Raw genomic sequence first — 109,755 nt, 5'->3', positions numbered from 1 at the left:
GCAAGGATGATTTCCTGGTGCACCTGTGCGTCTCCGATACCGAACACCTGCGCAATTTCGTCTTCGATCACTTTACCTCCCGGGAAGAGGTGGTGCACCTCGAGACCTCCCTGGTGTTCGAGCACAGGTTCAGCCGCTCGCTTCCCTGCTTCCCCCACCCCTGACGGGGCGAGCCGCAAGAAAAAACCGCCCGAGGGCGGTTTTTTTGTGGGCGGTCCCTCAGTTGAGAGCCAGCCGGCTGTCCTGCGCCGTCCGGTAGAGCCCCTGCTGATAGGCCAGGCTGCCCCACAGGACCAGCCCCAGGGCGGCATCCTTCATGGTGTCCGGCTGCTGCGCCGGGGTGAGCGTTTCGGTCGCATCCTCGTAGATGAAGCCTTCCGGCGCCCGCTCGGGCTGCAGGATCACCACGTCCTTGCCGCGCATCAGGGCGAAGTTCTTGTCGTACTGCATAATGGCGCGTCCCGGCCAGTCGGCGGGCATGCGGGTGAGATCCTTGCCCAGCATGGGGTAGTCGGCACTGATGCCCATGAGGGAGAGCAGGGTCGGGGCCATGTCGATCTGGCTGACGATGCGGGGGTCCTTTCTCGGTGCTATGCCGTCCCCCAGGATGACCCCCGGGATGTGGAAGCGGGGGATGGGCACCAGGCTGGCTCCCCCGACCCGGCTGTCGTGATCGGCGATGACCAGGAACAGGGTGTCCTGCCAGTAGTCCGATGCCCTGGCCTTCTTGAAGAACTCGCCGACGGCGTAGTCCGCGTACTTGGCGGCGTTGTTGCGGGTCTGCTTGGGCTGCTCGTACAGGGCGATGCGGTTGTCGGGGAATTCGAAGGGATCGTGGTTGCTGGAGCTGAACACCAGGCTGAAGAAGGGTTTGCCCTCCTTGTGCAGCGCCGCGAAGGTCTCGTTGGCCTTGGCCATCAAATCTTCATCCGAGGCGCCCCAGGATCCCTCGAACACCGGGTTCTTGAAGTCCTTCTGCTCGACGATGGTGGTGAAGCCATTGCCTAGGAAGAAGCTGCGCATGTTGTCGAAGTGGCTCTCGCCACCATAGATGAAGCTGGTGTCATAGCCTCGCTGCTTGAGCAGGTCGGCGATGGTGAAGAAGTTGGTCTGGCTCTTGCCGAGCTTGACCACGGCCTGGGCCGGGGTCGGCGTGAAGCCGGTGAGCACCGCCTCGATGCCGCGTACCGAACGGGTACCGGTGGCGTAGAGCTGCTCGAACGCCCAACCCTCTTTCGACAAGGCATCGATGTTCGGGGTGAGCGGCAGGCCGCCGAGGGAGCCGACGAACTGGGCCCCCAGGCTCTCTTGCAGCAGGATCACCAGGTTTTTGGGCTTGCCCTGGTAGCTGGCCGTGTTGAAGGTCTGGCTCGGCAGATCGGCAGAGGTGAAATCGCCGAGAGGGCGACCGCTCTCCTCACGGACTATGTCGAGTACCTGATGGTCAGCCATCTTGCCGTAAAACTGGCTGGCGTCCTCCTCGGCCCCCATCTGCTTGATGGCAAAGAAGAGGGAGTAGGCGGAGTTGACGGTGAGGGCGTTGACCAGGGGATCGTCGGCAAAGGCCACCATGGCCGGATTCAGGGCGCGATGGCCGAGACTGGAGCGGGCGCCGAGGAAGCCGACGGCGAGGATCAGCAGGGCGAAGGCGGGGCGCCAGTACCAGCGGGGGAAGCTTAGGTCACGCACCAGGCGGCCGCTCAGCCACCAGCCACCGCCCAGCACGGCGCCGCTGAAGATCACGGCCAGCAGCAGCTCGCCCTTGCGGCCAGCCCACAGCATGGAGAGCACCTCCTTCGGATAGATGAGGTACTCCACATAGAGACGGTTGGGGCGCACCCCGTATTCGGTGACGAAGGCGGGAGTGGAGATCTCGAGAAAGAGCATCAGCCAGAGCCCCAGGGTGAGCCAGATCCGGATAAGCTGCATCCAGAGCCGCCCCGACGCGTGGGGTCCGGCCAGCAACTGGGTCAAGACGGCGGGTACGCCCCAGACCCAGCAGAGGGTGGCAACGTCGACGCGAATGCCTTGCAGCAGCATCTCCTGCCAGCCAGAGACGGCATCCACCCGTTCCAGTTGCCAGAGCCCCAGGCCAAGGCGGCTGACGGTCAGGGAGATGAGCGCGATCAATGAAAAGACGGCGATGGGCCAAACCGGTCCCAGCCATTGTCTGATGGTGGTCATATTGTTCCTGCAAACCTGTTTGCGCCCAGTCCCCGGGCGCATTGTTGTTATGGTGCAGGAGTATGACAGTGGCACCTGGCAAAGGTTGCATGGGCATGGGGTATAAATGGAGAGGTTGGCACGTTTTATGATTTTTTGTGACGGGATGCAGGGTTCGAAGAGAGCATAAAACGCTGGGGAAACTGTGATCCTGCTGGCACATCGAGACAAGGGTCGTGCCTATAATGGCGCCGGATTTCTCAATCGGAGCCGAAGGGATGCCGGTCTTCATCGATGTGGAATATGTGCAGGGCTGGTCTCTGTTCGTGGTGCTCTCCGACGGCACCACAGGCGTGCTGGATCTTACCCCCTGGCGCGGCCAGCCGCTGTTTGTGGCCATGGAGACCGAGCGTCGCTTCGCCCGTGTCTTCATCGATGATCGCCATCAACTGGCGTGGCCCTCGGGCTTCACCCTGGCGGCCCACGAGGTCTACCACCTGATCCTGCCCATCGACGAGCGCGCCGCCTTCCCCGATCGCAACATGCATCGCTTCTGACATGCTAACTCGTTGAGTCAGGTAACGTTTTCAGTCACAGACCCGCGTCGGTCAGGTCGTTATCATGACCCCAGTGCGGCGCTTTGGGCGCCCATCCACCACAGCGGGAACATAACAATGAAACAAGGAACGTTGCGTCGTGGCGGCCTCATCGGGGCCGCCCTGTTACTGACGGCTTGCGGCAGCGGGGGAGGCGGTGGCAGCAGTGACCCCCAGCCCCCGGTGGTCAATCCGCCCCCCGCGTCGGCCAGCCGCGCCTGCTACGGCAATGATCAGCCAGCCTGCAACCTGCGCACCTACCAGGTGATGGTGGAGTCCTTCGTCGACGGCGACGGCAGCGCCAACTACAGCGTCGGTTACGGCCCCTCCCGGCACAACGGCGATCTGCAGGGGATCATCGACAGCCTCGACCACATCAAGAGCCTCAACGTCAACGCCATCTGGCTCACGCCGGTGTTTGACTCCTGCGCCGGCCAGGCCGGGGACGACCGGCTGGATGCCACCGGCTACTTCGCCTGCGACTTCTTCAACGTGGATCCCAACTTCGGCAGCAACGCCCAGCTTAAAAAACTGGTGGACGGGGCGCACCAGCGCGGGCTCTATGTCTTCCTCGACGGGGTGTTCGGCCACGTCAACAAGGTGGGGGTGAGCAAGCCTTCACCAGAGGGGCGGCTGCCTGCCCTCAAGAGCGGCGGCGCAGGCTACCCGGGTCAGCTGGTGGATTACGGCCAGCCCGAGAGTCTGGCCTACTTCAAGGAGGTGGCCCGTTACTGGGTCGAGCAGTACGGCATCGACGGCTGGCGCCTCGATCAGGCTTATCAGTTGGGGCTGGATGACTGGCGCGCCATTCGCAGCGAGGTGGCCCAGGCCAGCGCGGCGCGCAAGGCCGCCGGCCAGCAGTGGGGCACCCTCGGCTACATGGTGGGGGAAGTGTGGAAGGGCGCTGACGAAATCCGCGCCCAGGCCTATGGCCCGAGCGACAACCCGGCGCTCTCTTCGGCGTTCGACTTCCCCCTGCGCTACGGCCTGGTACAGGCGCTGGCGGTGGAAGAGTCCGGCAAGGGCGGGCAGGGGGCCAGCGTGCTCGACGCCAGCTGGAACAAGGTGGAGAACTACCCGGACCATGCCATGCCCAACCTGATGCTGGGCAACCACGACCTAGTGCGCTTCGGCGATCTGCTGGAGCGGGGCAACTTCAATGGGGCGGACTACTGGCAGCGCCACAAGGCGGCCTTCAGCTTCATGGCCGCCCGCTCCGGTCCCATTACCTTCTACTATGGTGAGGAGTTTGGCGACGAGGTGCCTGGCTTTGCCAGTCAGGTGGGGGGCGACTGTGCGGCCCAGGGGCTCTGCGATGATCACGTGGCCCGCAGCGATGGCAAGGTCCCCGGTGTCACCGGTTTCGTGCCGAGCAGCGAGCAGGCCGAGCTCAAGCAGTGGCTGAGCGACCTGCTGGCCCTGCGCGCCGCCCACCCCGCCCTCTATCAGGGGGAGCGGGTCAAGCTGGTGGCCGAGGGGAGCGTCTATGGCGACATCAAGCAGACGGCGGGCGAGCAAGTAGTCTACCTGCTCAACGTCTCCACCACGCCCCAGAGCTACGCCGTGCCGGTCGGCAAGCTGCGCAGCGGCAGCGCCCTGGTGGATCTGCAGAGCGGCGAGAACCTGGCCATCGGTGGCAACAGCGTGACGGTGGACTTGCCGCCCCTCACCGGCCGCTTCCTGCTGGTGCGCTGAGGGAGGCAGACAACAGAAAGGGCTCCATGATGGAGCCCTTTTTCATGGTGGCGGCTTACTTCTCGATGCCGCTGCCCAGATCGTCCCGGCGGGAAGAGACCGAGGGCTCGGCCCCGTGGCGCCAGTGTTCCAGCCGGTTGTGCACCCCGCGGCGCAGGCTCTTGAAGCTGGCTTCCAGATAGTCCACCCCCACCAGGATGGAGAGGGTGACGACGGTGAGCAGCAGCGCCTGATGCAGCATGTCCATGCCGATGAGGGCGCCGAGGGCGGCCAGCATCCAGATGGCGGCGGCGGAGGTCACCCCCAGCACCTGACCATCCCGGGTCATCATGACCCCGGCCCCGAGAAAGCCGACCCCGGTGATGAGCTGACCCAGCACCCGCGCCTGATCGGCGCCCTGAGGACTGACGGCGGCGCCGATGGCGAGAAAACAGTAGGTGCCGAGCACGATGAGGGAAGAGGTGCGGATCCCCACCGGCTTGCCGCGAAGCTGCCGCTCCAGCCCCACCAGGGTGCCACACACCAGACAGACCAGGATGTTCTCCCAGCCAAGGGGCGCTATGTCCCACCACTGCATTGTCATCATATCCACCTCTGCTCGCGATGCTTGTTATCCTGTCGCGCTCTGCCCCCGGTTCTCCAGCCGCTGGCGGAAGGCCCGGGCGAGGCGCTCGTAGAGGTCCTTTGCCTCCCTGTCTTCAATATCGCCACGTATCCAGGGGTTGTCGATGATTTCCAGCAACACGCAGCCCTGGCCCTGCTGGCGCAGATCCACCCCGAACAGGCCGTTGCCGAGCTGGTGCACGGCGCGGCGGGCGGTTTGCAGCACCCGCTCCGGCACGTCGCTGAGGGGCAGCGCCTCGATGCGGCTCATGTCGAGGGGGTGTTTGCGGCGACGGATGCGGTTGCCGGGTTCGGGTCGGTAGCGGCGGCAGGCGAACAGCGGCGAGCCGTCGAGAAAGCCGATGCGCCAGTCGAACTCGGCAGGGATCCGGCTCTGGACCAGCAGCAGGGCGGAGCGGGCCAGCCCCTCGTCCAGCAGGCGGGCGAGCTGGATGTCATCGCTGGCCATGGCGAGGTCGCGCCCCTGGGCGCCGTCGGGGATCTTCACCATCAGCGGCAGACCGAGGCGCTGCACCAGTTCGTCCACATGCTGGCGGCCGCGGCGGGTCACGACGGTGGTGGGGGGCATGGGCACGCCGCTGCGCACCATCAGCTCGTAGAGATAGAGCTTGTTGCTGCAGGCGAGGATGGCACGGGAGCTGTCGATGACCGGCATCTTGAGCTGCTCGGCACGGCGGGCAAACTCGAAGGTGTAGTGGCCGACCGCGGTCTCGGCGCGCAGCCAGAGGGTGTCGAACTCCGGCAACCGCTCGATGGCCGAGGGAGGCAGGATCTCGGCCTGGATCCCCTGGGCAGCGGCCGCCTTGATGAAACGCTCCAGCGCCAGGGCATCGCTGCTGGCGCGGCCGTCGTTGGGGTCGACCAGGATGGCGAGCTGGTAGCGTGGCGCCGTCTGCTCCTCGTCCCCCGTGCCCACCAGCGCCTGGGCGTGCTGCACCATCAGCGCCTTCTCGCTCGGGCTCAGCGCCAGCGGTGACAGGCTCTCCTGCTGGCGCACCGACCAGCCGTGGCGACCGCGCTTGAGGGTCAGCTCCTGCAGCGGCAACTGGCTCAGGCCGTAGTAATAGCGGGCGAGCCCCGCCAGCTCGCTCTGTTCGCACTGGCCGAAGATGGCGCGCACCCGGATCCTGTCTTCGCTCTGCTGGGCCAGCCAGCCCTGCAATTTGCGCCACAGCTTGGCGGGAGGCTGCTGGGGTTGCAGCCGGTTGATGGCCTGCAATCCCGGCAGGCAGTGGTGGCCGCGGGCCTGGGCCAGCAGGGAGCAGTAATAACCGGCCCCCAGGTGTTCCAGGCTGCGGCAGAGGTTGATGATGCGCGGACGCCCCCCTGTGGTGGGCAGACCGTGTTGCAGGTAGGTGCGGGCGGTCAGCAGATAGTCGGCATGGCAGGGCCAGTCGCCCGGCTCCTCGACGATGACATAGGTACTCATATTTTCAGGCTCCACAGAAAGGACTGCCAGAAACGGCAGGATCCCCAGTGGGCTTCGATGCACCGACAAGCACGACAATGGCGCGAGGGGAAACAAGAGGTTACAGTGCCTAATATTCTGCCTTGGTAACTTGTGATACAAGTCGCATTTCTGGTGCTGAGGATAAATAACCGAACAAGGACTCCCCGTGTTGACCGTGCGCGCCGCCCGAGCCGATGATTTGGGCGCCATCGTGAAGCTGGAACGCTACTGTTTTCCCCCCGAGGTCGCCTTCGGCCGCAGCCGCTGGCACTATCTGCTCAATCAGGCCAAGGGGCGCACCCTGCTGCTGCAAGACGAGAAGGCGCAGGTGATGGGCTATTTGAGCGTGCTGGAGCACAAAGGCTGGGATCGTCTCATCATCCAGACCCTCGCCATCCGCTGGACCGTCCGCCGTCAGGGGTGGGCACGCCGCCTGCTGGAGCAGGTGATCCGTGAAGGGCGCGAGGCCGGCTGGGGGGCGATTCGCCTCGAGGTCGCCGACGCCAACCCAGAAGCCAGGACCCTCTATCAGGGGCTGGGGTTTCGCCCCGGGGTACGGCTGCCCGATTATTACGGGCCCGGCCAGCATGCCCACCGCCTGGTGCTGGCGCTGGGGGATGAGCGGCAGGAGCCATCATGAGTTGCGAGGATTGCCTGGCCACCGCCATCAGGGCCAAGCTCGGGCGCTGCCCGGTCTGCGCCGCCCAGACCTTTCTCATCGGGGTCGTCGGCTGGCTGGTCTGGTGGTGGTGCGGCGCGGATACCTCGGTCAACGCCCTGACCGGCCTGCTGTTTGCGCTGGGGGGCTCGGGTCTCTTCCTGCTGCATCTGGCGGTGTTCGCATGGCGAAAGCTGGGCAAGCGCGACATATAACGTGCTGATTTTTCAAGAAGACAAATAACAATGGAGGTTCACATGATTGCAATGGTAACGGGCGCCTCGTCCGGCTTTGGTGAGGCCATCAGCCGCCTGCTGGTGAGCGCAGGCCACCGGGTGATCGGCACTGGGCGTCGCGCCGAACGGCTGGCCGCCCTGTCCGAGGAGCTGGGCGAGCAGTTCCTGCCCCTGGTGTTCGACGTCCAGGACAAGGCTGCCACCCGCGCCGCCATCGAGGGGCTGCCGACCGAATGGCAACAGGTGGACCTGTTGGTCAACAACGCTGGCCTGGCACTGGGGCTGGAGCCTGCCCACAAGGCAGACCTTGAGGACTGGGAGCAGATGATCGCCACCAACATCAGCGGCCTGGCTCTGATCACCCGGTTGCTGTTGCCGGGCATGGTGGCGCGCAACCGCGGCCACGTCATCAACATCGGCTCCATCGCAGGGACCTACCCCTATCCGGGCGGCAACGTCTACGGCGCGACCAAGGCGTTCGTGAAGCAGTTCAGCCTCAACCTGCGTGCGGATCTGGCGGGCACGGCGGTGCGTGTCACCAACGTGGAGCCCGGCCTGTGTGGCGGCACCGAGTTCTCCAACGTGCGCTTCCACGGCGACGACGCCAAGGCGGCCACCGTCTATCAGGGGGTGCAGGCCATCCTGCCGGAAGACATCGCCAATACCGTACTCTGGATCAGCGAGCAGCCTGCCCACGTCAACATCAACAGCATCGAGATCATGCCGGTGGCCCAGACCTTCGGTCCGCTCCACATCAGCCGTCGCTGATGTCATGACGAGCCGACTTCTGTCCACAAGAGGCGCCTTCGGGCGCCTTTTTTGATGGATCTGGTCGCACTCGTCATGGAGTGCAGAAGGAGGCGTGCTGTGACCCCGTGCTGAACCATCGGAAGAGGGGGGTACTCAAGTTGGCCTGCAATTTGCTGTCTCCGGCCCATGGCGGGGAACCCATCCCCGGAGCCGGCGAGGCCGGCAGTGAGCGTGGAGCCTTCATGGATATCAAACCCTATGGTCATCAACTCGCCCAGAGCGCGTCCCAGAACCGTGCCCTGGCGACCCTCAGCGACAGCGACGACAAGCAGAGCGGCTGGTCTCAGCAGGTCAGCCTCTCCAGTCAGGTGCTGACCGGCAAGGCGCAGCAGGCGCTGACCTACGAGCATCTGGCCAGGAACGGCAAGAACACAGTCCTGACCGGTGGCGTCAAGGATGCGCGGGTGCAGCAGATGGTGGACAAGGCCCTGGGCTTTGATCGCAAAAAATTTGACGATCTCGAGCGTCAGCTCAAGGGGATAGCGGATGACAAGACGCTCTCTGCCGAGGAGCGCGAAACGCAGAGCAAGGACCTGGCCGCGCAGCGCGATGCCATGCTCAAGGAGGCCATGGATCGCCTCACCGGCAAATCCGCCTCCCAGGCATGATGTGATTCAAACGGCAATCCTTGGGCGTTAAAGGCAAGGGGTTGACCCCTTGCCACGGGGCTGGCAGGCCGTGGTCAGGGTTCAGGGACTCTGGGGGGCGATGCCGATGGCGATGGCGGTGGTCTGCACGGCCTTGATCTGGTCCCCCTTGGCGATGAGGGCGAACTGGGCCGGATCCTGCACCTTGAGGGTCAGGGTATGGTCAACCCCCTTGACCCGGATGGTCTGGTGCGCCTTGTCCACGTCGATGACATCGGCATAGATGGTTACCTGCATGCCGGCGCCGGCTGCGGGTTTCTCCCCGGCGGCCGCCTTGCCCCCTTCTACTTCCACCACCCGTTTTCTCACCCCGGCGGTGCCCTTGAGCAGGGTCAGGTCCAGCAGTTGCAGATATCTCAAGGCCACGACATCTCCCACCTTGAGCTGGGGAAGGTTGGTCACCTCCTCCCCGGCGATCAGATCCAGGGTCTGCCCTTCGGCATTTTTCAGGCTGACCTTGCGGGTGGTCAGGTCGATGGCGGTGACGGTTGCCCTGGCCGTCAGTTCTTCGGCCAGACTGGCTTGTCCGGGGGCCACGGCCACATGGGTGGTGACCTCGGCGGCATAGAGCAGGGGAGGGGCACAGAGGGTGAGGGCACCCGCAATCCAGGCGTGCTTCAGTTTCATGATAGAGACCCTGTGAGTGGGAAAGGGACCCCGGGAGGGGTTTGAGGGGGCGACGAACTCGTCTGCCCGCTATCACCATAGCAAAGCCGGGCAGGAGCGCCCGGCATCGGCAGGCTGGCATCGTATTTTTGACGACAGGCTCCCGTTTTTGACCTGATGGCACGGCAGGCGCACAATTCCCCGGCATGCAATCAACCGAGGGCTCTGCCGTGTACAACTTCCAATATGCCAATCCCACCCGCATCTGTTTTGGTGAAGGCCAGATCGCCAGGCTGCCCGAGCTGATCCCGGCCGGCAGCCGTCTGCTGGTGCTCTACGGGGGGGGCAGCATCAAGCAGAACGGGGTCTATGAGCAGTTGACCCAGGCGCTGGCGGGCCGGGAGTGGCTGGAGTTTCCCGGCATCGGCGCCAACCCCCAGTACGATCAGCTGATGGAGGCGGTGGCTCTGGTCAAGCGCGAGCGCATCGACTTCCTGCTGGCGGTGGGTGGTGGTTCCGTGGTGGATGGCACCAAGTTCGTGGCGGCGGCGGCCTGCTTCGAGGGGGATGACCCCTGGGAGATCCTGCGGGACAAGGCCTCCATCAAGGGGGCGCTGCCGCTCGGCTGTGTGCTGACCCTGCCGGCCACCGGTTCGGAGAGCAACCCCGCCGCCGTGGTGAGCCGGGGGGAGGCCAAGCTCTCCTTCTACAATCCGCTGGTGCAACCGGTGTTTGCGGTGCTGGATCCCGCCACCACCTACAGCCTTCCGCCGCGCCAGGTGGGCAATGGCGTGGTGGATGCCTTTGTCCACATCCTCGAGCAGTACCTCACCTTCCCGGTGGGGGGCGAGGTGCAGGACCGGCTGGCGGAAGGGCTGTTGCAGGTGCTGGTGGACAACGGTCCGCGGGCGCTGGCGGAGCCCACCAACTACCAGGTACGTGCCAACCTGATGTGGGCGGCGAGCCTGGCGCTCAACGGCCTCATCGGTCGCGGCGTACCCCAGGACTGGTCCACCCACGCCATCGGTCACCAGCTCACCGCCCTGCACGGGCTGGATCATGCCCAGAGCCTGGCTGTGGTGTTGCCCTCCCTGCTGCGGGAGCAATCGGCCCAGAAGCAGGAGAAGCTGGCCCAGTTTGCCGAGCGGGTGTGGCACTCCAGCCGCGAGGACAAGGCGCTGCGTATCGAGGAGGCGATCATCCGCACCGAGCAGTTCTTCCAGCAGATGGGGGTGGGTACCCGCCTCGCCGACTATGGCCTGGATGCGCGCTGCATCCCGGGGATCTGTTCCAACCTCAAGCTGTTCGGCCTGACCGCCCTCGGGGAGCAGCAGGACATCGACCCCGACAAGGTAGCGCGGATCCTCTCTCACGCCCTCTAGGCCTGAGGCCCTTGGCCAAGGGGCGATCTGGACAATAAGTGCGGCCAGGATCCTCTCTCACGCGCTTTGATCATCTGGCTGACGGCCGGAAAAGAGAACGCCCCGATCATCGGGGCGTTTTGCTGGGTGTCACCGGGGCACCGCCGTTTATTCGGCGCTGCGGTCCAGCTCGCGCTCCAGCGCTGTCGCCTTCTGGCGGGCCGGGTGAGTGTTGAGTCGCTGCCAGTAAGCCTGCAGGTGCGGGAACTGGGCCAGCTGGCCGCTCTGGGCCAGGAGATCCACCAGGAAGGAGTTCAGGATGTCGGCGCCGGTGAGGCGATCGGCCACCAGGTAACGGCGGTTTGCCAGCACCTCATCGAGATAACCCAGCACCTTGGCGCACTCGGCTTTGGCGTAGTCCGGCAGGAAGCGCATCGGGCTGCCATCCTTGCGCACGAACATGTCGAGCAGCAGCGGCAGAATGCCCGAGCTCTCGGCGAAGTGGAGCCACTGCAGGTATTCGGGATACTCCGGGCTGTCGGCGGCCGGTGCCAGCCGGTCCGGGGCGTGGCGGGCGATCAGGTACTCTGTGATGGCACCGGATTCCGCCAGCACCCGGCCGTCAAACTCGATGACCGGCGACTTGCCGAGGGGGTGGACGGCCTTGAGCTCGGGCGGCGCCAGAAAGGTGGCGGCATCGCGCTGGTAGGCCTTGATCTGGTAGGGCAGGCCCAGCTCTTCAAGCAGCCAGATGATGCGCTGGGAGCGGGATTTGTTCAGGTGGTGCAGGACTATCATGGAAACCTCGACGCAGTGACGGAAGGCGGTGATACGCAGCGCCCCGGCAGCAGGTTCACTGATGGATGAAAAAGAGCGGGCGTGGTGCCCGCTCCTTCGTCGATTGGCTCAGGCCTCCAGCGCCTGATCCAGATCCGCCAGTATGTCCTCGATGGCTTCGATCCCCACCGACAGCCGGATCATCTCAGGTTTCACTCCAGCCTTGGCCTGCTCCTCTTCGCTCAACTGGCGATGGGTGGTAGAGGCGGGGTGGCAGGCCAGGGACTTGGCGTCGCCGATGTTGACCAGCCGCTTGAAGATCTTGAGGGCATCGTAGAAGCGCACACCCGCCTCGTAGCCGTCCTTCAGGCCGAAGGAGAGGATGGCCGAGGGGCGACCGGCCATGTACTTCTCCGCCAGCGGGTAGTGGGGGTGACCCGGCAGACCGGCGTAGCTGACCCAGGCCACCCTGGGGTGGTGCTTGAGGTGGTGGGCCACCCGCAGAGCGTTGTCCACGTGGCGCTCCATACGCAGGCTCAGGGTTTCCAGCCCTTGCAGCAGCAGGAAGGCGTTCATCGGCGCCAGCGCCGCCCCGGTATTGCGCAGCGGCACGGTGCGCACCCGGCCGATGAAGGCCGCCGGGCCGAAGGCCTCGGTGTAGACCACCCCGTGATAAGAAGGCTCGGGTTGGGTCAGCTGGGGGAAGCGCGCGGCATGATCCGCCCAGGGGAACTTGCCCGAGTCGACGATGACGCCCCCCAGGGAGTTGCCGTGGCCGCCGACATATTTGGTCAGGCTGTGCACCACGATGTCGGCGCCGTGCTCGATGGGTTTGCACAAGACCGGGGTGGCGACCGTGTTGTCGACGATGAGCGGCACGCCGCGGGCGTGGGCCACCTTGGCGAAGGCCGCCAGATCGACGATGTTGCCGGCCGGGTTGCCGATGCTCTCGCAGTAGACCGCCTTGGTTTTGTCGTCGATGAGGGAGGCGATGGCCTCGGCGCTGTCATCCTTGGCGAAGCGTACCTCGACCCCGAAGCTCGGCAGCATGTGGGCGAACAGGGTGTAGGTGCCGCCATAGAGCTGGGGGGTGGAGACGATGTTGTCACCGGCGGCGGTCAGCGCCTGGATGGCGTAGGTGATGGCGGCGGAACCCGCCGAGACCACCAGGCCGGCGATGCCCCCTTCCAGCGCGGCCATCCGTTGCTCCAGCACATCGTTGGTGGGGTTCATGATGCGGGTGTAGATGTTGCCCGGCACCGCCAGATTGAACAAGTCCGCCCCGTGCTGGGCGCTCTCGAACTCGTAGGCCACCGTCTGGTAGATGGGCACGGCAACGGCCTTGGTGGTGGGGTCGTTGGCAAAGCCGTGGTGCAGGGCCAGGGTCGCATCTTTCATCACACACTCCTTGTTGGATGTCACCATTATGGATGGATAGACGTCCAATCTAGCAGTCCTGGCGCCGATGTAAACCACCCATTCCGGCAAAGCAATGCCGGGGGATGGGGGTGACCGGATGGCGTCGGTGACGGCGACCTCAGAGACGGCGGCGATACTCCCTGTCGTCTATCTGGTGCATGTCCCACTGCATCAGGCGGTTGAGCTGCACCATGGGATCTTCGACCAGCGTCAGAGGGCGGGGCAGGATCCTCAGGAAGTAGCGACGAAGGGTTTGCTGGATCCGGTTCGGTTTGAGGGGGGTGGCATGGCTCATGATGGTGCTCCTGTGCTGTGGTTCTCACGTTCGCCAGCAGTATTGAGCTAAAATGCGGAAGTAAAAACTGATGACTTTCAGAGACAGGATTTCCTCTTTTATGCCTACCACCCGCCTTTATCAGCAATTTCAACGGCTCGCCCAGCAGCTTGGCTGCGACGAGCGGGAGATCAGCCTCGCCGAGGTGGCGGATCTGCTCTGCTGCACCACGCGCAATGCCCGCCTGCTGCTGCGCCGCATGGAAGGGCAGGGCTGGCTGTGCTGGACGGCAGAAGCAGGGCGGGGGCGGCGATCCCGCCTCACCCTGCTCGACAACCAGGAGAGCCTGACCCGGCGCCGATTGCGGGTTCTGCTGAGTCAGGGCCAGCTGGCGCAGGCGGTGAGGCTGGCCGAAGATCGCCTGGATCTGCTCACTCCGCTGCTTATCGAGCAGCTCGGCCAGGCCACCCGGGAGGGGCGCCAGATCCTGCGGGTGCCCTACTACCGGCCCCTGCCCGGTCTGTTGCCCACCGCGCCCTTGCGCCGCTCCGAAATTCACCTGAGCCGCCAAATCTTCAACGGTCTGACCCGGCGAAACGAGGAAAATGGGGAAATCGAGGGGGATCTCGCCCATCACTGGGAGTGTCTGGCCCCCTGTCACTGGCGCTTCTATCTGCGCCCCGTGGTGCGCTTTCACCATGGCCGCGAACTGGTGGTGGAGGATGTGATGGAGAGCCTGCAGGCCTTGCGGGATCGCCCGTTGTTCGCCCATCTAGCACGGCTGGAGAGCCGCTGGCCGCGCACACTGGACATCCATCTCGACAGCCCGGATCCTCTGCTGCCGCACCTGCTGGCCGAGCCGGTGGCCGCCATTCTGCCGCGGGAGCTCAAGGGGGAGGCGAATTTCGCCCTGCAGCCGGTGGGCACCGGCCCCTATCGGGTGAGCGCCAATGATCCCCTGCACCTGTGCCTCGAAGCATTCGACGACTACTTCGGGCTGCGGGCCCTGCTCGACGAGATCGACATCTGGATGCTGCCGGAGCTGGCGGAACGACTGGAGAGCCACGTCAGGCTGGGCAGCGACACCCCGGAGCTTGGCTCCATGCGCGGGGAGTCCGAACTGGAATCCGGTTGCTACTTCCTGCTGCAGGACGACAGATCGGTCCCCCTGCAGGACCCGGCCCTGCGCCAGTGGCTGACCCGGCTGCTCAACCCCATCGCCCTGATGGCCCGGGTGGCACCCGAGCTGCAGCGGGGCTGGACCAGCGCGCTGGGCCTCCTGCCCCACTGGCGCGAGAGCCTGCCTCTTCCCGAGCCCGGCCCGGTCAACCTGCCAGCTCGGCTGGTACTGGCCTGCTTCAACCAGCATCTGGAGTTCAACGAGTGCGCCAGCGCCATGAGCTGCCTGCTGGCAGAGCAGGGGATCCAGCTCGAGGTGCGTACCCTGGACTACGGGCGCTGGGTGAGCGGGGAGGATGAAGATGTGGATCTCTGGTTCGGCACCCTCAACCTGGAGCATGAGCACGCCTTCGCCCCTTACGCCTGGCTTCAGGGCACCCCCTTGCTGCGCCGGGTGTGGGGCGGCCAGCAGGCCCTGTGGCAGGGATTGACGCAGTGGCGCGCTCATGGTGAAGAGCCCGGCCCCCGCGCCCTGCTGGCCGAGGTGCAGCGCCAGAGCTGGTTTGTGCCGCTGTTTCACCACTGGCTGGAGCTGGAGAGCCGGGTCGGCGTGCACGGCGTGCGCATGACGGCCCTTGGCTGGTTCGATTTTCGCAGCGCCTGGTTAAAGCCCGAGCAGGTGACGCAGGAGCCGGAAACCGGCGGTGGCTCTCACCCCCAGGCAGGGACGCTTGAGTCGGACGGGTTGGCGCGCTAGCCTGTGCGCGGTCCTACGACAAGGAGTCGACATCCATGCTGGAAATGCAGATCCAACCCCGTTTTCAAGAGACGGACGCCCTCGGCCACATCAACAATACGGTGCCGGCGGTCTGGTTTGAATCGGCCCGTGATCCCCTGTTTCGCCTCTTCTCGCCCGAGCTGGATGTGCATGACTGGCATCTGATCATCGCGGGCTACACGGTGCAATTCAAACGGGAGCTGTTCTATGGCCAGATGGTGTCGATCAAGACCGGCGTGCGGCGTATCGGTACCAGCTCCTTCACGCTCTGGCAGGAAGCCTGGCAGGGCGGCGAGCTGGCGGTGACCGCCGAGACGACCCTGATCCATTTTGACTACCGGACCCGGCAGTCCATCCCTTTGAGCGAGGCTCACCGGGAGGGACTGAGGGTCTGGCTGGTAGAGAGTTAATCCGGCCTTCGGGCCCACCACAGGACACTTATGCGCACAACCGCGATCGCCCTGAGCCTCGGCTTGGGACTGGGACTCTGCTCCCTGCCTTCATTTGCCGCCTCCCTGGCCGAGCAGTTCACCCTGATGGAGAAGGGGGCCGACAGCGCCCTCGATACCCGCTTGTTCAGCCACGATGGCGTTGACATCAAGGCCTGGGTCGACGGCACGCCCGTCATCATCGCCGTGCCCATCCTGAACGAGCAGGGCAAACAGGAAGGGGAGAGCCGTTACTACTTCAAGGGCGGCAAGCTGTTCGGGGTGAAGGAGCCCGCCGCCCAGTTCGCCTTCGATGACAGTGGCAAGCTGACCCAATGGCTGGACGACAAAGGGCAGCCTGCGGAGTTTGTCAGCAAGATGAGCATGCAGCAGCGGGAAGCCTGGCTGACCAGACGGGCGGCCGAGCTGGGCGGGTTGTTTGCACCGAGCACCGCCGAGGAGAAGGCTGACAAGGGGGGCGTCAAGCTCAAGGGGGCCGAGCTCGCCCAGTGGCTCTGCAATGGCAAGCTGATGGCGCTCGCCGGAGGTGACAAGGTGACCTTCGAGCCGGCCAAACTCAAGAGGAGTGCAGAGGGCATCAAGGGAGAGGTTTCCCTGCGCCAGGAGAAGGGGTGGCAGGATCTCTGCCTCACCTGCGAGGTGCAGGGCAACCGGGTGACTCGCCTCACCTGGCAGCCGCTGCCGGGTGCCAACAAGCCGCAGTAAGGGCGGCAGCGTCACAGAATGGGGGCCCACTTGCGGGCCCCTTTTTCATGCCGGTTACTGCTCGTCCAGGGTGAGCCGGGTGAGGGCCTCCACCCGTCGCCACTGACCGGGCTCGAACCAGCGTGCCAGGATCTCCGGCTGCTGGCTGGCACGGGCCTCGGCAGGCAGGGGTCTGATCTCGGCCAGATAGCCGGCCAGCTGCTGCTCGAACCCCTGCTGGCTCTCTGCCAGCTGGTGCAACCGGTCTGCCGCCTCCGGTCCCAACTGTTCGCGCAGTGCGGCGTCACGCCCGGCTGCGGGGAGTTGCTCCAGAGCCTGCAGATCGCCGAGCAGGCGGCTGTTGGCCTCCGCCTCCCGAAACCACTGGGGCTGCTCCGCCAGCCAGAGCTCCAGCTCGCTCGCCAGCAGCGGCTTGTCGGCATCGCTGGCCTCCGCCAGCGCCTTGCGGCGCAGGGTCCACTGCTCCATCAGCCTGTCCTCGGCAAACAGCTGCTCCTGCTCGGCCGGGGTGAAGCGCTGCCTGCGCAACTGCTCGCGCTCGTCGAACAGCTTCTGCAAGCTGGCGAGGCCAGGATCCGTCGGCACCGTCAGGCTGCCCTCAGCCGCGAGAAAGGCTTCATGGCGGGCCTGCAGCGAGGACTTATCCGACGGCGGTGCGGCCTGCCTGACCAGAGGGGAAGCGGGCCCGGCATGTTGCGGCGAAGGGGCGGTTGCGTCAGCGGAGGGCCAATACTGCCAGCCCCCCAGCAGCAGGGCTGCCCCCAGCGGAGCAGCCATCAGCCATGCCCTGTTCATAGTCCCAGCCTCTGCAGGCGGTTGGCGTGCTGGCGATAGAGGTTGACCGGGTCGGTCTCGAACAGGTGGCGAATGCCGAACGACTGGTTCACCTCGTCCAGATGGTTCATGCGGTAGTGGGTGCCGATCACCTTGCCGAGGTGGCTGCTGCACACCCCGACCAGGCCGTCACTGGGCTCCTTGAAGAAGCTGCCGGTCAGCGCCAGCGCCGGATCCACCGGATCCAGGATGTTGGTCATGGTGCCGCGTCCGCTCCAGGAAAAGTAGTAGACCCCGTTGGCGGCCTGCATGGGCCCTTCGCCGCAATGTTGGCTCGGCAGCCCTTCCGGATAGCGCTGGTTGAAGCGTTGGGCGCCGGTGCTGGTGAGGGCGTCGAGGGCGGCGAGGGGATCCTGCGGCAGCTGGCTGCCCCCGGAGAGCAGCGAGATGACCCCGGACAGGGCCGAGGCGGCGGCCACCGCCAGACCTTCGGCCGCCGAGCCCGGCGTCACCTTGGCCCGCACCAGGTCGGCGATCTCAGAGCCATGGTTGACCCCGCCCACGCTGGTGGCGGAAGCGACCAGCTCGGGGGAGACCGAAGCGACGTAGCGAATGGTGGGGCCACCGTGAGAGTGGCCGATGAGGTTCACCTTCTCCGCCCCCGTGATGGCGAGCACCTGCTGCACCTGCTTGAGCAGCTGTTCACCGCGCAGCTCCGAGCTCTGGGTGGCGGAGACCTGGGCCACGTAAACCTTGGCGCCATCCCGGGTCAGGGCCTGGGGGATGCCGTAGAAGTAATCGACCCCGAGCAGCTTGTCGAAACCGAACAGACCGTGCACCAGCACTATGGGGTAGCGGGTCTGGGTATAACCGGCCCCCTGACCCAGCATGGGCAGGGCGCACAACAGCATCAATAGCCATCTTTTCATCTTCACCGTCCTTGTGAAAAAACCGGCTGCATTCTGGTCGTCACCGGGGCAGCCACCGGCCTCATGCCAGTACCGGCAGCATGGTGGCTGAACTCAGATGTATCTGTGGATGGGATCACTAAACCGGGGATTGCAGAAAAACCCTACCCATATGGGCAAAAAAGGCGGCACCAACTATTCCTTGTGTCTGCCCATCAAATAAGTTAAATAATAATTATTATCATTTTAGTGGTCGAGTCATGACGGGAACCTGGGTGAAGGGGTGGGTCGGTACCACCGGAGTGGACAGCAGCATGGCGCACTGGAAGGCGCAGACCCTGAGTGGCAACCGCCATTTCGATGCGGGGGAGTACGCCAGGGCGCTCGACTGCTATCAGCAGGCGCTGTGGCTTGCCCGCCAGCAGTTTGCCGACTGGCACGATGCCGACGAAGCGGTGGCGGCCCTGGTGGTGGCCCATCACAACCTGGCGGATCTGCTGGTGGCCATGACCCTGCCGGATCGGGCCGCCGACCTGCTGTGTCACATCCATGATTGCCTGCTGGCCACCAGCCAGTCCCCCACCAGTTCTGCTGCCCTGCGGGAGGCGGCTGTTCGCCATGCCCGCAGCACCCGTACCGAGCTGCTCGCCTTTCTGGGCAAACACGGTCATCACGACGGCATCCAGCACAGCCTGGGTCAATGTCTGTGTCAGACCGGCTCTGCCCATCAACTGCATTGAGCCCAACAGGAGAGACAATGAACATGAGCCATACCCTGCCAGCCCTTCCTTACGCCTATGACGCGCTGGAACCCCATATCGATGCAAAGACCATGGAGATCCATCACAGCCGTCACCATCAGACCTATGTCACCAACCTCAATGCCGCCCTGGCCGATCTGCCGGAGCTGGCTGCTCTGCCGCTGGAGGCATTGCTTGCCCGTATCGACAGCCTGCCGGCCCAGGTTCAGGGGGCGGTGCGCAATCACGGCGGCGGCCACGCCAACCACAGCCTGTTCTGGCAGGTGATGAGTCCGCAGGGCGGCGGCGAGCCAGCCGGTGAATTGGCTGCGGCGATCCTGCGGGATCTGGGCGGACTGGAGGCCTTCAAGCAGGCCTTTACTCAGGCGGCGCTGAGCCGTTTTGGCAGCGGCTGGGCCTGGCTGGTGGTCGATGGGCGCGGCAAGTTGCAGGTGGTGAGCAGCGCGAACCAGGACAGCCCCCTGATGGAGGGGCTCACCCCCATACTCGGGCTGGATGTGTGGGAGCATGCCTACTACCTCAAGTACCAGAACAAGCGTCCCGACTACATAGCCGCGTTTTACAACGTGATCGACTGGGATGAGGTGGCACGGCGTTATGTGGCAGCGCTGGCCTGATCGCCGGAAATACCGAGCCCAATAAAAGAGACCCGCCTGTTGGCGGGTCTCTGCTATTGAGGAGTCAGTGTGCTGCCAGTGGCCGGCGCCGCGCTGGCGGCAGCCGGATTATCCACGGGCGTAGCTTCGCTCGGCACGGCTGCACTGGTGGCCAAGGCACTGCTGGTTGCCGCCGCTGCACTGGTGGCGGTTGCCGCGCTCACGGCCGCTGCCTGCTTGGCTTTCGGCTGATGAGGGGGCGGTGCAATGGGCAGGCAGGGCTGGCTTGCCCCTATGGTGCTCAACGCCTGGCAGGGGACCGGGCCGCCGATGACGATGGGCTCGCCGAGGAACTTGGGACCCTTGTCCAGCACGTAGAGGTCCAGCAGCCCCATCAGGCGGGCGAACACCTCGCGCACCCGGGTCTTGATGCCCTGATAGGCGCTGGGATCCACGGCGTTGAAGCCGACCGCCTCGATGCCGAAATGGCGGGCGATGAAGATGGCACGCTCGTTGTGAAAGGCCTGGGAGACCACGGTGAAGTGGGCCTGACCAAATACCTCCTTGGCCCGCACGATGGAGTCCAGGGTCCGAAACCCTGCGTAGTCGCTGTAGATGGCGTTGGCCGGAATGCCGGCCTGGATCAGGGCCCGCCGCATCTGGCGCGGTTCGTTGTACTGCACGGTGGCGTTGTCGCCGGAGACCAGGATGTAGTCCACCTTGCCGTTGTTGTAGAGCTCGGCGGCGGCCTTGATCCTGTATTTGAAGTAGTGGTTCGGGCTGCCGCCAATCAGGTATTTGGAGGTGCCGAGCACCAGGGCGACCCGGTTGTAGGGCACCGCGTTGACGTCGTCGTAGGTGTAGTGACGGGCGTCCGAGACGGTCCACTCGCTGTAGCCAAGCAGGGCGGCGATGGAGGCCAGCAACAGGCAGAGGCAGGCGAGCAGGATCTTGGCAAACTTCTTCATGCGCGGTGCGGTTCGGGTCTGAAGTAAGAGAAGACAGGGGGCCATTCTATTACAAGTTGTTGTGGCGCGTCAGGTTTGATGGCGGCGCAGGGTCTCACTCGGGCAGAGGTTGTCGCAGCGTGCGCTAGGATCCCGGGCTTATCAAACGGCGCCATAAACAAGGGGCGACCATGGCCGCCCCTTGTCATCATCGTCTCGTCCTCAGTGGGAGGAGTCGTTGGCCTTGCACTCGTCAGAGTCCTTGTTGGCTTCCCACCAGGGCAGCAGCTCGCGGCCGAGCCACTGCTGGTAGGCCTCGCTGTCATTGGCAATCAGCTGGTCCAGCTCTGCTTCGAAGGCGCTCATGGCCTGCTGCTGATCCGGGTTGCGCAGGGCCTGGGCCATGGCCAGCCAGCTGGCGCCGCGACCGGTCTCGTTCAGGAAGCGGTGCACCGTGTAGGACCAGGAGTAGACCATCTCGCCGCCCTTGTCGTAATCCAGATGCAGGATGTCGGCCAGGGTCGGACGATCGCTGGCCGGGCGGCCGGCGACGTTGTCCAGACCGCGGGCGAAGCACTGGCCGTGGGCGACGAACTCCGCCAGCCCTTCCGACCACCAGGTGGTGCGGTTGAGCGGGTAGTGGCCGAAGCTGCCGTACTGATTGAAGCGGCCGTCCAGGTAGTGCACGTACTCGTGGCGCAGGTTCCACACCTGGAATGCAGGGCGCTTCCACTCCGCCTCATAGGCGAAGAAGCGGGCCTGGTTGCCGGGGCGAGCCGGATCCCCTTCGAGGTAGATGCCGCCGTTGTCGGTGGAGACGCCGCCAAACAGGGCACTGCCGTAGCGTTTCCAGTCGGCAGAGGAGTTGAAGACCACCAGTTCCAGCGCCTCGTTGTGATCATCCGCCACCGGCTGCCAGCCGGTCTCCATCTGCTGGTGGAACTGCTGCTCTTCGGCACCCAGCTCACGACAGATGCCCTCGGCCTGGCTCATGGTCAGGTCCTGGGCCCGCAGGCGCAGGGTCGGTGAGCAGGTGTGCTCGAACGGCAGCACGTCCTCCACCCGGACAGGGGTGCAGAGCCCGGCGAAGTCACCGCTGATGCAGGCTTCGCTGGTGCGGTCCGTGTAGGTCAGGTAGTAGGTGGAGAGGGTCAGTGACATGTCTTCCAGCAGATCCTGGCTCTGCTGACCACCGGGGATCAGGTCGTGGTGGCGAATCAGTGCGATGACGGAGTCATCCAGCAGCTTGCGGTAGCCATCGAGCTCGTCCGGGCGGGTATAGCGGGCGACCCGGTAGAGGCGGGTGTAGGCATCCAGCACGTTGTTGAGCAGGAATAGATCGGCGCCATCCCTTCCTTGCCACAACGCGAGTTCGCTCATGCCGAGGGCGTGCAGCTGCTTGCGCAGCTCGCCATCCTGCTGGCGGAAGTCGTTGGCGAAGGGGTCGCTGTAGTCGCTGGCGAAGTCGAGGAAGTTGAGCAGATCGAACAGGCCGGTTGCCCAGGCGTGCTGACCGTTGATCTCGCTGGCATGGCGGGTGCTGTAGGCCAGCATCTGGTTGAACTCGCCGAGCAGGGTGCCAAAGCGGCTCTGCACTGCCGGGCTCTTGAACTGACCGTGCAGGGCGATGCTCCAGGCACCCATGACGGCGCCTACTTCGTCGCTGGCCTGCTCCGGGAAGAGCAGCGGATGGGCGCCGAGCGCGGTCAATGCCTCGGCCAGCGCCTCAGCAGCAGCCGGGCCGTCTTCCTTGTGCTTGCCGTAGTTGTGGTAGTTGTGGGCACGCACGTATTCCAGCAGCAGCTTCATGGCCGGATGGGCCGGCTGATTGGCCGCCAGCAGGCTCTGGATGCCGCGCGACACGGCCAGCAGCTTGGTGTCATCGTGACCATAGTTCTCCTGCCAGACCGGGGCGGGCTGGCCACTGGCATCCTGCACTATCTTGGCAGCTTCGGCGTCCAGCAGCTCGGTGCCCGGCAGATCCGGCTCGGAGCAGGCGCGGCCGTCGGTACGGCGACAGTCGAGCTGCTCTTCCTTGCTGGCCAGCACGATAGGGCGGTTAAGCACCCGGCTCTCCTGCCACTCGGTTGTCTCCGGCAGGGTCTGCCATTCGCTGCCCCCCACCGGGTATTGATAGCCGGTGTCCTTCAAGACCACCTGCACTTCGCTGCCAGCGGGCAGGGTTTGACGGCACACCCGGTAGCTGATGGTCTTGTCCCCTTCCTGACGGGTCTGGGGTTCATCGCACTCCTGTTGGGCCTTGATCTCGTCCAGCAACCAGGTGTACTGGCGCCAGACGTGCAGCTCGCTCACCTGCTTGGCGGCCTGGCTGCCCGCGATGGGCTGCAGGCGGAAGAAGATCTGCTCGAGGCGACCATCCCGTTCATTGGGGGTCTCTTCCAGCACCTTCAATTGCTGCCAGTTTTGCGGCTGGTACTGCCATGCCTGCTCGGCGCAGCGACCTTCGGCGTTGAGCTCGCAGCGATCCAGCTCCTGCTCGCTGTGACCCAGGATGACCCGCTCAGCCAACGGCAGACGATCCTGACGCGGCGCGGTCGGGGTGCCCGCCAGCGGCCCCCAGCGGCCCTGCTTCATGCCGTAGCCATAGTCATAGCTGCTGGCCGGGACGGCCTTGCCGGCCGGTACCACCTCTTCACAGCTGAGGTAGCGGATCTGCCAGCCCTGCTCGATCTTGAGTTGCGGCTCGCCGCACTGCTGCTCTGCCAGCGCAGCCAGGTTGGCATCGCGCCAGTCGAAGCGGCGATACACCCTCAACTGCTGATAAGGGGCGTCGCCGCTGCGGGCGCTCAGTTCAAAGGTCACTTCGGTGAGACGATCCCCCAGCTGACGGCTGGATTCGCCTTTGAGTTGATACTGTTGCCAGTCGGAGGGGGAGTAGTTGGCCAGCGCCGAAGTGGCGAGCAGGCCTGGGGCTGCCAGGAGCAGCAGCCGGGGAGAGAGGTGCTTCATCATGATCCCTTTGGTGGATGGAGAGGCGTGGGGACCAGAGAGGTTATTGGGCTCCAAAGGAATATCAATTGGCCAGATGGCGCAGCGAAATGATGCATTCGGGAGCAAACAACATAAAAACAGCCCCAAAGGGAGCTGTGTTGATAGCAAGGACTCCGCCCCATATGGGGGAGGTGTCACTCCTCTTGTCGCAAGCTGCGGGCGAGCAGGGTGCGGGAGGGTTTCAGATTGCCGCCGAGATCCGGCCAGGGATGCCACTGGTCCGGCACCATGAAGCCGGGTAACGACAGCCTGATCCAGGCGGCCAGCTCGGCAGATGGTGCCGGTTCGCCGTGCCAGTCGATGAAGGCGGCGGGCCTATGCCCCCACTCGTCGCTCGGCACCGGCACCACCAGGGCCTGGGCCACGGCGGGGTGATCCACCAGCCGCTGCTCTATGGTCTCGGGCTGGATGTTCTCCCCTCCCGAGATGAAGAGGTTGTCGAGCCGCCCCTCCACCACCAGATCGCCCCCCGGAGTGAGGCGGCCCTTGTCCCGGGTGTGGAACCAGCCCTCTTCATCGAGGGGGCGCACCAGCTCGCCCTCCCTGAAATAGCCGGCAAACAGGGTCTCACCGCGCACGCAGATCTCCCCCTGGCGGATGCAGACCTCCCGCCCCGGCAGCGGGCGACCCACCACGCCGGCGGCGCAGGGTTGCCCGGTGCAGACCTGGCTGCCCATCTCGGAGAGGCCATAGCTCACCTTGGGCTCCAGCCCCAGAGCGGTCAGCCGGTTGACCAGGGGCGCCGGGATGGCGGCGCCCCCTAGCAGCAGCTCTCGCACCCGGGTGCGGGATGGGTCGAACCCCTGTGCCAGCAGGCGCCAGAGCTGGGTCGGCACCAGCGAGAGGTGGGTGATGGGCTGATCCTCGAGCCGCGCCTTGAGGGGCCGGGTGCGATCGTCCAGCACCAGGGCGGCTCCCGCCAGGAAGACCCGGAACAGGATGGCGTAACCGCCGACGTGAAACAGTGGCAGGGAGAGCAGCCAGCCGCAGGCTTCGTCCAGGGGGATCAGGGTGGCGGAACCCCGGGCCGAGGCGAGGTGGTTGGCGAGGCGGTGTACCACCGCCTTGGGGGTACCGCTGGATCCCGAGGTGAGGATCATGTTGTTCGGCTGGTCGGGTACCAGCGGGGACTCCCCATCTGCGGCCAGCTCGCCCGTGAAGTCGAGGCTGAGGGCTTGCCAGTCGCCCGCCGGGATCTCGCCTGCGGACCAGAATGCCCGGGCCTCGAGCTGGCTCGCCAGTTCGCTGTGTCTGGTTGCCGGAAAGGCGGGATTGAGGGGGCAGAAGACGATGCCGCTGCGCACGCAGGCCCAGGCCAGCAACACATCCTCCAGGGCGCCGCGCATCACGGCGGCGAGATGATCTCCCCGCTCCAGCCCGGCCCGGGCGAGCTGATTGCACAGGCTGTTGAGGCGCAGGTCGAGGCGCTGGTAGCTAAGAGGCTCCCCGCTGTGGATGGCAATGCGATGAGGGGACAGTGTCGCCCAGCGTCGTACCGGGCAGGTTTCCTGCCGTGGGATCTGACGGGTCACCATGGGTCAGTCACGGTGAAACAGGGGTTCCATCCTGCCCGGATCGGGTTGCCCCTGCTTGTCCAGCAGATCCCTGGCCAGCCAGCGGCGGGTATCGAGGCCAGGGGCCTGATCCGGCGCCCACTCCCCCGCGAGGCGGGCGAGCTGAGCGAGGCCGAGACCGGACTCGAAACAGGAGGAGACGATCACCTTGAGCTTCAGTTCGCGAGCGCGAGTCACCAGGGCCTCGCTGTTGGCGAGGGCGCCGAGCAGGGTCGGCTTGAGCACCAGGGCGCGCAGTTGCGGGATGGGCTCCCAGGGCTTGCCCTGGGCCAGCAGTTCGTCCAGCGCCACCGGCATGCCGGTGCGGCTGGCGACGAAGGCGATGTCCTCGAAGTCGGCGCACAGATCTTCGAGGTATTCGATGCGATTCGGATCCAGGTGGCCGCAGAAGGCCCAGGCCTCCTCGCGGGTCCAGCCCTGGTTGGCGTCCAGGACCAGTTTGAGATTGGGGCGCCGATCGAGCAGCAGCCGGATCAGCGCCAGCTCGTCGCGCATGGGGTAGCGGGCTACCTTCAGCTTGGCCTTGAGGGGGGTCTCGTGCAGCCACTGCTTCCAGTTCTTGAGCAGCTCCTGGGGGGAGCCCTGGATCAGCGGATAGGGCTCGGGCAGGGGGGCACCCTGCTCGGGCCAGCTACGACGGGCGCAGTCGAGCCCGAACTGCACCGAGGGCAGCTGTGGCGTCGGGGTCTGTCCCCGCGCCAGCTGCGCCAGACAGTCGAGGGCCTCGGCCTGGGCGTCGGCAAGGGTCTCTTTGGAAAATCCTGGCAGGGGGGCTATTTCCCCCCAGCCATCGTCGATGCGTACCAGCAGGCCCTCGCGCGCTACCTGCAACTGACCATGAAAGGCCAGGGGCTGGGTAAAGGGCAGTTGGTAGCGGTAGAGGGCGAGTGTCATCAGGGATTCCGCTTGTATTTGGAGAAGTCGGGACGGCGTTTCTCGTTGAATGCGTTGCGCCCTTCCTGACCCTCTTCGGTCATGTAGAACAGCATGGTGGCATTGCCTGCCAGCTCCTGCAAACCGGCCTGGCCGTCGCAGTCGGCGTTGAGGGCCGCCTTCAGGCAGCGCAGGGCCATGGGGCTGTGTTGCAGCATCTCGCGGCACCAGCGCACGGTTTCACGCTCCAGCTCGGCCAGGGGCACGACGGTGTTGACCAGCCCCATGTCGAGGGCCTGTTTGGCGTCGTAGAGGCGGCAGAGGAACCAGATCTCCCGAGCCTTCTTCTGGCCGACGATGCGGGCCATGTAGGAGGCGCCCCAGCCGCCGTCGAAGGAGCCCACCTTGGGGCCGGTCTGGCCGAACTGGGCGTTGTCGGCGGCGATGGTCAGGTCGCACATCATGTGCAGCACGTGGCCGCCACCGACGGCGTAGCCAGCCACCATGGCCACCACGGGTTTGGGGCAGGTACGGATGTCACGCTGGAAGTCGAGCACGTTGAGGTGATGGGTGCCTTCATCGTCCTTGTAGCCACCGTAGTCGCCGCGGATCTTCTGGTCGCCGCCGGCGCAGAAGGCCTTCTCGCCGAAGCCGGTGAGGATGATGGAGCCGACCTTGTCGTCGTAGCGGGCATCGGCCAGGGCTTGCAGCATCTCTTTCACGGTGCGGGGGCGGAAGGCGTTGCGCACCTGGGGACGGTTGATGGTGATCTTGGCAATGCCCTCTGGGGACTTGTGATAGAGGATGTCCTCGTAACCGGCGGAGCAGTCGTGCCACTCGACAGGGGCATAGAGCTCGGCTTCCGTCATTGCTTCAATCATGGATCTTCTCTTCTGGTTGGTGAGCCCACTCCCGCAGGAGCCGGGCAAAGGTATCGGGCTGGCTTGTGTGCAGATTGTGTCCGCCATCCAGAGCCAAGTGTTTGATATTGCAGCCTTGCTTTACCAACTGGCAAGCGAGGGCATGGAATTTGTGATCCCGGTTGCCGGAGATCCACTGCACCGGCAGCCGGGTATCCCGAAGCCAGGGGGCGAGATCCGGCTGTCGCCCCAGGGACGTGGCCCTCAGCATGGCGGCCACGGCCTTGCCGTCGTTGCCAAGGCGGCGTGCGGCCTGGCGGGTGCGGGCATCGTCGTCCAGGTCGGCGAAGACGCCCTGGCGGTACCAGTCGGCAAGCACCCGGATCAGGGGCTCGCACTCGAAACGCCGGGCCCAGGCTTCATCGTGAGCGATGCGGGCCGGACGTTCACCGGCAGGCAGCCCGGGGTGGCAGTTCTCCAGCAGCAGGGCCTGCAACCCCGCCGGGGAGTGGCTGGCGTGATGAAGCGCGAGCCGCCCCCCCAGCGAATACCCCACCAGCCGGTAGTGGGCGATATCCCGTGCGGCCAGCTCGTCGCAGAGCCAGCGATGGGCCTCGTCAAAGCCGTTCACCCGCAGTGCCCGGTTGCGGCCGTGGCCCGGCAGATCCAGGGCATGGCACGGGACGCCGGGCAGGGCCTGGATGACAGGTCGCCAGTCGTCGGCGTCCCCCAGCAGGCCGTGCAGCAGCACCAGCGGCGCGGCGGGATCAGAGACCACGGATAGCGGCTCCCAGTGCCTTGAGATCCTCGGCGACTTCACTGCTCGGTACCTTGATTTCAATCAGGGTTACCCCGTTTTTCAGGGCTGCGGCATAGTCCTGCTCAAATGCGTCGAGGGTGGTGGGGGCCCGGTAGTGCAGGCCGAACATGGCGGCGGCGTGCTCGAAGTGCAGGCCGTGGGGCAGGCAGTAGTAGGTCTCCAGCAGGGCGTCCTGGGTGGGCACAGGCAGCATGCGGAAGATGCTGCCGCCGTCGTTGTTGAGCAGGATCACCACCAGGGGGCGGCTCCCCTTGCCGAGCAGCGCCAGGCTGTTGAGATCGTGCAGGGCGCTGAGATCCCCGAGCAGCAGGGTGGTGGGCTCGCGACTGTCAGGCGGGACCGACTGTGCGAAGCCGTATGCGGTGGCGATAAGGCCATCGATACCGGAGGCGCCGCGGTTGGTCATCACCCGGCTGGGGCCCTTGCCCACCTCGCCCAGCATGTCCATCAGCCGGGCCGGCATGCTGTTGCCGACGAACAACTGACCCTGGATGAGCTGATTCAGGCGGTGGCACACCCCTAGCTCCGAGAAGCGATCACAGGCGGTGCGGATCTGCTGGCTGATGGCCTGCTGGCGCGCGGCCAACTGGTGCCAGGGCTGCTGCGAATGGGGGATTGGATGGGCGGCCGCAAAGGCGGCGGGATCGCACACCAGGCGACGGCGCAGCCGGTAGTCGGGGTCGAGGCGTGCCGGCTGCGGGTCCACCAGCCAGTAATCCTGCCAGGGGTGTTGTTTGATGAACTGGCCGAGGCGCTTGGAGATGAGGCGGGCGCCGAATTGCAGCAGTACCTCGGCGCGGGCCAGCTCGGCCACGAAGTCGCTGTGTTGCAGGGCGAGATCTGTGTGGACGAGGTTGCGATCATCGAAGCGGATCTGGCTTTGCAGATCCGCCAGCAGGGGCCAGCCGAGGCGGTCTGCCAGCTCGGCCACCGCCTTGCCTTGCCCCGGATCCTGGATGCGTCCGGCGACGATGACACCGCGCTTGCCCTTCAGCTCCTCCCAGTCCGGCTGGGCGGGGCAGCCTGGCTCGCCAGCCAGCCAGGGGCTCCAGGGCTTGGCCGAGTGCAGCCAGTCGCCGAGAGGCGCCAGGTAGTCGGCAAAGTCCAGGTAGGTATCGCCGGGATAGAGGGGCTCGGGGTACATGCAGTTGAAGTGCACCGGCCCCGGGGTGTGCGCCTGTCGGGCCAGGGCCTGATCCACCGAGCTCAGCACGAAGGCCGCCGGAATGGCGGGAGTGGGGCTCGGCAGATTTTGCTGATAGACGGGGTAGCGACCGAAGATCCCCGGCTGATCAATGGCCTGGTTGGCCCCGTTGTCGATGAGCTCGGGTGGCCTGTCGGCAGAGAGAATGATGAGCGGTACCCCGGTGAGCTGGGCTTCCGCCACCGCGGGCCAGAGGTTGGCCACCGCAGTGCCCGAGGTCATGATGACCGCCACCGGGCGGCCGCTCCCCTTGGCCAGCCCCAGCGCCATGAAGCCCAGACCCCGCTCGTCGAAGTGCAGGTGGCGGCGAAAGCCCGGGTGGGCTGCGGCGGCCATGGTGAGCGGCGCCGAGCGGGAGCCGGAGGCCAGAGCGATGTCGCGCACGCCGAGGCGAAAGAGCTCTTCCAGCAATAGGGAGGACCAGACATGGTTGAAGGTGGCGTGATGGCTGGCAAAGGCGTGATGCGCGGACACGTGGCTGGCGGACATGAAGCTCTCGCAGTGAGGAGTCGGTGAGAAACGCTATCCCAGCAGGGAGAGCACGTTGGCGATCTTGTTGTCGAGTTCGGCCCACTCGGCGGCGGGCTCCGATCCCGCCACTATGCCGGCACCGGCGAACAGGCTGATACGCGGGCCCCTGAGCCGGGCGCTGCGAATGGCGACGGAGAACTCCGAGGTCTCCCGGCTCAGCATGCCACAGGCACCGGCATACCAGCCGCGATCATGGGGCTCGCATTCACGGATGAAGGCGAGCGCCGCCTCGCGGGGGGCGCCCCCCACGGCGGGGGTGGGGTGCAGGGCAGCCAGCAGTTGCCAGTCGCAGACGCCGGGTTTGAGCTCGGCCTCGATGTCGCACTTGAGGTGTTGCAGCAGCCGCAATTTCAGAATGCGCGGCTCGGTCAGGGTGGCATCGGTCGTGAGGGGGGCCAGGCGGCTGAGAATGTCGGCGTGAACCAGCCGGTTCTCCAGCCGGTTCTTGCTGTCGGCCAGCAGCTCGGCGGCCAGGGCCGCGTCGGTCGCCTCATCCCCGGAACGGCGAATGGTGCCTGCCAGCGCCTCGGTAAAGAGGTGGCCCTTCTCCCGGCGGTAGAGGCGCTCGGGGGAGCAGGAGATGAAGCTCTGCTCGGGGGAGAACTGGAAGCCGAAGTGGAAGCACTCCTGGGCGTGGCGAGCCCACTGTGTCAGCAGGGACCAGGGGCAGAGTGGCGCATCGTGCGCCTCGCTCTGGAGCAGGCTCTCCCGCGACAGCACCACCTTGGGGGTGCGGGCCTGGAAGTGGGGGGCCGTGACCTGCTCCACCAGGGTCTGCCACTGGGCAGGGCCCGGCAGGTCCTGGCGCTGCCATGGCCGCTTTTGCAGGGCGGGCAGAGGGGCCTCGGGTTGCAGGGCATCGAGCGCCGCCTCGGCGGCGCAGAGTTCGGCTTCGAATGCGTGACCCTCTTCCCGGGCAGGCAGCCAGAGATTGAGGCAGAGGCTGGTGCACTCCCCCCGGCGTACCAGTTCGATGCGGGGCAGCACGAAGCGGCAGGGGCCAAAACCCTGCCAGCCGGGCAGATCCGGGTCGAACGCCAGACCGCCGTAGTAGCGAGGGCTGTCTTCACTGGCCGTGCCGGCAAGGTCGCAGACCCGCTGGATATCCTCCGGCCGGGTCAGCTCGTGAATGGCGCCAAGCGCCACGTACTCGGGGCTCTGTTGCCCTCTGGCGTGCCAATAGATGCGGGGGTAGAGCGTCTGGGCCGCCAACCAGCCGGGAAAGACGTCGACGTGAGCGGCCACGCGCAGTCGCACGAAACCGCTGACAGTGCTGTGACGCAGGGCGTCCAGTTGTTGCTTGAGGTGGGTCTGAGCCAACATGGATGTCTAGTCTGAGCCGGATAATCGCGATCGCTCCGGGGGAGGATGGCGCAGGTTGATGCCAAAGGGCGACGATTTCCTATATATTATCTGCCCATTCGTCCATGTAAATTGCCCGGGGGAGCCGACGCCCCCGCGCAGCCAAGTATACCTAAATCCGGTTCGATAACCCTTAACACGATCAATATCTGATTGTTTGGCCATCACAATATGACAAATACCTTCTCTGTTTGGTTGCTGGCGGCGCGTTTGCGAACACTGCCCCTGGCGTGCTCCTCCATCTTGCTGGGCTCGGGGCTGGCAGCCAGCCGGGGAGCGTTCGACGGCACCATCATGGGGCTCTCCCTGCTGACCGCCATCCTGCTGCAAATTCTCTCCAATCTGGCCAACGACTATGGCGATGCGGTCTCCGGTGCCGACAACGGGGAGCGGATCGGTCCCCAGCGCGCCGTGGTTTCCGGCCTCATCACCCGGCACCAGATGTGTGTGGCCATGGGGCTGACCGCCCTGGCGGCCGTGGTGAGCGGCCTCTCCCTGCTGGTCTGCGCCTTCGGGGAGGCGTGGCAGCAGATCCTGACGTTCATCCTGCTGGGGGGAGCGGCCATCGTCGCGGCCATCACCTACACGGTGGGCAAGAGCCCCTACGGCTATCGCGGCTTCGGGGACATCTCGGTATTCCTGTTCTTCGGCCTGCTGGGGGTGCTCGGTTCCTACTACCTCTTCACCCATAGCCTGGAGTGGGACCTGTTGCTGCCTGCCACCGCCTGCGGCCTGCTGGCGACTGCCGTGCTCAACATCAACAACGTGCGGGACATCGAGACCGATGCCGCCAGCGGCAAGATCACCCTGGCGGTGCGCCTTGGCCGCAACCGGGCCATCGCCTATCACTGGGTCTTGCTGGGGGCTGCGCTGCTGGCGACCATCGCCTTCCTGCTGACCCAGCCTGCGAGCCTCTGGCCCTGGATCTTCCTGCCCGCCATGAAGCCCCTCACCGATGCCGCCCGTACCCTGCGAGAGAGTTTCGATGGCGAGGTGCTGACCGGCGCCCTCAAGAAGACCGCCATCAGCGCATTTCTGTTCAGCCTGCTGCTCTCCGCCGGGCTGGCGCTCACCTGAGGCCGACGCGTTTGGCAATGAAAAGGGCTCCCGAACGGGAGCCCTTTTTGTTGATGTGTCGACGCGTTGTTGTTTCATCAGACCGATGTGATGAGCGCCAGGGGAGGAGCCTGCCGCCAGGCGAAGGATGATGCCAGGTGATGCAGACGACGAGGGCCCCCGACAGGGAGCCCTCGTGTGCATGAGGCGGGCTTGCCCCTGACGGGTCAGCTTGCCTGGGCCACGGCCGGGCGGCGAGAGAAGAAGAGACTGTCCAGCAGCCAGATGGCAACCATGGAGGCCCCCACCAGCGGGAAGCAGATCCCGAGCACGACCAGCACCGCGATGGCACCGCCCATGGGAGGCAGCTTGGCGGGCAGGGGCGGGGCGGCGAGGCGACCACTGGGACGGCGGCTCCACCAGATCCAGAGCCCGCTCACCGAGCTTGCCAGAATCATCAGGCAGATGAGCAGCATGACGAGCTGGTGCGGCCAGCCGTAGAGCTTGCCCATGTGCAGCATGACGCCGGTTTCCACCGTCTTGGCGACCGGGCCGTAATCCTGCCAGCGCACGTCGACCAGCACCTTGCCGCTGTATTGGTCGATGTGCAGGGTGGCGTCGTTGCGGGGATCATCGGCAAAGATGGCGATGGTATAGACGCCGGTTTCACCGACCGGGGGGGTGATGCTGTAACCCGGGCTGACCCCCCGCTCGCTGGCGATGTCGACCACCTGTTGCAGCGGAATGCGATGGCTGGCCATGACCATGCCCTCGTGTCCGCCGCCATGGGTCATGGCGCTGTGATCATGGCTCTCTGCCGTGGGTTGGGAGCTCGGCATGGGCAGGGTCTCGGCCCCCCAGGAGACGGTCTGTTCGTGAGCCTGGTTGAGGCTGCGGGTGAGGGGGGCCGACTTGGGCACCTCGTTCCACATGGCCGCAGGGAAGCGGTTCCAGACATCGGCGAACTGGCCGCCCCAGAAACCGGTCCAGGTCATGCCCGTCAGCAGCAGCAGCAGCAGGAAACCTGCGCCCCAGAAGCCGACCACGGCGTGCAGATCACGCCACCAGAGACGGCCGCGCTGGTGCATTCTCGGCCAGAGGATGCCCCCCACACCCGGTCCCTTGCGGGGCCACCAGAGATAGAGTCCGCTGACGAGAAGCACGATTCCCCAGCCTGCGGCCAGCTCGATCAGGCGATCTCCCGTGGTGCCAAGCATCAGCTCCGCATGGAGAGCGCGCGCTACCGCCTGCAGGTTCCACTTGTTGTCCATGGTGCCGAGCAGGGCGCCGTTCGCGGGGTCCATGAAGAGGGTCAGCTCCTGCCCTTCACGCATCACGACTATCTGGGCGCTCGCGTCCGCTGCCACCGGGGGCAGGTATTTGCGCAGGCTGGCGTCCGGCATGGCGATGGTTGCCTTGGCCAGCAGCTGGTCGGCACTCAGGGTCTGGGTGGCGGGTGTCACCTTCATCAGCTGGGGGTAGAGCAGGTTGTCCAGCTGCGGCTTGAACAGATAGACGATGCCGGTGAGGGAGAGCAGGATCAGGAAGGGGGCGACGAAGAGACCGGCATAGAAATGCCAGCGCCAGATCCGTTGGTAATAACTTGCGTCTTGTTGCTTCATCGTTGATCCCTGGGTGAACGCCAAAAGGTTTCAGTAGGTGGAATGTTTTGAGTGGCGCGGATAATAGCAGCAACGTTTTGTTAACTGCAACAGAACATGTCGAAGAAATGTACATTCCGCCATCGGGGTAAAAACGGGGGGTGAATGGCGCTTTCCGTTCACAATGGGGGGAGCTTCATGGACTTTTCGGGGATAAATTCTTACTTTGTGGCAACACAGGGCATATCAGCCGCAGCGAAGGACTCAAGGCAGGAGGTGAACGTGCAAGCACACGGCCATTTTGAGATGCAGCGACAAGGGCAATTGCTGATCTGTCGGCCGAGCGGCCCTTTCAACCTGGCAGGCGCCATGGCCTATGAGGGCAAGTTCAGCCAGCAGATAAGCCGTTTGCAGGGAGCCCCCTGGGGCATCGTCGAGGTCGCGACCGAGTTCGAGGCCGCCGGCCCCGAGGTGCTGGCCCGTTTTCGTCGCCAGTTCAACTGGTGCGCCACCCATGGCTGCGCCTTTCTGGCGGTGGTCATGATCGGGGATTTCAAACGTTATCTGGCGGATCACGTCTTCAGCGAGCTTCCCTTTCAGGAGGTGCGCTATTTCGAGGAGGAAGCGCAGGCCATCCACTGGCTGACACAGCGCCTCGAGGGGCTGCAAGGCACGGAGATCCACGTCAGCACGGGTTGAACATCCCGGTTACTCCAGCCTGATGAACCACTTGTCCCGCTCGTCGAGGCAGTCGGGCTCCCCCATCTCGAATTCACGGCAGATCAGCGGCCGCACCTCGTAGATGCGACACATCATGGTGTTGCGGTCGAGGGCGGCGCACCAGCCATCTTCCAGTCTGTGCATCACGGGCACTTCTCCTTCCCGTTCCTCGATATAGCGGTCCGGCACGCCGGTGTCGGTGAAGAGCATCACCTCGAGGCGGCAGCAGCAGGCTTCGCAGTTCTGGCAGCTCACATCGCTCTGGATTGCTTGGGTCATGTCACCTGTCTTGCCGCATGGCGGCGAATGATATGAAACAGGCGCCTGTCAGGCGCCTGTGGTCTGGCCGGGCGTGTGAAATACCTTAGCCCAGTTTGCGGGCACGGTAGCTGCGCCCCTTGATCTTGCCTTCCTGCAACCGCTTGAGGGCGGCGCTCGCCACCTGGCGCTTCACCGCCACGTAGGAGTACTGCTCGGAAATCTGGATCTTGCCCACATCGGCCCCGGCAATGCCGCCTTCGCCGGTCAGGGCGCCGAGGATGTCACCGGCACGCACCTTGCTCTTGCGGCCCGCATCGATGGAGAGGGTCACCATCTGCGGCGCGATCGGCTTGATGTCGCGGCCGATCCCGGCCAGGTCGCCCTGGGGAATGGGGGCCTGCTGGTACTCCTCAATGAAGTTGACGCGCTGGGCCTCGTTCGGCTGGTAGAGGCTCAGGGCCAGGCCCTGCTGGCCGGCGCGGCCGGTACGGCCGATGCGGTGCACGTGCACCTCGGGGTCGTAGGTGAGCTCGTAGTTGATGACGGCCCCCAGCTCCTTGATGTCGAGGCCGCGGGCCGCCACGTCGGTGGCGACCAGTATGGTGGCGCTGCCGTTGGCGAAGCGCACCAGCACCTGATCCCGCTCACGCTGTTCCAGGTCACCGTTCAGCGCCAGCGCCGAAAAGCCCTTGGCGGCCAGGTGATCGGCCACGTCGTTGCAGGCGCGCTTGGTGTTGCAGAACACCACGCAGGAGCCCGGTTGGTAGTGGCTGAGCAGCCAGGTGAGGGCATCGAGGCGCTGGCCGGCCGGCACTTCATACAGCTTCTGTTCGATGGCGCTCTCTTCATGCAGGGACTCCACGCTCACCTCCACCGGATTGCGCTGCACGCCGCGGCTCATCTGGGCGATCCCTTCCGGATAGGTGGCGGAGAAGAGCAGGGTTTGCCGGTCCCGCGGGGCGTGGCTGATGACCCGGTTGATGTCTTCGCCAAAGCCCATGTCCAGCATGCGATCCGCTTCGTCCAGCACCAGCGTCTTGAGGTCGTCGAGCGCAAGGGTGCCCTGCTCCAGGTGCTTGAGGATCCGGCCCGGGGTGCCGACGGCGATGTGGGCGCCAAAGCCCAGGGTGGCGGATTGCGGTGCGGTCGGGGTGCCGCCGCACAGGGTCACCAGCTTGACGTTGGGCAGGGTACGGGCAAGACGGCGGATCTCGGTGGCCACCTGATCCGCCAGCTCGCGGGTCGGACAGAGCACCAGCGCCTGCACGGCCAGCCGGTTGACGTCCAGCTTGGCCAGCAGACCCAGGCCGAAGGCCGCGGTCTTGCCGCTGCCGGTTTTCGCCTTGGCGATCAAATCTTTGCCGTCGAGCACCAGGGGCAGGCTCTGGGCCTGGATCGGGGTCATCTGCAGATAGCCCAGGCTGGCGAGGTTGTCCTGCAGGGCGGAGGAGAGGTTCAGGCTGCTAAATTCGCTGTTGTTCACAAAAGGGCTCTATGTCGGAAAACCAGAAATGGGGGTGCGCGGTGCGCAAGGGGGCGCATCATACCAGAATGTGCCGCCGGATGCGGTGAATATTTGAACGGTTGGCGTCATGGGTTGCCGATGGAGGCTTCTGTCTGCGTTGGCGGGCTTGCGGTATGTAAAAAGAGCACAATGGAACAGGGTGGTCATGGCCAGATCATGATGAATGACGAGAAAACGTTTTTAATTAAACGTGTCGTGGTGATGATGAGTCATCGGAGGATGCCATATGGGATATGGCAGTTATGAAATATATATACGAATGAGGAATAAAATTAACAAAAGAGCATAACTTATTGTTTTTGATTTATTTTTAACCTCAGCCAATAACGATTAATAATCGTGTGTCATGGCAATTAATTTAAAAACGTTTGTATTATTTCGCATGCATATTTTTACCGCGGATTGTGATGATTCTCTGATTTTTAAATATGCAGTTCTTTATGATGGCGCCGGTCAAAAATAACAATTCAATGGGTGCTACTGGTATGGAATACGTTCATTTCGTGCTCGGACTCGTGATGGTCCTGGCATTGGCGTTGCTGGCAAACCGCCGCAACTGGAAACAGATCAAGCTGCGTTACATCGGCCAGCTGCTGGTGGTCGAGCTGGCGCTCGCCTGGTTCATGCTCAACTCCGAAGTGGGTCTGGCGGTGGTGGGTGGCTTTGCAGCCGGCTTCACCAAGCTGATGGAGTTTGCCAAGCAGGGGACCGACTTCGTGTTCGGCGGTCTGGTCAACGAAGGGGCCTTCTCCTTCTTCCTGATGGTGCTGATGCCCATCGTCTTCATCTCCGTGTTGATCGGCATTTTGCAGTACATCCGTCTGCTGCCCATCGTCATTCGTGGCATCGGCACCGTGCTGGCCAAGATCAACGGCATGGGCAAGCTGGAGTCCTTCAACGCCATCAGCTCCATGATCGTCGGTCAGTCCGAGAACTTCATCGCCCTCAAGAACATACTGCCGCACCTGAACGAGAAGCAGATGTACACCCTGGCGGCGACGGCCATGTCCACCGTCTCCATGTCCATCGTCGGTGCCTACATGCAGCTGATCGAGCCGCGCTACGTGGTGGCCGCGCTGGTGCTCAACATGTTCAGCACCTTCGTGGTGCTCTCCCTCATCAACCCCTACGAGCCCGACAACACCGTGACCGATGCCAAGGCGCTGGCCGAGGGTGACGAGCACCACACGCCGAAGAAGGAGAACTTCTTCGAGATGCTGGGGGAATACATCATGGCCGGTTTCACCGTGGCGGTGATCGTCGGTGCCATGCTGGTGGGCTTCATCGCCCTGATCGCCCTCATCAACTACCTGTTCGAGGCGGCGTTCGGCGTCAACTTCCAGCACGTCATGGGCTACATCTTCTATCCCGTTGCCTGGATCCTGGGCATCCCGGGCAGTGAAGCGCTGCAGGCCGGCTCCATCATGGCGACCAAGCTGGTGACCAACGAGTTCGTGGCCATGATGGATCTGGGCAAGATTGCCGCCGAGCTCTCCCCGCGCACCGTCGGCATCCTCTCCATCTTCATGGTGTCGTTCGCCAACTTCAGCTCCATCGGCATCATCGCCGGTGCGGTGAAGGCGCTGAACGAAGAGAAGGGCAACATGGTCTCCCGCTTCGGTCTGAAGCTGGTCTATGGTTCCACCCTGGTGAGCCTGCTTTCCGCCGTTATCGCCGGTGTGATGATCTAGGTCCTCCCCCCGCGCTGCTCATGACGACCCCCTGCCTTGGCAGGGGGTCGTTTTTTTGGGCAGATGAGCGGGTGAACTGAGGAGGGGACTGGTCGGCAGCCCGGCCATCAAGCGCGGGGGTCTTCCACCTTGATGTTGGCGGGGACCCGCTTTTTGCCCAGCACCATGGCGCGGACCAAATCGCTGCGGGTGAGGCGATCGGTCAGGAGTACCACGGCCGCATGGACGCCAACGGCGGCCATCAGGGTGTTGGCAATGATGCCGTGCAGCTCCTCCAGCCACTCCTCGCCCCAGAAGGCATCCCAGGTGGTGAGCCAGCCGGTGACGACGGTCCCGACCAGGGACAGCAGCAGCAACCAGATCATCAGGGAACCGACCGGATTGTGGCCGAGGTAGTAGGGGTGGCGCCCCTGGGCGAGCTGACGCAGGTAGTAGCGGACCCGGGCAGGGGTTGGCCACCACTGGCCGAAGCGGGCGTAATAGGGGCCGACCAGTCCCCACAGCAGGCGGATGATGAGCAGGATGCCCACCGCGTAGCCAGCATATCTGTGGGGGTTGCTACCCTCTTCCAGCACGAAGAAGTTGAGCAGGCAGAGAGTGACGGTCGCCCAGTGAAACACCCGGATGAGGGGATCCCAGACTTTCACTTCAGAGGCAGGTGTCATGGCAAGGCTCCATGGTGGGGGCCGGGGGAAGACCGGCCCAGGGCGGCGTTACTCGTCGATCTCTTCTTTCACCTTTTTCAGGTCGGTCGGGTCGAAGTAGATCTCGACCTTGCGCTTCTCCTTGTCCCAGCCGTAGATCTCGTAGCAGCCGGTCTTGGTGGCCTTGAACTTCTTGATGTCGTATCCCATCGCCTTGATCTGCTGCTGGGCGTCGGCTTCGCTCATCCACTTGCTCTTGTCGGCCTGGGTGCATTGGGGGTCGGCCAGGGCTGCGCCGCTCAACAGGGGGATCAGTAACAACAGGGGGGTCAGTTTCATTGCTTGCTCCTTGCGGGTGGTTGGGTCAACAGTCGCAAGGCTAATCAAGGAGCATTAAGGAAGAATTAAGGGAAAAGGGAACTGAATGGCTCTCCCCGGCGGTGGACCGGGGAGAGGGTGATCAGCTCAGCTTGCCCCTGACCAGCCACTTGTCCAGCGCATTGGCGAAGCGCTGCTTGTCGGCGGCGTTGAAGGGCGCAGGGCCACCGGTCTGGACGCCGGCAGAGCGCAGCTCCTCCATGAAGTTGCGCATCCCGAGCCGTGCCTGGATGGTCTCCCGGGTGTAGATCTCGCCCCGGGGATTGAGCGCCTCGCCCCCGGCGTCGATTACCCAGGAGGCGAGGGGAATGTCGCCGGTGATCACCAGGTCGCCGGGCTTGACCTGCTGGGCGATGACATGATCTGCCACATCGAAGCCCTTCTCCACCTGCTGGGTCTTGATGAAGGGGGAGGGGGGGACTCTGAGCCCCTGGTTGGCCACTAGCGTGGTCACCACCTGGGCGCGGTGGGCGGCGCGGTAGAGGATCTCCTTGACCGGGATGGGGCAGGCATCGGCATCAACCCAGATGGGCATGGCATGGCTTCCTGTGTCTGGAACGGGTGGCGCATCTTAGCATGGCTGGTGCGGGGCGGCTGCCCCGGGGCTGAGTCGTCCCCGCCTTTGGTGTAAGCTGGGGCCTGCACATGAAACGAGAAGGAGACGAGATGGATCGGGTGCCCGGTGACGTGATTTATGGCCTGACCCTGGACGGCAAGGGGGGCATGACCCCGCTGGCCGAAGGTAGCGAGATCCCCTGTACCCAGCCCGGCTGGCTGCATCTGGACTACGGCAACCCGGAGTCGGCGCGCTGGCTGCTGCAGACGCCGCTGCTGGGGGAGGCGGCCCGGGAGGCCCTGCTCGGCCAGAGCAATCGTCCCAAGCTGGTGCGGATGGGGGAGACGGTGCTGCTGATCCTGCGCGGCATCAACCACAACAAGGATCACAGGCCTGAAGAGATGGTGGCCCTGCGGATCTTCATCACGCCGGATCTCATCATCAGCAGCCGACGTCGTCCGCTGCTCTCCGAGAAAGATGTGTTCGAGCAGCTGTCGCTGGGGGGCGGTGCCGACACACCCGCCGACTGGCTGGTGGAGATATGCGACGCCCTGACCGACCGGGCCGGGGAGTTCGTCGAGGAGCTGCACGACCAGATCCTGGATCTGGAGGAGATGGTGCTGATGCGCGACCTGCCCGCCAACGGTCGGCTTGCGCGCATCCGCAAGCAGCTCATCATGATCCGTCGCTACCTCTCCCCCCAGCGGGATCTGGTGGCGCGCCTGGCCAACGAGAAGATCAGCTGGCTGGACGAAGATGACAGGCGACGCCTGCTCGACATCGCCGACCGCTTGCGGCGCTGGCTCGACGATCTGGATGCCGGGGTGGCGCGCACCGCCGTGCTGGCGGACGAGATCAACAACCTGATGGCGGAGGCGACCAACCGCCGTGCCTACCAGATGTCGGTGATGGCGCTGCTGTTCCTGCCCGCCAGCTTCCTGACCGGCCTGTTCGGCATCAACCTGGGGGGGATCCCCGGGGCCGAGAGTCCGACCGCCTTCTGGGTGTTCTGTGGCTTCCTGCTGGTGCTGGCGACCGGACTGGCGGTCTGGCTCAAGCACAGGCGCTGGTGGTAAGGAGTGAACATGACGACATGGGAATCTTTTGGCGTGACCCTGCTGCTGTTGCTGGGGCACACCCTGGTGCGCGGCCTCATTCACAAGAGCCTGATGGCCCTTGGCCAGAGCCGGCAGGTGAGCGAGAACCGGGTACTCTACGTGGAGCACGTATTCCACTTCCTGCTGGGCTGCGCCACCCTGCTGATCCTGGCCGGGGTCTGGGGGCTCGACTTCTCCCGGCTGGTGGTGCTCGCCTCCTCCTTCTTCGCAGTGCTGGGGGTCGCCATGGTGGCCCAGTGGTCGATCCTCTCCAACATCACCGCCAGCATCACCATCTTCTTCGCCTTCCCCTACAAGATTGGCGATCGCATCCGCATCCTCGACAAGGATGACTCTGTCACCGGCATCATCACCGAGATCGGCCTCTTCTACGTGCGGGTGCGGGATGACAGCGGCGATCTGGTCACCTATCCGGCGAACCTTATTCTGCAAAAGCCGGTGAGGAGGCTGGAGGGAAAGGAGGCTGAGTCCACGCAGCCGGAATGAGAAAAGGCTCCCTCGGGAGCCTTTTTCGATGGGTGTTCAGCGTTCGAAGAAGCGGTAGAGGTGCTCGACCTGGACGGGGCAGTCGGCCACCAGGTGGATGTGGTCCCGTGCCTCCTCGGTGGACGAGAAGCTCATGGGGCACCCCAGGGTGTCCGTCATCACGTAGAGGTGGCCGTCCTGCCCCCTGAACTCCACGATCCAGCCGGGGGAGACGATGTCGTGCATGATCTCCGCCTCCTTGAACCTGTGCTGCTGGTGAAGCGCGCGCAATTCACTGACTGTCATGACATCCTCCTATGACTCATGGCGCCACCCTCAAGTCTAGTTCTCCTTCCCGGTGGCGCCGTCATCGGATCAGGGCGCCGTCGCCCCCTCCCGGGGTGGTTGCAGGGCGATCAGCAGCTCCCCGGGCAGCGGCGTGACAGGGCCGGTGACCACCCTGGGTCTGGCCTTGGCATCCAGCACGAACAGAGGAATGGCGCCGGGATTGGCTTCCTGATACTGGTCCCAGTCGAAGGTGTCGCTCAGGCGGGTCGCCTTGATCTGTCCGCCCCGGCTCAGCAGGCCGCTCAGCCTGGCGAAGTTGATGTCGGCGCCGAACAGGTTCTGGCGGGCACGGAAGGTGGCGCTCTCCCGGTTGGCCTTGCCGTGCTGTTCGCTGGAACGCAGGGAGTGGACCTTCTCCTCCCCGTAGAGGTGGGCGAAGTGCAGCACCCCGAGGGCGTTGTTGTGGCGGCTGGGAGAAAGCGCCAGCACGGTGCTGATGCTGGTGAGGGGCAGGTGCCGCTCGGCGTGCTCCGACTGGGGGCTGCCGAAGTAGCAGGGCAGGCCGCTCATGCGGGCCAGCTTGCAGTGCTCCCAGGCAGGATCGGAGAGTTGCACCGGGATCCCCTGATCCGCCAGCGCCTTGCCGATGGCCCGGGCCACCGAGTTGGCGCCGATGAGCAGCCAGACATTGGGGGCGCTCTGGCGCATGTCGAGCAATCTGGCCAATGGCGTGGCCGTCAGGCTCTGCAGCACCACGGTGAAGATGATGACCGCAAACACCAGGGGCACCAGCTTGTCGGCATCCTCGATGCCGGCCTCGTGCATGCTGATGGCGAAGGAGGCGCTGACCGCCGCCGCCACTATGCCCCGGGGGGCTATCCAGGCGAGCAGGGCGCGGGCGCGCCAGGGCAGGTCCGACCCCCGGGTCGAGACCAGGATGCAGAGCGGGCGGGCCACGAACTGCACCACGCACAGCAGGGCCAGCACCATGGGGCCGAGCTGCCAGAGCTGGGCCAGATCGAGGCGGGCCGCCAGCAGGATGAAGAGGGAGGAGATGAGAATGACGGCGAGATCCTCCTTGAAGGCCAGCACCTCCTCCAGATCCAGCCCCTCCTGGTTGGCGAGCCAGATGCCGAACACGGTCACCGCCAGCAGGCCGGATTCGTGACTGAGCCAGTCAGACAGGGTGAAGGTCACCAGCACCAGCGCCAGTACCCCGAACTTGTGCAGGCTGACCGGCAGCCAGTCCTTGCGGATGAGCAGGGTGGTGAGCCAGCCGGCACCGACCCCGATGAGCGACCCCACTCCCACCGTCTTGGCCAGGGCCAGCAGGGTATGACCGACCAGGTCTCCCTGGCTGCCGAGGCGCACCGCCTCGAACACCAGTACCGCGAACAGGGCGCCGATGGGGTCGATGACGATCCCCTCCCAGCGCAGGATCTTGTCCACCTCCCGGACCGGGCGGATCACGTTGAGCATGGGGGCGATCACCGTGGGGCCGGTTACCACCAGCACGGCGCCGAGCACCATGGCGACCCGCCAGTCCAGCCCAAGCAGGAAGTAGCTGGCGGCGCCGATGACGGCAAAGCTGGTCACCATGCCGGTGGAGCAGAGGTTGCGTACCACCTTGCCGATCCCCTTGAGTTCGGTCAGGTGCAGGGTCAGCGCTCCTTCAAACAGGATGATGGCGACCGAGAGGGAAACCAGGGGAAACAGCAGATCCCCCAGCAACTGATCGGGATCGAGCAGACCGGTCACCGGGCCGAGCAAGAGGCCGCTCAGCAGCAGGAACAAAATGGCGGGAACGCGCACGGACCAGGCAAGCCATTGGGCGAGCAGGGAGATGAGGGCTATTCCGGCGAGGGAGAGAGCAATCATGCCAACCTCGTACAGGTGATGGGGTTGGACCTAGTGTAGCGGGGAAGGGGGGCAAGATGACACCCGCCAGGCGTGCAGGGGAGAGCCGCTCAGATCAGATGGGGCTCTCTTTGTGGAGTTCGGTGACGCAATCGGTCACCGCCAGCACCAGGGCGGAGCGCACCATCTGATCGAGCCGGTTGAGCTGCATCTGGTAGAGGGGCCAGTCCTCCTCGTTGGCCGGGGGATCCTGCGGCATCATGCTGCCCTGCTGGATGGCATTCAGGCGCTCGAGCAGATCGCGGACCGGCTTGTCGCTGAAGCGGTAATCCTTGGGGTCGCGTACCAGAAAGTCGCGGATCTTCAGGTACGCCTCGAGATCCTGATAGCGCTCGAGGGAGATGAGGCCGAGGGCGAAGATGAGCTTGAGGCGCACCTCCAGCTGGCCGAGGGGTCCGCTCTGGTTGAGCAGGGGTTCGATGGCGTATTTGACGGCATACTCCTCCTGACGAAAGGCTCGCCGCATCAGGGAGTCGACCGCCTCTTCCAGGATGGTCACGACCTCGAGAAAGAAGCCGCGGGGGCCATCCTGCTCGTTCAGTCGCTCCAGTACTTCATCTTCCTGGTGTGTGGTCATAAGTGCTTCGGGTCCGGCTGACAGGGGGAGAGCAGGCCCTCCCCCGGTTTGTATCGTATGGGGTCCGTCACGGGCGGTGTGACGCCACCCCATCAGGTCACTTCAAGTTGTTGTAACGGGCGACGATGGTGCGTACCACATCGCTGTGCTCATCCAGGCCGGTGACGCGGGCCAGTGTCCGTGCCGGACCTAGTTCCGCCAGCATGGCCTGCAGCTCCACCGCCTGGGGATCGTCCTCATTGCGGTAATGCAGTGCGGCGGCGATGCCCTCCTGCAGGTGATCGCTCGGCAGGCCGTACTCCAGGGTGCCGAGCAGCGGCTTCACCAGTCTGTCCCCCGCCGCCAGCTTGCGCAGCGGCTGGCGACCGACCCGGTCAATCTCGTCCACCAGATAGGGGTTGGCGAAGCGGGAGAGGATCTTCTCGATGTAGGCGGCGTGCAGGCGCGGGTCGAAGCCGTAACGTTTCACCAGCACGGCCCCGCTCTCCTCCATGGCGCGGCGTACCTTGCTGCGGATCAGCGGATCCTCGATCGCCTCGCGCACGGTGTGATAGCCCCTGAGCTTGCCGAGGTAGGCGGTGACGATGTGGCCGGTGTTGAGGGTGAACAGCTTGCGCTCGACGAAGGCCATCAGGTTGTCGGTGGGCTCCATGCCTGCCACCTGGGGCAACTCCCCCTTGAACTGGGTCCGATCGACGATCCACTCGCTGAAGCTCTCCACCGTCACCTCCAGGGGATCGTCGTTCGCCGCGGCGGGCGGAACGATGCGATCCACCGCCGAGTCGACGAAGCCGACGCACTGCTCGAGGGTGGCATGATACGCGACCGGCAGGTACTTGAGTACCTCCTCCTTGAGGTGGCTGGTGCCGCGCACCATGTTCTCGCAGGCGATGACGTTGAGGGGAGTCAGGTTGCCGGCATCGAAGCGGGCCTGCAGCCCCTTGGCCAGGGTGCTGGCAATCTTGTCCAGGATGTTGGGGCCGACCGCCGTGGTGACCAGATCGGCGGTGATGATACGGGCGATCACCTCGTGTCCGGCCGAGCTGACTGCGGCAACGTTGCGCACCACGTCCAGCTTCTGATCCGTGCCCACCACGTGCACCTTGTACTCCTGGCGGTGGTTGAGCTGGTCGATCAGGGTCTCGTTGACGTCGGCGAAGGTGACCTGATGGCTGGCGTCAGCCAGCAGTTTGCCGATGAAGCCCCGACCGATGTTGCCGGCACCAAAATGCAATGTTTTCATGATATTAACCTCTACAACCAAAGACGATGACGGATGATTACGCGGCCTGCTCGGCCCCCAGCAGATCCAGGAACTCCTGGGGATCCTGGGTGCTGGCCAGACGGTCGACGAGACCGGGCTCATCCAGTGCATTGGTCAGGCGGGTTATGACCTGTATGTGTTCATCGTTGCGGGCGGCAATGCCGATGACCAGGCGCGCTACCTCATCGGCGCCCTCGCCGAAGGCGACTCCGGCCGGGTACTGGCAGATGACGATGCCGGTACGCTTCACGTGCTCCTTGGCGGCGATGGTGCCGTGGGGCACGGCGATGGATTCGCCGAGGTAGGTGGAGACCAGCTGTTCGCGCTCCAGCATGGCGTCGACGTAGTCCGGTGCCACATAGCCTCGCTCGGCCAGCAGCTTGCCGGCGGTCACGATGGCCGCTTCCTTGCTCTCGGCCTTGAGGCCCAGGTGCACGTCTTGCAGGCTCAGGGTGAAGACTTCCGGCTCCTGCGGATCGTAGCTGTCGTCGTTGGCCGCCACCAGCAGTTGCGGGTTGGCGACGTCATCGTTGGCCGCGTTGGCCAGGCTGAGGTTCTGCACCAGCTCCTGATAGAGGGCGTTGTCGAGGAAGTTGGTCAGCGAAATGTGCTGTGCATGCGGCGCATGGCGACGGGCACGGTCGGTGAGATCCTTGTGGGTGATGACCAGATCCACCTGATCGTCCAGGTTGTTGATGGCACGGTTGGTCACGCTGATGTCGAGACCGGCGGCCTGCACCCGCTTGCGCAGCATGCCGGCGCCCATGGCGCTGGAGCCCATGCCCGCATCGCAGGCGACGACGATGTTGCGCACTGCGGTCAGCTCGGTTTCCGGCTTCTTGGCGGCGGTGGTCTCGGGCTTGGCACCCTTCATGGCCTTCATCTTGCGGGTGGCTTCACCCAGGGCATCGGCCTCGTCGGCTTCCGGCTGCTGGGCACGGACGAACACGGCGGCGACCAGGAAGGAGACGGTGGCGGAGGCGACGATGGAGAGCAGCACCCCGATGAGGGAGGCTTTCGGCGTCATCAGCAGCACGGCGAAGATGGAGCCCGGGGAGGCGGGGGAGACCAGACCGGCGTTGAACAGGGTCAGGGTGAAGACCCCGGTCATGCCGCCTGCGATCACCGCCAGGATGAGGCGCGGGTTCATCAGCACGTACGGGAAGTAGATTTCGTGGATGCCGCCGAAGAAGTGGATGATGGACGCACCGGCTGCGGACTGCTTGGCGGCGCCACGGCCGAACACCATGTAGGCCAGCAACACGCCCATGCCCGGACCCGGGTTCGCTTCGATCAGGAAGAAGATGGAGCGGCCCTGTTCGGTGGCTTGCTGGATCCCGAGCGGCGAGAAGATGCCGTGGTTGATGGCGTTGTTCAGGAACAGGATCTTGGCCGGCTCGACGAAGATGGAGGTCAGCGGCAGCAGGCTGTGGGCGACCAGGAAGTCGACACCACCGGCCAGGGCGCCGGAGAGCACCTTGACGAAGGGACCGATGACGAAGAAGGCGAGAATGGCGAGCAACATGCCGATGATGCCGGCGGAGAAGTTGTTCACCAGCATCTCGAAGCCGCTCTTGACGCGACCTTCCATCGCCTTGTCGAAACGCTTGATGGCCCAGCCACCCAGCGGGCCGACCATCATGGCGCCCATGAACATGGGGATGTCGGTCCCCACGATGACGCCCATGGTGGTGATGGCACCGACCACGGCCCCCCGGTCACCCCCGATCAGCTTGCCGCCGGTATAGCCGATGAGCAGCGGCAGCAGGTAGGTGATCATGGGACCGACCAGCTTGGCCAAGGTTTCATTGGGCAGCCAGCCAGTGGGGATGAAGAGGGCGGTGATGAAGCCCCAGGCGATGAAGGCGCCTATGTTGGGCATGACCATATTGGACAGGAAGCGTCCAAAATTCTGTATCTTGACTTTGGTATCCGGTGATAACATGTCGGGACCCCGTTTTAAGCCTGTGTGATTAAAAGTGGTAGTCGGGATGACGAGTTTTGCCGAACTCCCATCCCAGTCGTCTAAGCAACTTCAATCTACCAGCTTGTGATCAAATTAGGCTGAAAACGGGGTGTCTTGTGACCTGGATCTCAAATACCCCGACCTCCCCCCTCCCGACATAGTGATGACGATCACAGTCAGTCGCTGTATTTCGGCTACATTTCGATCTTCTCGCCTCTGGGTGTCAATTTTTTGTGATTGATGTCTCGTTTTGTGGTTTGCGCAAATACGGTGTCAACGTGACTGTTGTCACAAAATCAAATTTTGCACTCAAATGAGTCATGATTTGTCGCCTCGTATTCGCAAGTAATGACGATGGATATTCCGTAGTTCATCGTTAATCACCAATGAATCATTTATTTTGTAACCCACTTTCAGTTTTTCCCCCGAGAGGATCGGTTCCGACAAGGCCTCTTGTGACGCCCGGGTGGCGGATCCTGATCCGCTCCCGTCTCGATCCTCCCTGCCGGTAGCGACGCAGGCAGGGGCCTGCGAGCGGGTCTCCCATCCGTCTGCCCGCGGAGCGCAGCCATAAAAAAAGCCCGCAGGATGCGGGCTTTTGCAGAGCAGACAAGCAGGGGGATCACTGCGCCTTGGGGGCCTCGTCGGCGGGGGCCGTGTCGGCCTCGCTGGCAGGAGCGACCGGCGCCGGACCCGGCACCAGATCCACCGCCGGCTTGGCGATGAGGGAGCGGGTCTCTTCTACCGCCTCGGTCAGCTTCACCTCGATGATCTGGCCGAGCTCGTAGACCACCTCGGTCTTGTCCAGATAGACGCGGCCGTTGTCCCAGTTGCACTCCAGCCGATCCTTGTTGTCCAGGATATGGCGGGCGGGCATGAAGACCACGGCGCCGTTCTCCTGCAGGCGCAGCTTGAGGCCGGCGCGCATCACGTCGATGATCTCGGCGTTGAACACCTTGTCGGTGCCCGCATCGGCCTTGAGGTAGCGCACATAGAGCCAGTCGCCGATGTCGCGCTCCACCATGCGGTGCAGGCGGCGGCAGGCGGTCAGGTGCTCGGTCAGCTCCAGGCTGGGGCGCTCACCCGGGGTCTTGCCGGCGATGACCGCCTTGAGCAGGCGATGGTTGACCATGTCGCCGTATTTGCGGATGGGGGAGGTCCAGGTGGCGTAGGCATCCAGACCCAGGCCGTAGTGGGCACCCGGTTCGGCGGACATCAGGGCATAGCTCTGGAAGCGGCGGATCTTGCCGTCCAGCCAGCGGGTGTCCAGGTTGTCTATCCAGCGGCGCAGGGCGCAGAAGCCGGAGAGGCTCGCGATATCTTCCTTCTCGAACGGGGCCTCGGCGGTCTTGAGCAGCTCGATGGCGCCGTCCAGGGACTCCTCGTCAAAGCCGGTGTGGACGTTGAAGATGCCGTAGCCGACCTCTTTGCCCAGCACGCGGCCGGCGCAGATGTTGGCGGCGATCATCGACTCTTCCACCATGCGGTTGGCGATGCGGCGCGGCTCCACGTGGATGGCCAGCACTTCGCCGTCTTCACCCAGCTCGAAGTCGTAGTCGGGTCTGTCCGGGAACACCAGGGCGTGCTCGGTACGCCACTTGATGCGGGCCTCCGTCATCGCCTTCATCAGGGGCAGCTGGGCCAGGACGCCGGCGTCGATATCCAGCGCTTTGCCGTGCTCGGCCCAGTCGGAGACGTCGTCATAGCTGAGACGGGCATGGGAATTGATGCGGGCGGCGAAGAACTCGGTCTCCTCCAGCAGCAGGCCGTCCTCGGCGATGAGCAGACGGGCGCACAGGGTGTTGCGCTCCTCGCCCTCTTTCAGGGAGCAGAGCTCGTCGGAGAGGGTGCGCGGGATCATGGGTACGTTGCGTCCCGGCATGTAGACGGTGAAGGCGCGCTGGGCGGCCTCCTTGTCCAGCTCGCTCCCCTCGGCCACATAGGCGGTCGGGTCGGCGATGGCCACCAGCAGCTCCCAGCCGTTCTCCAGCTTGGTGATGGCCAGGGCATCGTCCATGTCCTTGGTCTTGGCACCGTCGATGGTGAAGAAGGGAACCTGGGTCAGATCCCGGCGGGGCAGCTCTTCCTCTTCGATCACCTTCCACTCCGGCAGGTCCGCCGGTTCAATCTGGGCCAGGTTGTGGCGCGCCAGCACCACCCACCAGGGCACGTTGTGATCTTCCTGGGTGGCGATGAGCTGGGTGATCTCGGCGGAGAAGTTGCCGTCCACCAGGGCATGGCGCTTGAGGGTGGCAACCACCCAGTCCCCTTCCTTGAAGGATTTCTCGTCCAGACCCTTCTTGGCGCGGGCCTTGATGGCGTCCTTGATGAGGGGGTGGTCGGGCACCACGTTGAGGCGGTCGCGGAACATCTTGACGCGGCCGACGAAGCGGGTGACGGCCTGTTCCAGCAGGGCATCCGGCTCGGCCACCTCTTTCTCTTTTTCAGTGCGGATCAGGGCGCTCACCCGGTCACCGTGCATCACCTTCTTCATGTAGGGAGGCGGCACGAAATAGCTGGTCTTCTCATCGACCTCCAGGAAGCCGAAGCCCCGATCTGAGGCGCGGATCACACCCTCTTTCTTGGGGATGTTTTCGCGGATTTGTTGCTTGAGCTGGGCCAGCAGCGGATTGTCTTGGAACATAAATGGGGAACCTGAGTGGAGACCTGATGGTTAATCGCCCAGCACTATACGTTTTTACCCCCCCAAAGCCAAGGTGAATGGCCCCCTCAACGGGGTTGCAGTGCCCGTCGCCCCTGATGGATCAGGCGCTGGGATATCTGCTTGTGCAGCCCCCGCTCCAGCACCCAGCGGTGCCAATAGAGCTGCTCGACCAGGTGGTGATCAGGGTTGAGATCGAGCAGGCGCCCCTCTTCCAGTTGCTGGCGGATCTGCAATTCCGGGATGAGGCAGCAGGCCAGCCCCTGCTCCGCCATGGCGACGAAGGCCTCGGAGGATCGCACCGTGTGGCAGGGGTAGCCACCGGGGGGGAGGGCGAAATGACGGGCCATGTAGCTGATGTGCATGTCGTCGCGCTGATCGAAGGCCACCGCCGGCGCCTTGGCCAGGGCCTCCGCCGTGAGGCCGTTCGGGAAGTGGCGGGCGACGAAGGCCGGGCTGGCGGTGAGCAGATAGCGCATCTCGCCGAGTTCGTCGACACAGCAGCCCGCCAGCGGCTGGGGTTGCAGGCTGACGGCGCCGAACGCCTGCCCCTCGCGCACCCGGTCCAGGGTGCGGCTCTCGTCATCCACCAGCAGGTTCAGCTCGATGGGGTATTGCTCCAGCAGCGGCGCCAGGGCGGGCAGGAACCAGGTGGCCAGGCTGTCGGCATTGACGGCGATGCTGACCCGGATGGGGGCCCTGGGCTCGTCGGGGGAGAGCTCGCCGGCCAGCTCCAGCTCCAGCTGGCGCACCTGGCGATAGTGGGCCAGCAGCTTCTGGCCGAGCCCCGTGGCCTGCAGCGGCTGGCTGCGGATGATGAGCGGCTCCGCAAACTGCTGCTCCAGCTGCTTGATGCGCTGGGAGATGGCGGACTGGGTAATGTGCAGGCGCTGGGCGGCACGCTCGAAGTTTTGCTCCCGGATCACCGCGTCCAGGGCCAGCAGCAGCTTGTAGTCCAGCGTCTTCATCAGCATTCCTTATGAAAAAAGGGAGTTCAGCAAGAATGCTACTCAAGGGAGCGCCAGAGGACAACCTGACCGCCCCCATGGAGGGGACCCGTGCCCGGGGCCGCCCCTGTGAGATGTGACAGTAGTCCTGACATGAGATTCATAAGATACTCATCCGGTCCGTTTTTGCATGGGGTGGAAACGGACCATAGCGAGCGTCTTGAATCCCGGGCCGGTCCCGGGACTTTTTTTGCTCAGATGACGGCGAGCAGAGCATCCCCCGCCGGCCGGTAATGGCCCTGCAGGGGGCGATGGACGGCGCGGTCGAAACGCTCGTCCAGGTGGAAGCGGATGCCGACTCCGCGCACGGCCCCCAGATCCACCGCCTGGCGATGGCCGAGGCGCTCGATGGGCAGGCCGAGGCGGCGGAAGATGCGCTCCACCGGCAGGCTGACCACGGCCACCAGCTCGCGGATCCCCTGCTCCCTGGCGAAGGCCAGCACCTCGCGGAAGATGACGCAGGTGAGTTCGCTGATGCCGTTCTCCAGGCGAGGGGCCCGGTCGGCGTCGATGGCGAGGCGGGTCAGCTCCCACACGTCGTTGCCGCGCGGGGGGGCTTCGCCAGCGAGGGCGGTGGGGAAGATGCTGGGCAGCATGTAATCCTGGGCGCAGCTGAGCAGGCGGATGCAGCCGCACAGCCCCTGCTTGTCTTCAATCAGCACCCAGTGGGTGTCGGGCTTGTCGAAGTTGTCCCGCTCCAGGCCACGGCGGGATTCCACGTCCCAACCGAGTCGATCGGAGAAGACGCGGTTGCGAAATCGGTAGAGCTCGTTTTCGACCTCCCATCTGGGGTGTTCTTTCAATTTTCCTTTGAAAACAAGCATTCATGTCTCTCCATTTCATGGTTAGGCGCTATAATCCAAGGCCTTGGCCAGGGGAGGCTTGCCTATGACACGCGACCAACTGCTTGAGTACCTGGAACATTTCACGCTGGTGACCGATGGCAACCGGCTGTCCGAGCTCATCGGCCGCTTCACCCTGGGAATGGGTTACGACTACTACCGCTTCGCCCTCATCCTGCCCATGTCGATGCAAAGGCCCAAGGTGGTGCTGTTCAACCAGTGCCCCGACTCCTGGGTACAGGCCTACACCCTGAACAACATGCTGGCCTGCGATCCCATCATCCAGCTCGCCCGCAGGCAGACCCTGCCCATCTACTGGAACCGGCTGGACGAGAAGGCGCGCTTCCTGCAAGAGGGGAGCATGGATGTGATGGGGCTGGCGGCGGAATTCGGGTTGCGCAACGGCATCTCGTTCCCGCTGCACGGGGCGGCGGGGGAGAACGGCATACTCTCTTTCATCACCCGGGAGCGGGCGTCGAGCGATCTGATGCTGGAGTCCTCGCCCATCCTCTCCTGGATGTCCAACTACATCTTCGAGGCGGCGATCCGGATCGTGCGCCAGAGCATGAGGGAGGACGATCCCCAGGAGCCCCTGACGGAGCGGGAGACCGAGTGCCTGTTCTGGGCCAGCGAAGGGAAGACATCGGGGGAGATCGCCTGCATCCTCGGCATCACGGAGCGCACCGTGAACTACCACCTCAATCAGGTCACCCGCAAGACGGGGTCGATGAACCGCTACCAGGCCATCGCCAAGGGGGTGAGCAGCGGCATCCTGCTGCCGAACCTGGAGCAGGTGGTGGTCACCAACTTCCCCTCCCTGCTGCAGTGAATACAGGCAAGGCGGCACCGGCTCGTCGCCTGGCATCCCCTCTGTCGTCATCACCGCTGTCCTGCGCCGTCCCATCCTGCCGCCGATTCTCGGGGCGGGGCTGTGACCCCACAATTGTCAGATCCTGCAATTGACAACCTTCTTTGTGTGGTTTCGGCCCGGTTTTCATCAGTTTTATGAATGCATCAGAAAATGAATGAATTTCTCTGATTGCCCGCGCCCCCTTATAGTGCGTTTCTCTCTTTCACAGGAACGCATCCCCATGTTCGCCACCACCCTGCAAGGCTTTACCCTCGGCCTTGCCATGATCATCCCCATCGGGGCCCAGAATGCCTTCGTGCTGAGCCGGGGCATTCACCGCAATCACCACCTGCTGACGGCGACCCTCTGCTGCCTGTGCGACCTCGTGCTGATCGGCATCGGGGTATTCGGCGGGGCCAACTTGCTGGCGGCCAGCCCGATCGGCCTGGCCCTGCTGACCTGGGGCGGCGTGCTCTTCCTCGGCTGGTTCGGGGTGCGCTCCCTGCGCAGTGCCTGGCGCGGCCAGGAGGCGGCCCTGGCGGACTCGCCCCGGTTGATGGGGGTGAAGAGCGTGCTGGCCATGACCCTCGGAGTCACTCTGCTCAATCCCCACGTCTACCTGGATACCCTGATGCTGCTTGGCTCCTTCGGCAGCCAGTTTGCCGAGGAGCTCAGACCCGCCTTCGCGGCGGGGGCCATGCTGGCTTCTCTGGTCTGGTTCTACGGACTGGCGTTCGGGGCGGCGGCGCTTTCCCCCTGGCTTGCCCGGGGCCGGGTGCAGCAAGCCATTGATCTTGTTGTAGGTCTCATCATGCTGGTGCTGGCGGCCAAGTTGGCACTGGGTGCCATATCGGCCTCATGAGGCTATTTTTGTGCCGGGCTTCATAAAAATGAGTCCCGGTGCCATCTGCTGACATATTCGTCTGTTAAATTCCCGGCGCTGGTAAAGCGTTACTCATAATAAAAGGGAAAAAACAGTGAATAACACCATGAAGCTGGGGGCTATTGCCGCCATCGTGCTGCTGTCTGCCTGCAGCAACGAGAATGACAGCAAGGCGCAGCCGGGGACCGTCTCCCTGCGCCTGATCCAGACCTCCGACATCCACTCCAACGTGCTGGGGTACGACTACTACCAGAACAAGGAGGATCGCAAGTTCGGCCTCTCCCGCATCGCCCTGCTGATCCGCGCCGCCCGCGCCGAGAACCCCAACAACCTGCTGCTCGACAACGGTGACCTCATTCAGGGCACGCCGCTGGCGGACTACATCTTCGAGCAGTCCGGTGCCGGCTACCTCGAGAAACAGGCGCACCCGGTGTTCAAGGCGATGAACGAGCTGGGCTACGACGCGGGCAACCTGGGCAACCACGAGTTCAACTATGGCCTGGACTACCTTGGCAAGGTGCTGGCGGGAGCCGACTTCCCCTATGTGAACGCCAACGTGTTCGAGGCGGGGGCCTTCAAGCGCGATGCCAAGGGACAGATTGACTGGAGCGGCAACAAGTTCACCCCCTATCTGCTGCTGGAGCGCGAGGTGACCGATGACAAGGGTCAGCGCCAGCGCGTCAAGGTGGGCATCCTGGGTCTGACCCCGCCCCAGGTGCTGCAGTGGGACAAGCGTCATCTGGAGGGCAAGGTGGTGGTGGCCGACATGGTCGAGACCGCCAATCACTATGTGCCCGAGCTGCGCGCCAAGGGCGCCGACATCGTGGTGGTGGTGGCCCACACCGGCATCAATGCCAGCAGCTACGAGGCCATGATGGAGAACTCCGCCTGGCATCTGGCCAAGGTGAAGGGGGTGGACGCCCTGATGCTGGGCCACGCCCACAAGAACTTCCCCGGGGACTTCCCGGATCTGCCGGAGGTGGACAACCAGGCTGGCACCCTGAGCGGCATCCCCACCGTGATGCCCGGTTACTGGGGCAACCACCTCGGCATCATCGACCTCAAGCTGGAGCAGGTGGACGGCAAGTGGCAGGTGAAGCAGAGCCAGGCCAGCCTGCGCAAAATTGACGCCAGCGAGGGCAGTGCGGTGGATCAGCGGGTGGTGGACCTGGTACAGGCCGACCACGACGCCACCAACCAGTGGCTGGACGAGCCGCTCGGCAAGATCACCTCCCCCATCCACAGCTTCTTCGCCCTGGTGCAGGACGACCCCTCGGTGCAGCTGGTGAGCGATGCCCAGCGCCGCCACGCGGAGCAGTTGCAACAAGACGGCCTGCTCAAGGAGTCCTACCCCATCCTCTCGGTGGCGGCCCCCTTCCGTGGCGGTCGCAACGGCATCAACGACTTCACCTATGTGGCCCAGGGTGACATCTCCCTGCGCAACGTCTCCGACCTTTACATCTATCCGAACACCCTGCAGGTGGTCGAGGTGAACGGGGCCACCGTCAAGGAGTGGCTGGAGATGAGCGCCGGCCAGTTCAACCAGATCGACACCGGCAAGACCGGGGTGCAGTGGCTGGTGAACGAGAGCTTCCCCACCTACAACTTCGATGTGATTGACGGGGTCAACTACGAGGTGGACATCACCCAGCCGGCCCGCTACAGCAAGGACGGGGTCAAGGTGAGCGACGGCCAGCGCATCAGCGGCCTCACCTTCAACGGCCAGCCCGTGGACCCGGCCCAGAAGTTCTACGTGGTGACCAACAACTACCGCGCCAGCGGCGGCGGCCACTTCCCGGGCATCGACGGCAGCAACATCGTCCATGAAGATCCCTTCGAGACGCGGGAGATCATCGCCCAGTACCTGAAGGCCCAGTCTGCGGACAACCCGGCTGGCTTCAGCCCGGCGGCCAACAACAACTGGCACATGAAGGCCCTGCCCGCCAACGTGGACGTGCGCCTCTACTCCTCGCCGACCGACGAGGCCAAGGCCCTGGCGGGGGCGGATCTGTCGTACCAGTCCACCCTGCCGATGGATGACGCCAAGCACCCCGGCTACGCCATCTACCGCCTGATCCGCCAGTAAGGCAGACGCTGGCAGCCAACAAAAAAGCCCTCGCAGTGCGAGGGCTTTTTCATGGGGCGCGGTGCCATCCTGTCCTGTCGTCTGGACTTGCCCGGTCGACGGGGCGGGAGGGCATCAGTAGTAGCCGGGATCGTCCGGATTGGGGCGGGTCTTGAAGCGGCGGTGCAGCCACATGTACTGCTCCGGCGCCTTGCGCACGGCGGCTTCAATCTCGCGATTGGCGCGGCTGGCATCCGCCATGTCGTCACCGCTCGGGTAGTCCGCGAGCGGGGCCCCGATATGCAGGGTGTAGCCCTCCCGGGTGCGGATGTTGTAGCAGGGCAGGGTGACGGTGTTCTTCACCCGGGCCAGGGTGGCGGTCCCCGTGATGGTGGCGGCCTGCTCCACCGCGAAGTAGGGCACGAAGACGCTGGCATGGCTGCCGTAGTCGTGATCCGGTGCATACCAGAGGGCGTCGCCGTTGCGCAGCGCCTTGATCATCCCCTTCACGTCCATCCGGTCCACCAGGTATTTGTTGGAGGCGCAGCGACCGTGGTACTGGGCGTACTCCAGCACCGGATTGGTGTTGGGGCGATAGACACCGACCCCGGGGCGCACCAGGCCGAAGCAGCGGGCATTGAGCTCCAGCGTCAGGAAGTGGCAGGAGAGCAGCAGCATCCCCTGGCCCTTCTCCATGGCGTTGATGACGTGCTCTTCCCCTTCCACCTTCATCAGGCGGCGCATCCGCCAGTCTGGCCAGAACCAGGCCATGCCCACCTCGAAGATGGCGCAGCCCACGCTCTCGAAGTTCTGCACCAGGAGGGCTTCGCGCTCATCCCGGCTGAGCTCGGGCATCGCCAGCTCCAGGTTGCGGCGGGCAATCTTGACGCGGGATTTCAGCAGCTTGCGGGCCAGGGTGCCGAGCTGGCGGCCCAGCCACATCTGGCTGCGCCAGGGCAGCAACACCAGCAGCCAGAGCAGGGAGAGGCCCAGCCAGCTCCCCCAGTAACGGGGATGGAACAGACGGGGTTCGAGGCGGGGAGCGTGTTCTTGGGCCATGAAGAGTCTCTTGTTCGCAAAGGCAAAGGGGGGAGTCCGACCGAACCGGGGGGCCTGTGTGGGGTGGCCCGGCGCGGATGCGGTCACTCGCATGTCGAGGATTCTATCCGAAAAGCGGGGGCGGGCGCGAATCGCCGTCATCTGGTCAGAGGGGGCGTCAGGGGGCAGGGCCGTGCTTTTTTCACGCCCCGGAAAAGAGTGTGATAAAATCGGCCGCTGAATTTTTCAGGTTTTGAGAGCCGATACAGATGAAAATCACCCTGCCCGAGTTTGAAAAAGCCCGCATCCTGGTCGTTGGCGATGTCATGTTGGATCGCTACTGGCATGGCCCTACCGGCCGGATCTCCCCCGAGGCACCGGTCCCCGTGGTCAAGGTCGAGCACATCGAGGAGCGTCCGGGTGGCGCCGCCAACGTGGCGCTCAACTCCGCCGCCCTCGGCGCCCAGGCCGTGCTGCTGGGCCTGACCGGTCAGGATGAAGCCGCCGATGCCCTCGCCAGCCAGATGGCCGGGGTCAAGGTGGCTTGTGATTTCGTGCGCCTGACCGACTATCCGACCATCACCAAGCTGCGGGTGCTGTCCCGCAACCAGCAACTGCTGCGTCTGGACTTTGAAGAGGCCTTCCACGACGTGGATGCCAGCCTGCTGATGGGCAAGGTGGAGCAGGCGCTGCCCCAGGCGGACGTGATGATCCTCTCCGACTACGGCAAGGGCGCCCTCAACGATGTGCCCGGCATGATCCGGCGTGCCCGCGCCGCCGGCATCCCCGTGCTGGTCGACCCCAAGGGGACCGATTTTGAGAAGTACCGCGGTGCCACCCTGCTGACCCCCAACATGTCCGAGTTCGAGGCCGTGGTGGGCAAGGTGAAGGGGGAGGAAGACCTGGTCGCCAGGGGGCTGGAGCTGGTCAAGCGCTTCGAGCTGGACGCCCTGCTGGTCACCCGTTCCGAGAACGGCATGACCCTGATCCGCGAAGGGCAGCCCGAGCTGCACCTGCCGGCCCAGGCCCACGAGGTCTATGACGTCACCGGTGCCGGTGACACCGTCATCTCCACCCTGGCGACTTCCCTTGCCGCAGGCAAGAGTCTGGATGAGGCCTGCGCCCTGGCCAACACCGCCGCCGGCATCGTGGTCGGCAAGCTGGGGACCTCCACCGTGAGCCCGGTGGAACTGGCCAACGCCCTCTACACCGAGCAGGAGACCGGCTTTGGCGTCATGTCCGAGGCCCAGCTCAAGGTGGCCGTCCAGGCCGCCCGTCTGCGCGGCGAGAAGGTGGTGATGACCAACGGCTGCTTCGACATTCTGCACGCGGGTCATGTCTCCTATCTGGCCAATGCGGGCAAGCTGGGGGATCGCCTGATCGTGGCGGTGAACACCGACGAGTCCGTGCGTCGCCTCAAGGGGCCGGGTCGCCCGGTCAACCCGACCGAGCGCCGTATGACTGTGCTGGCGGCCCTGGGTGCCGTGGACTGGGTGGTCCCCTTCAGCGAAGACACTCCCCAGCGTCTGATCGCCGAGATCCTGCCAGACCTCCTGGTCAAGGGGGGCGACTACAAGCCCGAAGAGATCGCCGGTTACGCCGAGGTGACCGCCAATGGCGGCGAGGTGCGAGTGCTGAACTTCGAGGACGGCTGCTCCACCACCGACATCATCAAGACCATCCGCGAACGCGGATAAGCGTAAAACCCGGCCAAGGCCGGGTTTTTTGATGGGGCTGCCGGGTCGGTGACATGGCCGCTGCCTGGCAGGCCCCGACCAACGCACTTCCAGCGGCGAACAGAGATGAAAAAGGCGACCCCGGGGTCGCCTTTTCTCATGGTGTGCGCATGGCTCAGGACTTCTTGGTGACCTGGGCGGCGGGCATCAGACCCTGGTTCACCTCTTCCAGATCCTTCTGCTCCAGGATGCCGGCGGCCTGCTTGAGGGAGAGGATGCTGAGGATGTAGTTGTAGCGGGCCTCGGAGAGCTTCTGCTTGGCCTGATACAGCTTGCGGGTGGAGTCCAGCACGTCGACGATGGTGCGGGTACCCACCTCGTAACCGGCTTCGGTCGCTTTCAGGGCGCTGTCGGCGGAGATGACGGACTGGCTGTAGGCGCGGACCGAGCCGATGCTGGCGTTCACGTTGTTGTAGGAGGAGCGGACCGTGCTCTGCACCGAGCGGAAGCTGCGCTCGAGCTGTTCGCTGGCGGCCACGTAGTTGAACTGTGCCTGCTTGACCTGGGAGGTGGTGGCCCCGCCGGTGTAGATGGGCAGCTTGAAGTTCAGGCCGATGTTGCCCTGATTGCTGTTGCTCTCGGGGTTGCGGATCTCGTCCTTGTAATCGTTGTAACCGGCGTTCAGGCCGGCGCCCAGATCCAGGGTCGGTTCATGACCGGTCTTGGCCAGATCGATCTGCTCCTTGGCGATGTCCTTGCCGATGCGGGCGCTGTGCAGCTCCAGGTTCTTGTCCAGGGCCAGCTCCAGCCACTTGTCGGAGTTGAACGCGGTCTTCTGCGGGCTGAAGCGATCGGTGTTGAGCACGTCCAGTTGACGGTGGTCGATACCGGTCAGCTCGCGCAGGCTCTCGTAGCTGTTGTCCAGGGTGTTCTCGGCATTGATCTCGTCCGCCAGCGCCTGATCGCGCTCGGCCTCGGCTTCGTGCACGTCGGTGATGGCGGTCAGGCCCACTTCGAAGCGCTGCTGAGTCTGTTCAAGCTGACGCTCGACCGCGGTCTTGTTGGCACGCACGAATTCCAGGGTATCCATGGCCTTGAGCACGTCGAAGTAGGCCTGGGCGGTACGCAGCATCAGGTTCTGGTACTCGAGGTTGTAGGCCACGTCGGACTGGGTGGCGCTCTTCTCGGTCAGATCCAGGTTGACCCAGTTGCTGCGACGGTAGATGGATTGATCCAGGGTCACGGAGCCGGTAGCGCCCGTGTTGGTCATGGTGTCGTTCTTGTTTTGCAGGTAGTTCAGGCCGGCGCCCAGGTTGATCTGGGGCAGCAGGGCTGCACGGGATTCGTTGATCTTCTCGAAGGCCTGGTCCCGCTTGGCCTTGGATTCCAGCAGCTGGGTGTCCTTGATCTGGGCCTGTTGGTAAATATCGAGCAGGTTTTCGGCATGAGCGGCGCCGCTCACACCCAGCATCACCATGACTGACAAGAGTGTTCTTTTCATATGATAGTTTTAACCTTTTGTATCAACCCAAAGCTGTCCGCTGGATGAAGGGGGGATTGTCACCGACCAAGCTTGATTTCAGCTTAACCACTCTACTATAAGCAGATTTCATTGCGAACTGTCTCTTTTCCAGCTGCGGAAACGTCAAGGTCCGGGGCGAGTTTTCTCGGCAACGCGCCTAGCCAAATGCCCTGTGGCTGCTAAAATCCTTCCCTCATCGTCGGCGAGAGCGAGTGAATGAATGTTCATTCATGCCCCCGAATATTATGGTCAAACCAAGCCAAGTCAAGCTGGCAGGAGTCTCGAATGTCACAGCAAGCCTTGCCTCAAACCTGCCACTACTCCAGCGATGATGTGAAAATCATTGAAAAATCAGCTGGATATAATGGCTTCTTCAAGGTGAATGTCTACCGCCTGCAACACAGGCTGTTTGCCGGTGGCTGGAACGCCCCCATCGTCCGGGAACTGTTCGAACGTGGTCATGCCGCCGCCCTGCTGCCTTATGATCCGGTGCGAGACGAGATCGTGCTGGTGGAGCAGTTTCGCATCGGTGCCATGGAGACCAGCGCCACCCCCTGGCTGCTGGAGCTGGTGGCCGGCATCATCGATGAAGGGGAGACCGCCGAGGCAGTGGTGCGGCGCGAAGCGGTGGAAGAGGCAGGGATCGAGGTGGGACGCTGCGAACACGCCATCAGCTATCTGGTGAGCCCGGGTGGCAGCACCGAGCGCATCGAGGTGTTCGTGGGCGAGGTGGATGCCAGTCAGGCCAAGGGGATCCACGGTCTGGCGGAAGAGGGGGAAGACATCCGGGTCCACGTGGTGAGCCGCGAGCAGGCCTATGCCTGGCTCAAAGAGGGGCGTATCGACAATGCCGCCTCCGTCATCGCCCTGCAGTGGCTGGCCCTGAATCACGGCGAGCTGCGGGCACGCTGGCTGGCGGGGCGCTGAGGTGACGCTCGTTCAGACCCGGGTCAGGTGCCCTGTGTCCGACTGGAACACTGTGCAGTGGGTCCACCCTTCATGGACCCTGATTGAGGGAGCCGCGACATGTCATTAGTCCAGAGCCCGATGAAGCGCTATGTGCCTGATTTGATGTCCTTGCAGCGTACCTGCGAGGTCAATTACATGGCGCTGATGAAACTGTTGCCGCCTGGCGGCAGCGTGGGTGCCGAGCGCCGCTATCAGGTCGGCAACGGCCTGCAGTTCCAGCTCACGGTGACCGAGGAGAGCCGCTTCACCAGCCAGGTGATCCTGGCCCAGCACAACCCCGAATTGCCGAGCTACTTGCAAGCCCGGATAGAGATTCGTTTGTATCATGATGTGCGAATGGCGGAAGTGTGTGCGGCGCAACAGATTTCAATGTTGCAACCACGTTATGATTATCCCAATCAAAAAATGCATCACAGGGATGAAAAGGAGCAGGTAAATCTATTCTTGGCCGATTGGTTGAGATTTTGTCTCAAACACGGCACCAGCCTGATTAACATCCTCTAGTCGAACCCATAAAAAAGAAGCGTGATTTTGGAAACAGAGCTACCTCAGGCGCCGGACGGCAGTGTGCGCCTGTTACAGATTACCGATACCCATCTCTTCGCCAGTGCCGAGGGGCGGCTGCTGGCCGTGCCCACGGCGCAGAGTCTGGCCGCCGTGCTGGAGCGGGTGCAGGCCAACGAGCACCCGTTCGATCTCATCCTCGCCACCGGGGATCTCTCCCAGGATCACAGCCCGGAGTCCTACCAGCGCTTCGCCTCCATGATGGCGCCCCTGGCTCGCCCCATCTACTGGTTGCCCGGCAACCACGACGACGGCCCCCTGATGACCGAATACCTCCATGCGGCCGGCATCAGCGAGGCCAAGCAACTGGTGGGGGAGCACTGGCAGGTGATCCTGCTGGATACCCAGGTGCGCGGCAAACCCCACGGGGTGCTGGGGGATCACCAGCTGGCGGCCCTGGATCAGGCCCTGCGCCAGCATCCCGAGCGCCATGCCCTCATCGCCCTGCACCATCAGGCGGTGCCGGTGGGCTGCGCCTGGCTGGATCAGCACAACCTCAAGAATGCCGACGACCTGTTCGCCGTGCTGGCCCGCCACCCGCAGCAGAAGACCATCCTGTTCGGCCACGTCCATCAGGAGTTTGACGAGGTGCACCACGGAGTGCGGCTCATCGCCAGCCCCTCTACCTGCATCCAGTTCAAGCCGCTCTCCGACGGTTTCGCACTGGACGAATCCGGCCCGGGCTGGCGCTATCTCACCCTGCACCCGGATGGCCGGGTGGCGAGTCAGGTGTGGCGCCTGCCGTTGGGGCAGTTCGTGCCCGACCCCAATGCCACCGGTTACTGAGGCGTTGCCATGAAGCCCGTCCTGCTCTATCTGCACGGTTTCAATTCATCCCCCGGCTCGGCCAAGGCGCAGCAGATGGCGGCCTGGGTGGCAGAGAACAGGCCCGATATCGAGGTGGTGATCCCGGCCCAGCCCAACACCCCTGCGGCCGCCTGGGCTGCCATCGAGCAGGCCATCGCCGACCTGAAGGCCCGCCACGGCAGCGCCCTGCGACTGGGCGCCGTGGGCAGCTCCCTCGGTGGCTTCATGGCCACGCGAGTGAGCGAGCGATACGGTTGCCGCGCCGCCCTCATCAACCCGGCGGTGCGCCCCCACGAGCTGCTCTGCGACTACCTCGGCCCCCAGACCAACCCCTACAGCGGCGAACGCTATGAACTGTTGCCCGGACACATGGACGAGCTGAGAGCGCTGGCGGTGCCGGTGACTGCTCCCGAGCGGCTCTGGGTGCTGCAACAGCAGGAGGACGAGGTGCTCGACTATCGCAAGGCGCTGGACGAATACCGCTTTGCCCGTCTCTCCCTGGAGTGCGGCGGCGATCACGCCTTCACAGGCTTCGAGCGCTACCCCGCCCAGATCGTCCGTTTCCTCGGGCTCTAGCCGTGCAGCCGCCGTTGGCCGCCTTCCTCGAACAGGTGCTGGCCACGGCCCAGGCGGGGCTCACCTATTCCCGCGATCCCTTCGACATCGCCCGCTTCGAGGCGCTGCGAGCGGCCACGGTGACGCTCATCGCCAGCCAGAGCGAGCTGGCCCCCGACGCCATCGGCGACTGGATTGCCCTCGACAGCGGCTATCCCACCCCCAAGCTCGATGTGCGGGCCTTCATTCAGAACGACGCGGGCCATGTCCTGCTGGTGCAGGAGCGCAGCGACGGCTGCTGGACTCTGCCCGGTGGCTGGTGTGATGTCGGCGATTCGCCTGCGGACGCCGTGGTGCGTGAAGTGGTGGAGGAGACCGGCCTCGTCTGTCGGGCGGTGCAGCTGCTGGCGTTGTTCGACAAGCTCAAGCATCCCCATCCCCCGCAGCTGCCCCACGCCCACAAGGCCTTCTTCCTGTGCGAGGTGACGGGCGGCGCTCTGCTTACCGACACCGATGAAACCAAAGGGGCGGGGTACTTCCCCATCGACGCCTTGCCCGAACTCTCCCGCCACCGGGTGGTGGCGTCCCAGTTGCGCACCCTGCATGACCATCTGTCGCAGGGGCGGGGGGATACCCTGTTCGATTAACCGGTTCGCAGCCTGACACTGCGGCAAGGAGGCAGCATGATCACACGCATCGGCAATACCCCCATCCAGAAGAAACACAAGGCGAGCTGCCACTGCGGCGCCGTGGTGCTGGAGCTGACCCTGCCGGATGGCGTGGTGGATCCGCGCCGCTGCGACTGCTCCTTCTGTCGGCGGCGAGGGGCCATCGTCGCCTCGGTGCCGCTGTCCGGCATCCGCATCCTGCAAGGGGAGGCGGCGCTTCGCTGCTACCAGTTCAACACCCGCACCGCGAAACACTACTTCTGCAGCGTCTGCGGCATCTACACCCATCACCAGCGCCGATCCAATCCGGCGGAATATGGCTACAACCTCGCCTGTCTGGAGGGGGTCAACCCGTTCGATCTGGGAGAGGTGCCGACCCGGGACGGGGTGCATCACCCGGCAGATACCGTAGCCGATTGAACGCGAGGTGACTGCCCCGACGAGTGGCGGGGAGGACGGGCGAGGCGTTGTCGTGCCACTCCCGTGACGACGCCTCAGGGGGTCATCTGCCTGTGTAGCCCCCGCAATGGCTGTGTTAACCTTGCCCTGTCCGTCTCCCGGCGGACCCCGGCCTCTCTCTTCATTCCATCTCTGCCAACAGGGGGCACACCCGTGACGACTGCTTCAGCGCTGCCGGATCTGATCCTCGGGTCCTCGCTCTACTTTCCGCCCCTGTTCAAGGCCGTGCTGCTCGGCCTGCTGGGCTGGCTGCCGCTGCACCATCTGCTGCGGGACTGGCTCTACGGCGGCGAGGTCTGGCACCCCCTGCTGATGGATCTCTCCCTCTTCATCCTCGCCGTCAGCGGCGCCCTATGGATATTGCTACATGGCTAAATCACCCCTCGCGACCCTCAAATACCTCTCCACCCTGCTGGTCTTTGCCCTGGCGCTGGTGTCGCTCTGGTGGCTGTGGAACGACTACATGCAGGGGCCCTGGACCCGGGATGGCAAGGTGCGGGCCGAGCTGGTCAGCATCACGCCCCAGGTGTCGGGCAAGATCGTCAGGATAGGGGTCAAGGACAACCAGCTGGTGAAGGCGGGGGAGCTGCTCTTCACCCTGGATCCCGAGCCCTATCGCATCGCGCTGGACAACGCCAGCGCGGCCCTGGCCAAGGCCAGGTCGGATCTCGACAAGGCGGAGCACGAGGCGAACCGTCGCCAGAGCCTCTCCCGCACCGTCATCTCCGCCGAGGCGGTGGATGAATCCAGGCTCAATGCCCAGGCGATGAAGGCGGCCTATGAGGTGGCCCAGGCCAATCTGGAGCAGGCCAGATGGTCCCTTGCCCGGACCGAGGTCCATGCTGCGAGCGACGGCTACATCACCAACCTGCAGGCCAGGGTCGGCAACTACGCCACCGCCGGGGTGCCCCTGGTGGCCCTGATAGACACCCACTCCTTCTATGTGCAGGGCTATTTCGAAGAGACCAAGCTCAGGCACATCGCCCCCGGCAAACCGGCCGAGGTGGTGCTCTACAGCGGGGATCGGGTACTCAGGGGGGAGGTGGAAAGCATAGGGCGCGCCATTCACGATCAGAGCCTGGAAGGCAGTGAGGGGCTGCTGCTCGACGTCAAGCCGAACGTGCCCTGGGTGCGTCTGGCCCAGCGGGTGCCGGTGCGGATCAGGCTGCTGGCGATTCCCCCGGATCTGGTCTTGATCGCGGGCACGACCTGTACCATCACCATAGGGGACTAGAGTGATCCCCTCGCTCTGGCGCCAGACCCCCTGGGGCAAGGCCAACGGCGGACAGTGGCGCTACGCCCTGCGCAATGCCCTGGCCATGTGCCTGTCGCTCTGGCTGGCGTTCGTGCTGCAACTCGACTCTCCCTACTGGGCCATGACCTCCGCCGCCGTGGTGAGCTTTCCCACCGTGGGGGGCGTCATCAGCAAGAGCCTGGGGCGGGTGGTGGGCAGCCTCATCGGCGCCATGGCGGCGGTGATGATCACCGGCCTTGGCATCGGTGATCCCTGGCTCTTCAGCCTGCTTATCGCCCTCTGGCTGGGGGGTTGCACCTACATCTCCAACCACCATCAGAACAACGTCTCCTACGGTTTCGCCCTGGCGGGCTATACCGCCGCCATCATCGCCTTCTCCTGCGTCAACCTGACCGACCCGCAGCATATCTTCGACATCGCCCAGGCCCGGGTGAGCGAGGTGATCGTCGGCATCCTCTGCGGCGGCCTGATGATGATGATCCTGCCGAGTTTCTCCGATGGCGAGACCCTGCTGGACTCCCTTGGCAAGAGCCAGACCCGGCTGCTGGAACATGCCCAGCTGCTCTGGCTCGGGGAGACGGGCGCCGATGTGCGCACCGCCCACGAGGGGGTGATCGGTCAGATCCTCACCCTGAACGTGCTGCGCATCCAGGCAGTCTGGAGCCACCACCGCCTGCGCCGCCACAACCAGTTGCTGAACTATCTGCTCCATCGCCAGCTGAGGATGGTCAGCCTCATCTCGGGGCTGCGCCGCATGCTGCAACACTGGCCAGAGGACGCCGTCGACCCGGCCCCCATGCTGGTCGCCGTGCTGCGGGAGCTGGGACAGGGGGGCTGCGACAAGCTGCGCATTGCCCGCCTGATGGCGCCCTTCGTGGCCCGTTCGGGGGATGATTATCGCTGTCAGGCCTTCTGGCTGCGGCTGCGCCACTTCTGCTGGAGCTACCTGGAGTGTCAGCGCTGGCTGGAAAGGCTGGCCCGCCACGATGGCCAGGAGTGGCCGGCGCCGCCGCGCCACAGCTCTCTGACCCGCCACACCGACGGCCTGGAGGCGGCCTACAACGGGGGGCGTACCTTCCTCTGCGTGATGCTGGGCTGCACCTTCTGGATCCACAGCCAGTGGGATGCGGGCGCTGCGGCCCTGACCCTGCTCGCCATCTGCTGCGTGCTCTATTCCGCCACCCCGGCCCCGGCCAAGGGGGCCCAGACCATGCTCAAGGCCATCGTGCTGCTCAGCTTTATCTGCTTCGGGGTCAAGTTCGGGCTGATGATCCGCATCGACGACTTCTGGATCTTCTGCGCCCTGCTGTTCCCCGCTCTCATCACCCTGCAACTGCTGAAATTGCAGCGACCCCAGGGGGCGGCGCTCTGGGGCCAGCTCATCGTGCTGCTCGGCTCCTTCCTCGCCATCACCAATCCGCCGAGCTACGACTACCTCGCCTTCGTCAACAGCAGCCTCGCGCAGGCATTGGGGGTGATGAGTGCCGGACTGGCGTTCCAGCTTCTGAGGCCCAGCTCGGATCGGCGCAAGAGCCGCCGCCTGATGCATCGTCTGCGGCGGGATTTCGTGGACCAGCTGGCCCCGGCCCCGCATCAGAGCGAGGGGGAGTTTGAATCCCGGGTCTATCACGCGGTGAGCCAGCTCAGCCAGAGTCAGGATCAGGGGGCCCGGCTCTGGGTGCTGCGCTGGGGCGTGGTGCTGCTCAATTGCAGCCACATCGTCTGGCAGCTCAGACTTTGGCGCAGCCGGGATCCGGCCCTCTATCTGGTGCGGGACGGCTGTCTGCGCTGCCTGAAAGGCATTCTGACCGAAGGGGGCGTGCAGCACGAGACCCTGGGGCGCACCCTGGCGGAGCTGGACCGCATCAGCCAGGGGCTGGGGGAACATGCAGACCCGGCGGCCCGGGCTCTGGCGGGGCTGGTGTGGCGACTCCACTGCTCCCTCTCCCAGCTTGTGCAGGCCCTGCCCGGGGAACTCGCCTGATCCCGGGCGGGGAGGCCGGAGCCCCTCTGGATCACCCTTTGCGAGCGCCCCATTTGTCCCGGGCCCTCCCAGCGAGTAAGATTCCCCCCAAACGTCAATTCGCAAGGCCCTCCATGTCCACTCAATACAATGCGGATGCCATTGAGGTCCTCAATGGCCTTGAACCGGTGCGTCGCCGCCCCGGCATGTACACCGACACCACCCGGCCCAATCACCTCGGCCAGGAGGTCATCGACAACAGCGTCGACGAGGCGCTGGCGGGTCACGCCCGCAATCTGGAGGTGATCCTGCACGAGGATCAGTCCCTCGAGGTGATCGACGACGGTCGCGGCATGCCGGTGGACATCCACCCGGAGGAAGGGGTCTCCGGCGTGGAGCTGATCCTCTGCAAGCTGCACGCGGGGGGCAAGTTCTCCAACAAGAACTATCAGTTCTCCGGCGGCTTGCACGGGGTGGGGATCTCCGTGGTGAACGCCCTCTCCGATCGGGTCGAGGTGACGGTACGCCGGGACGGCCAGGTCTACGACATCGCCTTCGAGCGTGGCGAGAAAGTGCAGGAGCTGACCATCACAGGCACCTGCGGCCGTCGCAACACCGGCACCCGGGTGCGCTTCTGGCCAGAGGCGCGCTACTTCGATTCGCCGCGCTTCTCGGTCTCCAAGCTCGAGCACCTGCTCAAAGCCAAGGCCGTGCTCTGCCCGGGCCTCACCATCAAGTTCTTCGACAAGAACACCGGCATCAAGCTTGAGTGGTGCTACGAAGACGGCCTCAAGGATTACCTCATCGACGCGGTAAAGCAGTTCACCTGCCTGCCGGAGCAGCCCTTCGTCGGCTCTTTCAGCTCCGAGCAGTCGGCGGTGGACTGGGCCCTGTGCTGGTTGCCGGAAGGGGGCGAGTGCCTCGCCGAATCCTATGTGAACCTCATTCCCACCGCGCTCGGTGGCACCCATGTCAACGGCCTGCGCCAGGGGCTGCTCGACGCCATGCGTGAGTTCTGCGAGTTCCGCAACCTCTTGCCCCGCGGGGTCAAGCTGACCCCGGAAGACATCTGGGATCGCTGCGCCTACATCCTCTCCATCAAGATGCAGGACCCGCAGTTTGCCGGCCAGACCAAGGAGCGACTGTCGTCCCGCCAGAGCTCGGCCTTCGTGTCGGGCGTGGTGAAGGATGCCTTCAGCCTTTACTTGAACAGCAACACCGAGCTGGCCGAACAGCTGGCCGAGCTCTGCATCTCGAGCGCCCAGCGCCGGATGCGCGCCGCCAAGACGGTAGTGCGCAAGAAGATAACCCAGGGCCCGGCCCTGCCCGGCAAGCTGACCGACTGCGGCTGCGCCGATCCCATGCAGGGGGAGCTCTTCCTGGTGGAGGGTGACTCCGCGGGCGGCAGTGCCAAGCAGGCGCGGGATCGCGAGTTTCAGGCCATCATGCCGCTTCGCGGCAAGATCCTGAACACCTGGGAGGTGGAGGCCGGTCAGGTGCTCGCCTCCCAGGAAGTGCACGACATCTCGGTGGCGATCGGGCTCGACCCCGACTCCGACGACCTCAGTGGCCTGCGCTACGGCAAGGTGTGCATCCTCGCGGATGCGGACTCGGACGGTCTGCACATCGCCACCCTGCTCTGCGCCCTCTTTGTGAAGCACTTCCGCACGCTGGTGGAGAAGGGCCATGTCTATGTGGCCATGCCGCCCCTCTATCGTATCGACATCGGCAAGGAGGTCTTCTACGCCCTCGACGAGGACGAGAAGAACGGCGTGCTGCAACGGGTCGAGGCTGAGAAGAAGAAGGGCAAGGTGATGGTGACCCGATTCAAGGGGCTGGGTGAGATGAACCCCAAGCAGTTGCGGGAAACCACCATGGATCCCAACACCCGCCGCCTGGTGCAGCTCACCATGGGCGCGGAAGGAGGGGCAGAAGGGGAAGATGGGGACGAGACCCTGCAACTGATGGACATGCTGCTGGCCAAGAAGCGCGCCGGTGATCGCCGCGAATGGCTGGAAGAGAAGGGCAACCTCGCCATCATCTAAAGCGAGTCGCAAGTACCCCCCCCGGCCCTCCCCTTCGCAAGGGGAGGGGGAGGTTGGGAGGGGGTCTTGTGATTCACCGTCGGCCCCCTGCCGACCCGCATTTCCGGCGTGCCCTCTGAGGGCGTGCCATAGCAAGAGAACAACCTTATGAGTGATGCTATCGAGCTCAGTCTGTTGGATGAAGTAGAGCGCCAACCAGCTCCCGAACCGAAAGAGATAATCACATGAGTGATGCCATCGAGCTCAGTCTGGACGGGGTAGAGCGCCAGCCAATGCGCACCTTTACCGAACAGGCTTACTTGAACTACTCCATGTACGTCATCATGGATCGGGCCCTGCCGCACATCGGCGACGGCCTCAAGCCCGTGCAGCGGCGCATCATCTACGCCATGAGCGAGCTGGGTCTGTCGGCGCTCTCCAAGCACAAGAAGTCCGCCCGTACCGTGGGTGACGTGCTGGGTAAATATCACCCCCACGGCGACAGCGCCTGTTACGAAGCCATGGTGCTGATGGCCCAGCCCTTCTCCTACCGCTACCCGCTGGTGGACGGTCAGGGCAACTGGGGTGCGCCGGACGATCCCAAATCCTTCGCCGCCATGCGTTATACCGAGGCGCGGTTGTCGCGCTTCTCCGAACTGCTGCTCTCCGAGCTCGGCCAGGGCACGGTGGAGTGGACGCCCAACTTCGACGGCACCATGAAAGAGCCCGTGGTGCTGCCCGCCCGCTTGCCGCACATCCTGCTCAACGGGGTGACCGGCATCGCGGTGGGGATGGCGACCGACATCCCGCCCCACAACGCGCGGGAAGTGGCCCACGCCTGCGTGGAGCTTTTGGACAACCCCAATGCCGGCCTGGATGCCCTGATGGCCCATGTGCAGGGGCCGGACTACCCGACCAACGCCGAGATCATCACGCCCCGCGATGACATCCGCAAAATCTACGAAACCGGCAAGGGCTCCATCAAGCAGCGGGCGGTGTGGAGCGAAGAAGATGGCGACATCGTCATCACGGCGCTGCCCCATCAGGCCTCCGGCGCCAAGATCATGGAGCAGATTGCTGCCCAGATGGTGGCGAAAAAGCTGCCGATGGTGACCGACCTGCGCGATGAGTCGGACCACGAAAACCCGACCCGTCTGGTCATTGTGCCGCGCTCCAACCGGGTGGATGTAGAGGGGCTGATGGCCCACCTGTTCGCCACCACGGATCTGGAGAAGAACTACCGGGTCAACCTCAACATCCTGGGTCTGGACAACCGGCCCCAGGTGAAAGACCTCAAGACCATCCTCACCGAGTGGCTGAGTTTTCGCCGTGAGACGGTGCGCCGCCGCCTGCAGTATCGCCTCGACAAGGTGCTGGCTCGCCTGCACATTCTCGAAGGCTTGCTCATCGCCTACCTCAACATCGACGAGGTGATCGAGATCATCCGCACCGAGGAAGAGCCGGGCCGGGTGATGATGGCGCGTTTCAACATCAGCGAGACCCAGGCCGAGGCGATCCTCGAGCTCAAACTGCGCCACCTGGCCAAGCTCGAAGAGTTCAAGCTGCGCGCCGAGCAGAATGAACTGGCCGAAGAGCGCGACAAGCTGGAACTGATCCTGGGTTCCGAGCGCCGTCTCAGCACATTGCTCAAGAAAGAGATCCTGGCGGACGCCGAGAAGTACGGCGACGATCGCCGCACCCCGTTGGTGGAGCGCGCCACCGCCGTGGCCCTGACCGAGAAGGAGCTGACACCGAGCGAGCCGGTGACCGTGATCCTCTCCGACAAGGGCTGGGTGCGCGCCGCCAAGGGCCACGACGTGGACGTGGAGGGCCTCTCCTACAAGGCGGGGGACGGTTATCTGGCCCACGCCCATGGCCGCAGCAACCAGCAGGCGGTGTTCCTCTCCACCCTGGGGAGAACCTACTCGCTGGAGGCCCACACCCTGCCCTCTGCCCGCAGTCAGGGCGAGCCGCTCACCGGTCGCTTCGCGCTGGGGGCCGGTGAAGAGGTGCGCCATCTGGTGATGGGTAACGAGGGCGAGCCGTACCTCGTTTGCTCCGACGCCGGTTACGGCTTCGTCTGCCAATACGATGACCTGACGGCCAAGAACAAGAACGGCAAGGCGCTGCTGACCGTGCCGGAAGGGGGCATCGTCATGGCGCCCCAGAGGATAGGCGCGCCGGACACGGATCTCTGCATGGCCATCTCCAACGAGGGGCGCATGCTGCTGTTCCCGCTCAACACCCTGCCGGTACTCGGCAAGGGCAAGGGCAACAAGCTCATCAGCATCCCCTCTGCTCGCGTGAAGGCGCGGGAGGAGTTTGTGGTGATGGCCGCCGTCATCCCGCAAGGCCAGTCGGTCACCCTGTTTGCCGGCAAGCGCAAGCTCACCCTCAAACCGTCTGACCTTGACTACTACCGTGGCGAGCGCGGCCGCCGTGGCGCCAAGCTGCCCCGCGGTTTGCAGCGCGTGGATCGCATCGAGATTGAAACCGTCGTCGGCGCCGATCCGGTAGCCGGGGAAAATCAGGAAGGGTAAAGGCTAACTACCAACAAAAAGGAGCGATCAGATCGCTCCTTTCTTTTCTAAATCAGGTAACAGGAGATAAAGACAGGTATTCATCTTTTACCCATCCATGAATTCCTCTCTTACTGATATAGGCCCACTTCCCTTCCACTTTATATAGCAAAACAAAATCACCCTTTATAAGTCGTGTCGCTATATATGATGATGTGTTTGGCTTTTCACGAACATTTAATTTCGAGGGGATAACATATCTGACAAGCACATTACCCGACTTCAAGCTTGTCTCTTTTCTTTCATAGACCTTTGATGTGGATGAGGTAGATGGGGCCACCAATTGGTGGCTATACGTGTTTATACGGCATGTTTTACTCCATGAAATACATGAGTTACCGCATGGCTGTCCCTTTTTGCAGTTTTTGGCATGAGCAGGGCTGATCAATAAAATTAACAATGACAGTAATAAAAAAATCCTTTCAGTTGCCACTTTCATTCGCTCCTCAATAAGCGCTCTCATCCTGCATCGCATGACAATTTTAATGACGAAGTATAAAAATAAAGAATTAATATATAAGCACGATATCATAACCAAGGTGAGGTTCATCGTGATCTAAGTCTATTTTATGTCTAGCGTTGAATGGTTCTTGAATACAGAGTTGATAAATATAAGAGAAGTCTAAGTTACATCCCCCTCATTCCCGACCCTTCTCCCGCAAGGGGAGAAGGGAGCCCAGATCGCAGCAATTTTTAAATGGAGTGACAGCTATGGCTACAGGTTGGCAGGCGCTGATCCCCTCTCCCCTTGGGAGAGGGTCAGGGTGAGGGGAGGCCGTAGGTCTGATTAGCGAAGCGTAATCAGACGTTCGCGAAAACAGGCTGCCGCCATGCTGCGGGCACGCCTACGGCTCTCTCTATCCATGGCCAGCCTGTTTATTGCGTGCATCAGGTGCCTGTGTGGCTGCCAAGCAGCATCAGGCTAAACAGCAGCCAGTCGTTGATGATGTGTGAGCCGGTCGATACCCAGATGTTTTTGGTGATGATGTAGCCACTGAGCAGCACGATGCGGGCCGTGCCGATCACCAGAAAACATTGCAGAAAATTCCAGTCATAAGTGGGCAGGTGCAGGGCTCCGAAGATAAGGGCAGTCGATAGCCAGGCGATGAGGATGGCGGACTTGCGGGTCAGGCCGAGCTTCTGGTGACAACACCAGAGGATGGCCAGAAAAGGCAGGATGGAGATCACCTCCTCGCCGAAGAGCTGGGGCGCCGTCTTGAGATAAAAGAGGATGCGCGCCGTATTGGACGCCTCTGCCAGCATGGCGTTGACCGGGTTTGCATTCAGCTGGAACAGGTGCTGCATGGCCATGGCAACGGCGATTGAGACCAGTATGTTGATGCCGGTAATCGCCAGCATCAAGAGACAATCCCGCCGCGTCGGCGTTCGAAACAGTGAGCGCCACCCTTTTCCCGCCACCATGGCGAGCACGGCCAGAGGGATCAGAGGGAACAGGAGGGCGGGCACAAAGCCCCCTGAGGTGGTCTTGAAAAAGTCGATGGGGGCGGAGAGTGCCGCAAACCCCAGGATGACCCCCAGCAGGATGAGTGCCCAGCCACGGGCAGACGGGGTGTGAGGATCCTGGTGATAGAGGGGGAAATCCCCGGCGCTCTTGCGCTCGAGCCCAAGGCGCTCACTGTCATTCAATACCGGCATTGCTGTAGGTTGATGCTCACCCATGGTGATCCTCGAGATGTCTATCCGTTGCTGTGCAGACAACCCTACACCAGAAAGGGGGGAGAGGGGCGCCGCTGGGTACAACACGCCAGGGGAATGGCACCGCCGCCAATTCAGTTGTCGAAGTTCCACTCGATGGGCAGCTCAAGATCGAAGACGAGCTGATCCCCGTCGAGGGTGAAGGCCACGCTGGTCTGGTGCTGGTCGTATTCGTCGATAAGGCGGCAGCTCTCGGAAAAGTTGGATTCGTAGCCGAGGCGGGCAGTGCCGCCGGTGCGAGCCTCGTCGAGTTCCACCCCCAGCACCCGCAGGGGATCCTTCTGGCTGAGCTTGACCCGGCTGTCACCCACATCCACCAGCCGCTCCAGCAGGGGGAAGAAGTCCTGCTTGTTGGCCTCGATGGCCCGGGCGATGACCTGCTCCAGTTCGGTGGCGCTGGCAAGGGCGGGATCCAGCGTGTAGCGGGTCTGGATGCTTTCCTGAGTCATATTGTGTTCCTTGGGGCAATGAACCTGCGTCGGCCATCAGCACGATAGGCGGTGAACAAGGTGTGCCTAGCCATTAAATAAGGTGGTGATTCATTCTGGTGGATAAAACCATCATAAAAAACCGATGAAGGCAGCATGTTGCTTCTCGTCAGGCGGGAATGCGGCCATTGCGCACCAGGGCCCGGCGGATATTTTTGCACATCTTGCCGAAGCGGTTGAGCTCGTCGAAGCTGGGCGGGATGCCGCGATCGATCTGATATTGCCAGTAGCAGAGGTCCGTATCCACCAGCTCCATCAGCTTCTTGGGGCAGCCGATGCAGGTGTTGTCCGGCCCGCATTTGAAGGTATCCGGTTGATAGAGCGGAAATTCCGCCTTCACGGCGTCGATGATCTGCTGCATGGCGGTCATGCGGTCCGGCTTTCTGCTCACGGTCTGGCTCCCCAGCGGCTTGTATGGGGGAGTCATTATATCCCTGACAAAATGTGGGCCAATGACGCTTAGGAGGTAGTCCGACTTGCGTGCACGCCACCGCGCCCCGGATCCTGCGCCTGCTTCCCCCTGGTGGCCTCTTTTGTCTGGCGCCGTTTCGGGTCATGATGAAAGCCCCGAACGAACCACTTTTTGACTGACCCCTTGGAGGTGTGATGAGACCCTGTGCCCTGCTGTTGCTTTTCCCCCTGGTGTGCCAGGCCGAGGCCAGCCCGAGTGAACCCGTGCAGGAAGGTACCCTGGCCAATCAGCAGTTGATCCGGGATGCCATGGTGGGGGTCGCATCCTGGGTGACCACCAAGGGGTGTGATGCGCCGGAGCGCTTCGTGCCAGTGGTGCTCCAACTTCCCGAGGGGGAGCCGGGCAGTCGCCACTGGCAGGAGCGCTGGACGGTGACGGGCTGTGGCAACGACTATCCCGTGGTGATCGATTTTCGGGAGACCGGGATGTAGAGCGCCATGTGGACCATTGCCCGATAGGGTCGGCGCCGCCATCTGCGAGCTGCAAAGATGACAACGCCCGGCAAGCCGGGCGTTGGGACAGGGTGAAGGGGAAAGCCCGTCATCAGAAGTCGTGGTAGAGGGGCCAGCCGAGCAGGGGGTGGCGGATCCCGGCGCGCATCTCCATGTTGTCGAGCTTCTCCGGCGAGGCGCCCTCATTTTGCAACTGCTGGTACTGGCGCACAAACCCCAGGGTATGGAGGAGGTTGGGCACAAAGCCCGGGCTCAGCTCCTGACGCAGGGCGGCGGCCATGTCTGCGGGCAGCGCGCCCAGCATCAGGGTGAGCTGAGCAGCGAGGTAGTCGGTGTCGTACCAGCCCTCGTCGAGCTCAATCTCCCGCGCCAGCTTGCGCTTGAGATCCTGCTTCACCTTGAGGGGGGCGGCGCCACTGCCCTTGCCGCAGAGGATGCGGTAGAGCAGCGCCTCGGCCAGCTTGTCCTCCATGGTGGGGTGGTCGCTCTCGCAGGCGAAGAAGTGCTGGTCGATGAGCTCCATCAGGCGGCTCTTGTTGTGCTCGGTCAGCGCCTTCTCGTACTCCTGCCACCCTTGCCACTCCTCCACATCGGGGGGGCTCGAGATCTTGTCCAAGAGCCGCGCATCCACGTCACCGTAGAGGCTGTTGCCAGCCTGCTTGGGGCTGACGGTGATGAGCATGGACCAGCCCTTCTGGAACGGCTTGATGGGGCCTTCCGGCGCCTGCAACAGGGCCAGTGCCTTGGCCGGATCCCGTTGGGATAGCTCCTGCAGACCGAGGCTCACCACGCCGATGACGTCGTGGGCCGCCTGCTCCAGCAGGTGCATCTTGTACTTGTTGTAGTACTTGTCGGCGAATTTGAGGCTCATCAGCACCGCCTTGCCCTTGATGGCGGCGAGCTGCTGCTGACTCAAGAGTTCGTTGTCGCGGCCAAAGCGCAGCACCTGGGTCAGAAAGGGGCCCTGGTTGGCATCGCGAATGACTAACTGCATGAATGGGCTCCTTAATCCAGAAAGCTGAACATGTCGTCGACGTCGCCGTACTCGTCTTCCTCGACCTTGTTCTTCTCTTTGGCCTGCATCACCAGCTCGGCGGCAAACTTGTTGATGATGCCGTCCCAGGTGGAGTGCTCGTTGCGCAGCAGCGACTTGATGGATTTTTCCACCTCGGGGGCCAGCTCGCGAATGAGCATCAAGAGGCTGCGCGGGTCGTCCAGGGCGTAGTCGTGGCTGTCTTCGGCCTGCTGGCGCTCGCTGTAGCGCAGGGACTCTTCGAGATCTTCCTCTTCGGCGTGCAGCACGTCGCGATAGCCTTCGTCCTCTTCATAGCGATCGCCGCGATAGAACTCGATAAAGGGGATGGCGAGGTAGAAGAGGCCGGCCGGATCCTCGGCCACGCACTCGAGGATCTCCCGCTGCTTGGCTTCGCTCTCCTGGGTGCGGATCAGGTAGTTGAGGAAGTCGAAGGTGTGCTGTTGCAGCTCGTCGGCGTTGTTCTTGATCGCCTCTTCCCAGTAGAGGGGCTGCTGGCAGACGATGTCGCGGATCCGCTCCGGGGTCATCAGCTCGGAGATGATGGAGGGGAAGGAGATGTCGTGCTGGCCGTTAATCTGGGTCAGGGTAACGATATCAATGTTTTCAATCACTTCTGCCAGCTGGTCGTCAGACATGGTCTTGGCGATCAGCTCGAACTTCTCGCTGGCCTGCTTCGGCTCGATAACGGCCAGCTCTTTGATCTCGATGGCGGTAATTTCTATCAGACTGTTGCTCATGCCTTGCCCCAATTAGAAACGGACTTCGTCGTACATATCCTGATCGCCGTCGTCATCACCATAGCGGTCACTGCCGCCGTGGTAGTCGGCGTCGGCATCTTCCCCGTCTTCCTCTTCTTCGTCGCGCAGCTCGTAATCGTCATCACCGCGGTGGCTGCCGCGGGGCAGCGGGTTGTCCAGGAGGAACAGCACGGCGCAGGCTTCCATCAGCTGATCTTCGCTCTGTGCCCGCACCGCCTTGACCAGCGGCAGGATGGCGTTGTTGAAGCCGACGCTCACCTTGAACTCGTCCCAGGAGGGCTGCTCGCCGCTGGCGAGCCACTTGTTCCACTGCGACTTGGCCTTGGGCGGGAACTGCACCCGGCCATAGAGGGCGAGCGGCAGGTATTCGGGCATGAACTCCAGCATGCTCATGTCGGCCAGCAGCAGGGCCTTCATCTGGTCGGTGAACTGCTCGAGCCCCTTGGGGTCATCCTGATCCCGGTAGGATTCGATGTTCTCGCTGGCATCGCTTTGCAGGGCCTTGAGCCGTGCCTGGTCCCATTTTTTTTGCATAGTCGCTCTTCTTGCCTGGTGGCTCAGGGGTAGAACTGGTCCCACATCTCCTGCATGGCAGCAGCGGGATCGGTCACGATGACGTTGTTGAAATCCTTGATAAAGGCGGCCCGCTGTTTCGGATCGGACAGCACTTCATAAGCCTGCTTTACCTGGTGCAGCCTGAGGGCTGCCTGCTCTTTCTCTTCTTCGCTTGCCCCGTGCAGCTTGTCGGGGTGGTACTGGTTCGACAGCCGTCGATAGGCTTTTTTGATGTCGTTTTCACTGGCATTGGACTTGACGCCCAACACCCGGAAGTAGTTGTTCATGACGGATCCTGCCTCACTGGCATGGTGGAATTCATCCTGTGTCGACCTGGTGGCGGAACGTCGGCAAACCAGGCTCGGCAAAAACCGGAGATTTTAACGGAAAGCCGGCGCCTCTGCCATGAAAGTGCGGTCTTTCTGTACGAAAAGAGCGGGCGGTGCGAGATGGCGGCGGGGCTACACTGGCAGAGGGGGGCGGCAGGCCCTGGCGTTGCCCGACCCCCTCTTGTCCGAACCATCCGGATTCTGCCGTCACAAGGAGTCATCGCCATGGTCAAGTCCGCGTTTTTCGTGCTCGCGCTGGCAGGCAGTGCCGCCTCTGCCAGCGACATATTGCCCGCCTCGCCGCTGATGGGGGATGTCACCAGGGCCCAGTTCATGGAGCGCGCCGCCCAGCGCTTCGTCTTGCAGGACAAGAACGGTGACGGCGTGCTGTCGGTTGCCGAGAAAGAGGCCAACCTGGCAAAGCTGGCTGGCGTGATGCAACAGGCTGGCAAGCCGGTCCCGGAGCGGATGAGCCAGCTCAAGCCGTCGCGGGAGACCACCAGGGCCCAGTTCATGGCGCGGCAGGAGGCGCTCTTCTCTCGCCTGGACAAGAACGGTGACGGGGTGATCGGAGAGTCTGAGCGTCTCGACATCAAGGCCAATCTGGAGAAGCGGGCGATGGAGGCCGCCCAATAGGGCGGGTTGTCAGCCCTCTGATGAAAAAGAGCCCGGTAGCGATACCGGGCTCTTTGCATCTCTGGCATGAAGGGGGCTACCAGCTTGCCCAGAGCAGCCGCAACCTGAGCCCCCAGGCGCTGCTCCAGCCGGTGGTGCTGCTCACCAGAGCCCCATCCTTGATGACGAGGAAGGTTGGCGTCACCCCCACCTGCCAGCGGGCGGCCAGATCCCCGGACTCGTCGTTGTGGGTGGGGAAGGTCAGCCCCTTCTTCGCCATCCCGGCGCGCAACTGGTCATCGCTGCCGGAGCGCAGTGCCACCGTCAGCACATTTTCACCCTCCTGCCAGAGCTGCTCCACCGTGGGAGTGGTGAAGCGGCACACCCCGCACCAGCTGGCCCAGTAGTAGACCAGCAGGGGCTTGCCGCGGCTCTGCTCGGTCAGAGTGGTGGTGGTGCCGTCCTGCAGGGTGAAGGGGGCCTCCATGGCCCCCGCCGGCAGCGTGGGGCTGCGCCACAGATCCACCAGGGTGGTGATGACGAGCGCCATCAGCAGCAGCCAGAGCGCCTCCTTGCCCCAGCGGCGCCAGCGGGGGGCCTTTATGCCTGCATCCTCGGCCATGGCTTAGCTCCGCTTGGCCAGCTCGGCTTTCACCAGCTGCTCCAGCTCGTCATAGGGAATGGCACCTGGCACCAGCTGGTTGCCGATAAGGGTCGCCGGGGTGCCTTGCACGCCGAGCAGGGTGCCGATGCGCAGGCTGTTGCGCAGCTCTTCGGTGGCCTTGCCTGCGGGCTTGAGGGTCAGGTTGTCGGTGGCGGCCAGCGCCTTGTTGATGTCCGTCTCGGTCAGCATCCCCTGCTTGCTCATGAGCTTGTCGTGCAGGGGGAGGAAGCGGGCAGGATCCTGTTGCCACAGGGTCAGGCTGTACTGGGCCGCCTTGGCGGAGGTCTGCCCCTTGAAAGGCAGCAGCTTGATCACCAGCCCCAGATCGTCCGGATAGGCCGCGAGCAGCTTGGCGACCGCCGGGTCGAACTGCTTGCAGTAGGGGCAGTTGTAGTCGGTGAACAGCACCAGGGTCAGCTTGGGATGCTTGGCGCCGAGGCGCGGGCTGGTGGGGCTGTTGAACAGCACATCCTGGTTGCCCTTGATGAAGTCACCCATCTGGGCCTGCTGGGTCGCGGCGTTCTGCTTCTCCCAGGATTCGGCTGCCTCGTCGAGGATCCCGGGGTTGGCGATCAGGGTCTCGCGAATGAGCTCCTTGATGCGGGCCTCCTGCTCCGGGGTGAAGGGGGCGGCGTGCAGCGTGGGGGTGCCCAGGGTGGCGGCTACCAGGGCGGTGCAGAGGGTCAGGGTTCGCAGTCTCATGGCATTCTCCTTAGAAATGGGTGGCATCGGCCTGAACGAGGCCGGCCTTGTGCAAGCTGTCGAGCAAGTCGGCCTTGTCCAGCAGGGGAGAGAGGATCTCCCCTTCCGGCAGGCCGGGCCCGTAGATCTGGTTGAAGGGAACGGCGGCGGCGCCACGCTGGCGCAGGAAGGCGGAGATGGCATCGCTCGGCCGGCTCCAGTCGCCGCGCAGGGCCATCACGTCAGGGGCCGACAGGGCGCGCTGCACCTCGTCACGCAGCAGCACGTTGTATTTGTTGGCCTTGCAGGTGACGCACCAGTTGGCGGTCACATCCACGAAGACCCGCTTGTTCTGGGCCAGGGCGTCGGCGATGGCCTGCTCGGAGAGCGGCTGCCAGGTGATGCGATCGACGCTGCCACCCCCTTTCACCGTGAGGGCGCCCCCCAGCAGCAGGGCGCCGCCGATGAGTGCCGAGAGGGAGAGGGCCAACGTGAAACCGCGCAGGCCATAGCGCCAGAGGATGCCCATCAGCAGCACCAGCACCATGGCGGCCATCAGCCAGCCGGTGGCCGTGCTGCCCAGATGGTTGTCAAGCAGGCTCGTCAGCCAGAGGCTGGAGCCCAGCATCATCAGCCCGAGCAGAATACGCAGCCGCCCCATCCAGCGCCCCGGTTTGGGCAGCCAGAGGGCAAGGCGCGGCAGGGCCGCCACCAGCAGCCAGGGCAGGCTCATGCCAAGGCCGAGGGCCGTGAAGATGAGCCAGAGCTGGCCGAGCGGCGCCGCCAGTGCAAAGGCCACCGCGGTGCCGAGGAAGGGGGCGGAGCAGGGGGTCGCGAGCAGGGTGGCGAAACTCCCTTGCAGGAAGTGACCACCGAGCCCCTCGCCGCCGCGTGTGGCGAGGCGAGTGTTGAGATTGCTGGGCAACCTTATCTCGAACAAGCCCAGCAGGTTGGCGCAAAACAGCAGGGTCACCGCCATCATGAAGCCGATGAAACCGGCGCTCTGGAACTGGATCCCCCAGCCGACGGCTCCTTGAGTAGCGCGCAGCAGGCTGCTCATGGCTGCCAGCACCCAGAAGGAGGTGATTATCCCGGCGCTGGCGGCGAGGAACTGTTTGCGCACGCCTCCTTGTTCGCTCTCTTGCTGCTGCAACACGGTGCCGAGTTTCAGGGCCAGCACCGGCAGCACGCAGGGCATCAGGTTGAGGATGAGACCGCCGAGCAGCGCCGCCCCCAGCAGCCAGAGAAGTGGCTGCTCGGGGGCCGGCAGGGCGAGGGGATCGGCGATGGTGGCGCGGGTCTGCCAGGCCTGCTCGCCGCTGGTGAGCAGCAGGCCGAGGGATTGGCCGCGCAAGTCAGGGGCATCCCCCTGCCAGCCGTCGCTGACCGGCACACGGGCGATCAGGGTGGTGCCGCTTACCTCGAGCGCGGGCTTGCCGAACTCGGCCCCCTCCAGCGCATCGATGAAGAGCGCAGGCGTCTGCCACCCCTCGACCCGCTCGGCCCGCAGTTGCAGCTGGTTGTGCTGGTAGCCGAGCTCGACCCGGGTGTCGGCAGGCAGCGTCTGTGGCAGGGTGCTCATGGCCCGGGCCCAGGCGAAGTCAAAGCCAGCCGGCGCTTGCCCATCTGCCGCCAGGGTGAAGGGGTAGTCGGTCAGGATGCAGACGTTGCTGCAGGTGGAGAGGCGCAAGGTGCCCTTGAGCGGCTGCCCGGCCGGGTAGTCCAGGCTCAGGGGGAAGCGTACCTGCTCCTGATAGCCCTGGGTGCTGAGCCCGGCTACCTCGAAGGGGCGCGGCGTGGGCCAGTGCCACTGGAAGTCGCCGACCGGCTCATCCCACAGGATCTGGGGCGCAATGCCCCCTTCACCCGGGCTGTGCCAGTAGGTCTTCCAGCCGGACTCCAGCTGGACATCGAGCAGGATGCGGGTTTGATCCGGGACGCTGCGGTCGGCTTGCAGCCTGACCTTGGCGTGACTGTTCTGGGGGCGGGTGAGCCACCCCGTATCGCTGGCCAATCCGCTGGATTGCCATAGCAGGCTGCCCAGTAGCAGGGCCGCCTTGAAGAGATTCGACATGTGTTGGGTCTCGCAAAAAATGAGTGACAGCAGGCTGAAAAAGCGCGGCTGAACTCATTCCCGCCAGACGCAGAGGGTGAGGTGCAGTCGCCGCTCCGGCGGCGAGACATTGATGGGGGGAGGCAGTGCCGGCGCGCGCCGTGACAGGGGCACCAGCAGGGCAATCACGAAGGCGATGGCGAAGAAGAGTTGCTCCACGCACAGCAGACTGGCGGCGCTCAGCCACTTGCCGTTGAGCTGGCAGCTGTTGGGCTGCACACTGGCGGGCGTACTCTTGTCGGCCTGGTCGTCGGCTGAGGCGAACTGGGGCAGGGTCTGGCAACTCACGGCGTGATCGAGCAGGGCGAGGCGGGCCAGCGGCTGGGCCGCGCAATTGAGCACCAGCAGGCAGACCAGCAGCAGGAGTCGTGTCGCCGCGCGTTGTTGCAAAATCATGCTCGCCCCGTTCATCAAGATGGCCACATCCTAGCGGGCAATGGCGGGTGGGGCAAGCAGGGGTGGCCGGTGGCGTCCGGGGCTGGTCGGTTCTGTCTGGCGAACGCTTGTTCGCTAAAAGGGGGACCAGTATACTGCGCCGAGTCAAATTCCGAGGTGTTCGATGCTCAAACTTGCCCGTGTGCTGCTGCTGGCACTGCTGCTCGTCTTCTGGTTCCTGTTCGGCCTGTTGCTTTGTCTGGTGCGCCCGCGCCACCCGAACAACGTCTATGTCTTCGCCCGCATGTATCATGCGGTCTGCCCGCTGATCGGCCTCAAGGTCCGGGTGACGGTGGCCGACGAGGTCAAATCGGTGGGGCCGGCGGTCTATGTCTGCAATCACCAGAGCAACTACGACATCTTCACCGTGACCGGCGCCGTGCAGCCCGGCGTGGTGGCGGTGGGCAAGAAGAGCCTGTTGTGGCTCCCCTTCTTCGGCCTCATCTTCTGGCTCTCCGGCAACGTGCTGATCGACCGCTCCAACCGCTCCCGCGCCATCGGCACCATCGGCCAGGTGGTGGATCGCATCAAGCATCGCGGCACCTCCATCTGGATGTTCCCGGAGGGGACCCGCTCCCAGGGGCGTGGTCTGCTGCCGTTCAAGGCGGGGGCCTTCCACACTGCCGTCCAGGCCGAGGTGCCCGTGGTGCCCATCGTCTGCTCCAGCTACTTCGGTCAGGTCGATCTCAACCGCTGGGACAACGGCGAGGTGCTGCTGGAGGTGATGGCCCCGGTGTGCAGCAAGGAGCACGGCGCCGCCGGCATCCGCGAGCTCTCCGACACCTGCCGGGAGAAGATGGAAGCCAAGCTGGCGGAGCTGGATGGCAAGCTTGGCCATCGGCCGGCGGCCTGAACCCGGTTGCAGAGAAGAGAGGGAGCCGCTGGCTCCCTTTTTTATTGGTGAAAATCACCATCTTGTTGGTTTTTTTCACCACGCTGTATCCGGTGAACATCCATCGTTAACTTTCATCTAATTGTAAATAAAGGAAAAAACATTCTGGCACGGCTCTTGTAATGTCATGGGAAGAGAGTGACACCCCATCAACAAGGAGCCAGACCATGAGCGTATTCAGCCGCCTGACCGACGTGATCAATGCCAACCTGCACAGCCTGCTCGACAAGAGCGAAGAGCCGGAGAAGATGCTGCGGCTGATGATCGAGGAGATGGAGCAGGTCCAGGTCGAGATGAGAACCCAGGCCGCCCGCGTCATCGCCGAACAGAAACAGCTGGAGCGCCATCAGCAGGCGCTGCGCAACCAGATCCAGGAGTGGGCAGCCAAGGCTGAACTCGCCATCCAGAAGGGCCGCGAAGATCTGGCCCGTGCCGCCCTCACCGAGAAGCTGGCGGAGATGAAGCAGTGCGAGCGGCTGGAAGAGGACAAGGCGCGGGTGGCCGAAGTGCTGGCCCAGCTCACCGCCGACAGCGAGCGACTGGCGGCCAAGCTGACCGAGGCGCGGGAGAAGCAGAAGATGCTGACCCTGCGCGAGCAGACCGCCCACAGCCGCATCCGCGCCCGTGCCCAGGTGGACAACCAGCGCATGCACGAGCTGGTGGCCCGCTTCGACGGCTTCCAGAACCGTGTCGATCAGCTGGAGGCCCAGCTGGAGGCGGCGACCCTGGGGCAGAATCCGTCCCTCGAGGCCCAGTTCCGCGAGCTGGAGCTGAACGACGAGATTGAGCGGGAACTGGCCCGGCTCAAGGGTCAGAAGGTGGAGGCATAACATGACACCCTGGCCCAAGGATCTCGCCCATCGCAAGCTGACCGGGGTCTGCGCCGGTCTTGCCAGAGGGCTGGGGGTGTCCAGAGTGACGGTGCGGGTGGTGGCCCTGCTCGCCCTGATCCTGATGCCGCCGCTGGCCCTGGCGCTCTATCTGGTGGGGGTGCTCGTCATGCCTCCCCGCCGTGAACTTCAACGCTGGCTGGGGTGATCTCCGGATCGTCCCGTCGGCAAGTGCAAGCCCGTGAGGAGCACAACATGCTGGAATTTATCGTCTTGATCCTGGTGCTGATCGGCATGGCGCTGACCGGATTCACCGTGCTGGCCATGCTGCTGGTGAGCGGGGTCTTCGTGCTGTTTGGCGCCCTGGCCGGCATGTTTGCCCTCATCATCAAGCTGGCGCCCTGGTTGCTGGTGGTGCTGGTGGTGTGCTGGCTACTCAGCAACAGGCGCAAGCAGTCGAACACCTACCGTTAAGCCTCCCTGATTTCGCATCCTTCCTTGGCCACTGCTTGCAGTGGCCCTTTTTATGGGGGCGACACAGGGTCGCTGTGCGGGGTGGCAAGCCAGGAAAGGCTCCAGCCGTGCCACAGCGCCGGCTCGTGCACCAGGCGCTCCTTGAATGCCTTGCTCTGCTGCTTGAGGCGGTACTCGAGGCGCAGCGCCTCGCGTTTGCCGGGGACCTCCTGCTGCCATACCAGGGAGAGGGGGCCCTTGCCGCGCAGGGCTCTGGCCCCCTTGCCGCTCTGGTGCTGACGCAGTCGCCGCTCGGGATCCGTGCTGATCCCCGCATAGAGTGCCCCGGCGCCGGTGCGCACCAGATAGACAAACCAGCGGGAGGGAGTGGTGGTGGCGAGGGTCACGAGGTGCGCCACCTGGCCCGCTGGCGCCCAAGCCGGTGCAGGGGCAGCAGGCTCACCAGCAGGCCGGCCCAGACGAAGGCAAAGCCCACGGATTTCACCGGATCCGGGATCTCGCCAAACCAGAAGAGGGCGAGCAGGAAGGCGAGGCTCGGCTCTATGTATTGCAACAGCCCCACCGTGCTCATGGGCGTGCGCGCCACCGCATAGCAGAACAGCCCCACCGGCAGCAGGGTGGCGGGGGCACTGCCCATCAGCAGCAGTCGCTCGGTCCAGTCACCGGCCATAAACTGGCTGGTGCCCTGCAAGGTCAGCCAGCCGATGATGAGAAGGGCGACGGGCAACTGCACCAGGGACTCCAGATAGAGGCTGGTTCCGGCGTCCAGTCTCACCTTTTTCTTGATGAGGCCGTAGAGGGCGAAGTTGGCCCCCATCACGAGGGAAAACCAGGGCAGCTCGCCGTAGGAGAAGAGCATGTAGGCGAGCCCCGCCAGGGCGAGCGCCACCGCCAGGTGTTTTTGCGGGGTGAGCTTCTCTTTGAGGAAGAGCACCGCAAAGGCGATGTTGAACAGCGGGGTCATGAAGAAGGCGAGGCTGGTGGCCAGCACCTGGCCCGTGGTCAGGCACCAGGTGAACATGCACCAGCTGATGGACATCACGGGGCCCGCCAGCAGCACAAGGCCGAGCTGCCGGGGATCGCCGCGCAGGGCCCCCCAGGGTACCCGATGGCCGAGGAGCAGAAGCAGGCCTCCCAGCAGCACCACGGACCAGAGCACCCGGTGGGAGAGCAGTTCCCACATGTTGATCTCGGGCATGAACTGGTAATAGAGGGGCAGCATGCCCCACAGCACGAATGAGAGGGCCGCGCTGCCGGTGCCCATCCAGTTCTTCATCTCTCTCCGTTTATTAAACTAAACAATGGCGGCTGCATGATAAGTATCCGCCGCTCCTTTCACAAGCGGGAGCGGGGAGAAAACTCTGGTACTATCGGGCCCATGAACCGACTCGATCCCCTGTTTGAACAGATCCGGGCCTGCCGCCTGTGCGAGGCCCACCTGCCGCTCGGCCCAAGGCCGGTGATCCGCGGCAACGAGCGCGCCCGTCTGCTCATCATCGGCCAGGCCCCCGGCACCCGGGTACACGCCAGCGGCATCCCCTGGGACGATCCCTCCGGCGATCGGCTGCGCTTGTGGCTCGGGGTGGACAAGGCCACCTTTTACGATGAATCCCGCATCGCCATCATGCCCATGGGGCTCTGTTACCCCGGCAGGGGCAAGTCGGGGGATCTGCCGCCGCGCCCGGAATGTGCCCCCACCTGGCACGACAAGGTACTGATGCTGCTGCCCAACATCGAGCTGACCCTGCTCATCGGCCAGTATGCGCAGGCTTACTACCTGAGGGCGGCGGCGAAAGGATCGCTCACCGAGACGGTGCGACACTGGGCGGACTATGGCCTGGCCTGGTTGCCGCTGCCGCACCCGTCCCCGCGCAACACCCTCTGGCTCAGGAAGAACCCCTGGTTCGAGCAGGCGGTGATCCCCCATCTGCAGCAGAGGGTCGCCCCCCTGCTTGACCCGGCAGGCTAGAGCGCCGGCTCGGCCTGGGTCTTGGGCTTGCTGCGGGCCATGGCGACCAGCGGCAGTAGGATGCACAGGCACCCCAGCAGCAGCGGCAGCCCTGGCTGTTCGTCAAACAGCCAGACCCCGATGGCGACCGCCATCAGCAGCCCGGTGTACTCCGCCGAGGCGATCTTGCTCGCCTCCGCCTTGCGATAGGCCATCACGCACAATCCTGCATAGACCATGATGAGCGCCGAGGAGCCGAAGGCGGGCCACCACATCTGCCATTGCCACTCGCCCCCTTCCCACCAGGCCAGCGCCAGGATGAAGGGCATGCTCAGCACATTGGTGAAAAACAGGGTCTGGGCGATGGGCTGCTGGAGCGGGATGCGCTTGATCAGCAGGTTGTTGACCGCCAGGGAGAGCGCCACCCCGAGCGCCGCCAGGGCGGCCCAGTTTACCTCGGTCGGGCGCAGCACGATGAGCACTCCGACGAAGCCGAGCAGCGCCGTCAGCACCTTCTGGCGCGAGAGTGCCTCCCCCGCCAGCCAGACCGCGAGCGGCACCATCAGCAGCGGGGCGGCATAGAAGAGGGCGTTGGCGGTGGCGAGCGGCAGCCGGGTGAGGGCGACCACCATCAGGCAGACGCCGACGGCCCAGATGTGGGCCCGCAGCAGGTGCCACTTGAGGGCTACCGGCGGGTTGCGCCGCCAGGACCAGAGCAGCCAGGGGGCGAGCAGCAGGGCTGCGGAGAGCTGGCGGAAAAAGACAAACTGGAAAATGGGCTGGTCTGGCTCCAGCACCTTGACCAGGGCATCGGAGAAGACCGCCACCATGTTGCCGAGCACCAGATAGAGGATGCCTATCCCGACTGCATTCATACCACCTCCAGATTCAGATGAGGGGAGGGTAGCCCGCGGCCTGTTATCCAGTAAAATGATAAAAAATCATCACGCATGAGAAATTTGGATAATGAAGCTGCCCCCCCTGCGCGCCGTTCAATATTTCGAGGTGGTTGCCCGCCTGCTGAGTTTTTCCCGCGCCGCCCTGGAGCTCAATGTCAGCCAGAGTGCGGTCAGTCACCAGATCCGTCTGCTGGAGGATTTTCTGGGGGAGCGGCTGCTGCTGCGCCAGGGGCGGCTGCTCTCCCTGACGCCCCTGGGGGAGATCTATTTCGAGGGGATCGCCGCCGGGCTGGTCCAGATTGCCCAGAGCAGCGAGCAGTTGCGCGGTGGAGGCGAGATGCGGGTGCGGCTCGCGGTCTACAGCTCCTTTGCGGTGAAGTGGCTGATCCCTCGCCTGGCCGGGCTGCGTCAGCTCTATCCCGAGCTGGATCTCAGCCTGGAGATGGTGGCGGAAGATCCCGAGCTCTCCGACAGGGTGGCGGACGGTTTCATCACCGTCTCCCCCGAAGGGCCGGGCTACATGCACGATCTGCTCTATCGGGAGCGGCTGATGCCGGTATGCAGTCGCCGGATGTGGCAGCAGGTGGAAGGGGAGTGGCCCGCCACCTTGTGGCAGTTGCCGCTGCTCTCCATCCAGGCTATCTACCGCGAGAAGGGGGAAGATTGGCGGCGCTGGGCCGAAATGGGGGGGCTGACCATTCCCCCCGAGGCGAGAGTGCACCATTTCAGCCATATCCTGCTCGCGCTGGAGGCGGCGAACTGGGACCAGGGAATGGCGCTCATCAATGACTACATGTTGCAGCCGGAGGATCCGCGTCTGGTGCGGCTGCCCCTGCACGCCCTCGAGACCGGCGACAACTTCTATTTCGTCTTCAAGCGCTCGCGTGCCCATGAACCCGCCATCAGCCGGTTGCGTCAGTGGCTGTGGCAGGAGTCGCAGGCGAGCCTGAGACCCGGGGAAAACGAGCCTCTCAGGCGTGTCTGAACGGGCTGGGGGCCCTATGCAGAATGGACGGCGCAGCCCACGACGAAGGTGTCTGATTCGGGAGGCCTGATGGCACTGGCGAGACCAGGGCCATCAGGAGCGGGTCAGGTGCGCTTGAACTGGCTCAGTACAAAGAGGGTGGTGGCGCAGACTACGACCGAGGGACCGGCCGGGGTGTCCTGATACCAGGAGAGGGCAAGGCCCCCCAGCACGGCGAGACAGCCTGTCAGGGCGGCAAAGCCGGCCATCTGCTCCGGGGTCTGGCTGAAGCGCCGGGCGGTGGCGGCGGGAATGATCAGCAAGGAGGTGATGATGAGCGCCCCGACGAACTTCATGGCCACGGCGATGACCAGGCCTATCAGCAGCATCAGCACGCAGCGCAGCACATCTACCCGCACCCCTTCCACCCGGGCCAGCTCTTCCGAGATGGTCATGGAGAGCAGGGGATCCCAGAGCCGCCACAGGGTGAACAGTACCAGGGCGCCGCCGCCGTAGATCCAGAGCAGGTCCATGGGCTGCACCGAGAGCAGGTCGCCAAACAGGTAGGCCATCAGATCCACCCGCACGTTGTCCATGAAGCTCAGGGTGACCAGACCCAGCGACAGGGCGCTGTGGGCCAGGATGCCGAGCAGGGTGTCGGTGGCCACCTGCTGGTTGCGGCTCATGATGACCAGCAGCATCGCCATGGCGAGGCAGCAGACCACGACCGCCAGGGTGAGGTCCACCTGCAGCAGGATGCCGAGGGCGATGCCGAAGAGGCAGGCATGGGAGAGGGTGTCGCCAAAATAGGCCATCTTGCGCCACACCACGAAGCTGCCAAGCGGCCCGGCCAGCAGGGCGATGCCGAGTCCGGCCGCGAGGGCGTATAACAGAAAGCTGTCCACGTGAAGATCCTAGTTGTTGCGAGAGGGCAGGCGGATGACGGGAGCCTGCGGTTCATGATGATGGTGTTCGCCATCGCAGTGGTGATGGTGGGTATAGACCGCCAGCACCTCCCGCTCCGGTCGCCCGAACAGGCGGGCAAATTCCGGGTGGCGGGCCACGCTCTGTGGCTCGCCGTGGCAGCAGACGTGGCGATTGAGGCAGATCACCTCGTGAGTGCTGGCCATCACCAGGTGCAGATCGTGGGAGACCATCAGCACGGCGCAGTGGAACTCGGCGGCCAGCTGGCTGATGAGGGCATAGAGCTCGATCTGGCCCGTGATATCTACCCCTTGCACCGGTTCGTCCAGCACCAGCAGCTCGGGTTTGACCAGCAGGGCGCGGGCCAGCAGTACCCGCTGCATCTCGCCACCGGAGAGCTTCTGCATCCGGTTGTCCAAGAGCTCCTGCGCACCGACCCGATTGAGCGCCTCCTCGATGGAGAGGCGGCTGTTCTTGCCAAGTTGCAGGAAGCGGCGCACCGTCAGGGGGAGGGTGGGGTCCAGATAGAGGCGCTGGGGTACATAGCCGACTCGCAGATCGCGGCGGCGGATGATGTCCCCCGAATCTGGGCGGAGCAAGCCCAGCACCAGCTTGCTCAGAGTGCTCTTGCCCGCCCCGTTGGGGCCGACCAGGGTGGTGATTTTGCCTTTGTTCAGGGTAAAGGAGACCTTGTCGAGCACGAGTCGTCCGTCAAATGAGAGACAGACCTCTTTCAGCTCCACCAGTTGGGTCATGACAGCTCCGGGGTTTACAGCCTGTGAGAGTTATAATATAACAGCGACGTTGGTTTGTTATATTATCACACACATATTCCCTGACGAGACCTCTATGCGAATTCTTGCTCTGATCACTGCCCTGATGGCGGTGAGTCTGCCTGTCCGTGCCCTCGAGGTGCTGACCACCATCAAACCCCTGGGCTTCATCGCGGCGGCGATCACCGATGGCGTGAGCGAGCCCGGGGTGCTGCTGCCCACCGGCGCGTCGCCCCACGATTTTTCCCTGCGCCCTTCCGATATTCGCAGCATCAACGAGGCCGATCTGGTTGTGTGGGTCGGTCCCGAGCTGGAAGGCTTCATGGCCAAACCCCTTGCCCGGCATCCTCATGTATTGACCCTGACCCAGGTTCCCGGCATGCCGCTGTACAACTATGCGACCCAGGGGGAGCATGACGAGCATCACCATGATGACAAGGATCATGACCATGCCGCCCACGACCACGGCTCGCACGACGAGGGCCATGAAGGGCACCACCACGAAGGGGTGGATCCACACATCTGGCTGGGTCCAACCCAGGCCAAGGTGATTGCCAAGGCGATTGCGACCGAACTGGGCAAGCTGGATCCTGCCAACCAGGCGCGCTATGCCGCCAATCTCGCGGCCTTCGAGGGCAAGGTTGACGCCCTGGACAAGGTGATCGCCGTGCAGATGAAGGCGGTGGATCAGAAGGGCTACTTCGTGTTCCACGAAGCCTATGGATACTGGGAGCGCCACTACGGCATGAGCTCCAAGGGACACTTCACCGTGAGCCCGGAGCGTCGCCCGGGAGCCAAGACGCTGATTGACATCCGCAAGGCGCTGGAAGAGAAAAAGGCGAGCTGCATCTACGCCGAGCCGCAGTTCTCCCCGGCGGTGATCGAGTCGGTTGCCCGCAATACCGGGGCCAAGGTGCTGCTGCTGGACGAAGTCGGCGAGCAGGTGCCGCTCGGTCCGGACGGTTATCCGCAATTCATGCAGCAGTTGGCGGATGCCTTCGCCCAGTGCCGCTAGGCCTTGCCCGACATTGACGATAGAGGCGGCGCGGCCAACTATACTGACCTCCAGCATCTGATATGGAGTGTCAGTCATGAAATGGTTGCTCGTCTCTGCCTGCACGCTGACCCTGCTGGGATCCGGCATACAGGCATCCGGTCTTTCCGAACACATCGCCAGCCCGGAACTCAGGGCAAAAATGCAGGCGGTCTATGGCGCCAGAGCGATCCAGCGGTCCGAGGCCTTCTCTCGTCTGCTGACGCCAAGGGCCGGAACGACGGACCAGCAGAAGCTGGAGCTGGTGAACAACTACTTCAACAACCTGACCTACAGCGAGGATCCCAGACTGTGGGGGGATGATGATTATTGGGCCAATCCGCTGGAGTTCATCGGGGCGAGAGGAGGGGATTGCGAGGACTACAGCATCGCCAAGTACTACACCCTGATGGAGCTGGGGGTCGACGAGAAGAAGCTGCGGCTGGCCTATGTGAAGGCAATTCGTTACAACCAGTTCCACATGGTGACGTTGTACTTCCCGACCATCAAGTCAGATCCCCTGGTGCTGGACAACATCAATGGCCGCATCCTGCCGGGGAGCAAGCGCAATGATCTGCAGCCGGTTTACAGTTTCGATGCCAAAAGCATCTGGATCATGAAATCCCGTCGCGAGGGAACCTTGGCGGGGAGTGCCGATCGCCTGGCCCAGTGGACCTCGATGCAGAGCCGCTTCTCCAGCGAGCATCTGCGCTCCCCCCGTCGCCAGCTATAACTTGCCCGCCGCCTTCAACTCCTCGAAATATTTTCCCGCGCCCGGATGCTGTTCGACACTCAGCACCGGGCCTATCTTGTTGCGCGCCTTGTGAAACAGGTTCGCATAGCCATAGGTCTGTTCGTTGAAACTGGTTTGCTGGCTCAGCATGGCCCGGGTCAGCCGATAGACCTCCTCATCCGGGGTGGCGGCATTGGTCACCAGGGTGGCCGCGATGGCGAAGGTCGGGGTTGCCTTGAGGTTGCCCGGGTAGATGCGTGCCGGCACCTGGCTGCGCTGATAATACCTGACCCCCTTGAGCAGCTGGTCCCTGACGGGCCCCTCGATCGCCAGGAAGCGCACGTCGCAGCGCTTGGCGGTGTCGAGCACGATACGGTTGGGATGACCCATGACGAGGCCATAGGCATCGATCTGTTTACTGCACAGTGCTTCGGAGAGATTGGCGACGCTCTTCAAATCAAGATCCTGCTCCTTTGCACCCAAAACATTGAACAGGGCCAATGCCGTTTGACGAGTCCCTGAACTCTTCAGGCCCATGTCGATGGGGGCCAGCTTGAGCTGCTCCAGGGTGGTGATATCCCCATCGGCTCGCACCACTATGGTGAAAGGTTCGGCGTGGGTGGCAAAGAGCGCCCTCAGCTCGCGTTGTGGTTGGGCAACGAAAGGCCCCGTGCCCTGGCTGGCCTGATAGAGCCAGTCTGACTGAACGAGGGCATAGGAGACCTCTCCCGCTTTCAGCTGGCGGAGATTTTCGATAGACCCGGAGCTGGCCTGCAGTTTGCAGGGCATCGTGGGGTCACTTTTTTTGGCCAGTCTGCAGAACTCCTTGATGACCTGGTAATAGATGCCTTGCTCCCCCCCGGTGCCTATGGTCATGGTGGTCGCGTACAGGGTCGGTTGCCACAGCAGGGCAAGCAGCAGCAGCGGGATCCTCATGATGCATTCTCCTGAGTGGCATAACCATCGATGCCCCAACTGCGCAGCATGTCCACATCGCTCACGTCGCCGGCTTCCGCCAGCAAGGTGTAGCCGGAAGCATGGAGGCATTGGGAAAGCAGGTTCCAATAAAGGGGGGACTGGGTGAGCTGGCAACTGATGAAGACGGGTCTGATGGGGTCGAGTCTGGCCAGATTGTCGTTGTTCATCGGGATGTTGCTGAAGGCCAGCTCAATCCCCTGGGACTGGAGTGCAGTCAGTCGCTCCTCGGCCAGGGGGGGGAAGATAGCCAGATCCCAGCGCCAGTCCAGCGTCTTGCCACGAGCGCTGGCCAGCACGGGGGCAAACTGCGCCCAGTCTGGATGGCCGAGCAGGCTGAGAGGTAGCTGGAGCCCTTCCGCCTTCTGGGTCAGCCAGTCGTTGAGCAGCGCCCGAATTTCATCCGGCGAGCTGTCCGTGGTGGGGGGGTGCTTGGGTAACAGGCGGCTGTAGAGCCTGATACTCCCCTGAGTGGAGAAGAAATGCTGCTGATAGGTGTTGCCATCGGTGTCGACCAGACCAATTAGCTTCTGGTGGGTCGGGAGGGCGTCGTGCTTGCCAAGCTGGGTGATCTTCAGCCGCTGTTGCAGCAGGTCCCGTTTGCGTTCGGAGACCAGCTGGTTGATGGAGACGACGACTTCCTGCAATTCGCGAAGCCACGGGGTTGGCAGGTTGCCGCTGAACTGGCGTTTGCGGATCCGGGTTAGCTGCAGACTGACTTGTTCGAGGGGGTGCATCAGGCGGCGGCACACCCAGGTGATCACCAGGCTGAACACCAGCAGGCCGACGAGCAACGCGAGCCCGGTACGACTGATGGCGTTCCACAGATGCTGGTAGGCGTAACCCTTGTGCCCCTCGAGCGTGAGGGTACCGAGAATACGCCAGCCGTCGGTCAACTCCTGCTCAATTTTGACCGGCGGCATGTCGATAACAGAGGGGAGCCAGCCTGGAATATTTTGCTGTGCGGTGTGGAACACCTTCTGGAACAGCACCTGGCCATCCGGATCCAGCAGGACGACGGAGTTGACGAAACCTCCGTCGAACATGGCGTTCACTATGGTCTCGGCAAGGACCTTGTCATCGTTGAGCAAGGTACCCTGCAGCACCAGCCCCAGCGCGGTGATGGCGGTTTCAAGGTTGGCCGACATCTGGTCGAGAATAGACTGTCGTACCGTGGTGATCTCCAGCACGAGCAGCAGCGCGGCGCCGATGGTGAAGAGGATCAGAATGATTACATTTAACAATTTTGCCAATGACATACCCACTCCATGGAGATGTTTTTGCAACATTTTCTGGGCCGGAGAGCACCACAACCGGACTTGGTTCTTAAAAATAGAAAAAAATGGCTGAAAATGACGATCATTTCTGCCCATGCTGGAAGGTTATGCATAAAATGTGAGTTTCGTGCATGGAGCTATGAACTTTTTGTAAGTATTTAGGTCTAAAAGCCAGATATTCGGTTTTCATAATAAAAACTCATAAAAACAGACCCACAACCACCACCCTTAGATCTAATAACAGGATAGCGGATGAAACGTCTCCGTCCCTTGGTAGCCCAGGCTGCCAATTGGGAACCCCCGGTTCCCCGCAAGCATTTCTATGCCATGCTATTGCTCACGGCCATGACGCTGTCAGCGGTAGCCGTATTGCCAGCTCCAGGTGACATCCTGGAGCGGCCACTGCGTCTGGAGTTGCCGATCGCCACCACGGGCACAGCAACCAACGAAGACAACACCGACTTCAACGACATCCCGGATCACGAGCTGGTCGAGTCAGCTGCTCCCGAAGACGACATCCCGGCGGATGCCACGCCTCAATGGCAGGATTACCGGGTACGCAACGGCGAGAACCTGACCACCATCTTCAACAACCTGGGGCTGTCCACCACCACCCTCTACAAGGTGTTGGATGCGGATGCCAAGAACAACCTGGCGCGTCTTAAACCCGGTCAGACCATCGAGTTGCTGATCGATCAGGACAACATTCTGCAGCAGTTGAAGATCCGCCTGAACATCAAGCAGACCCTGGTGCTGGAGCGTACCGACGACACCTATAGCGCCAACATGCTCAATGAAGAGGTGGAGTGGCAACAGAAGAGCTATGACGGTGTCATCAACGGCAGCTTCTACGTCAGCGCCCGCAATGCCGGGATCCCGGCCAACCACATCCAGAAGATTGCCAACCTGTTCCAGTGGCGCCTCAACTTCGCCAAGGATTTGAAAAAAGGTGACAAGTTCAAGGTGCTGGTCCGCCAGGAGACGGTCGAGGGCAAGAGTACGGGCAATACCCAGTTGCTGGGGGTCGAGGTGTTCAGCCAGGGCAAGGCCGTGTCAGCCTGGTTGTCGGAAGATGGCAACTATTATGACGGTCAGGCAAACAGCCTGGAGCGCGGCTTCCGCCGTTATCCGACTCACAGCCGTTACCGGGTCAGCTCCAGTTTCAACCCGAATCGCCGTCATCCCATTACCGGGCAGGTCCGGCCCCATGAGGGGACCGACTTTGCCCTGCCAGTAGGCACGCCCATCATGGCGACCGGTGACGGTGTGGTCCTCAAGGCAACCAGCCACCCGCTGGCAGGCACCTATGTCGTGATCAAGCACGGTCGTACCCTGATGACCCGTTACCTGCACCTGAGCAAGCTGCTGGTGAAACCCGGGCAGAAGGTGAAAATGGGCGACAAGATAGCCCTCTCCGGCAACACGGGCCGTTCCACCGGTGCTCACCTGCACTACGAAGTACGCATCAACAACCGGCCGGTGGATCCCATGAAGATCAAGCTGCCGATGGCGGAGCCGCTCTCCGGCAAGGACAAGCGTCAGTTCCTCGCCAAGGTGAAGAGCTACCGCAAAGAGATGGAAGCGGGCTGAACGGCTCCCTCCTGACGAAAAAGGCCCCGCCAACTGGCGGGGCCTTTTCATTGCAGAACGGCTTCAATAACCCTTGTCAAAGTCGATCCGGCCGTCCAGCTGCTGACCGTCGATGAAGCGGATGTAGTTGCGGATGAAGATCTGGGCCACATCTTCCGGGAAGCTGTAGGCGCTGTTGTGGGGCGTCACGATGAGATTGGGCTGGTGCCAGAGCGGGCTGTCAGCGGGCAGGGGTTCCTGCTCGAACACATCGAGCACCGCCATGGCGGGTTTGCCGGCTTGCAGTGCCGCCAGCAGCTCCCCCTCATGGACGGCATTGCCCCTGCCGACGTTGAAGAAGATGGCGCCCGGTTTGCAGTGGCTGAAGCGTTCGGCGGTGAAGAGATGGCGTGTCTCGCGGGTGGCGGGCAGCACGCTGACGATGACATCGGCTTGGGCCAGCATCTTGTTGAGTGCCGGCAACTGGTACACCTGATCGAACCCGGCACGTTCACGGCCACTGTGGCTGATGCCGAGCACCCTCATGCCAAAATGTTTGCCGGTGTGGGCGATATGCTGCCCTATGCTACCGGTGCCGAGCAGTAGCAGCGTCTTTCCCTTCAAGCCCTGATAGGGATGGCTTTGCCAGACGCCCTGTTGCTGCTGCTCGCGATAGAGTGGCAACTGGCGGGTCAGGCTGAGCAGATGGCCGAACACATACTCGCTCATCAAGGGGCCGAAGATGCCGCGGACATTGGTGAGCAGGTAGTCGCGGCGGCAACTGGCGTCCAGCAGCACGTCGACCCCGGCATAAGTCGACTGGAGCCAGCTGAGCTTGCCGGCCTTGGCCAGCAGCGGCTTGGCCCGGGCAGGCTCGGCCATCAGGATATGAGCGTCACCGATAAGCTGTTCGGCCTCGGCCTGATTGTCGGCCCGAAGAATGTGCAGATGGGGAAGATGGGCCGCCTTGAGCAGGCGTTCATAGTGGCTGTTGTCCTGACTCAACAGCAGCAGGGTACGTTGGCTCATACTCTTGTTCCTTATCGTGTTTATGGCAAGGCGAGAGGGATGCTGTCTCCATCTTACCCCAGTTGATCGGGCAAGATAGTCGAGCAGGGCGCTTTTTCATTTTTAGACGGGGCCCTCGTGGGCTACAATCTGCCCCACATTTTGCAAAGGATCCGACTCCAGTGTTTGGTGACAAGTTTTATAAGCGACTGGCCGAGCTGCAGCCCTGGCAGCAAACCGTCTATACCCTGGCGCTGGCAGAGCGCATGTACCCCAACTATGTGCTCTTTACCCAGGCCTCCGGTTTCGGGGATGCGAGGGCATTCCGTCACGCGCTGGATCAGATGTGGAACTACCTGACGGTCAAGGGATCCCGCGTCAATCTTGGTGCCATTCTGGAAGCGTTTGAAGTCTACATTCCCGATCCCCGCAAGTTTGAATCCTACGGCGCCTATCCGGCACTGGACGCCTGCGTGGCGCTGGGTTGTGCCTACAACTCGGTGATCTGCCGGGTGGGGGAAGAGGCCAACGACGCCAGCCATGCGTCTGTCGGCACGGTCGCCGGCTTCATCGAGATGCTGGAAGAGCGGGATCTCAGCGATGATGAGCTCTATGAGCACGAGTACATGGAAGCGGAGCTGGAGTTCCAGGTCGAACTGCTCAAACGGGTGGCCCATGAACGGGACAGCGACCGCATCCTTGCCATCCGCGCCTTCGCGGCCCAGGACGGCGTCTCCAACATCGGCATCAGCCTGGAGGCGTAACGCCATCGCGTACTGCCCATAAAAAAAGCTCCCGGTCGGGAGCTTTTTTTATGGCTGCGGTTCAGGCCCGCTCTTCGGTCAGGGGGCTGACACTCAGCACGGGGGCGGCATCGATGCCGTCGGCATTCATCATGGCGGAGATGCGTTGCAGGGAAGAGAGCAACAACCCCTGTTCCCAGTTTTCCAGCGCCTGAAAGCGTTGAATGAAACTCTCCTGCAAGGGGGTCGGAGCCTGGGCAAGCAGGGCGCGTCCCGCGTCAGTGAGCGTCGCATGCACCTTGCGTTTGTCGGTTTCGCTGCGAATGCGCTGTACCAGTTGGCGGCTCTCCAGTCGGTCCATGATGGTGGTCGCGGTGGCCTGGCTCATGTTGGTGTGATCCGCCAACTGGCGCATGGAGATCTGGCCAAGCTCGTCGATCCCCTTGAGCAGCAGGAGCTGGGGCGAGGTCAGGCCGGCCTCCTTGATCAAGCGCTTGGAGTGCATGTCGATGGCACGGATGATCTGGCGCAGGGCGATCAGCACTTCATCATGTTTTTCCATGGGGTCTGGGTCATCGCAGGGCTGTGGAGAGGCGCGAAATTCTCCGCCTAATCCATAACAAGGTCAATATGGTTTTTGATGTAATGATTTCAGCTCTAATGAATATTGTGTTAGGTTATCGGACAATTGCCCCAGTCCAACCCGATATTTGAGGAGTGAAATCATGCATGACGACCTGGATATCAAGTCCCTGGTTGCCGACCTGCGTGTGGTCAGAGTTCGCTATGAACTGCCGGATACCGCGGCGTTTGTGCGTTATCAACCTGCCTATGACGAGGACCCCAACAACCTCAAGGTACACCACTACGATGGTGAGCTGCCGCTCTCTTGCAGCAACACAGGTTCTTTTAGTCTAAAGGAGTTGGTCAATGAGTTGCGCTATGCCTATGTGCTGGTTCACCTCTTCCCTGACGAGAGTGCCATGAACTTTTATCTGGCGGGTCTGGACAATGGGCTGGCACAGCTGGAGTTCATCGGTGGCTCCTATGACTTCAACCGCCTCTGGATCACCAGCGGTGTCTCCAATCTGGGGGTGCCCATGGCTATCTTCCTTGGCAAACGCCACGCAGTGAACGGTCAGCCGTCGGTGACCCTGGTGGATCACCGTGAGCAGGTGGCAGGTCGTCTGGCCTATCGCGCCATCGGCGGTGCCGGCGATCACGTGGGTGAAGACTTTTTCAACAACGACTAAGGAGGCCCGATGCGAGCAACCAAAGGGCTTTTGAAAGGCCTCAATCCCACCATGGCCATGACGGCCCTCACCGTCGTGACCCTCTTCCTGCTGTTCGGCGTCTTTGATCCGGATACCGCGGGCACCTGGTTTACCGGGGCCAAGGACACCATCATTGCTGGCTTCAAGTGGTATTACATCCTGGTGGTCGCCCTGTTCCTGTTCTTCGCCGTCTACTTGATGTTCAGCCGCTTTGGCAGCATCCGGCTGGGCGACGACGACCAGGTACCGGAGTTTGGCTACTTTGCCTGGTTCTCCATGCTGTTCAGCGCAGGCATGGGCATAGGCCTGGTGTTCTGGAGCATCGCCGAGCCCATGTATCACCTGCAGGGCAACCCCTTCATCACCGAAGGCATGACGCCGGAAGCGGCCCAGATCGCCATGCGCCTCACCTTCTTCCACTGGGGTCTGCACCCCTGGGCCATCTATGTGATCGTCGGCCTGTCGCTGGCCTTCTTCAGCTACCGGCGCAAGTTGCCGCTGGCCATCCGCTCCGTGCTCTATCCCATTCTTGGCGATCGCATCTACGGCTTCTGGGGCCATGCCGCCGACGTGCTGGCGGTGTTCGGTACCGTGTTCGGGGTGGCGACCTCCCTTGGGCTGGGAGTTTCCCAGATGAACACCGGCCTCAATCAGATGTTCGGCATGGGCGTGTCACAAGCGAACCAGCTCTGGCTCATCGGTGGCATCAGCCTGATTGCCACCCTGTCGGCCATCTCCGGCGTCGGGCGCGGGGTGAAGATCCTCTCCGAACTCAATATCTGGCTGAGCGTGTTCGTGCTGGGCCTCTTCCTGGTGCTGGGGCCAACCACCTACATCCTCAACGCCTATGTGCAGAACATCGGTGATTACCTGCAGAACATCGTCAAGCTGAGCTTCTGGACCAATACGGAAGCCAACGGCACCTCGGCCTGGCAGTCCAGCTGGACCGCGTTCTACTGGGGCTGGTGGATTGCGTGGGCCCCCTTTGTCGGCATGTTCATCGCGCGCATCTCCAAGGGCCGCACGATCCGTGAATTCGTGCTCGGTGTTCTGCTGGTGCCCTCCCTGCTCGGCATGCTCTGGCTCACCGTGTTTGGCGGGACTGCCATGAACCTGGAGCTGTTCGGTGGCGGCGGCGTAGTGGAAGCGGTCAATCAGGATGTCACCATGGCGCTCTACAAGACGGTGGAACTGCTGCACTGGGAGACCTTCGGCTGGATTGCCAAGGGTGTGCTGACCCTGCTTATCTGCACCTACTTCATCACCTCCAGCGACTCGGGCACGCTCGTGATTACGACGCTGCTCTCCATCGGCGACCAGGATCCCCCGGTGCTGCACCGCGCCATCTGGGGACTGGGGCAGGGGCTGGTCGCGGCCATTCTGCTGGTCTCCGGCGGGCTTGCCGCCCTGCAGGCCGCCAGCATCATCGCCGCGCTGCCCTTCTCGGTCATCATGCTGGCCATGTGCTATTCCCTGATGCAGGGGCTCAAACAGGAGAGCCAGCACCAGTTCGAATACAGGCAGAAGCTCAAGCGCCATCCGGGGTCGGTCAATCTGAGCCTGATGGATCGCATCGGTCCGGGCTGATGACATGACAGGTTCGGTCAAACGAAAGGGGAACCTCGCGGTTCCCCTTTTTCATGCCTGTTCGGCGGTCGTTAGCTACAGCATCTGCTTGAGTCGATAGAGCAGGTCAAGGGCCTGTCGCGGGGTCAGCTCGTCCGGGCGTACTGCTGCCAGCTCCTCCACCACAGGATGGGGTTGCGGGGCGAGAGTGACCGGAGCCGGACGGCTTTCGCCGGCGGCCACCGGAGTGGCACTCTCCAGCTCGTGCAGTTTGTGGCGGGCCTGGTGGATCACCGATTTCGGCACCCCGGCCAGCGCCGCTACCTGCAGGCCGTAGGATCGGCTGGCCGCACCTTCCTGCACCGCGTGCATGAAGGCGATGGTGTCGCCGTGCTCCACCGCATCCAGGTGGACGTTGGCTAGCCCGCTCATCAGCTCGGGCAGGCGGGTCAGCTCGAAGTAGTGGGTGGCGAACAGGGTGTAGGCGCCAATCTTGCTTGCCAGCTGCTCGGCGCAGGCCCAGGCCAGCGAGAGGCCGTCGTAGGTGCTGGTGCCGCGGCCAATCTCGTCCATCAGCACCAGACTGCGGGCGGTGGCGTTGTTGAGGATATTGGCAGTCTCGGTCATCTCCACCATAAAGGTGGAGCGGCCGGAGGCGAGATCATCCGACGCCCCGATGCGGGTGAAGATGCGGTCGATGGGGCCGATGCGGGCGCTGTCGGCGGGCACGAATGCGCCGATATGGGCCAGCAGAACGATGAGCGCAGTCTGGCGCATGTAAGTGGATTTACCGCCCATGTTGGGGCCGGTGATGATTAGCATCCGCCGCTCCCGCTCCAGCCGGATGGGGTTGGCGATAAAGGGGTCGGTCATCACCTGCTCCACCACCGGATGGCGGCCCGCTTCGATCAGGATCTGATCCTCATCGATAAGCGTCGGGCAGCGGTAGTCGAGGGTCTCTGCCCGCTCGGCCAGGTTGGCCAGCACGTCCAGCTCCGCCAGTGCGGCAGCAGACTCTTGCAGATCGCCAAGGTGGGGCAGCAGGGCGTCGAGCAGCTCTTCGTAGAGACGTTTTTCCAGCGCCAGCGCCTGGGCCTGGGCGGTGAGCACCTTGTCCTCGTACTTCTTCAGCTCATCGATGATGTAGCGCTCGTTGTTTTTCAGCGTCTGGCGGCGGATGTAGTGGGCCGGCACCAGGTGGCTGTTGGCGCGGCTCACCTCGATGTAGAAGCCGTGCACCTTGTTGTAGCCCACCTTGAGGGTGTTGATGCCGGTGAGCGCCTTCTCCCGCTCCTCGATGCGGGCCAGGCTGGCGGTGGCGCCATTGGCCAGATCCCGCAGCTCGTCCAGCTCCTGATTGAACCCTTCACGGATGACGCCGCCATCGCGGATGAGCACCGGCGGCACCTCCATCACGGCACGCTCCAGCAGGTCGAACAGTTCGGGGAAGGTGCTCGCCCGCTCGCGCAGCTGCTGCACCGCCTCGTGCTCGCTCTCCGCCAGCAGCCGCTGCAACTCGGGCAGCTGAGCGAAAGCCTGCCGCAGCCGGGTCAGATCGCGCGGGCGGGCCGAGCGCAGGGCGAGACGCGCCAGCACCCGCTCCACGTCACCGACCTGGCGCAGCAATCCGCCCAACTCGTCATAGAGGTTCTGCTCGATGAGCTCCTTGATGGTGCTCTGGCGACCTTTGAGGATCACCCGGTCGCGGATCGGCTGATGGATCCAGCGCTTGAGCAGCCGGCTGCCCATCGGCGTGGCGGTGCAATCGAGCACGGCGGAGAGGGTGTTGTCGTGGCCGCCAGCCAGATTCTGGGTCAGCTCCAGATTGCGGCGGGTGGCGGCATCCATGATGACCGCATGATCGGGCTGCTCCAGGCGCACGCTGCGAATGTGGGGCAGGGCGGTGCGCTGGGTGTCTTTCACGTACTGCATCAGGCAGCCGGCGGCGCACAGGGCGGTCTCGCTCTGCTCGACCCCAAAGCCCACCAGATCCTGGGTGCCGAACTGCTGGCACAAGAGCTTGCGGGCGGTGCCGAGCTCGAACTCCCACTCCGGGCGGCGACGCAGACCGCGGCGACCCTCGACATGGTGCAGGAAGGCGAACGATTCGGGGTAGAGCAGCTCCGCCGGATTGGTGCGTTGCAGCTCCGCCAGCAGGGTCTCTTCTTTCTCGAACTGGTTGATGAAGAAGCGACCGGAGCCGATGTCCATGGTGCCGTAACCGAAGCGGCGGCCATCGTGGTAGACGGCGGCGATCAGGTTGTCCTGCCGTTCGCTGAGCAGCGCCTCGTCGGAGACGGTACCCGGGGTGATGATGCGAATGACCTTGCGCTCCACGGGCCCCTTGCTGGTGGCTGGATCCCCCACCTGCTCGCAGATAGCGGCCGATTCGCCGAGCTGTACCAGCTTGGCGAGATACCCCTCGATGGCGTGATAGGGCACCCCGGCCATCGGGATGGGGCTGCCGGCCGACTGGCCGCGCTTGGTCAGGGAGATGTCGAGCAGCTGGGAGGCCTTGCGGGCGTCGTCGTAGAAGAGCTCGTAGAAGTCACCCATGCGATAGAACAGCAGGATCTCCGGGTTTTCGGCCTTGAGAGTCAGATACTGCTGCATCATGGGGGTGTGGGCGCTCAAGTTGGCGCCTGGCGCTTGGTATTGTGCTGTCATGTGCTATTCCAGAAGGTGCTCTTGCGGGCAAACGTCTGCCGTCATGGGTCTGAATCTGGGGGCCATTCTACATGCTCGAGGCAAGATGGTGAGGAGGAATCTCCGTCTTGGGGGCAAAGCCGGCATCCCGTCGCGGATCTGTGCATCCGGATGATGCTGACCAGAGTGGCCTGGGGGGAGCCTGGCCGAAAAGAGGCATGGGGGAGGAGAAATAGCATCCCCGCACGGATGCGGGGATGGGAGAGACGGGGAGAGTGTCGCCCTCAGTACATGGCCTCGCCGCCACTCAGCATCTCGTGCAGCTTGGCTTTCTGCTCGGGCGTCAGCACCCGGCTCACCTCGAAGAGGTAGTGGGCGCGATGGTAGCGGGCCTCGGCCTGTACGTCGCTGATGGTCTGCAACTGCTTCCTCGCCGCCACTTCATCCCATTTGCCGGACTTGATCATGTTGACGATGACGTCCTGGCCGATTGCGTCGAGCTTGATTGAGCTCAGCTCCCTGGTGGCCTGCTCGCGCAGCCCCTTGATCTGCTCCACCTGGGCGCTGGAGAGGTTCAGCTCCTGGGCCAGGGTGGTCTCGCTCTGCAGCTCGGCGGTGCCCTCGGTGGCAAAGGCATGGGTGGCGATACACATTGCGAGGGCTGTCATGGCGACGTTGAACGGATGCTTCATCCGGCTTTCTCCTTGGTCTGATGGGATGGAAACCGCATGCATGGCGGTGTTGGAACATGATAACGAGCAGCCATGTACTGGAGCTTAAGCGGCGACAACTTGCTGACGCAGTGGCCCCGGGGTCGGTTGCCCGAGGAGCGGGGCAACTGCATAATGAGCGCCATATTTCGCCTGGAAGATGCCGGAAGAGGACGCGATGATGGGACTTGAGGCAGAGATCTCCCGCTTATCCCGGGAATTGGGCGAGGCACTGCTGGCCAGAGGCTGGCTGGCCGCCACGGCGGAATCCTGCACCGGCGGCGGGGTTGCCACTGCCATCACGGATACTGCCGGCAGCTCGGCCTGGTTCGATCGCGGTTTCGTGACTTACACCAACGAAGCCAAACAGCAGATGCTCGGCGTCAGCATCGATAGCCTGTTGCGCCACGGTGCCGTCAGCGAACCCGTGGTGCTGGAGATGACCCGGGGCTGCCTGGCTCGCTCCGATGCGGGTATCTGCGTGGCCATCAGCGGTATCGCCGGGCCTGGTGGTGGCAGCGAGGAGAAACCGGTCGGCACTGTCTGGTTTGCCTGGGCAGATCGTACCGGTCGTCACCACTCCCTGCTCGCCCGTTTCGATGGGGATCGCCATCAGGTGCGCCAGCAGGCGGTCAGACAGGCCTTGTCCGGACTCCTGGCACTGCTCAAATAAATTGGGCTTGATACTGTATGCATAAACAGTATACTTAGCCCAACTTCACTTCTTACTCACGATTCCCAGCGGAGATTGGCATGGATCAGAACAAACAGAAGGCACTGGCGGCTGCGCTGGGCCAGATCGAAAAGCAGTTTGGCAAAGGCTCCATCATGCGTCTGGGCGACAGCAAGACCATGGATATCGAAGCCATCTCCACCGGCTCTCTCTCTCTGGACGTGGCGCTGGGGATCGGTGGTCTGCCGTGCGGTCGTATCGTCGAGATCTACGGTCCGGAATCGTCCGGTAAAACTACGCTGACCCTGCAGGTGATCGCCGAAGCCCAGAAGAAGGGCAAGACCTGTGCCTTCGTCGATGCGGAGCACGCACTGGATCCTATCTATGCCGCCAAGCTGGGCGTCAACGTCGACGACCTGCTCATCTCCCAGCCGGATACCGGTGAACAGGCACTGGAGATTTGCGACATGCTGGTGCGCTCCAATGCCGTCGACGTCATCATCGTCGACTCCGTGGCGGCCTTGACCCCGAAAGCGGAAATCGAAGGGGAGATGGGTGACTCCCACGTCGGCCTGCAGGCTCGTCTGATGTCCCAGGCGCTGCGTAAATTGACCGCCAACATCAAGAACGCCAACTGCCTGTGCATCTTCATCAACCAGATCCGGATGAAGATCGGTGTCATGTTCGGCAGCCCGGAGACCACTACCGGTGGTAACGCTCTGAAGTTCTACGCCTCTGTGCGCCTGGACATCCGTCGTACCGGCGCCATCAAGGAAGGTGACGAAGTGGTCGGTAACGAGACCCGCGTCAAGGTCGTCAAGAACAAGGTGGCGCCACCTTTCAAGCAGGCTGAATTCCAGATCTTCTATGGTGCCGGCATCTCCAAGGAGGGCGAGCTGGTGGACCTGGGCGTCAAGCACAAGCTGATCGATAAGGCGGGGGCCTGGTACAGCTACAACGGCGAGAAGATCGGCCAGGGCAAAGCCAACGTGATGAAGCTCTTCTCCGAAAACAAGGCACTGGCTGCCGAGGTGGAAGTGAAGCTGCGCGAGCTGCTGCTCTCCGGCGCCGCGCCGGTGGAGGAGAAGGCCACGGCTGCCGAATACGCCGAGTTTGAAGCCGAAAACGAACAAGAGTTCGAATAAGGAATGAGGAAAGGCCGGGTTGATACCCGGCCTTGTTGTTTATGGTGGATGAATCAGTGAACGAGCCGGGCGAGCCCGTCGAATTGACCTTTGAAGAGCTGGTCGTCGCCGCCCGCGCCTTTGCCATGCGTAGTCTTGCTCGCCGCGAAAGTGCGGAGTCCGAGCTGGCCAGACGCCTGCGTCAGAAGGGATTCGAGGAGGAGGTGGTCGCCGTTGTACTCGACCATTGCCGTGGCTATGGCTGGGTCAATGACGATCGTTACGGTGCCATGGCGGTGCGGGCCGGTGCGGCCAAAGGCCATGGTCCGCTCAGGATCCGCTTCGACCTGCGTCGCAAGGGGCTGGATGACACCCAGATCGAGGCGGCCCTGGATCAACCCGAGCTCGACTGGTTCGAACTGGCGCTTGCGTTGTTGTCGCGTCGGGCAAAGGCGACCGACTTTGCTGACTTCAAACTGCGCATGAAGTGGCTCAAATATCTGATGGGGCGTGGTTTTACCCAGGAGCAAGCCCGTTACGCCCTCTCAGCCATGCAAGGTGAGCAATAGTGGCGCGCCGAGGTTGGACCTATGGGCAGGATTTCCCTTGGCGTGCGGTGCGGCTGGTGGGGAATATCAGCCCTTCGCCGGGTCTGTCGATGGCGGCCCTGTGGTCGAGCGAGGCATCCTGAAGCCCCCCTGTTGTGACGTCCTTGCGGGTGCTGCTGCCAAACGCTGGCCCCTTGGGGGCTATTTCACCCGCCAAGGGTCCCCACGTTTTACTTTACCCTGCAGAAAACTTACATTAATGCGGTTAAAAGTCCGTATTCGAATCAAGCAGGATTTTCCATGTACATGTCCACGTCAGAGATTCGCGCTGCGTTTCTCGAGTATTTCCGCACCCAGGGACACCAGGTTGTCTCTTCCAGCTCGCTGGTACCGCACAACGATCCGACCCTGCTGTTCACCAACGCAGGGATGAACCAGTTCAAGGACGTGTTCCTTGGCGCCGACAAGCGTGCCTATCACCGTGCCACCACGGCCCAGCGTTGCGTGCGGGCTGGCGGCAAGCACAATGACCTGGAAAACGTCGGCTATACCGCCCGTCACCATACCTTCTTCGAGATGCTGGGCAACTTCAGCTTCGGTGACTACTTCAAACAGGACGCCATCCGGTTTGCATGGGAATTCCTGACCGGTACCCTCAAGCTGCCCAAAGAGCGCCTGCTGGTGACCGTCTACGCGACTGATGACGAAGCCTTCGACATCTGGGAAAAAGAGGTCGGCGTGCCGGCCGATCGCATCGTGCGCATCGGTGACAACAAGGGTGCTCCTTATGCATCCGACAACTTCTGGGCCATGGGCGATACCGGCCCATGCGGTCCCTGCACCGAGATCTTCTACGACCACGGCGATCACATCTGGGGTGGCCCTCCCGGTTCACCGGAAGAGGATGGCGACCGCTTCATCGAGATCTGGAACGTGGTCTTCATGCAGTTCAACCGTCAGGCTGACGGCACCATGGAGCCGCTGCCCCGTCCGTCCGTGGATACCGGCATGGGTCTGGAGCGTATCTCCGCCATCATGCAGGGGGTGCACTCCAACTATGAGATCGACATCTTCCAGGCGTTGATCAAGAAGGCGGCCGAGATTGTCGGCACCACGGATCTGAGCAACCAGTCCCTGCGCGTCATCGCGGACCACATCCGTTCCTGCGCCTTCCTGGTGGCTGACGGAGTCATGCCCTCCAATGAAGGTCGCGGCTACGTGCTGCGCCGCATCATCCGCCGCGCCGTGCGTCACGGCCGCAAGCTGGGTGCTACCGACGTCTTCTTCTACAAGCTGGCTGCCGAGCTGGCCGTGCAGATGAAGGATGTGGCGGCGGAACTGATCGCCCAGCTGCCGCTGGTCGAGCGAGTGCTGCGCATCGAGGAGGAGCAGTTCGTCCGCACGCTGGACAGAGGTCTGCTGCTGCTGGAAGACGTCCTGGCCAACCTCGGTGATGCCAAGGTTATCCCGGGTGAAGTGGTGTTCAAGCTCTATGACACTTACGGCTTCCCGGCCGACCTGACCGCCGATGTGGTGCGCGAGCGCGAGATCGGCATCGACGAAGAGGGCTTCAAGGCCGAGATGGAGAAGCAGCGCGCCCGCGCGAAAGAGGCTTCCAGTTTCGGCGTGAACTACAACGACGTGCTGAAGCTCGATTTCGAGACCCCCTTTACCGGTTACAAGCAGCTGAGCCAGAACACCCAGGTGGTCGGTATCTACAAGGATGGTGTCGAGGTCAATGGCCTCATCGCCGGTGAAGAGGCCGTGATCGTGCTGGCGGAGACCCCCTTCTATGCGGAGTCCGGCGGTCAGGTGGGTGACAGCGGCATCCTCAAGGTGGATGACGGCATCTTCGCCGTCACCGACACCCAGAAAGCGGGCAAGGCGATCATCCACAAGGGCTATCTGGAACTGGGTACCCTGGAGAAGGGAGCCGAGGTCGAGGCCGTGGTCGATGGCGATCGTCGTCAGGCCATCGCCCTTAACCACTCTGTGACTCACCTGCTGCACGCGGCCTTGCGCCAGGCGCTGGGTGAGCATGTGACCCAGAAAGGATCCCTGGTGGGCGCCGAGCGCATGCGCTTCGACTTCTCCCACTTCGAAGGGCTGACCATGGCGACCATTCGCCGGATCGAGGAGCTCGTCAACGCCCAGATCCGTGCCAACCACGAGGTGGCCACCCAGCTGATGGGGCTGGAAGAGGCCAAGTCAGCCGGTGCCATGGCGCTGTTTGGCGAGAAATATGAAGACGATGTGCGCGTGGTACGCATGGGCGACTACTCCACCGAGCTGTGCGGCGGTACTCATGCCAAGCGCACCGGTGACATCGGTTTCTTCAAGATCATTGCCGAGAGCGGCATCGCGGCTGGCGTGCGCCGTATCGAAGCGGTCACCGGCAAGAGCGCCATCGATCTGATGCACCAGCTGGGTGAACAGATCGAAGAGGCCGCTGCGCTGGTGAAGGGCGATCAGTTCTCCATCGCCGACAAGGTTCGCCAGGTACTGGACAAGGCCAAGATGATGGAGCGCGAGCTGGAACAGCTCAAAGCCAAGCTGGCGGCGCAGGCGGGTAACGACCTGCTGAGTCAGGTCATCGACATCAATGGCCAGAAGGTGCTGGTTGCCGCCCTGGAAGGGGTCGACCCCAAATCCCTGCGCGGCATGCTGGACGAGCTGAAGAACCAGATGAAATCCGGTGTCGTGCTGCTGGCAACCAGCAGTGATGGCAAGGTCAACCTGATCGCGGGCGTGACCAATGACCTGACCGGTAAGGTCAAAGCTGGTGAGCTGGTCAATCTGGTGGCCCAGCAGGTGGGTGGCAAGGGCGGTGGTCGTCCCGACATGGCACAGGCGGGTGGTACCCAGCCTGAGGCGGTGCCGGCGGCGCTGCAATCCGTTCACTCCTGGCTGGAAGAGCGCCTGTAAGCGGGCGAGGTGATCTGTGGCACTCTATGTACAGAAGTACGGTGGCACCTCGGTCGGCACGCTGGAGCGGATCGAGGCAGTTGCTGAGCGGGTTCAACTGACCCGTGCCCAGGGACATGACGTGGTGGTGGTGGTCTCCGCCATGTCGGGCGAAACCAACCGGTTGCTGGGCATGGCCCAGCAGCTGGACCAGGATGCCAACCGGCGCGAGATGGATGTGCTGATCTCCACCGGTGAGCAGGTCACCATTGCACTGCTGGCGATTGCGCTCAACAAGCGCGGTTGCCCCGCAGTCTCGATGACCGGCGATCAGGTCCGCATCCACACCGATTCCGCCTATGGCAAGGCGCGCATCACCCGTATCGACACCGAGCAGGTGGAAGCCGCACTCGGTGCCGGCAAGGTGGTAGTGATTGCCGGTTTCCAGGGGCGCGATGAGCATAATGCCATCACTACCCTGGGCCGAGGGGGTTCGGATACCACCGCGGTGGCCGTGGCTGCGGCCATCAAGGCCGATGAGTGCCAGATCTTTACCGATGTGGACGGAGTGTATACCACGGATCCGCGCATCGAGCCCAAGGCGCGTCGCCTCGATACCATCACCTTCGAGGAGATGCTCGAGATGGCGAGTCTCGGAGCCAAGGTGTTGCAGATCCGTTCGGTCGAGTTCGCGGGCAAGTACCGCGTGCCGCTAAGGGTGCTGTCGAGTTTCGTCGACGGAGAGGGAACCTTAATCACATATGGAGGTGAGAGGATGGAAGCACCCCTGGTATCCGGCATTGCGTTCAATCGCAACGAGGCCAGCCTGACCATTCTGGGTGTGCCGGACAGGCCGACCGTGGCCGCGCAGATCCTGAATCCGATCAGCGACGCCAACATAGATGTCGACATGATAGTGCAGAACACCATGGGGGATGGCACCGCCGATTTCACCTTCACGGTGAATCGCGATGATTATCGCCGGGCCCGCGCCTTGCTGGAGGAGACCGCCAGCGAGCTGGGGGCCGCCTGCGTGCAGGGCAACGGAGAGATCGCCAAGGTCTCCATCGTCGGGGTCGGCATGTGGAATCATCCTGGTGTAGCGCGCACCATGTTCAAGGTATTGGGTGAGGAAGGGATCAACATGCAGCTGATCTCCACCTCTGAAATCAAGATATCCGTGGTGATTGACGAGAAGTACCTGGAGCTGGCCGTGCGTTCGTTGCACTCGGCGTTCGGGTTGGATCAAGAGCCTCATGAGCAGCCCTTGGGAAACAATCCCTGATTGATTTAGTTTCAACCATTTACCATATCGGTATCTTTGTAAGATAATGGCGCATATCGATATAAATACAAAACAGGATACAGGAGCAAGCGAATGCTTATTTTGACTCGTCGTGTAGGGGAAACCCTGATGATTGGTGACGAAGTAACCGTTACCGTACTGGGCGTAAAAGGGAACCAGGTTCGTATCGGTGTGAATGCACCGAAAGAGGTTTCCGTACACCGCGAAGAGATCTACATGCGGATACAGGCCGAGAAAGTCCCGGGCCAACCGAATTTCTAAGCCATTTCATGGCTGCCTGAAGGCGACATCCCGGATGTCGCCTTTTGTTTTTTTGGGGCCTGCAAATCGGCCTGCAGAGCGCGTAACTACTGGGTAAGTGTCGATATTGCTTGAATATTCCACTCTTTGGCCAAATGCTGAGCGAACGCTCTGTTTTCTCCAAAAAAGTGTTTGACTAAAAATCCCTGTGAAGTATTATCAGCCCCGCAAACGGAGAGGTGGCCGAGAGGCTGAAGGCGCTCCCCTGCTAAGGGAGTATGCGGCTTATACCCGCATCGGGGGTTCGAATCCCCCCTTCTCCGCCATTTTGCGCCCGTAGCTCAGCTGGATAGAGTACCTGGCTACGAACCAGGTGGTCAGAGGTTCGAATCCTCTCGGGCGCA

Annotated in this window: 109 protein-coding genes and 2 tRNA genes (1 of these 111 only partly in view); 55 read left to right on the top strand and 56 right to left on the bottom strand. The window is 63.4% G+C overall.

Annotated elements, in window-relative coordinates; translation table 11 throughout:
• Positions 1–164, top strand: partial view of an Lrp/AsnC family transcriptional regulator gene (locus BGO64_RS14430; RefSeq protein WP_010672715.1) — the end only. 307 nt of this gene lie to the left of the window's left edge; the window shows 164 of its 471 coding nt (coding positions 308–471); its start codon lies off the left edge, out of view; it ends in the stop codon at positions 162–164.
• Between the two features lie 55 nt (positions 165–219).
• Here BGO64_RS14430 and BGO64_RS14425 read toward each other — a convergent pair whose 3' ends face one another.
• On the bottom strand, positions 220–2,184 hold the full coding sequence (locus tag BGO64_RS14425; protein ID WP_286700896.1) for an LTA synthase family protein: 1,965 nt from the start codon (positions 2,182–2,184) through the stop codon (positions 220–222).
• Positions 2,185–2,441: 257 nt separating this feature from the next.
• On the opposite strand from BGO64_RS14425, the gene BGO64_RS14420 reads away from it, so the two are divergent.
• Both BGO64_RS14420 and BGO64_RS14415 read left to right on the top strand, forming a co-directional pair.
• Entirely contained in the window at positions 2,442–2,720 is a 279-nt protein-coding gene (locus tag BGO64_RS14420; RefSeq protein ID WP_203763959.1) for a DUF2442 domain-containing protein, read from the top strand.
• A gap of 117 nt (positions 2,721–2,837) precedes the next feature.
• Entirely contained in the window at positions 2,838–4,454 is a 1,617-nt protein-coding gene (locus BGO64_RS14415; protein WP_286700895.1) for an alpha-amylase family protein, read from the top strand.
• Between the two features lie 55 nt (positions 4,455–4,509).
• On the opposite strand, the gene BGO64_RS14410 is transcribed toward BGO64_RS14415, so the two are convergent.
• Entirely contained in the window at positions 4,510–5,040 is a 531-nt protein-coding gene (locus BGO64_RS14410) for an MgtC/SapB family protein (RefSeq protein WP_039039793.1), read from the bottom strand.
• A gap of 24 nt (positions 5,041–5,064) precedes the next feature.
• The gene (locus BGO64_RS14405) at positions 5,065–6,507 is read right to left on the bottom strand and encodes a RimK family ATP-grasp domain-containing protein (RefSeq protein WP_286700894.1); all 1,443 of its coding nucleotides are present in this window, start codon (positions 6,505–6,507) and stop codon (positions 5,065–5,067) included.
• A 187-nt stretch (positions 6,508–6,694) separates the two neighbouring features.
• Here BGO64_RS14405 and BGO64_RS14400 point away from each other — a divergent pair, with 187 nt between their 5' ends.
• From BGO64_RS14400 to BGO64_RS14385, 4 genes are all read left to right on the top strand, one after another.
• Complete coding sequence (locus BGO64_RS14400; protein ID WP_124244417.1) at positions 6,695–7,168, top strand: GNAT family N-acetyltransferase; 474 nt, start codon at positions 6,695–6,697, stop codon at positions 7,166–7,168.
• The gene (locus BGO64_RS14395) at positions 7,165–7,401 is read left to right on the top strand and encodes a DUF3624 domain-containing protein (protein WP_041212265.1); all 237 of its coding nucleotides are present in this window, start codon (positions 7,165–7,167) and stop codon (positions 7,399–7,401) included. Before BGO64_RS14400 ends, BGO64_RS14395 begins: the two co-directional genes overlap by 4 nt.
• Before the next feature lie 42 nt (positions 7,402–7,443).
• Positions 7,444–8,190, top strand: a complete 747-nt coding sequence (locus BGO64_RS14390) for an SDR family oxidoreductase (protein ID WP_045523059.1) — start codon at positions 7,444–7,446, stop codon at positions 8,188–8,190.
• A gap of 224 nt (positions 8,191–8,414) precedes the next feature.
• Complete coding sequence (locus BGO64_RS14385; protein WP_029313593.1) at positions 8,415–8,840, top strand: hypothetical protein; 426 nt, start codon at positions 8,415–8,417, stop codon at positions 8,838–8,840.
• An 81-nt stretch (positions 8,841–8,921) separates the two neighbouring features.
• On the opposite strand, the gene BGO64_RS14380 is transcribed toward BGO64_RS14385, so the two are convergent.
• Entirely contained in the window at positions 8,922–9,506 is a 585-nt protein-coding gene (locus BGO64_RS14380) for a hypothetical protein (RefSeq protein ID WP_010672725.1), read from the bottom strand.
• 185 nt (positions 9,507–9,691) lie between these two features.
• Here BGO64_RS14380 and BGO64_RS14375 point away from each other — a divergent pair, with 185 nt between their 5' ends.
• Positions 9,692–10,867, top strand: a complete 1,176-nt coding sequence (locus tag BGO64_RS14375) for an iron-containing alcohol dehydrogenase (RefSeq protein WP_161646596.1) — start codon at positions 9,692–9,694, stop codon at positions 10,865–10,867.
• Positions 10,868–11,014: 147 nt separating this feature from the next.
• Here BGO64_RS14375 and BGO64_RS14370 read toward each other — a convergent pair whose 3' ends face one another.
• The 3 genes from BGO64_RS14370 to BGO64_RS14360 form a co-directional block, all read right to left on the bottom strand.
• Positions 11,015–11,644, bottom strand: coding sequence for a glutathione S-transferase family protein (locus tag BGO64_RS14370; protein WP_286700893.1), 630 nt, complete (start codon positions 11,642–11,644; stop codon positions 11,015–11,017).
• A 108-nt stretch (positions 11,645–11,752) separates the two neighbouring features.
• Complete coding sequence (locus BGO64_RS14365; protein ID WP_286700892.1) at positions 11,753–13,021, bottom strand: O-acetylhomoserine aminocarboxypropyltransferase/cysteine synthase family protein; 1,269 nt, start codon at positions 13,019–13,021, stop codon at positions 11,753–11,755.
• 139 nt (positions 13,022–13,160) lie between these two features.
• Positions 13,161–13,337 (bottom strand): hypothetical protein, encoded by a 177-nt coding sequence (locus tag BGO64_RS14360; protein ID WP_080767934.1) that lies wholly within the window; start codon positions 13,335–13,337, stop codon positions 13,161–13,163.
• A gap of 100 nt (positions 13,338–13,437) precedes the next feature.
• Between BGO64_RS14360 and sgrR the strand changes: the two genes are divergently transcribed.
• From sgrR to BGO64_RS14345, 3 genes are read left to right on the top strand one after another with little or no spacing between them, the layout of a single operon-like run.
• Positions 13,438–15,192, top strand: coding sequence for an HTH-type transcriptional regulator SgrR (gene sgrR / locus BGO64_RS14355; RefSeq protein WP_286700891.1), 1,755 nt, complete (start codon positions 13,438–13,440; stop codon positions 15,190–15,192).
• A 35-nt stretch (positions 15,193–15,227) separates the two neighbouring features.
• A complete protein-coding gene (locus BGO64_RS14350) occupies positions 15,228–15,623 on the top strand; it encodes an acyl-CoA thioesterase (protein ID WP_010672731.1) in 396 nt (131 codons plus the stop codon).
• A 30-nt stretch (positions 15,624–15,653) separates the two neighbouring features.
• Positions 15,654–16,367: a hypothetical protein gene (locus tag BGO64_RS14345; protein WP_010672732.1), complete on the top strand. Its 714-nt coding sequence runs from the start codon at positions 15,654–15,656 to the stop codon at positions 16,365–16,367.
• Positions 16,368–16,421: 54 nt separating this feature from the next.
• Here the strand turns inward: BGO64_RS14345 and BGO64_RS14340 are convergent, their stop codons facing one another.
• Both BGO64_RS14340 and BGO64_RS14335 read right to left on the bottom strand, forming a co-directional pair.
• The gene (locus tag BGO64_RS14340) at positions 16,422–17,162 is read right to left on the bottom strand and encodes a lipase secretion chaperone (RefSeq protein WP_286700890.1); all 741 of its coding nucleotides are present in this window, start codon (positions 17,160–17,162) and stop codon (positions 16,422–16,424) included.
• Positions 17,159–18,070 carry a lipase family alpha/beta hydrolase gene (locus BGO64_RS14335; RefSeq protein WP_286700889.1) on the bottom strand — a complete coding sequence of 304 codons (912 nt, stop codon included), beginning with the start codon at positions 18,068–18,070 and terminating at the stop codon, positions 17,159–17,161. The genes BGO64_RS14340 and BGO64_RS14335 overlap by 4 nt, the downstream gene beginning before the upstream one ends.
• 293 nt (positions 18,071–18,363) lie before the next feature.
• On the opposite strand from BGO64_RS14335, the gene BGO64_RS14330 reads away from it, so the two are divergent.
• Both BGO64_RS14330 and BGO64_RS14325 read left to right on the top strand, forming a co-directional pair.
• Entirely contained in the window at positions 18,364–18,789 is a 426-nt protein-coding gene (locus BGO64_RS14330) for a DUF2753 family protein (RefSeq protein ID WP_286700945.1), read from the top strand.
• A 23-nt stretch (positions 18,790–18,812) separates the two neighbouring features.
• The gene (locus BGO64_RS14325) at positions 18,813–19,427 is read left to right on the top strand and encodes a superoxide dismutase (protein ID WP_286700944.1); all 615 of its coding nucleotides are present in this window, start codon (positions 18,813–18,815) and stop codon (positions 19,425–19,427) included.
• 53 nt (positions 19,428–19,480) lie between these two features.
• On the opposite strand, the gene BGO64_RS14320 is transcribed toward BGO64_RS14325, so the two are convergent.
• The 8 genes from BGO64_RS14320 to BGO64_RS14285 all read right to left on the bottom strand — a co-directional run bounded on the left by BGO64_RS14320 (position 19,481) and on the right by BGO64_RS14285 (position 30,550).
• Complete coding sequence (locus tag BGO64_RS14320) at positions 19,481–20,419, bottom strand: SanA/YdcF family protein (protein ID WP_286700888.1); 939 nt, start codon at positions 20,417–20,419, stop codon at positions 19,481–19,483.
• A gap of 156 nt (positions 20,420–20,575) precedes the next feature.
• Positions 20,576–23,323, bottom strand: a complete 2,748-nt coding sequence (locus BGO64_RS14315; RefSeq protein ID WP_286700887.1) for a collagenase — start codon at positions 23,321–23,323, stop codon at positions 20,576–20,578.
• A 176-nt stretch (positions 23,324–23,499) separates the two neighbouring features.
• A complete protein-coding gene (gene menE, locus BGO64_RS14310) occupies positions 23,500–24,900 on the bottom strand; it encodes an o-succinylbenzoate--CoA ligase (protein WP_286700886.1) in 1,401 nt (466 codons plus the stop codon).
• Positions 24,901–24,903: 3 nt separating this feature from the next.
• On the bottom strand, positions 24,904–25,833 hold the full coding sequence (menC, locus tag BGO64_RS14305; protein ID WP_069785428.1) for an o-succinylbenzoate synthase: 930 nt from the start codon (positions 25,831–25,833) through the stop codon (positions 24,904–24,906).
• On the bottom strand, positions 25,833–26,693 hold the full coding sequence (gene menB, locus BGO64_RS14300) for a 1,4-dihydroxy-2-naphthoyl-CoA synthase (protein ID WP_039039779.1): 861 nt from the start codon (positions 26,691–26,693) through the stop codon (positions 25,833–25,835). The genes menC and menB overlap by 1 nt, the downstream gene beginning before the upstream one ends.
• Positions 26,686–27,450 carry a 2-succinyl-6-hydroxy-2,4-cyclohexadiene-1-carboxylate synthase gene (gene menH / locus BGO64_RS14295; protein WP_286700885.1) on the bottom strand — a complete coding sequence of 255 codons (765 nt, stop codon included), beginning with the start codon at positions 27,448–27,450 and terminating at the stop codon, positions 26,686–26,688. The genes menB and menH overlap by 8 nt, the downstream gene beginning before the upstream one ends.
• On the bottom strand, positions 27,440–29,185 hold the full coding sequence (menD, locus tag BGO64_RS14290) for a 2-succinyl-5-enolpyruvyl-6-hydroxy-3-cyclohexene-1-carboxylic-acid synthase (protein ID WP_286700884.1): 1,746 nt from the start codon (positions 29,183–29,185) through the stop codon (positions 27,440–27,442). Before menD ends, menH begins: the two co-directional genes overlap by 11 nt.
• Positions 29,186–29,218: 33 nt before the next feature.
• Positions 29,219–30,550 (bottom strand): isochorismate synthase, encoded by a 1,332-nt coding sequence (locus BGO64_RS14285; protein WP_286700883.1) that lies wholly within the window; start codon positions 30,548–30,550, stop codon positions 29,219–29,221.
• Between the two features lie 210 nt (positions 30,551–30,760).
• Here BGO64_RS14285 and BGO64_RS14280 point away from each other — a divergent pair, with 210 nt between their 5' ends.
• Positions 30,761–31,666, top strand: a complete 906-nt coding sequence (locus tag BGO64_RS14280; RefSeq protein ID WP_029313608.1) for a 1,4-dihydroxy-2-naphthoate polyprenyltransferase — start codon at positions 30,761–30,763, stop codon at positions 31,664–31,666.
• A gap of 206 nt (positions 31,667–31,872) precedes the next feature.
• Here the strand turns inward: BGO64_RS14280 and BGO64_RS14275 are convergent, their stop codons facing one another.
• Positions 31,873–33,267, bottom strand: a complete 1,395-nt coding sequence (locus tag BGO64_RS14275; protein WP_216944988.1) for a PepSY-associated TM helix domain-containing protein — start codon at positions 33,265–33,267, stop codon at positions 31,873–31,875.
• A gap of 285 nt (positions 33,268–33,552) precedes the next feature.
• Between BGO64_RS14275 and BGO64_RS14270 the strand changes: the two genes are divergently transcribed.
• Complete coding sequence (locus BGO64_RS14270) at positions 33,553–33,945, top strand: hypothetical protein (protein ID WP_202606666.1); 393 nt, start codon at positions 33,553–33,555, stop codon at positions 33,943–33,945.
• 9 nt (positions 33,946–33,954) lie between these two features.
• Here the strand turns inward: BGO64_RS14270 and BGO64_RS14265 are convergent, their stop codons facing one another.
• Positions 33,955–34,245 carry a YkgJ family cysteine cluster protein gene (locus BGO64_RS14265; RefSeq protein ID WP_039039772.1) on the bottom strand — a complete coding sequence of 97 codons (291 nt, stop codon included), beginning with the start codon at positions 34,243–34,245 and terminating at the stop codon, positions 33,955–33,957.
• Positions 34,246–34,330: 85 nt separating this feature from the next.
• Positions 34,331–35,710 carry an ATP-dependent RNA helicase DbpA gene (dbpA, locus tag BGO64_RS14260; RefSeq protein WP_052816423.1) on the bottom strand — a complete coding sequence of 460 codons (1,380 nt, stop codon included), beginning with the start codon at positions 35,708–35,710 and terminating at the stop codon, positions 34,331–34,333.
• A gap of 527 nt (positions 35,711–36,237) precedes the next feature.
• Between dbpA and BGO64_RS14255 the strand changes: the two genes are divergently transcribed.
• Positions 36,238–37,443, top strand: coding sequence for a NupC/NupG family nucleoside CNT transporter (locus BGO64_RS14255; protein ID WP_010672751.1), 1,206 nt, complete (start codon positions 36,238–36,240; stop codon positions 37,441–37,443).
• A gap of 107 nt (positions 37,444–37,550) precedes the next feature.
• Here BGO64_RS14255 and BGO64_RS14250 read toward each other — a convergent pair whose 3' ends face one another.
• The 3 genes from BGO64_RS14250 to BGO64_RS14240 all read right to left on the bottom strand — a co-directional run bounded on the left by BGO64_RS14250 (position 37,551) and on the right by BGO64_RS14240 (position 39,000).
• On the bottom strand, positions 37,551–38,108 hold the full coding sequence (locus tag BGO64_RS14250) for a cytochrome b/b6 domain-containing protein (protein WP_128345507.1): 558 nt from the start codon (positions 38,106–38,108) through the stop codon (positions 37,551–37,553).
• 48 nt (positions 38,109–38,156) lie between these two features.
• Positions 38,157–38,426, bottom strand: coding sequence for a PepSY domain-containing protein (locus tag BGO64_RS14245; protein WP_010672753.1), 270 nt, complete (start codon positions 38,424–38,426; stop codon positions 38,157–38,159).
• Between the two features lie 121 nt (positions 38,427–38,547).
• Entirely contained in the window at positions 38,548–39,000 is a 453-nt protein-coding gene (locus BGO64_RS14240; protein WP_039039769.1) for a YaiI/YqxD family protein, read from the bottom strand.
• Positions 39,001–39,131: 131 nt separating this feature from the next.
• Here BGO64_RS14240 and zntB point away from each other — a divergent pair, with 131 nt between their 5' ends.
• The gene (gene zntB / locus BGO64_RS14235) at positions 39,132–40,097 is read left to right on the top strand and encodes a zinc transporter ZntB (RefSeq protein WP_174217498.1); all 966 of its coding nucleotides are present in this window, start codon (positions 39,132–39,134) and stop codon (positions 40,095–40,097) included.
• 9 nt (positions 40,098–40,106) lie between these two features.
• Positions 40,107–40,625: a mechanosensitive ion channel domain-containing protein gene (locus tag BGO64_RS14230; protein WP_286700882.1), complete on the top strand. Its 519-nt coding sequence runs from the start codon at positions 40,107–40,109 to the stop codon at positions 40,623–40,625.
• Between the two features lie 36 nt (positions 40,626–40,661).
• Here the strand turns inward: BGO64_RS14230 and BGO64_RS14225 are convergent, their stop codons facing one another.
• The 8 genes from BGO64_RS14225 to BGO64_RS14190 form a co-directional block, all read right to left on the bottom strand.
• A complete protein-coding gene (locus BGO64_RS14225) occupies positions 40,662–40,910 on the bottom strand; it encodes a hypothetical protein (RefSeq protein WP_010672757.1) in 249 nt (82 codons plus the stop codon).
• 69 nt (positions 40,911–40,979) lie between these two features.
• The gene (locus BGO64_RS14220) at positions 40,980–42,770 is read right to left on the bottom strand and encodes a cation:proton antiporter (protein WP_113069057.1); all 1,791 of its coding nucleotides are present in this window, start codon (positions 42,768–42,770) and stop codon (positions 40,980–40,982) included.
• A 94-nt stretch (positions 42,771–42,864) separates the two neighbouring features.
• Positions 42,865–43,386, bottom strand: coding sequence for an MltR family transcriptional regulator (locus tag BGO64_RS14215; RefSeq protein WP_010672759.1), 522 nt, complete (start codon positions 43,384–43,386; stop codon positions 42,865–42,867).
• Positions 43,387–43,483: 97 nt separating this feature from the next.
• The gene (locus BGO64_RS14210; protein ID WP_042015428.1) at positions 43,484–44,629 is read right to left on the bottom strand and encodes a mannitol-1-phosphate 5-dehydrogenase; all 1,146 of its coding nucleotides are present in this window, start codon (positions 44,627–44,629) and stop codon (positions 43,484–43,486) included.
• 37 nt (positions 44,630–44,666) lie between these two features.
• Positions 44,667–46,595, bottom strand: coding sequence for a PTS mannitol transporter subunit IICBA (locus BGO64_RS14205; RefSeq protein WP_124244397.1), 1,929 nt, complete (start codon positions 46,593–46,595; stop codon positions 44,667–44,669).
• 643 nt (positions 46,596–47,238) lie between these two features.
• On the bottom strand, positions 47,239–49,260 hold the full coding sequence (locus BGO64_RS14200) for an exoribonuclease II (protein WP_045523092.1): 2,022 nt from the start codon (positions 49,258–49,260) through the stop codon (positions 47,239–47,241).
• Positions 49,261–49,346: 86 nt separating this feature from the next.
• Positions 49,347–50,246: a LysR family transcriptional regulator ArgP gene (locus BGO64_RS14195; RefSeq protein WP_286700881.1), complete on the bottom strand. Its 900-nt coding sequence runs from the start codon at positions 50,244–50,246 to the stop codon at positions 49,347–49,349.
• A gap of 233 nt (positions 50,247–50,479) precedes the next feature.
• Positions 50,480–51,109: an acyl-homoserine-lactone synthase gene (locus tag BGO64_RS14190; protein WP_029313613.1), complete on the bottom strand. Its 630-nt coding sequence runs from the start codon at positions 51,107–51,109 to the stop codon at positions 50,480–50,482.
• Positions 51,110–51,173: 64 nt separating this feature from the next.
• Here BGO64_RS14190 and BGO64_RS14185 point away from each other — a divergent pair, with 64 nt between their 5' ends.
• From BGO64_RS14185 to BGO64_RS14175, 3 genes are all read left to right on the top strand, one after another.
• A complete protein-coding gene (locus BGO64_RS14185; protein WP_010672766.1) occupies positions 51,174–51,956 on the top strand; it encodes a LuxR family transcriptional regulator in 783 nt (260 codons plus the stop codon).
• 262 nt (positions 51,957–52,218) lie between these two features.
• Positions 52,219–52,839 (top strand): L-lysine exporter, encoded by a 621-nt coding sequence (gene lysE, locus BGO64_RS14180; RefSeq protein ID WP_042015435.1) that lies wholly within the window; start codon positions 52,219–52,221, stop codon positions 52,837–52,839.
• Positions 52,840–52,966: 127 nt separating this feature from the next.
• Positions 52,967–54,946 (top strand): bifunctional 2',3'-cyclic-nucleotide 2'-phosphodiesterase/3'-nucleotidase, encoded by a 1,980-nt coding sequence (locus tag BGO64_RS14175; protein ID WP_286700943.1) that lies wholly within the window; start codon positions 52,967–52,969, stop codon positions 54,944–54,946.
• Positions 54,947–55,060: 114 nt separating this feature from the next.
• Here the strand turns inward: BGO64_RS14175 and lpxL are convergent, their stop codons facing one another.
• Entirely contained in the window at positions 55,061–55,984 is a 924-nt protein-coding gene (gene lpxL, locus BGO64_RS14170) for an LpxL/LpxP family Kdo(2)-lipid IV(A) lauroyl/palmitoleoyl acyltransferase (RefSeq protein WP_010672769.1), read from the bottom strand.
• 248 nt (positions 55,985–56,232) lie between these two features.
• Between lpxL and hldE the strand changes: the two genes are divergently transcribed.
• On the top strand, positions 56,233–57,660 hold the full coding sequence (gene hldE, locus BGO64_RS14165; RefSeq protein ID WP_039039759.1) for a bifunctional D-glycero-beta-D-manno-heptose-7-phosphate kinase/D-glycero-beta-D-manno-heptose 1-phosphate adenylyltransferase HldE: 1,428 nt from the start codon (positions 56,233–56,235) through the stop codon (positions 57,658–57,660).
• 154 nt (positions 57,661–57,814) lie between these two features.
• Here the strand turns inward: hldE and tolC are convergent, their stop codons facing one another.
• A complete protein-coding gene (gene tolC / locus BGO64_RS14160; RefSeq protein WP_029313618.1) occupies positions 57,815–59,140 on the bottom strand; it encodes an outer membrane channel protein TolC in 1,326 nt (441 codons plus the stop codon).
• A 306-nt stretch (positions 59,141–59,446) separates the two neighbouring features.
• Here tolC and nudF point away from each other — a divergent pair, with 306 nt between their 5' ends.
• The 11 genes from nudF to parC all read left to right on the top strand — a co-directional run bounded on the left by nudF (position 59,447) and on the right by parC (position 70,965).
• Entirely contained in the window at positions 59,447–60,088 is a 642-nt protein-coding gene (nudF, locus tag BGO64_RS14155; RefSeq protein WP_010672772.1) for an ADP-ribose diphosphatase, read from the top strand.
• Between the two features lie 99 nt (positions 60,089–60,187).
• On the top strand, positions 60,188–60,634 hold the full coding sequence (locus BGO64_RS14150) for a DUF1249 domain-containing protein (RefSeq protein WP_039039758.1): 447 nt from the start codon (positions 60,188–60,190) through the stop codon (positions 60,632–60,634).
• A gap of 27 nt (positions 60,635–60,661) precedes the next feature.
• Positions 60,662–61,480 (top strand): 3',5'-cyclic-AMP phosphodiesterase, encoded by an 819-nt coding sequence (cpdA, locus tag BGO64_RS14145; protein WP_041214382.1) that lies wholly within the window; start codon positions 60,662–60,664, stop codon positions 61,478–61,480.
• Between the two features lie 9 nt (positions 61,481–61,489).
• Positions 61,490–62,077 carry a YqiA/YcfP family alpha/beta fold hydrolase gene (locus tag BGO64_RS14140; RefSeq protein WP_041214383.1) on the top strand — a complete coding sequence of 196 codons (588 nt, stop codon included), beginning with the start codon at positions 61,490–61,492 and terminating at the stop codon, positions 62,075–62,077.
• A 2-nt stretch (positions 62,078–62,079) separates the two neighbouring features.
• Complete coding sequence (locus BGO64_RS14135; RefSeq protein WP_128345306.1) at positions 62,080–62,703, top strand: NUDIX hydrolase; 624 nt, start codon at positions 62,080–62,082, stop codon at positions 62,701–62,703.
• A 36-nt stretch (positions 62,704–62,739) separates the two neighbouring features.
• Positions 62,740–63,144 carry a GFA family protein gene (locus BGO64_RS14130; RefSeq protein WP_039039754.1) on the top strand — a complete coding sequence of 135 codons (405 nt, stop codon included), beginning with the start codon at positions 62,740–62,742 and terminating at the stop codon, positions 63,142–63,144.
• Between the two features lie 171 nt (positions 63,145–63,315).
• Entirely contained in the window at positions 63,316–63,558 is a 243-nt protein-coding gene (locus BGO64_RS14125; protein WP_128345316.1) for a DUF1656 domain-containing protein, read from the top strand.
• A complete protein-coding gene (locus BGO64_RS14120; protein WP_128345308.1) occupies positions 63,551–64,417 on the top strand; it encodes an efflux RND transporter periplasmic adaptor subunit in 867 nt (288 codons plus the stop codon). Before BGO64_RS14125 ends, BGO64_RS14120 begins: the two co-directional genes overlap by 8 nt.
• Position 64,418: 1 nt before the next feature.
• Positions 64,419–66,422 (top strand): FUSC family protein, encoded by a 2,004-nt coding sequence (locus BGO64_RS14115; RefSeq protein ID WP_286700880.1) that lies wholly within the window; start codon positions 64,419–64,421, stop codon positions 66,420–66,422.
• A gap of 113 nt (positions 66,423–66,535) precedes the next feature.
• Entirely contained in the window at positions 66,536–68,446 is a 1,911-nt protein-coding gene (parE, locus tag BGO64_RS14110) for a DNA topoisomerase IV subunit B (protein ID WP_286700879.1), read from the top strand.
• A 224-nt stretch (positions 68,447–68,670) separates the two neighbouring features.
• Complete coding sequence (gene parC, locus BGO64_RS14105) at positions 68,671–70,965, top strand: DNA topoisomerase IV subunit A (protein ID WP_286700878.1); 2,295 nt, start codon at positions 68,671–68,673, stop codon at positions 70,963–70,965.
• 52 nt (positions 70,966–71,017) lie between these two features.
• Here the strand turns inward: parC and BGO64_RS20830 are convergent, their stop codons facing one another.
• From BGO64_RS20830 to BGO64_RS14090, 4 genes are all read right to left on the bottom strand, one after another.
• Positions 71,018–71,443 (bottom strand): SH3 domain-containing protein, encoded by a 426-nt coding sequence (locus BGO64_RS20830; protein WP_216944995.1) that lies wholly within the window; start codon positions 71,441–71,443, stop codon positions 71,018–71,020.
• A 449-nt stretch (positions 71,444–71,892) separates the two neighbouring features.
• On the bottom strand, positions 71,893–72,684 hold the full coding sequence (locus tag BGO64_RS14100; RefSeq protein ID WP_286700877.1) for a CPBP family intramembrane glutamic endopeptidase: 792 nt from the start codon (positions 72,682–72,684) through the stop codon (positions 71,893–71,895).
• Between the two features lie 110 nt (positions 72,685–72,794).
• Entirely contained in the window at positions 72,795–73,169 is a 375-nt protein-coding gene (locus BGO64_RS14095; protein WP_043152954.1) for a hypothetical protein, read from the bottom strand.
• A 148-nt stretch (positions 73,170–73,317) separates the two neighbouring features.
• A complete protein-coding gene (locus BGO64_RS14090; RefSeq protein ID WP_039039818.1) occupies positions 73,318–73,569 on the bottom strand; it encodes a hypothetical protein in 252 nt (83 codons plus the stop codon).
• 245 nt (positions 73,570–73,814) lie between these two features.
• Here BGO64_RS14090 and BGO64_RS14085 point away from each other — a divergent pair, with 245 nt between their 5' ends.
• The gene (locus tag BGO64_RS14085) at positions 73,815–74,111 is read left to right on the top strand and encodes a hypothetical protein (protein WP_286700876.1); all 297 of its coding nucleotides are present in this window, start codon (positions 73,815–73,817) and stop codon (positions 74,109–74,111) included.
• Positions 74,112–74,223: 112 nt separating this feature from the next.
• Here BGO64_RS14085 and atcC read toward each other — a convergent pair whose 3' ends face one another.
• From atcC to atcJ, 4 genes are read right to left on the bottom strand one after another with little or no spacing between them, the layout of a single operon-like run.
• A complete protein-coding gene (gene atcC, locus BGO64_RS14080) occupies positions 74,224–75,126 on the bottom strand; it encodes a cold adaptation protein AtcC (protein WP_286700875.1) in 903 nt (300 codons plus the stop codon).
• Between the two features lie 11 nt (positions 75,127–75,137).
• A complete protein-coding gene (atcB, locus tag BGO64_RS14075) occupies positions 75,138–75,905 on the bottom strand; it encodes a cold adaptation protein AtcB (RefSeq protein WP_010672787.1) in 768 nt (255 codons plus the stop codon).
• 12 nt (positions 75,906–75,917) lie between these two features.
• On the bottom strand, positions 75,918–76,460 hold the full coding sequence (gene atcA, locus BGO64_RS14070) for a cold adaptation protein AtcA (protein WP_128296340.1): 543 nt from the start codon (positions 76,458–76,460) through the stop codon (positions 75,918–75,920).
• 23 nt (positions 76,461–76,483) lie between these two features.
• On the bottom strand, positions 76,484–76,768 hold the full coding sequence (atcJ, locus tag BGO64_RS14065; protein ID WP_042079392.1) for a cold adaptation protein ActJcold adaptation protein ActJ: 285 nt from the start codon (positions 76,766–76,768) through the stop codon (positions 76,484–76,486).
• 267 nt (positions 76,769–77,035) lie between these two features.
• Between atcJ and BGO64_RS14060 the strand changes: the two genes are divergently transcribed.
• The gene (locus BGO64_RS14060; RefSeq protein WP_286700874.1) at positions 77,036–77,446 is read left to right on the top strand and encodes an EF-hand domain-containing protein; all 411 of its coding nucleotides are present in this window, start codon (positions 77,036–77,038) and stop codon (positions 77,444–77,446) included.
• Positions 77,447–77,522: 76 nt separating this feature from the next.
• Here the strand turns inward: BGO64_RS14060 and BGO64_RS14055 are convergent, their stop codons facing one another.
• The 4 genes from BGO64_RS14055 to BGO64_RS14040 are packed head-to-tail and all read right to left on the bottom strand — an operon-like array spanning position 77,523 to position 81,279.
• The gene (locus BGO64_RS14055) at positions 77,523–78,047 is read right to left on the bottom strand and encodes a protein disulfide oxidoreductase (protein WP_052814378.1); all 525 of its coding nucleotides are present in this window, start codon (positions 78,045–78,047) and stop codon (positions 77,523–77,525) included.
• Between the two features lie 3 nt (positions 78,048–78,050).
• Positions 78,051–78,791 (bottom strand): DsbA family protein, encoded by a 741-nt coding sequence (locus tag BGO64_RS14050; protein ID WP_010672791.1) that lies wholly within the window; start codon positions 78,789–78,791, stop codon positions 78,051–78,053.
• Positions 78,792–78,801: 10 nt separating this feature from the next.
• Positions 78,802–80,844 (bottom strand): protein-disulfide reductase DsbD family protein, encoded by a 2,043-nt coding sequence (locus BGO64_RS14045; protein ID WP_286700873.1) that lies wholly within the window; start codon positions 80,842–80,844, stop codon positions 78,802–78,804.
• A gap of 54 nt (positions 80,845–80,898) precedes the next feature.
• The gene (locus tag BGO64_RS14040) at positions 80,899–81,279 is read right to left on the bottom strand and encodes a hypothetical protein (RefSeq protein ID WP_103244692.1); all 381 of its coding nucleotides are present in this window, start codon (positions 81,277–81,279) and stop codon (positions 80,899–80,901) included.
• Between the two features lie 163 nt (positions 81,280–81,442).
• Here BGO64_RS14040 and BGO64_RS14035 point away from each other — a divergent pair, with 163 nt between their 5' ends.
• The 4 genes from BGO64_RS14035 (at position 81,443) to pspG (ending at position 83,514) form a co-directional block, all read left to right on the top strand.
• A complete protein-coding gene (locus BGO64_RS14035; RefSeq protein ID WP_039039739.1) occupies positions 81,443–82,171 on the top strand; it encodes a 1-acylglycerol-3-phosphate O-acyltransferase in 729 nt (242 codons plus the stop codon).
• Positions 82,172–82,377: 206 nt separating this feature from the next.
• Positions 82,378–83,040 carry a phage shock protein PspA gene (gene pspA / locus BGO64_RS14030; RefSeq protein ID WP_010672795.1) on the top strand — a complete coding sequence of 221 codons (663 nt, stop codon included), beginning with the start codon at positions 82,378–82,380 and terminating at the stop codon, positions 83,038–83,040.
• A 1-nt stretch (position 83,041) separates the two neighbouring features.
• The gene (locus BGO64_RS14025; protein ID WP_010672796.1) at positions 83,042–83,248 is read left to right on the top strand and encodes a PspC domain-containing protein; all 207 of its coding nucleotides are present in this window, start codon (positions 83,042–83,044) and stop codon (positions 83,246–83,248) included.
• 47 nt (positions 83,249–83,295) lie between these two features.
• Positions 83,296–83,514, top strand: a complete 219-nt coding sequence (gene pspG / locus BGO64_RS14020) for an envelope stress response protein PspG (protein WP_010672797.1) — start codon at positions 83,296–83,298, stop codon at positions 83,512–83,514.
• Positions 83,515–83,564: 50 nt separating this feature from the next.
• On the opposite strand, the gene BGO64_RS14015 is transcribed toward pspG, so the two are convergent.
• Positions 83,565–83,900, bottom strand: a complete 336-nt coding sequence (locus BGO64_RS14015) for a GIY-YIG nuclease family protein (protein ID WP_286700872.1) — start codon at positions 83,898–83,900, stop codon at positions 83,565–83,567.
• Positions 83,897–84,790, bottom strand: a complete 894-nt coding sequence (gene rarD / locus BGO64_RS14010; protein ID WP_203764038.1) for an EamA family transporter RarD — start codon at positions 84,788–84,790, stop codon at positions 83,897–83,899. Before rarD ends, BGO64_RS14015 begins: the two co-directional genes overlap by 4 nt.
• 102 nt (positions 84,791–84,892) lie before the next feature.
• Between rarD and BGO64_RS14005 the strand changes: the two genes are divergently transcribed.
• Positions 84,893–85,483 carry a uracil-DNA glycosylase family protein gene (locus BGO64_RS14005; protein ID WP_286700871.1) on the top strand — a complete coding sequence of 197 codons (591 nt, stop codon included), beginning with the start codon at positions 84,893–84,895 and terminating at the stop codon, positions 85,481–85,483.
• Here the strand turns inward: BGO64_RS14005 and BGO64_RS14000 are convergent.
• Complete coding sequence (locus BGO64_RS14000; RefSeq protein ID WP_286700870.1) at positions 85,480–86,337, bottom strand: DMT family transporter; 858 nt, start codon at positions 86,335–86,337, stop codon at positions 85,480–85,482. The genes BGO64_RS14005 and BGO64_RS14000 overlap by 4 nt on opposite strands.
• Before the next feature lie 91 nt (positions 86,338–86,428).
• On the opposite strand from BGO64_RS14000, the gene BGO64_RS13995 reads away from it, so the two are divergent.
• Positions 86,429–87,346 (top strand): LysR substrate-binding domain-containing protein, encoded by a 918-nt coding sequence (locus BGO64_RS13995; protein WP_286700869.1) that lies wholly within the window; start codon positions 86,429–86,431, stop codon positions 87,344–87,346.
• Positions 87,347–87,450: 104 nt separating this feature from the next.
• On the opposite strand, the gene znuB is transcribed toward BGO64_RS13995, so the two are convergent.
• Positions 87,451–88,230, bottom strand: a complete 780-nt coding sequence (gene znuB, locus BGO64_RS13990) for a zinc ABC transporter permease subunit ZnuB (protein WP_286700868.1) — start codon at positions 88,228–88,230, stop codon at positions 87,451–87,453.
• 9 nt (positions 88,231–88,239) lie between these two features.
• Positions 88,240–89,004: a zinc ABC transporter ATP-binding protein ZnuC gene (znuC, locus tag BGO64_RS13985; protein WP_286700867.1), complete on the bottom strand. Its 765-nt coding sequence runs from the start codon at positions 89,002–89,004 to the stop codon at positions 88,240–88,242.
• A gap of 94 nt (positions 89,005–89,098) precedes the next feature.
• Here znuC and znuA point away from each other — a divergent pair, with 94 nt between their 5' ends.
• Together znuA and BGO64_RS13975 are read left to right on the top strand one after the other, a co-directional pair.
• Positions 89,099–90,037 (top strand): zinc ABC transporter substrate-binding protein ZnuA, encoded by a 939-nt coding sequence (gene znuA, locus BGO64_RS13980; protein ID WP_042878308.1) that lies wholly within the window; start codon positions 89,099–89,101, stop codon positions 90,035–90,037.
• Between the two features lie 76 nt (positions 90,038–90,113).
• On the top strand, positions 90,114–90,788 hold the full coding sequence (locus BGO64_RS13975) for a transglutaminase-like cysteine peptidase (protein ID WP_041212317.1): 675 nt from the start codon (positions 90,114–90,116) through the stop codon (positions 90,786–90,788).
• Here the strand turns inward: BGO64_RS13975 and BGO64_RS13970 are convergent.
• Entirely contained in the window at positions 90,783–91,724 is a 942-nt protein-coding gene (locus tag BGO64_RS13970; protein WP_286700866.1) for a TAXI family TRAP transporter solute-binding subunit, read from the bottom strand. The two genes, BGO64_RS13975 and BGO64_RS13970, sit on opposite strands and share 6 nt — an antisense overlap.
• A complete protein-coding gene (locus BGO64_RS13965; protein ID WP_286700865.1) occupies positions 91,721–93,022 on the bottom strand; it encodes a LapD/MoxY N-terminal periplasmic domain-containing protein in 1,302 nt (433 codons plus the stop codon). Before BGO64_RS13965 ends, BGO64_RS13970 begins: the two co-directional genes overlap by 4 nt.
• 270 nt (positions 93,023–93,292) lie before the next feature.
• On the opposite strand from BGO64_RS13965, the gene mepM reads away from it, so the two are divergent.
• Positions 93,293–94,630, top strand: a complete 1,338-nt coding sequence (gene mepM / locus BGO64_RS13960; protein WP_010672809.1) for a murein DD-endopeptidase MepM — start codon at positions 93,293–93,295, stop codon at positions 94,628–94,630.
• Between the two features lie 63 nt (positions 94,631–94,693).
• Here the strand turns inward: mepM and BGO64_RS13955 are convergent, their stop codons facing one another.
• The gene (locus BGO64_RS13955; RefSeq protein WP_113069034.1) at positions 94,694–95,638 is read right to left on the bottom strand and encodes a D-2-hydroxyacid dehydrogenase; all 945 of its coding nucleotides are present in this window, start codon (positions 95,636–95,638) and stop codon (positions 94,694–94,696) included.
• A gap of 161 nt (positions 95,639–95,799) precedes the next feature.
• On the opposite strand from BGO64_RS13955, the gene BGO64_RS13950 reads away from it, so the two are divergent.
• Entirely contained in the window at positions 95,800–96,381 is a 582-nt protein-coding gene (locus BGO64_RS13950; protein WP_010672811.1) for a YjaG family protein, read from the top strand.
• 61 nt (positions 96,382–96,442) lie between these two features.
• Here BGO64_RS13950 and BGO64_RS13945 read toward each other — a convergent pair whose 3' ends face one another.
• Positions 96,443–96,922: a MarR family winged helix-turn-helix transcriptional regulator gene (locus BGO64_RS13945; protein ID WP_010672813.1), complete on the bottom strand. Its 480-nt coding sequence runs from the start codon at positions 96,920–96,922 to the stop codon at positions 96,443–96,445.
• Between the two features lie 163 nt (positions 96,923–97,085).
• Between BGO64_RS13945 and BGO64_RS13940 the strand changes: the two genes are divergently transcribed.
• Both BGO64_RS13940 and BGO64_RS13935 read left to right on the top strand, forming a co-directional pair.
• The gene (locus BGO64_RS13940; protein ID WP_010672814.1) at positions 97,086–97,613 is read left to right on the top strand and encodes a hypothetical protein; all 528 of its coding nucleotides are present in this window, start codon (positions 97,086–97,088) and stop codon (positions 97,611–97,613) included.
• 9 nt (positions 97,614–97,622) lie between these two features.
• Entirely contained in the window at positions 97,623–99,221 is a 1,599-nt protein-coding gene (locus BGO64_RS13935) for a BCCT family transporter (protein WP_010672815.1), read from the top strand.
• A 75-nt stretch (positions 99,222–99,296) separates the two neighbouring features.
• On the opposite strand, the gene mutS is transcribed toward BGO64_RS13935, so the two are convergent.
• The gene (gene mutS, locus BGO64_RS13930; RefSeq protein WP_029313643.1) at positions 99,297–101,867 is read right to left on the bottom strand and encodes a DNA mismatch repair protein MutS; all 2,571 of its coding nucleotides are present in this window, start codon (positions 101,865–101,867) and stop codon (positions 99,297–99,299) included.
• A gap of 263 nt (positions 101,868–102,130) precedes the next feature.
• Entirely contained in the window at positions 102,131–102,538 is a 408-nt protein-coding gene (locus tag BGO64_RS13925) for a Spy/CpxP family protein refolding chaperone (protein ID WP_043154133.1), read from the bottom strand.
• 199 nt (positions 102,539–102,737) lie between these two features.
• Here BGO64_RS13925 and pncC point away from each other — a divergent pair, with 199 nt between their 5' ends.
• The 8 genes from pncC to BGO64_RS13885 all read left to right on the top strand — a co-directional run bounded on the left by pncC (position 102,738) and on the right by BGO64_RS13885 (position 109,755).
• Positions 102,738–103,229 carry a nicotinamide-nucleotide amidase gene (gene pncC, locus BGO64_RS13920; RefSeq protein ID WP_029313644.1) on the top strand — a complete coding sequence of 164 codons (492 nt, stop codon included), beginning with the start codon at positions 102,738–102,740 and terminating at the stop codon, positions 103,227–103,229.
• An 80-nt stretch (positions 103,230–103,309) separates the two neighbouring features.
• Positions 103,310–104,374 carry a recombinase RecA gene (recA, locus tag BGO64_RS13915; RefSeq protein WP_043154135.1) on the top strand — a complete coding sequence of 355 codons (1,065 nt, stop codon included), beginning with the start codon at positions 103,310–103,312 and terminating at the stop codon, positions 104,372–104,374.
• Between the two features lie 41 nt (positions 104,375–104,415).
• Complete coding sequence (locus BGO64_RS13910) at positions 104,416–104,922, top strand: regulatory protein RecX (protein WP_049636522.1); 507 nt, start codon at positions 104,416–104,418, stop codon at positions 104,920–104,922.
• A 279-nt stretch (positions 104,923–105,201) separates the two neighbouring features.
• Complete coding sequence (gene alaS, locus BGO64_RS13905) at positions 105,202–107,826, top strand: alanine--tRNA ligase (RefSeq protein ID WP_010672821.1); 2,625 nt, start codon at positions 105,202–105,204, stop codon at positions 107,824–107,826.
• Between the two features lie 16 nt (positions 107,827–107,842).
• Positions 107,843–109,090, top strand: coding sequence for an aspartate kinase (locus BGO64_RS13900; RefSeq protein WP_010672822.1), 1,248 nt, complete (start codon positions 107,843–107,845; stop codon positions 109,088–109,090).
• A gap of 93 nt (positions 109,091–109,183) precedes the next feature.
• Positions 109,184–109,372 carry a carbon storage regulator CsrA gene (gene csrA / locus BGO64_RS13895; RefSeq protein ID WP_005315760.1) on the top strand — a complete coding sequence of 63 codons (189 nt, stop codon included), beginning with the start codon at positions 109,184–109,186 and terminating at the stop codon, positions 109,370–109,372.
• Positions 109,373–109,584: 212 nt separating this feature from the next.
• A tRNA-Ser gene (locus BGO64_RS13890) sits at positions 109,585–109,677 on the top strand.
• Between the two features lie 4 nt (positions 109,678–109,681).
• Positions 109,682–109,755: transfer RNA gene (locus tag BGO64_RS13885), tRNA-Arg, on the top strand.

The sequence above is a fragment of the Aeromonas sp. 62-46 genome (assembly GCF_001898585.1).
Lineage (GTDB): Bacteria > Pseudomonadota > Gammaproteobacteria > Enterobacterales > Aeromonadaceae > Aeromonas > Aeromonas caviae.
Note: the sequence above shows the minus strand (reverse complement) of the source record. Positions and strands in the feature narration are given on the sequence as shown.

Excerpts from the sequence above, each read along its gene's own strand:
- BGO64_RS14425 (WP_286700896.1), bottom strand. The coding sequence starts at position 2,184 with ATGACCACCATCAGACAATGGCTGGGACCGGTTTGGCCCATCGCCGTC.
- BGO64_RS14420 (WP_203763959.1), top strand. The coding sequence starts at position 2,442 with ATGCCGGTCTTCATCGATGTGGAATATGTGCAGGGCTGGTCTCTGTTC.
- BGO64_RS14415 (WP_286700895.1), top strand. The coding sequence starts at position 2,838 with ATGAAACAAGGAACGTTGCGTCGTGGCGGCCTCATCGGGGCCGCCCTG.
- BGO64_RS14410 (WP_039039793.1), bottom strand. The coding sequence starts at position 5,040 with ATGATGACAATGCAGTGGTGGGACATAGCGCCCCTTGGCTGGGAGAAC.
- BGO64_RS14405 (WP_286700894.1), bottom strand. The coding sequence starts at position 6,507 with ATGAGTACCTATGTCATCGTCGAGGAGCCGGGCGACTGGCCCTGCCAT.
- BGO64_RS14395 (WP_041212265.1), top strand. The coding sequence starts at position 7,165 with ATGAGTTGCGAGGATTGCCTGGCCACCGCCATCAGGGCCAAGCTCGGG.
- BGO64_RS14390 (WP_045523059.1), top strand. The coding sequence starts at position 7,444 with ATGATTGCAATGGTAACGGGCGCCTCGTCCGGCTTTGGTGAGGCCATC.
- BGO64_RS14385 (WP_029313593.1), top strand. The coding sequence starts at position 8,415 with ATGGATATCAAACCCTATGGTCATCAACTCGCCCAGAGCGCGTCCCAG.
- BGO64_RS14380 (WP_010672725.1), bottom strand. The coding sequence starts at position 9,506 with ATGAAACTGAAGCACGCCTGGATTGCGGGTGCCCTCACCCTCTGTGCC.
- BGO64_RS14375 (WP_161646596.1), top strand. The coding sequence starts at position 9,692 with ATGCAATCAACCGAGGGCTCTGCCGTGTACAACTTCCAATATGCCAAT.
- BGO64_RS14370 (WP_286700893.1), bottom strand. The coding sequence starts at position 11,644 with ATGATAGTCCTGCACCACCTGAACAAATCCCGCTCCCAGCGCATCATC.
- BGO64_RS14365 (WP_286700892.1), bottom strand. The coding sequence starts at position 13,021 with ATGAAAGATGCGACCCTGGCCCTGCACCACGGCTTTGCCAACGACCCC.
- BGO64_RS14360 (WP_080767934.1), bottom strand. The coding sequence starts at position 13,337 with ATGAGCCATGCCACCCCCCTCAAACCGAACCGGATCCAGCAAACCCTT.
- sgrR (WP_286700891.1), top strand. The coding sequence starts at position 13,438 with ATGCCTACCACCCGCCTTTATCAGCAATTTCAACGGCTCGCCCAGCAG.
- BGO64_RS14350 (WP_010672731.1), top strand. The coding sequence starts at position 15,228 with ATGCTGGAAATGCAGATCCAACCCCGTTTTCAAGAGACGGACGCCCTC.
- BGO64_RS14345 (WP_010672732.1), top strand. The coding sequence starts at position 15,654 with ATGCGCACAACCGCGATCGCCCTGAGCCTCGGCTTGGGACTGGGACTC.
- BGO64_RS14340 (WP_286700890.1), bottom strand. The coding sequence starts at position 17,162 with ATGAACAGGGCATGGCTGATGGCTGCTCCGCTGGGGGCAGCCCTGCTG.
- BGO64_RS14335 (WP_286700889.1), bottom strand. The coding sequence starts at position 18,070 with ATGAAAAGATGGCTATTGATGCTGTTGTGCGCCCTGCCCATGCTGGGT.
- BGO64_RS14330 (WP_286700945.1), top strand. The coding sequence starts at position 18,364 with ATGGCGCACTGGAAGGCGCAGACCCTGAGTGGCAACCGCCATTTCGAT.
- BGO64_RS14325 (WP_286700944.1), top strand. The coding sequence starts at position 18,813 with ATGAGCCATACCCTGCCAGCCCTTCCTTACGCCTATGACGCGCTGGAA.
- BGO64_RS14320 (WP_286700888.1), bottom strand. The coding sequence starts at position 20,419 with ATGGCCCCCTGTCTTCTCTTACTTCAGACCCGAACCGCACCGCGCATG.
- BGO64_RS14315 (WP_286700887.1), bottom strand. The coding sequence starts at position 23,323 with ATGAAGCACCTCTCTCCCCGGCTGCTGCTCCTGGCAGCCCCAGGCCTG.
- menE (WP_286700886.1), bottom strand. The coding sequence starts at position 24,900 with ATGGTGACCCGTCAGATCCCACGGCAGGAAACCTGCCCGGTACGACGC.
- menC (WP_069785428.1), bottom strand. The coding sequence starts at position 25,833 with ATGACACTCGCCCTCTACCGCTACCAACTGCCCTTTACCCAGCCCCTG.
- menB (WP_039039779.1), bottom strand. The coding sequence starts at position 26,693 with ATGATTGAAGCAATGACGGAAGCCGAGCTCTATGCCCCTGTCGAGTGG.
- menD (WP_286700884.1), bottom strand. The coding sequence starts at position 29,185 with ATGTCCGCCAGCCACGTGTCCGCGCATCACGCCTTTGCCAGCCATCAC.
- BGO64_RS14285 (WP_286700883.1), bottom strand. The coding sequence starts at position 30,550 with ATGTTGGCTCAGACCCACCTCAAGCAACAACTGGACGCCCTGCGTCAC.
- BGO64_RS14280 (WP_029313608.1), top strand. The coding sequence starts at position 30,761 with ATGACAAATACCTTCTCTGTTTGGTTGCTGGCGGCGCGTTTGCGAACA.
- BGO64_RS14275 (WP_216944988.1), bottom strand. The coding sequence starts at position 33,267 with ATGAAGCAACAAGACGCAAGTTATTACCAACGGATCTGGCGCTGGCAT.
- BGO64_RS14270 (WP_202606666.1), top strand. The coding sequence starts at position 33,553 with ATGCAGCGACAAGGGCAATTGCTGATCTGTCGGCCGAGCGGCCCTTTC.
- BGO64_RS14265 (WP_039039772.1), bottom strand. The coding sequence starts at position 34,245 with ATGACCCAAGCAATCCAGAGCGATGTGAGCTGCCAGAACTGCGAAGCC.
- BGO64_RS14255 (WP_010672751.1), top strand. The coding sequence starts at position 36,238 with ATGGAATACGTTCATTTCGTGCTCGGACTCGTGATGGTCCTGGCATTG.
- BGO64_RS14250 (WP_128345507.1), bottom strand. The coding sequence starts at position 38,108 with ATGACACCTGCCTCTGAAGTGAAAGTCTGGGATCCCCTCATCCGGGTG.
- BGO64_RS14245 (WP_010672753.1), bottom strand. The coding sequence starts at position 38,426 with ATGAAACTGACCCCCCTGTTGTTACTGATCCCCCTGTTGAGCGGCGCA.
- BGO64_RS14240 (WP_039039769.1), bottom strand. The coding sequence starts at position 39,000 with ATGCCCATCTGGGTTGATGCCGATGCCTGCCCCATCCCGGTCAAGGAG.
- zntB (WP_174217498.1), top strand. The coding sequence starts at position 39,132 with ATGGATCGGGTGCCCGGTGACGTGATTTATGGCCTGACCCTGGACGGC.
- BGO64_RS14230 (WP_286700882.1), top strand. The coding sequence starts at position 40,107 with ATGACGACATGGGAATCTTTTGGCGTGACCCTGCTGCTGTTGCTGGGG.
- BGO64_RS14225 (WP_010672757.1), bottom strand. The coding sequence starts at position 40,910 with ATGACAGTCAGTGAATTGCGCGCGCTTCACCAGCAGCACAGGTTCAAG.
- BGO64_RS14220 (WP_113069057.1), bottom strand. The coding sequence starts at position 42,770 with ATGATTGCTCTCTCCCTCGCCGGAATAGCCCTCATCTCCCTGCTCGCC.
- BGO64_RS14215 (WP_010672759.1), bottom strand. The coding sequence starts at position 43,386 with ATGACCACACACCAGGAAGATGAAGTACTGGAGCGACTGAACGAGCAG.
- BGO64_RS14210 (WP_042015428.1), bottom strand. The coding sequence starts at position 44,629 with ATGAAAACATTGCATTTTGGTGCCGGCAACATCGGTCGGGGCTTCATC.
- BGO64_RS14205 (WP_124244397.1), bottom strand. The coding sequence starts at position 46,595 with ATGTTATCACCGGATACCAAAGTCAAGATACAGAATTTTGGACGCTTC.
- BGO64_RS14200 (WP_045523092.1), bottom strand. The coding sequence starts at position 49,260 with ATGTTCCAAGACAATCCGCTGCTGGCCCAGCTCAAGCAACAAATCCGC.
- BGO64_RS14195 (WP_286700881.1), bottom strand. The coding sequence starts at position 50,246 with ATGAAGACGCTGGACTACAAGCTGCTGCTGGCCCTGGACGCGGTGATC.
- BGO64_RS14190 (WP_029313613.1), bottom strand. The coding sequence starts at position 51,109 with ATGCTTGTTTTCAAAGGAAAATTGAAAGAACACCCCAGATGGGAGGTC.
- BGO64_RS14185 (WP_010672766.1), top strand. The coding sequence starts at position 51,174 with ATGACACGCGACCAACTGCTTGAGTACCTGGAACATTTCACGCTGGTG.
- lysE (WP_042015435.1), top strand. The coding sequence starts at position 52,219 with ATGTTCGCCACCACCCTGCAAGGCTTTACCCTCGGCCTTGCCATGATC.
- BGO64_RS14175 (WP_286700943.1), top strand. The coding sequence starts at position 52,967 with ATGAAGCTGGGGGCTATTGCCGCCATCGTGCTGCTGTCTGCCTGCAGC.
- lpxL (WP_010672769.1), bottom strand. The coding sequence starts at position 55,984 with ATGGCCCAAGAACACGCTCCCCGCCTCGAACCCCGTCTGTTCCATCCC.
- hldE (WP_039039759.1), top strand. The coding sequence starts at position 56,233 with ATGAAAATCACCCTGCCCGAGTTTGAAAAAGCCCGCATCCTGGTCGTT.
- tolC (WP_029313618.1), bottom strand. The coding sequence starts at position 59,140 with ATGAAAAGAACACTCTTGTCAGTCATGGTGATGCTGGGTGTGAGCGGC.
- nudF (WP_010672772.1), top strand. The coding sequence starts at position 59,447 with ATGTCACAGCAAGCCTTGCCTCAAACCTGCCACTACTCCAGCGATGAT.
- BGO64_RS14150 (WP_039039758.1), top strand. The coding sequence starts at position 60,188 with ATGTCATTAGTCCAGAGCCCGATGAAGCGCTATGTGCCTGATTTGATG.
- BGO64_RS14140 (WP_041214383.1), top strand. The coding sequence starts at position 61,490 with ATGAAGCCCGTCCTGCTCTATCTGCACGGTTTCAATTCATCCCCCGGC.
- BGO64_RS14130 (WP_039039754.1), top strand. The coding sequence starts at position 62,740 with ATGATCACACGCATCGGCAATACCCCCATCCAGAAGAAACACAAGGCG.
- BGO64_RS14120 (WP_128345308.1), top strand. The coding sequence starts at position 63,551 with ATGGCTAAATCACCCCTCGCGACCCTCAAATACCTCTCCACCCTGCTG.
- parE (WP_286700879.1), top strand. The coding sequence starts at position 66,536 with ATGTCCACTCAATACAATGCGGATGCCATTGAGGTCCTCAATGGCCTT.
- parC (WP_286700878.1), top strand. The coding sequence starts at position 68,671 with ATGAGTGATGCCATCGAGCTCAGTCTGGACGGGGTAGAGCGCCAGCCA.
- BGO64_RS20830 (WP_216944995.1), bottom strand. The coding sequence starts at position 71,443 with ATGAAAGTGGCAACTGAAAGGATTTTTTTATTACTGTCATTGTTAATT.
- BGO64_RS14100 (WP_286700877.1), bottom strand. The coding sequence starts at position 72,684 with ATGGGTGAGCATCAACCTACAGCAATGCCGGTATTGAATGACAGTGAG.
- BGO64_RS14095 (WP_043152954.1), bottom strand. The coding sequence starts at position 73,169 with ATGACTCAGGAAAGCATCCAGACCCGCTACACGCTGGATCCCGCCCTT.
- BGO64_RS14090 (WP_039039818.1), bottom strand. The coding sequence starts at position 73,569 with ATGCAGCAGATCATCGACGCCGTGAAGGCGGAATTTCCGCTCTATCAA.
- BGO64_RS14085 (WP_286700876.1), top strand. The coding sequence starts at position 73,815 with ATGAGACCCTGTGCCCTGCTGTTGCTTTTCCCCCTGGTGTGCCAGGCC.
- atcC (WP_286700875.1), bottom strand. The coding sequence starts at position 75,126 with ATGCAGTTAGTCATTCGCGATGCCAACCAGGGCCCCTTTCTGACCCAG.
- atcB (WP_010672787.1), bottom strand. The coding sequence starts at position 75,905 with ATGAGCAACAGTCTGATAGAAATTACCGCCATCGAGATCAAAGAGCTG.
- atcA (WP_128296340.1), bottom strand. The coding sequence starts at position 76,460 with ATGCAAAAAAAATGGGACCAGGCACGGCTCAAGGCCCTGCAAAGCGAT.
- atcJ (WP_042079392.1), bottom strand. The coding sequence starts at position 76,768 with ATGAACAACTACTTCCGGGTGTTGGGCGTCAAGTCCAATGCCAGTGAA.
- BGO64_RS14060 (WP_286700874.1), top strand. The coding sequence starts at position 77,036 with ATGGTCAAGTCCGCGTTTTTCGTGCTCGCGCTGGCAGGCAGTGCCGCC.
- BGO64_RS14055 (WP_052814378.1), bottom strand. The coding sequence starts at position 78,047 with ATGGCCGAGGATGCAGGCATAAAGGCCCCCCGCTGGCGCCGCTGGGGC.
- BGO64_RS14050 (WP_010672791.1), bottom strand. The coding sequence starts at position 78,791 with ATGAGACTGCGAACCCTGACCCTCTGCACCGCCCTGGTAGCCGCCACC.
- BGO64_RS14045 (WP_286700873.1), bottom strand. The coding sequence starts at position 80,844 with ATGTCGAATCTCTTCAAGGCGGCCCTGCTACTGGGCAGCCTGCTATGG.
- BGO64_RS14040 (WP_103244692.1), bottom strand. The coding sequence starts at position 81,279 with ATGATTTTGCAACAACGCGCGGCGACACGACTCCTGCTGCTGGTCTGC.
- BGO64_RS14035 (WP_039039739.1), top strand. The coding sequence starts at position 81,443 with ATGCTCAAACTTGCCCGTGTGCTGCTGCTGGCACTGCTGCTCGTCTTC.
- pspA (WP_010672795.1), top strand. The coding sequence starts at position 82,378 with ATGAGCGTATTCAGCCGCCTGACCGACGTGATCAATGCCAACCTGCAC.
- BGO64_RS14025 (WP_010672796.1), top strand. The coding sequence starts at position 83,042 with ATGACACCCTGGCCCAAGGATCTCGCCCATCGCAAGCTGACCGGGGTC.
- pspG (WP_010672797.1), top strand. The coding sequence starts at position 83,296 with ATGCTGGAATTTATCGTCTTGATCCTGGTGCTGATCGGCATGGCGCTG.
- rarD (WP_203764038.1), bottom strand. The coding sequence starts at position 84,790 with ATGAAGAACTGGATGGGCACCGGCAGCGCGGCCCTCTCATTCGTGCTG.
- BGO64_RS14005 (WP_286700871.1), top strand. The coding sequence starts at position 84,893 with ATGAACCGACTCGATCCCCTGTTTGAACAGATCCGGGCCTGCCGCCTG.
- BGO64_RS14000 (WP_286700870.1), bottom strand. The coding sequence starts at position 86,337 with ATGAATGCAGTCGGGATAGGCATCCTCTATCTGGTGCTCGGCAACATG.
- BGO64_RS13995 (WP_286700869.1), top strand. The coding sequence starts at position 86,429 with ATGAAGCTGCCCCCCCTGCGCGCCGTTCAATATTTCGAGGTGGTTGCC.
- znuC (WP_286700867.1), bottom strand. The coding sequence starts at position 89,004 with ATGACCCAACTGGTGGAGCTGAAAGAGGTCTGTCTCTCATTTGACGGA.
- znuA (WP_042878308.1), top strand. The coding sequence starts at position 89,099 with ATGCGAATTCTTGCTCTGATCACTGCCCTGATGGCGGTGAGTCTGCCT.
- BGO64_RS13975 (WP_041212317.1), top strand. The coding sequence starts at position 90,114 with ATGAAATGGTTGCTCGTCTCTGCCTGCACGCTGACCCTGCTGGGATCC.
- BGO64_RS13970 (WP_286700866.1), bottom strand. The coding sequence starts at position 91,724 with ATGAGGATCCCGCTGCTGCTGCTTGCCCTGCTGTGGCAACCGACCCTG.
- BGO64_RS13965 (WP_286700865.1), bottom strand. The coding sequence starts at position 93,022 with ATGTCATTGGCAAAATTGTTAAATGTAATCATTCTGATCCTCTTCACC.
- mepM (WP_010672809.1), top strand. The coding sequence starts at position 93,293 with ATGAAACGTCTCCGTCCCTTGGTAGCCCAGGCTGCCAATTGGGAACCC.
- BGO64_RS13955 (WP_113069034.1), bottom strand. The coding sequence starts at position 95,638 with ATGAGCCAACGTACCCTGCTGCTGTTGAGTCAGGACAACAGCCACTAT.
- BGO64_RS13945 (WP_010672813.1), bottom strand. The coding sequence starts at position 96,922 with ATGGAAAAACATGATGAAGTGCTGATCGCCCTGCGCCAGATCATCCGT.
- BGO64_RS13940 (WP_010672814.1), top strand. The coding sequence starts at position 97,086 with ATGCATGACGACCTGGATATCAAGTCCCTGGTTGCCGACCTGCGTGTG.
- BGO64_RS13935 (WP_010672815.1), top strand. The coding sequence starts at position 97,623 with ATGCGAGCAACCAAAGGGCTTTTGAAAGGCCTCAATCCCACCATGGCC.
- mutS (WP_029313643.1), bottom strand. The coding sequence starts at position 101,867 with ATGACAGCACAATACCAAGCGCCAGGCGCCAACTTGAGCGCCCACACC.
- BGO64_RS13925 (WP_043154133.1), bottom strand. The coding sequence starts at position 102,538 with ATGAAGCATCCGTTCAACGTCGCCATGACAGCCCTCGCAATGTGTATC.
- pncC (WP_029313644.1), top strand. The coding sequence starts at position 102,738 with ATGGGACTTGAGGCAGAGATCTCCCGCTTATCCCGGGAATTGGGCGAG.
- recA (WP_043154135.1), top strand. The coding sequence starts at position 103,310 with ATGGATCAGAACAAACAGAAGGCACTGGCGGCTGCGCTGGGCCAGATC.
- BGO64_RS13910 (WP_049636522.1), top strand. The coding sequence starts at position 104,416 with ATGGTGGATGAATCAGTGAACGAGCCGGGCGAGCCCGTCGAATTGACC.
- alaS (WP_010672821.1), top strand. The coding sequence starts at position 105,202 with ATGTACATGTCCACGTCAGAGATTCGCGCTGCGTTTCTCGAGTATTTC.
- csrA (WP_005315760.1), top strand. The coding sequence starts at position 109,184 with ATGCTTATTTTGACTCGTCGTGTAGGGGAAACCCTGATGATTGGTGAC.